91 protein-coding genes and 2 riboswitches (1 of these 93 running past the window's edge) are annotated in these 115,343 nt (G+C 47.8%); of the genes, 27 read left to right on the top strand and 64 right to left on the bottom strand.

Annotated features, from left to right (window positions below; translation table 11 throughout):
• The 5 genes from AC58PV_RS29120 to sugE form a co-directional block, all read left to right on the top strand.
• Positions 1-1,407: the 3' portion of a M1 family metallopeptidase gene (locus tag AC58PV_RS29120; RefSeq protein WP_497436289.1), read on the top strand. It extends 594 nt beyond the left edge of the window; only the last 1,407 of its 2,001 coding nucleotides appear in the window; the start codon falls outside the window, past its left edge; it ends in the stop codon at positions 1,405-1,407.
• Positions 1,408-1,452: 45 nt separating this feature from the next.
• Positions 1,453-2,271, top strand: a complete 819-nt coding sequence (locus AC58PV_RS29115) for a hypothetical protein (protein ID WP_497436288.1) — start codon at positions 1,453-1,455, stop codon at positions 2,269-2,271.
• A gap of 167 nt (positions 2,272-2,438) precedes the next feature.
• Positions 2,439-2,577: riboswitch (cyclic di-AMP (ydaO/yuaA leader) on the top strand.
• 3 nt (positions 2,578-2,580) lie between these two features.
• On the top strand, positions 2,581-3,051 hold the full coding sequence (locus tag AC58PV_RS29110) for a C40 family peptidase (protein ID WP_068668007.1): 471 nt from the start codon (positions 2,581-2,583) through the stop codon (positions 3,049-3,051).
• A 224-nt stretch (positions 3,052-3,275) separates the two neighbouring features.
• Positions 3,276-3,887 (top strand): MSMEG_1061 family FMN-dependent PPOX-type flavoprotein, encoded by a 612-nt coding sequence (locus AC58PV_RS29105; RefSeq protein WP_497436287.1) that lies wholly within the window; start codon positions 3,276-3,278, stop codon positions 3,885-3,887.
• Between the two features lie 70 nt (positions 3,888-3,957).
• Positions 3,958-4,060, top strand: a riboswitch (guanidine-I (ykkC/yxkD leader).
• Between the two features lie 87 nt (positions 4,061-4,147).
• Positions 4,148-4,468 (top strand): quaternary ammonium compound efflux SMR transporter SugE, encoded by a 321-nt coding sequence (gene sugE / locus AC58PV_RS29100; protein WP_068668009.1) that lies wholly within the window; start codon positions 4,148-4,150, stop codon positions 4,466-4,468.
• 24 nt (positions 4,469-4,492) lie between these two features.
• Here sugE and AC58PV_RS29095 read toward each other — a convergent pair whose 3' ends face one another.
• From AC58PV_RS29095 to AC58PV_RS29075, 5 genes are all read right to left on the bottom strand, one after another.
• On the bottom strand, positions 4,493-4,942 hold the full coding sequence (locus AC58PV_RS29095) for a YdeI/OmpD-associated family protein (protein ID WP_497436285.1): 450 nt from the start codon (positions 4,940-4,942) through the stop codon (positions 4,493-4,495).
• Positions 4,943-4,994: 52 nt separating this feature from the next.
• Positions 4,995-5,888 carry a methyltransferase domain-containing protein gene (locus tag AC58PV_RS29090; RefSeq protein WP_497436284.1) on the bottom strand — a complete coding sequence of 298 codons (894 nt, stop codon included), beginning with the start codon at positions 5,886-5,888 and terminating at the stop codon, positions 4,995-4,997.
• Between the two features lie 516 nt (positions 5,889-6,404).
• Positions 6,405-7,361 (bottom strand): ABC transporter permease subunit, encoded by a 957-nt coding sequence (locus AC58PV_RS29085; RefSeq protein ID WP_497436283.1) that lies wholly within the window; start codon positions 7,359-7,361, stop codon positions 6,405-6,407.
• The gene (locus AC58PV_RS29080) at positions 7,358-8,434 is read right to left on the bottom strand and encodes an ABC transporter permease subunit (RefSeq protein WP_497436282.1); all 1,077 of its coding nucleotides are present in this window, start codon (positions 8,432-8,434) and stop codon (positions 7,358-7,360) included. Before AC58PV_RS29080 ends, AC58PV_RS29085 begins: the two co-directional genes overlap by 4 nt.
• Before the next feature lie 603 nt (positions 8,435-9,037).
• Entirely contained in the window at positions 9,038-10,753 is a 1,716-nt protein-coding gene (locus AC58PV_RS29075) for an ABC transporter ATP-binding protein (protein ID WP_497436281.1), read from the bottom strand.
• A 172-nt stretch (positions 10,754-10,925) separates the two neighbouring features.
• Here AC58PV_RS29075 and AC58PV_RS29070 point away from each other — a divergent pair, with 172 nt between their 5' ends.
• Positions 10,926-11,708 carry a lipase family protein gene (locus AC58PV_RS29070; RefSeq protein WP_497436279.1) on the top strand — a complete coding sequence of 261 codons (783 nt, stop codon included), beginning with the start codon at positions 10,926-10,928 and terminating at the stop codon, positions 11,706-11,708.
• Between the two features lie 43 nt (positions 11,709-11,751).
• On the opposite strand, the gene AC58PV_RS29065 is transcribed toward AC58PV_RS29070, so the two are convergent.
• The 6 genes from AC58PV_RS29065 to cysK all read right to left on the bottom strand — a co-directional run bounded on the left by AC58PV_RS29065 (position 11,752) and on the right by cysK (position 16,713).
• Complete coding sequence (locus AC58PV_RS29065; protein WP_497436278.1) at positions 11,752-12,240, bottom strand: DinB family protein; 489 nt, start codon at positions 12,238-12,240, stop codon at positions 11,752-11,754.
• A 39-nt stretch (positions 12,241-12,279) separates the two neighbouring features.
• The gene (locus AC58PV_RS29060) at positions 12,280-12,789 is read right to left on the bottom strand and encodes a HugZ family pyridoxamine 5'-phosphate oxidase (RefSeq protein WP_497436277.1); all 510 of its coding nucleotides are present in this window, start codon (positions 12,787-12,789) and stop codon (positions 12,280-12,282) included.
• Positions 12,789-13,577: an ABC transporter ATP-binding protein gene (locus AC58PV_RS29055; RefSeq protein WP_497436276.1), complete on the bottom strand. Its 789-nt coding sequence runs from the start codon at positions 13,575-13,577 to the stop codon at positions 12,789-12,791. Before AC58PV_RS29055 ends, AC58PV_RS29060 begins: the two co-directional genes overlap by 1 nt.
• Positions 13,570-14,571, bottom strand: a complete 1,002-nt coding sequence (locus AC58PV_RS29050; RefSeq protein ID WP_497436274.1) for a FecCD family ABC transporter permease — start codon at positions 14,569-14,571, stop codon at positions 13,570-13,572. Before AC58PV_RS29050 ends, AC58PV_RS29055 begins: the two co-directional genes overlap by 8 nt.
• Positions 14,572-14,589: 18 nt before the next feature.
• On the bottom strand, positions 14,590-15,582 hold the full coding sequence (locus AC58PV_RS29045; RefSeq protein ID WP_497436273.1) for a helical backbone metal receptor: 993 nt from the start codon (positions 15,580-15,582) through the stop codon (positions 14,590-14,592).
• Positions 15,583-15,774: 192 nt separating this feature from the next.
• The gene (gene cysK / locus AC58PV_RS29040; RefSeq protein ID WP_497436272.1) at positions 15,775-16,713 is read right to left on the bottom strand and encodes a cysteine synthase A; all 939 of its coding nucleotides are present in this window, start codon (positions 16,711-16,713) and stop codon (positions 15,775-15,777) included.
• Positions 16,714-17,210: 497 nt separating this feature from the next.
• Between cysK and AC58PV_RS29035 the strand changes: the two genes are divergently transcribed.
• From AC58PV_RS29035 to AC58PV_RS29025, 3 genes are all read left to right on the top strand, one after another.
• Positions 17,211-17,969, top strand: coding sequence for an exodeoxyribonuclease III (locus tag AC58PV_RS29035; RefSeq protein WP_497436271.1), 759 nt, complete (start codon positions 17,211-17,213; stop codon positions 17,967-17,969).
• Between the two features lie 138 nt (positions 17,970-18,107).
• Positions 18,108-18,773 carry a DUF2306 domain-containing protein gene (locus tag AC58PV_RS29030; protein ID WP_497436269.1) on the top strand — a complete coding sequence of 222 codons (666 nt, stop codon included), beginning with the start codon at positions 18,108-18,110 and terminating at the stop codon, positions 18,771-18,773.
• Positions 18,774-18,780: 7 nt separating this feature from the next.
• Positions 18,781-19,293 carry a hypothetical protein gene (locus AC58PV_RS29025; protein WP_497436268.1) on the top strand — a complete coding sequence of 171 codons (513 nt, stop codon included), beginning with the start codon at positions 18,781-18,783 and terminating at the stop codon, positions 19,291-19,293.
• On the opposite strand, the gene AC58PV_RS29020 is transcribed toward AC58PV_RS29025, so the two are convergent.
• From AC58PV_RS29020 to AC58PV_RS28985, 8 genes are all read right to left on the bottom strand, one after another.
• Complete coding sequence (locus tag AC58PV_RS29020; protein ID WP_497436267.1) at positions 19,285-19,689, bottom strand: VOC family protein; 405 nt, start codon at positions 19,687-19,689, stop codon at positions 19,285-19,287. The genes AC58PV_RS29025 and AC58PV_RS29020 overlap by 9 nt on opposite strands.
• A gap of 86 nt (positions 19,690-19,775) precedes the next feature.
• Positions 19,776-21,002 carry a redoxin domain-containing protein gene (locus AC58PV_RS29015; RefSeq protein WP_497436265.1) on the bottom strand — a complete coding sequence of 409 codons (1,227 nt, stop codon included), beginning with the start codon at positions 21,000-21,002 and terminating at the stop codon, positions 19,776-19,778.
• Between the two features lie 74 nt (positions 21,003-21,076).
• Positions 21,077-23,515 (bottom strand): S-layer homology domain-containing protein, encoded by a 2,439-nt coding sequence (locus AC58PV_RS29010; protein WP_497436264.1) that lies wholly within the window; start codon positions 23,513-23,515, stop codon positions 21,077-21,079.
• Between the two features lie 58 nt (positions 23,516-23,573).
• Complete coding sequence (locus tag AC58PV_RS29005) at positions 23,574-24,161, bottom strand: hypothetical protein (protein ID WP_497436263.1); 588 nt, start codon at positions 24,159-24,161, stop codon at positions 23,574-23,576.
• Between the two features lie 533 nt (positions 24,162-24,694).
• A complete protein-coding gene (locus AC58PV_RS29000; RefSeq protein WP_497436262.1) occupies positions 24,695-26,266 on the bottom strand; it encodes an ABC-F family ATP-binding cassette domain-containing protein in 1,572 nt (523 codons plus the stop codon).
• A 241-nt stretch (positions 26,267-26,507) separates the two neighbouring features.
• Positions 26,508-26,834 (bottom strand): helix-turn-helix domain-containing protein, encoded by a 327-nt coding sequence (locus AC58PV_RS28995; RefSeq protein WP_497436259.1) that lies wholly within the window; start codon positions 26,832-26,834, stop codon positions 26,508-26,510.
• 16 nt (positions 26,835-26,850) lie between these two features.
• Positions 26,851-27,231 carry a type II toxin-antitoxin system RelE/ParE family toxin gene (locus tag AC58PV_RS28990; RefSeq protein WP_497436257.1) on the bottom strand — a complete coding sequence of 127 codons (381 nt, stop codon included), beginning with the start codon at positions 27,229-27,231 and terminating at the stop codon, positions 26,851-26,853.
• Positions 27,232-27,340: 109 nt separating this feature from the next.
• Positions 27,341-28,231, bottom strand: coding sequence for a LysR family transcriptional regulator (locus AC58PV_RS28985; RefSeq protein ID WP_497436256.1), 891 nt, complete (start codon positions 28,229-28,231; stop codon positions 27,341-27,343).
• A gap of 196 nt (positions 28,232-28,427) precedes the next feature.
• Between AC58PV_RS28985 and AC58PV_RS28980 the strand changes: the two genes are divergently transcribed.
• Positions 28,428-30,629, top strand: a complete 2,202-nt coding sequence (locus tag AC58PV_RS28980; RefSeq protein WP_497436255.1) for a YhgE/Pip family protein — start codon at positions 28,428-28,430, stop codon at positions 30,627-30,629.
• 203 nt (positions 30,630-30,832) lie between these two features.
• Positions 30,833-36,037: a carboxypeptidase regulatory-like domain-containing protein gene (locus AC58PV_RS28975; RefSeq protein ID WP_497436253.1), complete on the top strand. Its 5,205-nt coding sequence runs from the start codon at positions 30,833-30,835 to the stop codon at positions 36,035-36,037.
• A gap of 49 nt (positions 36,038-36,086) precedes the next feature.
• On the opposite strand, the gene AC58PV_RS28970 is transcribed toward AC58PV_RS28975, so the two are convergent.
• The 8 genes from AC58PV_RS28970 to AC58PV_RS28935 all read right to left on the bottom strand — a co-directional run bounded on the left by AC58PV_RS28970 (position 36,087) and on the right by AC58PV_RS28935 (position 47,516).
• Positions 36,087-36,314: a helix-turn-helix domain-containing protein gene (locus tag AC58PV_RS28970; protein ID WP_497436252.1), complete on the bottom strand. Its 228-nt coding sequence runs from the start codon at positions 36,312-36,314 to the stop codon at positions 36,087-36,089.
• A 320-nt stretch (positions 36,315-36,634) separates the two neighbouring features.
• Positions 36,635-38,791, bottom strand: a complete 2,157-nt coding sequence (locus AC58PV_RS28965; protein ID WP_497436251.1) for a hypothetical protein — start codon at positions 38,789-38,791, stop codon at positions 36,635-36,637.
• A 30-nt stretch (positions 38,792-38,821) separates the two neighbouring features.
• A complete protein-coding gene (locus AC58PV_RS28960; protein ID WP_497436250.1) occupies positions 38,822-40,297 on the bottom strand; it encodes an ABC transporter substrate-binding protein in 1,476 nt (491 codons plus the stop codon).
• Positions 40,294-41,220 carry an ABC transporter ATP-binding protein gene (locus AC58PV_RS28955; RefSeq protein WP_497436249.1) on the bottom strand — a complete coding sequence of 309 codons (927 nt, stop codon included), beginning with the start codon at positions 41,218-41,220 and terminating at the stop codon, positions 40,294-40,296. The genes AC58PV_RS28960 and AC58PV_RS28955 overlap by 4 nt, the downstream gene beginning before the upstream one ends.
• A 1-nt stretch (position 41,221) precedes the next feature.
• Positions 41,222-44,128 carry an ABC transporter permease gene (locus AC58PV_RS28950; protein WP_497436316.1) on the bottom strand — a complete coding sequence of 969 codons (2,907 nt, stop codon included), beginning with the start codon at positions 44,126-44,128 and terminating at the stop codon, positions 41,222-41,224.
• Positions 44,129-44,133: 5 nt separating this feature from the next.
• Positions 44,134-45,234, bottom strand: a complete 1,101-nt coding sequence (locus tag AC58PV_RS28945; RefSeq protein WP_497436248.1) for an efflux RND transporter periplasmic adaptor subunit — start codon at positions 45,232-45,234, stop codon at positions 44,134-44,136.
• Positions 45,197-45,967 carry an ABC transporter ATP-binding protein gene (locus AC58PV_RS28940; protein WP_497436246.1) on the bottom strand — a complete coding sequence of 257 codons (771 nt, stop codon included), beginning with the start codon at positions 45,965-45,967 and terminating at the stop codon, positions 45,197-45,199. The genes AC58PV_RS28945 and AC58PV_RS28940 overlap by 38 nt, the downstream gene beginning before the upstream one ends.
• Before the next feature lie 268 nt (positions 45,968-46,235).
• Entirely contained in the window at positions 46,236-47,516 is a 1,281-nt protein-coding gene (locus AC58PV_RS28935; RefSeq protein ID WP_497436314.1) for an MFS transporter, read from the bottom strand.
• Positions 47,517-47,688: 172 nt separating this feature from the next.
• On the opposite strand from AC58PV_RS28935, the gene AC58PV_RS28930 reads away from it, so the two are divergent.
• Complete coding sequence (locus AC58PV_RS28930; RefSeq protein ID WP_497436313.1) at positions 47,689-48,003, top strand: SIP domain-containing protein; 315 nt, start codon at positions 47,689-47,691, stop codon at positions 48,001-48,003.
• A 396-nt stretch (positions 48,004-48,399) separates the two neighbouring features.
• Here AC58PV_RS28930 and AC58PV_RS28925 read toward each other — a convergent pair whose 3' ends face one another.
• The 6 genes from AC58PV_RS28925 to AC58PV_RS28900 all read right to left on the bottom strand — a co-directional run bounded on the left by AC58PV_RS28925 (position 48,400) and on the right by AC58PV_RS28900 (position 54,564).
• Entirely contained in the window at positions 48,400-48,837 is a 438-nt protein-coding gene (locus tag AC58PV_RS28925; RefSeq protein WP_497436245.1) for a rhodanese-like domain-containing protein, read from the bottom strand.
• Between the two features lie 92 nt (positions 48,838-48,929).
• A complete protein-coding gene (locus AC58PV_RS28920; protein WP_497436244.1) occupies positions 48,930-49,817 on the bottom strand; it encodes a LysR family transcriptional regulator in 888 nt (295 codons plus the stop codon).
• A gap of 76 nt (positions 49,818-49,893) precedes the next feature.
• Positions 49,894-51,090: a glycosyltransferase family 4 protein gene (locus AC58PV_RS28915; RefSeq protein ID WP_497436243.1), complete on the bottom strand. Its 1,197-nt coding sequence runs from the start codon at positions 51,088-51,090 to the stop codon at positions 49,894-49,896.
• 450 nt (positions 51,091-51,540) lie between these two features.
• Positions 51,541-52,689, bottom strand: coding sequence for a hypothetical protein (locus AC58PV_RS28910; protein ID WP_497436241.1), 1,149 nt, complete (start codon positions 52,687-52,689; stop codon positions 51,541-51,543).
• A gap of 2 nt (positions 52,690-52,691) precedes the next feature.
• Positions 52,692-53,246, bottom strand: coding sequence for a hypothetical protein (locus AC58PV_RS28905; RefSeq protein WP_497436240.1), 555 nt, complete (start codon positions 53,244-53,246; stop codon positions 52,692-52,694).
• A gap of 100 nt (positions 53,247-53,346) precedes the next feature.
• A complete protein-coding gene (locus AC58PV_RS28900; RefSeq protein WP_497436239.1) occupies positions 53,347-54,564 on the bottom strand; it encodes an MFS transporter in 1,218 nt (405 codons plus the stop codon).
• A gap of 257 nt (positions 54,565-54,821) precedes the next feature.
• On the opposite strand from AC58PV_RS28900, the gene AC58PV_RS28895 reads away from it, so the two are divergent.
• Entirely contained in the window at positions 54,822-55,286 is a 465-nt protein-coding gene (locus tag AC58PV_RS28895) for an AraC family transcriptional regulator (protein WP_497436237.1), read from the top strand.
• 177 nt (positions 55,287-55,463) lie between these two features.
• Here AC58PV_RS28895 and AC58PV_RS28890 read toward each other — a convergent pair whose 3' ends face one another.
• From AC58PV_RS28890 to AC58PV_RS28855, 8 genes are all read right to left on the bottom strand, one after another.
• On the bottom strand, positions 55,464-60,131 hold the full coding sequence (locus tag AC58PV_RS28890; protein ID WP_497436236.1) for an S-layer homology domain-containing protein: 4,668 nt from the start codon (positions 60,129-60,131) through the stop codon (positions 55,464-55,466).
• A gap of 369 nt (positions 60,132-60,500) precedes the next feature.
• On the bottom strand, positions 60,501-61,415 hold the full coding sequence (locus AC58PV_RS28885) for an L-lactate dehydrogenase (protein WP_497436235.1): 915 nt from the start codon (positions 61,413-61,415) through the stop codon (positions 60,501-60,503).
• On the bottom strand, positions 61,408-62,232 hold the full coding sequence (locus AC58PV_RS28880) for a formate/nitrite transporter family protein (RefSeq protein ID WP_497436233.1): 825 nt from the start codon (positions 62,230-62,232) through the stop codon (positions 61,408-61,410). The genes AC58PV_RS28885 and AC58PV_RS28880 overlap by 8 nt, the downstream gene beginning before the upstream one ends.
• 236 nt (positions 62,233-62,468) lie before the next feature.
• Positions 62,469-62,930 (bottom strand): hypothetical protein, encoded by a 462-nt coding sequence (locus AC58PV_RS28875; RefSeq protein WP_497436232.1) that lies wholly within the window; start codon positions 62,928-62,930, stop codon positions 62,469-62,471.
• 23 nt (positions 62,931-62,953) lie between these two features.
• A complete protein-coding gene (locus tag AC58PV_RS28870; protein ID WP_497436231.1) occupies positions 62,954-63,712 on the bottom strand; it encodes an SDR family NAD(P)-dependent oxidoreductase in 759 nt (252 codons plus the stop codon).
• 136 nt (positions 63,713-63,848) lie between these two features.
• Positions 63,849-64,274 (bottom strand): MarR family winged helix-turn-helix transcriptional regulator, encoded by a 426-nt coding sequence (locus tag AC58PV_RS28865; protein ID WP_497436230.1) that lies wholly within the window; start codon positions 64,272-64,274, stop codon positions 63,849-63,851.
• Positions 64,275-64,521: 247 nt separating this feature from the next.
• The gene (locus AC58PV_RS28860; protein ID WP_497436229.1) at positions 64,522-65,358 is read right to left on the bottom strand and encodes a sulfurtransferase; all 837 of its coding nucleotides are present in this window, start codon (positions 65,356-65,358) and stop codon (positions 64,522-64,524) included.
• Between the two features lie 28 nt (positions 65,359-65,386).
• Positions 65,387-65,860: a GNAT family N-acetyltransferase gene (locus AC58PV_RS28855; RefSeq protein WP_068668072.1), complete on the bottom strand. Its 474-nt coding sequence runs from the start codon at positions 65,858-65,860 to the stop codon at positions 65,387-65,389.
• Positions 65,861-65,988: 128 nt separating this feature from the next.
• On the opposite strand from AC58PV_RS28855, the gene AC58PV_RS28850 reads away from it, so the two are divergent.
• The gene (locus tag AC58PV_RS28850; RefSeq protein ID WP_497436227.1) at positions 65,989-66,525 is read left to right on the top strand and encodes a GNAT family N-acetyltransferase; all 537 of its coding nucleotides are present in this window, start codon (positions 65,989-65,991) and stop codon (positions 66,523-66,525) included.
• Positions 66,526-66,541: 16 nt separating this feature from the next.
• On the opposite strand, the gene AC58PV_RS28845 is transcribed toward AC58PV_RS28850, so the two are convergent.
• The 3 genes from AC58PV_RS28845 to AC58PV_RS28835 all read right to left on the bottom strand — a co-directional run bounded on the left by AC58PV_RS28845 (position 66,542) and on the right by AC58PV_RS28835 (position 69,347).
• A complete protein-coding gene (locus AC58PV_RS28845) occupies positions 66,542-66,844 on the bottom strand; it encodes a 4a-hydroxytetrahydrobiopterin dehydratase (protein ID WP_497436226.1) in 303 nt (100 codons plus the stop codon).
• 358 nt (positions 66,845-67,202) lie between these two features.
• On the bottom strand, positions 67,203-69,014 hold the full coding sequence (gene recQ, locus AC58PV_RS28840) for a DNA helicase RecQ (protein ID WP_497436225.1): 1,812 nt from the start codon (positions 69,012-69,014) through the stop codon (positions 67,203-67,205).
• Between the two features lie 39 nt (positions 69,015-69,053).
• The gene (locus tag AC58PV_RS28835; RefSeq protein WP_497436224.1) at positions 69,054-69,347 is read right to left on the bottom strand and encodes a hypothetical protein; all 294 of its coding nucleotides are present in this window, start codon (positions 69,345-69,347) and stop codon (positions 69,054-69,056) included.
• Between the two features lie 194 nt (positions 69,348-69,541).
• On the opposite strand from AC58PV_RS28835, the gene AC58PV_RS28830 reads away from it, so the two are divergent.
• Positions 69,542-71,140, top strand: coding sequence for an SWIM zinc finger family protein (locus tag AC58PV_RS28830; RefSeq protein WP_497436222.1), 1,599 nt, complete (start codon positions 69,542-69,544; stop codon positions 71,138-71,140).
• A complete protein-coding gene (locus AC58PV_RS28825) occupies positions 71,128-74,001 on the top strand; it encodes a DEAD/DEAH box helicase (protein WP_497436221.1) in 2,874 nt (957 codons plus the stop codon). Before AC58PV_RS28830 ends, AC58PV_RS28825 begins: the two co-directional genes overlap by 13 nt.
• Before the next feature lie 428 nt (positions 74,002-74,429).
• Here the strand turns inward: AC58PV_RS28825 and AC58PV_RS28820 are convergent, their stop codons facing one another.
• The gene (locus tag AC58PV_RS28820; RefSeq protein WP_497436220.1) at positions 74,430-75,611 is read right to left on the bottom strand and encodes an EAL domain-containing protein; all 1,182 of its coding nucleotides are present in this window, start codon (positions 75,609-75,611) and stop codon (positions 74,430-74,432) included.
• Positions 75,612-75,823: 212 nt separating this feature from the next.
• Here AC58PV_RS28820 and AC58PV_RS28815 point away from each other — a divergent pair, with 212 nt between their 5' ends.
• The 3 genes from AC58PV_RS28815 (at position 75,824) to pyrH (ending at position 81,034) form a co-directional block, all read left to right on the top strand.
• Positions 75,824-78,709 carry an ATP-binding protein gene (locus tag AC58PV_RS28815; RefSeq protein ID WP_497436218.1) on the top strand — a complete coding sequence of 962 codons (2,886 nt, stop codon included), beginning with the start codon at positions 75,824-75,826 and terminating at the stop codon, positions 78,707-78,709.
• Between the two features lie 131 nt (positions 78,710-78,840).
• Positions 78,841-80,166, top strand: a complete 1,326-nt coding sequence (locus AC58PV_RS28810) for an MFS transporter (protein WP_497436217.1) — start codon at positions 78,841-78,843, stop codon at positions 80,164-80,166.
• 127 nt (positions 80,167-80,293) lie between these two features.
• A complete protein-coding gene (gene pyrH / locus AC58PV_RS28805; protein ID WP_497436216.1) occupies positions 80,294-81,034 on the top strand; it encodes a UMP kinase in 741 nt (246 codons plus the stop codon).
• Between the two features lie 438 nt (positions 81,035-81,472).
• On the opposite strand, the gene AC58PV_RS28800 is transcribed toward pyrH, so the two are convergent.
• The gene (locus AC58PV_RS28800; protein ID WP_497436215.1) at positions 81,473-82,348 is read right to left on the bottom strand and encodes a GNAT family N-acetyltransferase; all 876 of its coding nucleotides are present in this window, start codon (positions 82,346-82,348) and stop codon (positions 81,473-81,475) included.
• Positions 82,349-82,527: 179 nt separating this feature from the next.
• Between AC58PV_RS28800 and sigY the strand changes: the two genes are divergently transcribed.
• The 4 genes from sigY (at position 82,528) to AC58PV_RS28780 (ending at position 84,981) form a co-directional block, all read left to right on the top strand.
• A complete protein-coding gene (gene sigY, locus AC58PV_RS28795; protein WP_497436213.1) occupies positions 82,528-83,052 on the top strand; it encodes an RNA polymerase sigma factor SigY in 525 nt (174 codons plus the stop codon).
• Positions 83,053-83,412 carry a YxlC family protein gene (locus AC58PV_RS28790; RefSeq protein ID WP_497436212.1) on the top strand — a complete coding sequence of 120 codons (360 nt, stop codon included), beginning with the start codon at positions 83,053-83,055 and terminating at the stop codon, positions 83,410-83,412.
• A complete protein-coding gene (locus tag AC58PV_RS28785) occupies positions 83,399-83,611 on the top strand; it encodes a sigmaY antisigma factor component (protein ID WP_497436211.1) in 213 nt (70 codons plus the stop codon). The genes AC58PV_RS28790 and AC58PV_RS28785 overlap by 14 nt, the downstream gene beginning before the upstream one ends.
• 164 nt (positions 83,612-83,775) lie before the next feature.
• Positions 83,776-84,981, top strand: a complete 1,206-nt coding sequence (locus AC58PV_RS28780) for an MFS transporter (RefSeq protein ID WP_497436210.1) — start codon at positions 83,776-83,778, stop codon at positions 84,979-84,981.
• A gap of 364 nt (positions 84,982-85,345) precedes the next feature.
• On the opposite strand, the gene AC58PV_RS28775 is transcribed toward AC58PV_RS28780, so the two are convergent.
• Positions 85,346-86,188, bottom strand: coding sequence for a DUF6597 domain-containing transcriptional factor (locus tag AC58PV_RS28775; protein ID WP_497436209.1), 843 nt, complete (start codon positions 86,186-86,188; stop codon positions 85,346-85,348).
• 92 nt (positions 86,189-86,280) lie between these two features.
• Between AC58PV_RS28775 and AC58PV_RS28770 the strand changes: the two genes are divergently transcribed.
• Complete coding sequence (locus AC58PV_RS28770; RefSeq protein ID WP_497436207.1) at positions 86,281-86,730, top strand: SRPBCC domain-containing protein; 450 nt, start codon at positions 86,281-86,283, stop codon at positions 86,728-86,730.
• A 66-nt stretch (positions 86,731-86,796) separates the two neighbouring features.
• Here the strand turns inward: AC58PV_RS28770 and AC58PV_RS28765 are convergent, their stop codons facing one another.
• From AC58PV_RS28765 to AC58PV_RS28750, 4 genes are read right to left on the bottom strand one after another with little or no spacing between them, the layout of a single operon-like run.
• The gene (locus AC58PV_RS28765; protein WP_497436206.1) at positions 86,797-87,468 is read right to left on the bottom strand and encodes a GNAT family N-acetyltransferase; all 672 of its coding nucleotides are present in this window, start codon (positions 87,466-87,468) and stop codon (positions 86,797-86,799) included.
• 21 nt (positions 87,469-87,489) lie between these two features.
• Positions 87,490-88,158 (bottom strand): GNAT family N-acetyltransferase, encoded by a 669-nt coding sequence (locus AC58PV_RS28760; RefSeq protein WP_497436205.1) that lies wholly within the window; start codon positions 88,156-88,158, stop codon positions 87,490-87,492.
• A gap of 4 nt (positions 88,159-88,162) precedes the next feature.
• On the bottom strand, positions 88,163-89,020 hold the full coding sequence (locus tag AC58PV_RS28755) for a carbon-nitrogen hydrolase family protein (RefSeq protein WP_497436204.1): 858 nt from the start codon (positions 89,018-89,020) through the stop codon (positions 88,163-88,165).
• Between the two features lie 40 nt (positions 89,021-89,060).
• Entirely contained in the window at positions 89,061-90,050 is a 990-nt protein-coding gene (locus AC58PV_RS28750) for an acrylyl-CoA reductase family protein (RefSeq protein WP_497436202.1), read from the bottom strand.
• A 216-nt stretch (positions 90,051-90,266) separates the two neighbouring features.
• Between AC58PV_RS28750 and AC58PV_RS28745 the strand changes: the two genes are divergently transcribed.
• Positions 90,267-91,859: a histidine kinase N-terminal 7TM domain-containing diguanylate cyclase gene (locus AC58PV_RS28745; protein ID WP_497436201.1), complete on the top strand. Its 1,593-nt coding sequence runs from the start codon at positions 90,267-90,269 to the stop codon at positions 91,857-91,859.
• A 404-nt stretch (positions 91,860-92,263) separates the two neighbouring features.
• Here AC58PV_RS28745 and AC58PV_RS28740 read toward each other — a convergent pair whose 3' ends face one another.
• From AC58PV_RS28740 to AC58PV_RS28730, 3 genes are read right to left on the bottom strand one after another with little or no spacing between them, the layout of a single operon-like run.
• The gene (locus AC58PV_RS28740; RefSeq protein WP_497436199.1) at positions 92,264-94,039 is read right to left on the bottom strand and encodes an ABC transporter ATP-binding protein; all 1,776 of its coding nucleotides are present in this window, start codon (positions 94,037-94,039) and stop codon (positions 92,264-92,266) included.
• Positions 94,032-95,798, bottom strand: coding sequence for an ABC transporter ATP-binding protein (locus tag AC58PV_RS28735; RefSeq protein WP_497436198.1), 1,767 nt, complete (start codon positions 95,796-95,798; stop codon positions 94,032-94,034). Before AC58PV_RS28735 ends, AC58PV_RS28740 begins: the two co-directional genes overlap by 8 nt.
• Positions 95,799-95,836: 38 nt before the next feature.
• Positions 95,837-96,280: a MarR family winged helix-turn-helix transcriptional regulator gene (locus tag AC58PV_RS28730; RefSeq protein ID WP_497436197.1), complete on the bottom strand. Its 444-nt coding sequence runs from the start codon at positions 96,278-96,280 to the stop codon at positions 95,837-95,839.
• A gap of 179 nt (positions 96,281-96,459) precedes the next feature.
• On the opposite strand from AC58PV_RS28730, the gene AC58PV_RS28725 reads away from it, so the two are divergent.
• Positions 96,460-96,600, top strand: a complete 141-nt coding sequence (locus tag AC58PV_RS28725; protein ID WP_497436195.1) for a hypothetical protein — start codon at positions 96,460-96,462, stop codon at positions 96,598-96,600.
• Positions 96,601-97,099: 499 nt separating this feature from the next.
• Here AC58PV_RS28725 and AC58PV_RS28720 read toward each other — a convergent pair whose 3' ends face one another.
• The 3 genes from AC58PV_RS28720 to AC58PV_RS28710 all read right to left on the bottom strand — a co-directional run bounded on the left by AC58PV_RS28720 (position 97,100) and on the right by AC58PV_RS28710 (position 101,325).
• The gene (locus tag AC58PV_RS28720; protein ID WP_497436194.1) at positions 97,100-98,701 is read right to left on the bottom strand and encodes a UDP-glucose--hexose-1-phosphate uridylyltransferase; all 1,602 of its coding nucleotides are present in this window, start codon (positions 98,699-98,701) and stop codon (positions 97,100-97,102) included.
• Between the two features lie 439 nt (positions 98,702-99,140).
• The gene (gene galE, locus AC58PV_RS28715) at positions 99,141-100,142 is read right to left on the bottom strand and encodes a UDP-glucose 4-epimerase GalE (protein ID WP_497436193.1); all 1,002 of its coding nucleotides are present in this window, start codon (positions 100,140-100,142) and stop codon (positions 99,141-99,143) included.
• A 1-nt stretch (position 100,143) separates the two neighbouring features.
• On the bottom strand, positions 100,144-101,325 hold the full coding sequence (locus AC58PV_RS28710) for a galactokinase (protein ID WP_497436191.1): 1,182 nt from the start codon (positions 101,323-101,325) through the stop codon (positions 100,144-100,146).
• 221 nt (positions 101,326-101,546) lie between these two features.
• Here AC58PV_RS28710 and AC58PV_RS28705 point away from each other — a divergent pair, with 221 nt between their 5' ends.
• Complete coding sequence (locus AC58PV_RS28705) at positions 101,547-102,404, top strand: AraC family transcriptional regulator (RefSeq protein WP_497436190.1); 858 nt, start codon at positions 101,547-101,549, stop codon at positions 102,402-102,404.
• 321 nt (positions 102,405-102,725) lie between these two features.
• On the opposite strand, the gene AC58PV_RS28700 is transcribed toward AC58PV_RS28705, so the two are convergent.
• The 7 genes from AC58PV_RS28700 to ilvA form a co-directional block, all read right to left on the bottom strand.
• Positions 102,726-105,785: a response regulator gene (locus tag AC58PV_RS28700; RefSeq protein WP_497436188.1), complete on the bottom strand. Its 3,060-nt coding sequence runs from the start codon at positions 105,783-105,785 to the stop codon at positions 102,726-102,728.
• Between the two features lie 131 nt (positions 105,786-105,916).
• Positions 105,917-107,944 (bottom strand): methyl-accepting chemotaxis protein, encoded by a 2,028-nt coding sequence (locus AC58PV_RS28695; protein ID WP_497436186.1) that lies wholly within the window; start codon positions 107,942-107,944, stop codon positions 105,917-105,919.
• Between the two features lie 549 nt (positions 107,945-108,493).
• On the bottom strand, positions 108,494-109,477 hold the full coding sequence (locus AC58PV_RS28690; protein ID WP_497436184.1) for an ABC transporter permease: 984 nt from the start codon (positions 109,475-109,477) through the stop codon (positions 108,494-108,496).
• A gap of 1 nt (position 109,478) precedes the next feature.
• Positions 109,479-110,558, bottom strand: coding sequence for an ABC transporter permease (locus AC58PV_RS28685; RefSeq protein ID WP_497436182.1), 1,080 nt, complete (start codon positions 110,556-110,558; stop codon positions 109,479-109,481).
• Complete coding sequence (locus tag AC58PV_RS28680) at positions 110,551-112,092, bottom strand: ABC transporter ATP-binding protein (protein WP_497436181.1); 1,542 nt, start codon at positions 112,090-112,092, stop codon at positions 110,551-110,553. The genes AC58PV_RS28685 and AC58PV_RS28680 overlap by 8 nt, the downstream gene beginning before the upstream one ends.
• Before the next feature lie 129 nt (positions 112,093-112,221).
• Positions 112,222-113,277, bottom strand: coding sequence for a BMP family lipoprotein (locus tag AC58PV_RS28675; protein WP_497436180.1), 1,056 nt, complete (start codon positions 113,275-113,277; stop codon positions 112,222-112,224).
• Between the two features lie 305 nt (positions 113,278-113,582).
• Positions 113,583-114,839 carry a threonine ammonia-lyase IlvA gene (gene ilvA, locus AC58PV_RS28670; protein WP_497436178.1) on the bottom strand — a complete coding sequence of 419 codons (1,257 nt, stop codon included), beginning with the start codon at positions 114,837-114,839 and terminating at the stop codon, positions 113,583-113,585.
• Positions 114,840-115,343 lie beyond the last annotated feature (504 nt).

Raw genomic sequence — 115,343 nt, 5'->3', positions numbered from 1 at the left:
TTTCTTGTTAAGCTGCCTGCAGCTTTTGCCAGGATGGGATATGTCGGTGACTTCGTGATGGCTGGTCAATGGTTTCCGAAGGTTGCCGCTTATGAGCGCAAGGGGACTAGGGGACGAGCCGAGCCTGGTTGGAATCTCCATCAATACCATGGGAATTCTGAGTTCTATGCCGATTTCGGCATGTATGATGTGAAAATTCAAGTACCCGCGAATTATACGGTGGCAGCTACAGGGTTTCCTGTTAAACCTGCTGTGACGGACAAGGGCACGAAGACATATCAGTTCTATGCCGAGGACGTGCATGACTTTGCTTGGTCGGCTTCTCCTAATTTCGTCTACGTGGAAGAACCCTTCTCTACACCACAAATTCCAGGCGTCAAAATCAAATTGTATCTGGATCCAAACCATCAAAACTTGAAGGATCGGTATATGTATGCGGCCAAAAAAGCACTTTCCCGCTACAGTCAATGGTACGGAACGTATCCTTACTCGACCCTCTCCATCGTCGTCCCTCCTCCTGGTGGGAATGGTGCTGGCGGTATGGAATATCCAACCTTAGTCACCGCATGGGGGGCCAGCGACAAAGATCCAGACTTAGAACTGGAACGCGTCGTCGTCCATGAAATCGGCCACCAATTCTTCTATGGACTGGTTGCCAGCAACGAATTCGAAGAAGCATGGCTCGATGAAGGCTTTACTTCTTATGCAGAGGATAAAGTCATGGAAGCCGAATACGGGGAAGTACCTAATTTACCTGTCGAATCCAGTTATATCACTTCACCCAATGGACTTCAGAAAGAAGCATGGGCGTATACAGGGCATGACCAATATGCCGAAAATGTGTACACGCGTGGCAAGCTCGTACTCAAAGCTATTGAGGCGCAAGTCGGTACCAAGACGATGGATCGCATCATGAAATCTTACTTCCAGAAGTGGCAGTTCAAACATCCGTCTACGAAAGATTTCCAACAGGTCGTGGAGGAGATTAGTAAAACAGATTGGGACGACTTCTTTAATCAATATGTCTACGGCAATCTGATGATAGATTATTCCGTCGAGAGTGTTCACGTTCAGCCACAGGGCACCAAGGGTTCGGAGACCTACGAAAGTACGGTCCGTATCGTGAAGCTTGGCGGTAACTCACAGGAAGTGCCGATTCAGTTCCACTTCGCTGATGGCACTACGCTAGATAAAACATGGGATGGCAAGGAAGGTAGTATCGAATTCAAATTGATCCATGCCTCCCCTGTCGATTGGGTGCGCATTGATCCTAAGTACACGCTGATTCTCGAAAATAAGCACATCAACAACTTTTATCAAACACAATTAAATACGAAGTGGCAAATCCGCTGGAATCTCGGCATTATTCAATTCCTACAAGCCGTATTTGGCTCAGTTGCCTGGTGAGGACTTGGCTTACGTCTCATAACATACACTGAGGAGGGACCCTCGTTGGCCACCTATATCAAATCAGGCTTTAGGGCAGCAATGGCGCAGCCCTTTGCCACGATCATTTTGTTCCTATATCAGATGGGTTGGGGTGTTCTCCTGTATAAACTCGTACAGGGAATACTCATCCCCCTCATGCATCGGTTCCCTGGCGCTGAGCAGCCCAAGCAGGCATTGCAGATTTTTCTAGCTGAAAGCCAGTTCCAATTAATTAAAACAGATCTCAGCCATTCCTATTTATGGTGGTTAGCTGCCCTCTTGTGTGTTCGGATGTTGTTGACGCCTCTCTTCAATGGCGGTGTTTACTATTCGCTTACCCACTCTCACCAGAATGCTGGTTATCGCTTCTTTCGCGGGATGAAGCAGCTCATGCTCCCTTTCCTGCTCGTATATCTGATCCGCATGGCGCTAACGCTGATTCCACTCATTTGGCTTATTCCCAAAGCGTCTTATTTGCTAGGGCATAGTGGTTCCTACGAACAAATTGTAATGAAGCTTCTTCCTTGGATACTTGGCCTGATGCTTTACGGTTTTCTCTTGCAGCTTCTATTTATGTACGTGCAATTCGCTATTGCAGCCAAGCTAGGGATCTTATCAACCCTCTTCTCTTTCTTTCGTAATTCGCTGCCGATTATCGGACTTGCCATTATCCTATTGTTGTTCACATGGCTTTTGGCAGGGGTCACAGTCACAGCTACATATCTATGGGCAGGGCTAGTAGCCCTAATCATTTATCAACTCTACCCACTCTTTCATATATTCATCCAAATTTGGGGCATATCTTCCCAATATCAGCTACTTTCAGCCAAAATATCCAATTAATATCGGGCAAAAAAGTGAATAAACAAGCATTATCCCCTTCTCTTTGAGAATGGGGATTTTTTTGTCTATTTTCCGAACAATTAGACTATTTTTTTGCCTATTTATGTACCCGTAAAAGAGGAATTTCAAACATTATGACGAAATAAAAATATTAGCATCAAAAAACCAAATATTTCATGCCGAATTCCTCAGTTTTTGGGGAAACGGGGGAACCACTCCGGGTGAATTGATCTTGCAAGACAGGGATCATAGGGAACCTTCAACCGAACCCTCCAGCTAACCTCGTAGGCACCGGAAGGAGACAAGCAGTTGAAGAAAGTTGTTGGTCTTATTTTTAGTCTTGTTTTGTTTTTGAGCGTAAGTGTAGGAAGCGTTTTCGCAGCATCCGATATGGATAAAGCGGTAAACGACCTTGTTGGGACTCCTTACAAATGGGCAGGAACGACACTCAAAGGGTTCGATTGCTCTGGGTTCACGTCCTACTTGTTCGATGAGTTCGGCATCGATCTTCCACACAGCTCCAAATCACAAAACAGTGAAGGCTACTGGGTTGACAAAAGTGATCTTCGTAAGGGCGATCTTGTATTTTTCAACACAGATGGCAGCGGTATCTCTCACGTAGGGATGTACCTCGGTAATGGTGAATTCGTTCACTCCGCTACCAATCAAGGTGTTGTTAAGAATAAGTTGAGCGAATCCTATTATGCGAAGCGGTACGTATCAGCCAGACGAGTTCTATGGGATGATATTTACAATCAACTAACTGCTGAATCCAAGTAATATTCTCGGCACAGAATGAAGCCCTGCAAGCTTTGCTCGTAAGAGCGGCTTGCAGGGCTTCATTCATTGGAACGAGGCTATCGGCGTATACTAGGAAACACCAAATAACCGGCTCCGCCCTCCTGCGAAGGCGGGAGCCCACGGAGACATACAGCCGATTTTATTATGTTCCGCAATGATATTTTGAATAAGGGCCTCCTGGCCTCGAGAAAGGAAAAGAACGCATGGACAACATACAAGACAGTACCTCACCCCCATTTCCCGGCATCGTTCGTTCCATCAATGAAATTAGAGCTATAATCGGAGAGCCTCATCCTGCCGTACAAAATAAAGTAATCAATCAAATTGACGAGCACGCCCAAGCGTTCATCGCCAAATCACCTTTGTTCTTCTTATCCACTTCGGGTGCGAATGGATTATGTGATGTTTCCCCGCGCGGCGATAGCCCCGGCTTCGTTCGCATTCTCGATAATCACCGCCTCGTTTATCCGGAAAGACTGGGAAACCGCCGAGTCGATTCAATGTATAATCTACTGGCCAACCCGCAAGTAGGCCTCATCTTCATCATCCCTGGCGTTGAGAACGTACTTCGCGTCAATGGACGCGCTTGGCTGACGAATGATGAGGAACTCCTTGCGACTATGCAGCTTAATGGCAAATCGCCAATCGCCGCGGTCGGCGTTGAGGTGCAGGAATGCTTCGTCCACTGCAGTCGCGCCCTTAAATTGTCTAAAATCTGGGATTCCGCAACATGGGTGCCCGAACAAGAGCATCCTGATACGATGGCTATGTTCCGTGCGCATTTGGCATTGAACAACATAGCGCTAGAGGAATAGGGACAAGCTAAACAGGCAGCAGTCAAAATGTGTAACTTGACATCGCATGTTAGCGAGCCTATAATAACGGCATGTCGTTTTCTAGGGTTCCGCGGCGTCTTACCGTCGGCTGGTCCAAGGGAAAACACACAGCAAATATGCTGTGGTCACGGAGGGAGAAAAGCCCGGGAGTCTATCGCATTCGTGCGATATTCCCGGGCTTTTCTCTGTTTTTTTGTGGCACTGACATTACTATATCCTCTTATAAAGGAGTGTTCATGATGGCATGGTTATTTCTAGCTATTGCAGGTGTATTTGAAGTCGTATGGGCGATCTCATTAAAGTTCTCCAATGGCTTCACACGACTTGTCCCTTCGATTGTTACGATTCTTGGCATGATTGTTAGCTTCTATTTCTTAGCTGTAGCAACGAAAACCCTTCCCATTGGAACGGCCTACGCGGCATGGACCGGCATTGGAGCAGTCGGCGCGATTATCATTGGTACGCTATTTCTCGATGAACCGATCAGTTTGACTCGGATTTTATTTATGGTCCTAATTCTGGTCGGTGTGCTCGGACTGAAGTTCACATCAGGACACTAAGTGTTAAGCAGTAATAATGTACCGCTAAGTGCTGCTCATCTGCGAAACAACATTGGCAATCCGGCGTAGGCGCGTCTCTTGTGTCTTCGCGTCCTCGACTTGGCGGACGAATTCTTTGCGCTTGGAGAAAGCGAGGGCTTCGAAACGTTGTACGGCGCCCTCCGCTTCAGATAGCGCTGAAGATAAGTCGGCTGGAACTTCCACGGTCCGAGGGACTAGGTCCAACGCCAACGTTACCTCAACAGGGTCATCCGCTTTCAAGCCGGATGCTTGTCTATGGGCTTCACTCAGCGGGATTAGGTATTCACCGCCCATGACAGCGACGGTTGTCCGGTACGTGTAGCCGTTCAGCGTCACGGACACGCTTGGCTTTTTGCCCCCTGCTAACGTCGTCATGACCTCTTCGGGGATAGAGATCCCCGTGGCATTTTTATTATGGGCTTTCATCACCGTCGTATGGAATGTTACACTCATGGTTATGGCCTCCTTTATTATATGCATCATACCCATGTTGGATGGGTCAGAGCTATTTAATCGTATAGCTGACGTACCAGAAGCTGGCTCCCACGAAGATGCGCAAATGCTGCGACAAGGGTCGGAAAATATCATTTAACTCTTCGTAGCTATAATAATTCTTGAGTATTTCATGCTTGGATCCGTCGGCTAATTCACGTCTTTTGTAAGTGTCTTCGCTATCTTCTAGGGTGATAAGCTCACCGCCCCTGCCCGGCACATACACATTATCTGCGATAAACACCTGAGCCCCGCTGCCCAACCGTTCATGGAAACCTTGTAAAAAGCCCTCGATTCGATTCCGCGGAATATGCGAAAACCAGAAGTTCGCCAGCCCGAAGTCGAATTCTCCTCCTATCTCGGAGAGCTCATAGGCGTCTCCTTCCTTGAAGGACGCATTCCCCCTCGGCCATGTCTTCGACTCCGCGATACGCAGCACCTCTGGGCGGATGTCCACGCCAACAAGATTTGTCGCCGTTTCTGCGGCAATGTGTGTCCAGTAGCCCGTGCCGCAAGCAATTTCCAGCACGCGGTGCCCCTCTACCTGCCCCTTCAGAATATTAGACAGAAGCGCCAATTCTTGCTGATAATCCGCATCCTCCCGGTGATAAATCCGCTCATACTCCTCCGCTCGCGCGCCGTAGTAAGCTTGCATGTTCAGCTTTTCCTGATCAAGAAGCGCTTGCTTCTCCTTCACCTCGTGTAGAATACGATGCCGCGCTGACAACAGATCCGCAAAAATCGCGCCACCCTGTGCAGCATAGTTAGCAAGCAGCCCCTGCGTCGCCATGACAATCAACTGGGTCATCGATAACCCCGTATCATCCGCCATCTGTTCTAACTCGGATTTCACTTTCTCAGGCAAATAAACCGAGAGTCGTTTCGTTTTGTCTTGTTTGTCCTCCATGGTTCGTCCGCCTCCTTTTAAGGTATTATAACACATAATGTGTACCATTGTAACATTAATTGTGTTCCTAGTGTACTCGCGACTTGTTGATCCCGTTTTTTCAAGCGGTAGATTAGCGTCTAGGGGGCGGGAGGTGATGTGGTGGGGGTAATTGTGGCTTGGGAGGGAGGATTGGTGGGGGGCGAGGAATTGTGGCTTGGGAGGGAGGATTGGTGTGTAAAAGTAGCTAGATTTGAGGGGCTTCCACAATAATAAATGGAAAAACTCCAGTTAAATTGCCCTGATTTGGCTTCTTTTGAAGAATAGCTGGAAAATGTACAGTTAATTATGGCCATTTCCGGCATATCAGGCAAATCCGGGAGAAATAACGGGATAAAATCCATCTATTTGTAAATTCCGTCCATTTTGTTCGAAAATAGCTGTAGATTTTCCAGTTAATTGTTATGTAGCGCCTCTTTTTCTACACGACCAACAAAAAAAGCCGAGCCCCACCCTTCAGATGGACACTCGACTCTATTACATCAGCTGGCGTTCTTCGCCATAGAGGCGCTTGAGCTGATTCAGGAAAAATTGCAGGGAAAGGAATAACAACGCAAAGCTTGTGCCCGCACTCAGTATGATCCACGGGTGCAGACGTATATAACGTGCGCCGTAGGCGATCAGTGACAGCCACTCCCCTGAGGTGCTGATGGTGATCTGGAAGCCGGCTTCCTCGTCGCCGATCGTCTCTGTTCCACCGAGCACGATATTGAATACGGCTAGCTGCCCCAACAGGAACAACACCTGCATGAACTCGCTTAAGAAGGTGAACATCATTTCATTCCGCATCGAAGGGAAAATATGCCGAAGCGTCCGATGCCAGAACGAACCGCCCATGAGGCGGGAGGCTTCTATGAACATTTTGCCACTATAAAAGCGTGTCCGATCTGCAATCTGATATGCCAGCGGGAAAATGCCGATCAGGGTTATTAAGATAACGAAGGTGATGCTGAACAGCAGCTTATTGTGCGGATCTGCTTTGGCTCCCAGATCGAGCCTTAGCCCATAATACATCCCCGCTAGCGGCGGATAGAGGAAAATAAAAGCCGGCACCGCCGCAACCGCCCATTGTAAGGAACGGAGAAGGCCACGCCCTCTGCTCGTCATCCCGCTCCATAAGCCCCAGGGCAACGCCACGATAAAACGAAGCAAGGTCAGACCAAGCGCCGTGCCTAATGTGTATTTTAACCCATTTAATAATAGGCTGAGCATGTCGAATCCACGGTGATCGGTTCCAAGTAGGAAGGTACTATTGGGTGCGTATGGCGGGATGGCATATCTGGTTTTGCCGTCCTCTTGATACTGAATCATGTTGATTTTATCCTCTGGCGAGATGCCATGCGGCTTCAACCAGGACCCGAACAGCATCACCAGCAGGAACAGCGCCAAGATTGCGATGGATATATAAAAAGCGGTAGAACGACGTTTTCTCATGGTCTCACCACCTCCTCCGCACGTACCACGAACCGTTTTCGCAGCAGCGCATACAGGATATGAAAAGCCATGGCTACTACGCCCAGCACCACACAGATAGCGGACATGGAAGTAATCCCCTGATAGATCGGCAGAATGATGAAGCCACCTAAGCCCCCAATGCCACAAATCGCCTCCGCAACGGCCATACTAGCAAGGGCTAATGTCGTTGCTCTTGGCAGAATCGCCAACACATCCTCGAGCACATTCCGAAGCACATGCGAGAAGAGCACTTCGCGCCGCGTCAATCCTTTGGCTAGTGCAGTAACAACGTAATCTTGCCCCAATTCCCGTGTAATCGCAACGCGAAGCGTTCCATAAATCGTCACCGACGGAATCAGTGCAATCGTCAAAAAAGGAATGAGGAATGGCGTTCTGTCACCTACTTGAACGATTAGCAGTACATAGTGTCCGAGGATCTTCGTTGCGTAAATCGCCGCCAATTGAATGAGCACGATCAGGAAAAAGTCCGGTAATCCAACAAGCAGTGCATGAATGCCATCCAGCACAACTCCAATGCGTCTTGATATGGAAGCCCACAGTGCGACTAGCATACTGAGCAAGATCGCGAGCAGCAGGCCAGGGATGAAATAGGTGCAGGTTTTGAGGAGCATTTTGGGGATCACTGTCGTCATTGGCACTTCCTTGCGCGTATAGGGATCCCGGTATTTGCCAAAGTCGCCATGCAAGAAGCCTTTCAGCTGATCTTGAACGGTGTAGCCATAATAGCGCCATGAGATGATAGGCTTCTCAAGTGGAACGACAGCGGATCGCAGCACACCTTTGATCGTCATGGCTGTGCCTTGGTACTCCCAGAACTTGCCGTAAGGGACTTCTAGGAGTCCACTTTTTTCATTCAAGATCTTGCTGCCCGGCAGCATCTCACTTAGCTTCTGCATGCTAATACTGGCATTGACTGTTACTTTGATCTGATCAGGTTGGACGGATAAGAACATCTGCCGAATATTACTCAGCAAAAAAATACCGATCAACGTAATCGCACCCAGTAATAGCCATCGTCCTATTGACTTCAATCCGTGCCACCTCTTTTATAATTTACCTTAGGTAAATAATTGTTGTATGGTCCTAGTTTAGCACGAAGGATTTGGGCAGGACTAGTCTATTCTGTCGTAAAAAAATAATCACACCATCTCTTTCAGAGACGTGGAATCCAGCGGTGTGGAAACTTGCAGCCTTAGAGGCATGCAGGAAACAGGCTCTCTCAAAAGTCGAATCATAGACTGCCGAATATATATGGAGGCTTATTAGCATACAGCTTGGTAAATTTTCACGGAAATGATTGATTTCACCGGTAAGCATCACCCTTTACACAGATAGTCACATGCAATTCCAAAATAAAGGTTTGCCATAACGTTATTAGTCCCACGCTACCGTTCTACGGATTAATAACGTTATGAAATAGCGCTATTCGGGCCAAATGAAGCGAAATTCGGTTGTTCAGGATGAATAACGCTATGACGTAACGCTATTCTTCGAGATTCTTCATTTTACGAGGGAATAGGGTGTTTTCGTAACGTTATTTATGCGAAAGAGCCCCCCGCGCCATGTCATGGCACGATACCGCCGTAAAAGAAGAAGCCTCCGCCTCCCTGAACAAACAGGGAGGCGAAAGCTTCTTAAGAACTAAACTGCGCCTGATGCAGGCGGCTGTACACACCGCCGACGGCGATGAGTTCCTCATGCGCGCCTTGCTCGGTGATGCCGTCTTCGGTTACAACGACGATACGATCCGCGTTCTTGATCGTCGCGAGTCGATGCGCAATGACGAGCGTCGTGCGCCCCTTCGACAGCTCCGCCAAGGACTGCTGGATCGCCGCTTCGGTCTCGGTATCCAGCGCCGATGTCGCCTCATCTAAGATGAGAATCGGCGGATTCTTCAAGAACATGCGCGCGATCGCGAGGCGCTGCTTCTGCCCGCCGGAGAGCTTGACGCCGCGCTCTCCGATTACCGTATCCAGTCCCTTCGGCTGGGACTGGATATAGCCTTGCAGCTGCGCGCGCTGCGCAGCGTCCCAGATCTCCGCATCCGTCGCGCCTAGCTTGCCGTACGCAATGTTCTCCCGCATGGTGCCGGAGAACAGGAATACATCCTGCTGCACGATGCCGATTTGGCGGCGCAGCGACTCTAGCTCGATCTGACGAACATCGAGCCCATCAATCGTAATGCTGCCTTCGCTAACATCGTAGAAGCGCGGCAGCAAGGAGCAGATCGTCGTTTTGCCTGCGCCGGACGGCCCAACGAAAGCAACCGTCTCCCCTGCACGGATAGAGAGGGTGATGTTGTTCAATACGCGATCTTCTTCCCCGTACCCGAAGGAGACGTTATCAAACTTGATCTGACCATCCAAGTGATCTACCTTCCGAGCATTCGGATGATTATCCACTTCCGGCTCGGTGTCAATGACTTCTACATAGCGTTTGAAGCCAGCAATCCCTTTCGGATAGCTCTCAATGACGTTATTGATTTTCTGAATCGGGCCTAAGAATACATTCGTTAATAGAACAAAGGCAATGAACTCACCATAACTAATCTGCTTATCGATAACAAACCACGTACCACAGATAAGGACGAATACCGTCACGGAACGCATTAAGATGTAGCTTAATGAAATGTTCCACGCCATGATTTTATAGGAAGCCAACTTCGTCAATCGGAATCGGCCATTGTTCACCTCGAACAATTTCTTCTCATGTGCTTCATTCGCGAACGCTTGTACTACACGAATACCGCCGATGTTATCCTCAACTCGCGAATTAATATCCGCTAGATCGCCCATCATGCGACGGAAGGTTTTGGTCATTTTCTGATTAAAGTATACCGCAATCCACAACAGGAACGGCACAATAACAAACGTAAGCAGCGCAAGCTTCACATTAATTTGGAGCATGAGCACAAGTGCCCCAATAAGCGTCATGACTGCAATAAATAAATCCTCTGGACCATGATGCGCAACCTCGCCAATTTCCAGCAAATCATTCGACATCCGCGACATTAACTGCCCCGTCTTGTTATTGTCATAGAACCGGAAGCTCAGCTTCTGCAGATGGTGGAACATTTTCTTCCGCATATCTGTTTCAATGTTAATCCCCAGCATGTGACCCCAATACGTAACAACAAAGTTCAGCAGTGTATTCAGTGCATAGACAGCTAACAAACCTACGCATGCCCAAATAATCCAGCCCCAATTTCCTGCAGGAAGCAATTTATCGACAACCTGATTGACGGCTAGCGGGAACCCTAGTTCCAGTAACCCAGCCACCACCGCACAAGTAAAATCCAAAATAAATAAGTGCTTATAGGGCCGATAGTACGAAAAAAACCTTCTCAACATGTGTCTATTCCACCTTTCCTCTCATTGCAACCAACCTAACTTCACTCTTGTACTGGTTGCAACATGCCTATTATACCTGAAATCCTCCACAAATAGGCAGTTGTCAGAGGACATGTATCCAATATTTTCATATCAATGGAATATCTGATCCTGGCTGTGGAGGCATGTCATCATGTTCAACAACTCAATGGATACGCGAACTGCTCTTCGCCTCGCAGCGATGTGCGGTCAAAGCTATACCCAATTGGCACAAGGAACCGAAAGCGTTATTTTACCCGCTGCCTACCGGATCGTGACCCCATTCACGGCGAATTCCGCATTAGGCGGGCGTGAGCTATTTGGCTTTATTGCAGAATCCGACAGTCAAATTGTGATAGTATTTCGAGGCACGTCTACCACATCGGACTGGATCTCGGATGCCATCGCCAGGCAGACCGATTACCCTTATGCCAAAGAAGGCGGTCTTGTGCACCAGGGGTTTCTGGACATTTACCAATCCGCTCGCAAGCAAATTGTAACGGCCATGAGTAAACTATCCCCACAGAAACAACTCTACCTCACAGGTCACAGCCTTGGCGGCTCACTTGCCACCCTATGTGCAGCTGATTTGGCAACGAACACCAAGTTTAGAGACCCTTCTGTCTACACATTCGGTTCACCCCGAGTCGGTAACACCACATTCGCAGGTCAATTTAATCGTAAAACAGGTCCCCACTATCGCGTGTATAATCGCAATGATATGGTTCCTTCGCTGCCGCCTCTTGTCTATAAATCACCTCGTACAGGTGACCTATATCACTATATTCATGTTAAAAAAGCCGTTGAGCTCGACTTTCCAACAGGTTCATTCGCAGGTAATCATGCCGTTAGCAGCTATTTCACAGAGCTTGCCAAGCTCGATCCGAAGTATGCAAAGCTCCTCTGCGCCAAGACACCGGGCTTCTGCCCGAATTGAAAGAGACTACGGGAAGGTCCCCGTAGTCTCTTTTTTCATAATATCAGTGCTGAGCTGGGGCCTCTGCGGCATTGTCTTTCACAGCGAAATGCTTCTGAATTAACGATATCTGACCGGAATGAATACCTGTGTGATACATAAGTCTGCCTACTGCTTCCAGTGGTGTGGATGGGCCCATTGGGGATTCAACTGGCACCGTCCAAGCTTCTTGAGGCAAGTTATGCATCGCTTCAATTAGAAAATCGTTCGATGCCGTCAAATCGTCAACCAATTCTTGCAAGTTGGTGAAGGCAGGCTTGACCTTAGGTCCATTCGGACCGCCTGCTGTATACAGCTTAATGCCTTCAGGGATTTTCACACCGAAAAACCAGTTCGCAAACATATACTCAACCTCAGCATTATGACGAAGCATATAACCGATGGAAGCTGAACCCAATTCAAGGGTCAAATCAGCTTCGGGGAGCTTTTGGACTGTTTTATGGAAACGACCTTGGATCGCGTTCCAAATGGGCAATACCGTTTCAAAACTCATGTTTAGACACTCCTTTGAGATTCAGGTTTAGAGATCTGATTAGGACGTTTTTGCTGGTTGGTGACCGTCTCTAGCTACGTGTTCAAACTTCGTTGCTGCCAAATCAATATCATAAGCTTGACCAAAACCAGCTACATAGCGGCCTTCTGTCGTGGTGAGCTCGAATAAGGAGAAGTCCAACGTTTTCAACACATTAATCATTTGGTTACCAAAACGGTCGCCGAACAGTTCGAAAATATCTTCTTTATCTTCGTTCCCAATATTAGCAGCCGTACATACGAAACGAGCACGTTGTCTTGCAAATAGGTTCTCTGTAGAGGCTTCATCCTCAATCAACATAACGTCAACCGAAGGGTTACTCTCCATATAACGGAAATGATTCGCAATTCGGCTAATAAAGATATATAGTTTACCGTCTTTCTTAACAAATGGGGCATAGGAGGTGAACGGCCTACCTTTATCATCTACCGTGCTTAGCATTAACGTTTTCAAGCCTTCAGAGAACTTCAAGTATTGCCCTTTACTGGTTTCTAGATCGGGTTGCTTCATTAGGACACACTCCCACTTTTCTTTAGAATATGTATGCGGGGTCCCGCATCTTGCTCACCATATTGAATATCGGTTTCAACTTCGTAGACATGTCGGAGCAAATCGCTCGTCAGCACATCATTTGGCTTCCCATATTGATATCGTTGTCCACTCTTCAGCACACAAATGTTGTCACTATATGCACTCGCATGATTCAAATCATGCAGAACCATGACCACGGTCAAATTCAGTTCACGATTCAACTTACGGACTAGCTCCAGCACGTCTAATTGATGTGCGATGTCGAGATATGTAGTCGGCTCATCGAGCAGCAACACTTTGGGACGCTGCGCTAATGCCATGGCAATCCAAGCACGCTGTGCCTCGCCACCGGATAACGAGTTAACAAGGCGATCCTTGAAAGCTGTCATCCCCGTCTGCTCGAGTGCCCAGTTAATGATATCGTAATCTTCGCCATTAAAGCGTTCAAACCACTTCTTGTGCGGCATGCGGCCATAGCCAACAAGCTCTTCAATCGTCATATCCGCAGGGCTTGTGTTCGATTGACACAACATACACATGATGCGCGATACCTGCTTCGTACTGAGCGATTGCAGCTCTTGCTGTGCAATGCAGACGCGACCGCTCTCACAGGAGATGAGCCTCGATACACCCTTGAGAATCGTCGATTTCCCCGAACCGTTGGGCCCGATAATCGAGACGATTTCTCCTTCTTTCACATCCATTGAGAAATCATTGACGATGGTTCTCTCTCCGTATCGAATCGTTAATGACTGTACATCAAGCACGAGCTGCCTCCCCCTTTCGCATCAGATACAGGAAATAAGGTCCCCCAACCATCGCCATAACGATGCCGGAGGGTATTTCTAATGGCGCGAATACGGTGCGTCCGAGTGTGTCTGCCACAAGTAGAACAAGTGCTCCAAGCACAACGCTCAGTGGCAGCATGACACGATAATCGGAGCCAATCAGCATGCGTGCGATGTGTGGAACGACGAGACCCACGAATCCGACAAGACCAACTGTCGATACGGAAATGGCAGCTAAATACACGGCAACGAAAGAGAGTGCAAAACGAATGCGCGTCAGATTCTGACCTAAGTTATGTGCTGCCTGTTCGCCTAGACGCAAGATATTCGCTTGGCGAATGCACAGCAGTGCGGCTATCCATCCCACGATTGAATAGGGAAGAATTGTCGTGACGCCATCCATCCCTTTACCGGATAGGCTGCCGTTCAGCCACTGAAGCGCCGCCGGAAGCTTGTCGCTATATAGGATGGAGAGTAGTCCGATTACTCCACCGAAGACGGCATTCACAGCAACACCAGACAGAATAACCCGAATTGGTGCAAAACCCGTTCTTTTGCTCCACGCCCATACATAGACCATGAGGGCCGCTACCGAGCCTCCAATGATGGCAGCAAATGGAACTAAGGAGTACAAGTTAGGAAAGACCAATATAATGAGCAATACAGCAACTGCTGCACCACTCGAAACGCCCGTCAATCCAGGATCTGCAAGTGGATTGAGCAGGACAGCTTGGAGTAATGCACCAGAAGCTGCTAGATTAGCCCCGATAACTAAGGCTAGAAAAACTCTGGGGATACGAATATCCCACAGAATCGTTATATTGGCTTCACTTCCATGACCAAACACGGTGAGGAGGGTATCCATGGGTGAAATACGAACGCTGCCCAGGCCGATAGATAGCAAGGTGCCCAGGAGAAGCAGCACAGTTGCAATTCCTATATACGTGACTTTTCTTTTCTGCTTCTCGACCACGACTGCATTCCCCCGCGCTTATTTGTACAATACTTGCGCTAGATCTTTGAAAGCTGCAGGAGCATTCACGATGGATGCAATCCCAAATAGGTTGTAATCTAGCGGTTTCACCTTACCATTCTTGAACGCGTTCAACTTCTCCCAAGAACCGTTCTTCTTCAAGTCTTCTTCTAATTTCTTCGTTACAGCCGCAGGATCGCCATGGGCTACTAGCAAAATTGCATCCGGATTCGCAGCTACAATGCTTTCCATGTTCAAAGGCACATAAGCTTCTTTCAGCTTAAGGACGTCGGAAACGACATTGGACGCTCCCAGTTGTTTCACCAAGCTGCCTGTGAACGTGTTCTCGTTCATGAACATCAAGGACTCTGCCGATCCGAAAAGAATAAGAACTTTCGGAGCTGTTTTACCTTTACCAAGCTCCCGTGCTGCTGTTTCTTCGGTTGTTGTTTTCTCAAGCAATGCCGTTGCTTTCGCTTCTTGCTTGAACAATCGACCCAAGACGACGGTAGAAAGCTTCAACTCTTCTAAGGAATCTACCGGAATGTACGCAGTTGGGAGCTTCGCCGGTTGGAATTTCTTCTCAAGACTATCTTTAATAGATGCTGGCGAAACAATGACATCTGGCGTAAGTTTAGCGATTTGTTCCAAATCAGGGGCATGTGAGCTGCCGATTTTGGTTACGTTCGCATAAGCGGCAGGCATCTTGCTCGTTGTTGTTGGTACACCGACTGGCATTACACCCAGTTCATTGAGGATTTCAGAGATACCTACGGAGACGGTGACGACTTTAGCTGGGTTTGGTGTTTTGAACTGAGCAAGAAGCTCAGCTGCTTTCGCTTCATCAATCGCAACCTTTGGTGCCGCCGTTGCGGCTGTTGTTGGCGCTGCCGTTGCGGCTGCTTTCGCTGCTGGTGATGCAGTTGTTTCAGTTGAAGTCCCTTGACCGCAAGCGGCAGTCAACGAGAGTAAAAGTACGGCCATACCTATTTTTATGGATGCCTGCTTCATTGTATTATGAATCCCCCAATTTATAAATGATAATGATTTTCATTCTTATTATAGTGATAATGATAATTGTTTTCAATACATATTTTACTGTCATATTGTGCGGAATGAATTGTGCTAGATTTCAACATACAAAAAACCGTGAAAGGTGCGTTTTCGCTACCTCTCACGGTCTATTCGGCTCTATTCGTATCATTATTCGAGCTCGGCAAACAGCGCCGATGACAAATAACGCTCCCCTGTATCCGGTAGGATGACGACAATCGTCTTCCCTTTATTCTCAGGTCGCTTCGCTAATTGAGCTGCGGCAAAAGCTGCGGCTCCAGAGGAAATACCGACGAGAAGCCCTTCGCTTTTGGCCAATTGGCGCGCCGTCTCCATGGCCTCTTCATTGCTAACCGTGAGGATTTCATCCACGATGGCTCGGTTGAAATTCTCCGGCACGAAACCTGCGCCGATCCCTTGAATCTGGTGCACACCACGTGCGCCGCCGGACAGCACAGGAGAACCCGCAGGCTCAACAGCCACAATTTGAACATCCGAATGCCGCTGTTTCAGAATCTCTCCTACCCCCGTAATAGTGCCACCTGAACCTACGCCTGCTACAAAAATATCTACCTTCCCGCCCGTATCTCGCCAAATTTCTTCGGCGGTGGTCGTGCGATGAACTTCAGGGTTGGCTGGATTACTGAACTGCTGTGGGATATAGGCATTAGGCAGCCCAGCTGCTAGTTCCTTCGCCTTGCGAATAGCCCCCTGCATCCCTTCTGCAGCTGGCGTGAGGACAAGCTCTGCACCTAGGGCTCTTACAATTTTGCGACGCTCTTCACTGAATGAATCCGGTAAAATAATGATTAATCGATAACCCAAGGCTGCTGCTGCAAAAGCCAGGCCTATGCCCGTATTTCCACTTGTCGGCTCGATAATGACAGTATCCTTATTAATTTTCCCCTTCCGTTCTGCTTCCTTCAGCATGGCATAACCGATGCGATCTTTCACGCTGCCCGCCGGATTGAAATACTCTAACTTCGCGACAATTCGCGCTTCAAGCCCTTGCCGTTTATTGAAATTCCAGAGTTCCAGTAGCGGTGTATTGCCGACGAGTTCTGTTAAATTATTATATATTTTGGTCATGGGGGACCTCGCTTTCATGGGGTAGTATTAAACCGATACGTTTAGTAGGATATATAAAGTATAGCACCTGCTTTAAGAGAAATTAAATCAATAATCCTGATGAAGTGGTATGGTTTTGTCTTATAATGGGGTATTTAGTCGACAGGCCGCTGCCGGGGGAAACTTTACCTGTATAAACTACAGCTATTTCTCGTGAATTCTCGGAAAAAGTGAGTTTAGATGGAAAATATACAGCTAATATGAGCCGAACTCGCCATTACAGCCACCAGAGTCAAATTTAGCTGTACAAAATCCATTTATTAGGTTGAATTAGGTAAATATATTGAAATTAACTTCATAAAATCCAGCTAATTTAACGTGGGTTATGACCGCCGCCATGCGTCGGCGACTCCGCACGCCTAGGATTCGGGTCCGGTGATATGCAATACTATGGCGCGAACATATGGTACACTGATTTTTAGATGGTAATTATCATAAATAGAGCAAGGAGACCGACAATGAAACTAGTGTCTTGGAATGTGAATGGCTTGAGAGCCTGTGTGAATAAAGGGTTTACGGATTATTTCAAAGAGGTGGATGCGGATCTATTCTGTTTGCAGGAAACGAAGTTGCAAGAGGGGCAAATTGACCTCGATCTAGGTGAAGGTTATAAGCAGTATTGGAACTATGCGGAGAAAAAAGGGTACTCCGGCACAGCTGTTTTCTCGAAAGTGGAACCACTTTCTGTCCGATACGGTATAGAAGAAGATTCCGAGCCTGAAGGTCGCATTCTGACCTTGGAATTCGAGAACTTCTACCTCGTAACCGTGTATACGCCCAATGCTAAGCGCGATTTATCCAGACTGCCCTATCGATTAGAGTGGGAAGACCGGTTTCGCGATTACTTAGTCGGTTTGGATGCGATCAAGCCTGTGTTGGTTTGCGGTGACTTGAATGTGGCTCATCATGAAATCGACTTGAAAAACGCCAAAGGCAATCATAACAATTCCGGCTTCACCCTCGAAGAACGGGGCAAAATGACGGATTTATTAGCCGCAGGCTTTCTCGATACGTTCCGACACCTATATCCAGAGAGAACTGACGTGTATTCGTGGTGGTCCAATATGCCTGGCGTTCGTGCTCGGAATGTCGGCTGGCGCATTGACTATTTCCTCGCATCTGCGCGCTTAGCACCTAACATCACGGAGGCATCGATCGCCTGTGATATTCTAGGGAGTGATCATTGTCCGGTGGTTTTGGAGCTAGACTTGGCGTAAACGTGATAGCAGGGTGCCCGAAACCAATCCCCGACTTAAGGAGGAGCTCCCGCTCCGACCTCGGTCGCTTCTGGAAATAACCCCCTGAGTGGTAAGATCGAATTAACAAGAATTTCGATAAGCTGTGAGGGATGCGAAGTGAAGAGAAACCGAAGAAGAAGACGGAATTGGTTGTTTGGTATTCTAGCCTTCCTAGCCGTCGGGATCGCGGCATATGCCTTGGTACTATACAGCAACCCCGACGATATCCATGATCAAGGCTTCGTTACCGCGAAAGGGACCATGCCTGAGCTTTGGTATACCGTGCTATGGTTTCACGCTGTTTCCGGTGGGATTGCGCTCGGCATTGGTTGGCTGCAATTCATGAAGAGGATTCGGCTCCGAGCGCCGAATGTCCATCGCGCAATTGGCTATGTCTATGCAATGATGATTGGTATAGCAGGTGTGACAGGTCTCTACATGGCCTATTATACGAGCGGTGGCTTGAGTGCTCAGCTTGGCTTTGGGGCACTTTCGGTCATGTGGTTGTACACACTGTATCAAAGCCTCAAGAGCATCATCGCTGATCGCAACCCGCGCGCGCATGGTCAATGGATGTTGCGAAACTACGCCTTGTCCTGCGCAGCGATCTCTCTCCGCATCATGATACCGCTAGCTGCCGTGTTCTGGGGGCTTACAGATACCAACGATACGTTCGGCGTCATCGCTTGGATCTGTTGGCTGCCAAATTTACTCCTCGCAGAGATGATCATTCGCACTGGGATTCACAAATATAATAGAAGCAAAGGAGTGATATTGCATTAAAGTAAACATGAGCCACGATACTCTTCCGCTTATAGAAGACACGGCACTTATAACGGCCTGTTTCCAACCGATTATCCTCGCCTATAAAGAGATTCAAACCCGAGGCGAGGATTTCGTCTCCGGTTTATTTCAAGAGCTTACACCAGGCCAACAAGCCTTGTTCGCCTTCAACGTCTATCACACCCATGTTATTAAATCACAAGCTGACTTCTATTGGTGGAGCGCTTATTTCCTCGCTCAGCCAGCGAGATGGGCAGGTTTGTATCGTGCGCTGCGCTTTTTCGAGGACCGCGCCACGCTGCCGCTCATCGAGCAGATGGAGTCGATCCTTCGACAGCGAAACCATCCGAGAAATATCGCTGCTTTCGATATATCTACAACGGATCTTGAGCAAGACGCCGAAATGATGTCGGATGTCAGACCGCTCTATGCAGCTCTATTAGAAGCTTCTGCGATCACTCAACGTGGCATTGCTGCCTACATTCGAAACTACCCTGATGCGTTCTTGGACTTACACTGATTCAGGATTAACAGCAAACAAGGAATGGATATTCCCATCCGGATCAGCAAAAAAGGCCGTAACGTGCCCCCAAGACTTTACCATCGGCTCCATGATTGCTGTAGCCCCTTTGGCGACGTACTCCTGGTAAAGAGCATTCAGTTCTTCCGGTGAATCACATTGAAAATTGAACTCGAAAGATTGTCCTTTGCGCTCTTCTAGAAACGAAGGATGATCTTTCGTATTATCCGCCATAAGTGGCGTCGAGCAAATGGCTAGACGAACACCGCTATTAGTAAATTCGACATAATCCGCTTCTTCCACCACGATATGAAATCCAAGCACATCCTTATAAAAACGGGCCAACCGTGCAACATCCTTTGATAACATCGTGATACCTTCTAATTGAATTCTCATCGTGAAATCCCACCAGTTCTCTTCTATTTCCTAAAATTGTAACATGTACATCCGAATGGGATCAAGTGTTCTTATTAGGATAATTTCTACTCAGCCAACAGCCCCTTAATGACAGTCCTCATCTGATCCTCTGTTAATGTCCCTACTCGATTATAGGCGACTCGTCCCTGCTTATCGACAAAGATGGAAACTGGAATCGAGCGAAGTTTGTACGCTTGCGTGACCTTCTTATCAGGGTCAAGCACGACTCGGAAGGAATAGGGATGTTCTTTCAGATATGCCGTTACCTTATCATGGCTTTCTCCGACATCAACAGCCAGCATGACGATATTATCATCTTTATAGTCATGATAAACCTTTTCCATATCCGGCATTTCTTTAATACACCATTTACACCAAGTTGCCCAAAAGTTGATATACACGTTCTTGCCTTTCAGATCGCTTAACGTCACCCGCTCACCGTGTAAATCCGTTACCGTGAAGTCAATCGCACTCTCCCGCTCCTGCGCGTTAAGTAATAACGCATTCGGTGTTGCAGTCTCCTCTGTGCTTTCCGTATTTGGAGCCGCTGGCTGCAAGCTGGAGGATTGCACTGCTGCTTGTTCACTAATGCTATATGTGCTCGTTATAAAGGAAAGAGACTGATTAATCATCTCCATTCGGTTCGTGAATACGAGAAGACCCATAAAGATCATCATGACACCGCTGACGACGGAAAAGATGGGCAGGTATTTAGCAACCTTTTTCAACAATCGGGATAGATGTTCGACTAAAAAGGCCGAAAGTACGAAAGGCACCGCCATACCAAGCGAGTAAGCCGTGAGCAGAAGGACGCCCTTCTGGATGGTTTCCATACTGCCCGCATAGATGAGGATCGTAGATAGCATGGGGCCGATGCAAGGCGTCCATCCTATTGCGAAAGCCATGCCGACTAGGAACGGACCTGTTTTTCTCACAGATGGGCCGCTAGTTAGGAGCCTTTTTTCGGAATACAACAGTTTAATCTTAAATATCCCGGTCATATGAAGCCCAAATAGCATAATAACCACGCCGCCAATCTGCCTAAAGATCGATAAATTGGACGTAAATATTTTACTGATTGAGCTCACGGAAATGCCTAGCCCTATAAACACAAGGGAGAACCCCAGTATAAAAAACAAGGATTTGTAGACGACATGACTCCTGCCTTTGTTTGTAACCAAATCAGGCAGAGAAGAGCCTACGATATAGCTGAAATACACAGGAATGAGCGGAAGAACGCAAGGGGATATGAACGAAAGCAGCCCCGCTGAAAATGCCAAGATGAAATCCAATTCGCCTCTCCTCCCATGATCTTGTTCACCCTAATGGGCAAAATGGGCAGCCTTGCGGCTACCCATTTCACCTCTTATTTAAGTAAGTTGTATAACACTTGAGCAGCTTCAGCTCTCGTGGAAAGGCTTTGCGGGTTAAGTTTAGCGTTATCTCCCGTTAGGACTCCGCTCTCAACAAATGACTTGAAAGCTTCTTGCGCAAATCCTGCAATTTGCCCAGCATCTGAGAAATTAGACAATGTCGCTGCCCCATTCCCCTTCGGAAGCTTATTCAGTACACCTAACGAGCGATGCAATAGTGTGAACAGCTCCTCACGAGAGATGCTTTGATTCGGCGCGAATTGGTTGTCGCCAACACCACCTGCAATGTTAAGACGTTTGGCTGCTGCCAAATAAGGCGTGTAGTAGGTATTGCCTGCGTCTGCGAAATTATCTTTCGCGTTCTCTTCCGGCGCAATGCCATATGCTTTTAATAGTAGCGTAATAAACTGTCCTCTTGTCAGCTTGTCGTTCGGACTGAAATGATTCTCATCCGTGCCGCCGGCAATTTTATTTGCTGCTAAGAAATTAATCGCTTTAGCATACCAGGCTGAATCCGCTACATCTGCAAAGCCAGAGTTCGTGTACGTAATTACAACATCCGTCGTTGGACTTGGGTTATATCCATATTTGGCTGCATATCGAACTTGATAAGTACCTGTGGATAAGCCTGTCGTTTCGGTCGCTTTGGCTGCCGTGTATTTCGTAGCTCCGGAAAGTTTGTATTCCAACTGTGCGGTTGTGCCTGTGATTTTGCCATCCGCGCTCAATGACGTTACTGCTGCTGTCGTGCCTAGTCCCGTAGGTGCTGCAGGTTGTTCCAAATTCAAATCAATGATCGTAGACGGACTTGGTTTAAAGCCCGTTTTAGCTGCAACTCGCACATAATAAGTGCCTTGTGCAAGTCCTGTAAGGGATGTGCCAGTTACTGGTGCATAAGCCTTGTCTTCTGCACGTTTGTACTCAAGAGCTGTAGATGTACCACTAATTTGACCATCTTTGCTCGTATCTGATTTTGGAGCTTTACCTGTCAGTCCTGTAGGGGCTGCTTGGTTAGCCGCACCTTGCAGTTCGGAGAAAGCACGATCAAGTGCTTCAATGTAGTTGTTGTAATTCACACCTTTTTTCCCGTTCAGTTCATAATCAGGTTGAATATCCTTCCACGTGTACATTAATTCCACATGATCAAGAATTGGGGCTGGTTTGCCTTGGGCATCCTTATGATCCTTGTTGTAAATAAAGAAGTAAGGCACTTGCAGCTTGTTAGCTACATGCTCGGTACCATTTGGGTCTTTGTAGCTGACATTATTGCTTGCTTTCGCATAAAGCGTTTCGATGTTCGTTAAATAAGTATTGACTAGATCGACATAACGATCGGCAAATGCTGCTCCAGTGGCTCTAATTTGAAGGAAATTGCTGCTATCCGTTCCTGCTGGCACATCTGGCGTTCCGCCAATCCCTCCGTCTAGCTTCGTATCCCAGTTATATACTTTGGTTACATTGTATTTCTTCGCATACTCATTGACATACTTCGCAACTGCGCGCGTATTAGGGCACCAGGAGCAACCGAATAGAAACACGTAGTTCCCTTCGCTTTGCAACACACCATTAAGCTCATCATAGGTTACAGGATCAAGCACGATATCTTTATCCGCTTCGCCAAAAATCGTTTCTCCCGCGAATTCATTATAGGAAGAGGCAATATAGTTGTTATTTGTTTGGTCTGCTTGCAAGCTTGCTTTCAGGTTAGCGGGAACTGCATCGAATGCCGCGCTAACTTTCGCTTTATATGCATCGGCTTTGCTTGTATCCACAACACCATCCGTTAAAAGAGCATCAATTCCCTCTACAGAAGCAATGATTGGCGCGTTGTCAGAGCCATTTTTGTTATTTTTGTTATACACGAATAAGTAAGGGGTTTGAATCTTTTGAGCTGTGCCCGTCAGGGTTTTGGTAACTACGTTCGGCGCTTTGCCTGACGTCACGTCATTGCTGTATGTAACACTTTCTGAACCATCGATTTGCGTGCTAAGATTTGTCAAATACTTGTTAACCAAGTCAACGTAACGTCTCGAGATTGGATTGTTAGCAGAATCAGCGATATCCGTTGCTGGATCTGCACCATCTAACCGCGTATCGAAGTTATAGACGGCCTTGATTCCTTTCGCTTGCGCGACTTCATTAATATATCCGACTACGGATTGTGTATCTTGACTCCAAGCACCACCGAACAGGAAAGCATAGGTTCCATCGGAGTCTAGTAAGTAATCCAGTTCATGATAGGTTGTTGTTTTAAAAACGTTCTTATCGTCAACGAGATTATCATATTTTTGGTTAAAATAACTTGTATAAGTGCTGTTGAGTGGGGCTGCTGATGTCGCCGCGCTTGTTTGGTTCGTCTGTAAAAAAGGGAAAACGAGCGTAGCAGCCAAGAGCAGCGTTACGGCTTTTTTCGTCGTCGATGATGTAGTCATGGTATTCTCCTCTATGTTAGTTTCGATTGTTCTCTCTCTTGTCTGATTGCGATTCCGATTAGCAACCCTCTTCTTCGATATCGCAGTTCTCTTCATCTTGCGCAGCAGGTGCAGGCGTTGCAGCTGCTTTGGCAGGTGCTGGTGTAGCTGTTGGCTTCACTTGCGCAGGTTGTGGCGTCTCCGCAACTGCGGCTTTAGGCTCTTCTTTCTTCACCGGTTCGGCTGTTGGTTTAGGCTCTTCCGCTTTCGTCACGACTTCTTCCTTTTTCGGTTCAGCTGCTGTAGTTACCGCTGCTGTCTTTACTTCAGGCGCCTTCGTGTTCACAGCAGTAGTTGCTGTAGTGCTAGTTGTAGGCGTAGTTGTCGCTGCTGGTGTTGCAATAGCGGTTTGTGTCTGTGGCACTTCTACAGCTGGCGTTGCATCTGCTTGCGGCTTCGTTTCAGCAACCGCGGTTACAGCAGCAGCAGTCTGTGCGGCAGGTTCCACTTTCGGTGCTGAAGTGTCTTGTGTAGACGCAACAGAAGTCACGCCATTATCGTCTGTATTCTTTGAAGCAGATACCGTGACTGCATAGATGGCAATAAGTACAGCAATCGCTGCGAGTATGGCCAATACTTTAATTTTTGATCGTCCAATGTTAACCATGTTTGAACATCCCTCTCCATGTAAAATGTAAGTAACTCAATTGCTAGCCAGTTGACTTCCCTCTTCGCTGTAACCCTCCTTGCAAGCGTCAGAAGATAAAAAAAAGAGACACAACGAAGAGCAATGACTTCTGCTCCTGTTGAATCTCTGGCTGTCCAGTAGATCACAAATCCATATTGTGTTGAGATGCATACGACATGTGTGAATCTCAATGTAAACATATCTTAAATGGCATTGCCGCTTATGTCAATGATTTTTTAATTAATTCCTATCGGTTTTCTTGGAATTAATGCAAAATGACTCAGAGGCTCGTTCACAAGATAACGTTATGAAACCATCTTATTAGCCTATTTAGTAGAGAATTCGGAAGAATAGCGTTATCGCACAGCGTTATTTCAGGATAAATAGCTGAACTCACTCATTTTACCCGCAATAACGTTATTACGTAACGCTAATTTTCCGTAAAACATGCCTGTGGAGTAAATAACGTTATGGCACACCCCTATTTGAAATTGGAGCATCCATCTATTCACTTATAAATTCTGCTCAGTGACCCCTGACAACGGATCAAACGTCAGCATTTTCGTACCGATTTTATCAATAAAGAACCGATCGTGGCTAACCGTAATGACTGCGCCAGGGAAATGAATCAGCGCCTGCTCCATGACCTGAATACTCATAAGATCGAGATGGTTCGTCGGCTCATCCAAAATGATGACCGCGGCGCCTGAGAGAAGACACTTTGCTAACGCGACCCTAGCCTTCTGGCCACCGGAGAGGTTGCCAATAAACTTGCTGAGATCCATTTCCGAAAACTGCAGCATGGCGAGGAATTTGTTCACCTTTTTCCGCGGTGCATCCAGTCCGAGGCCGTACGTATTCACCGCATGGCTAACGGTATCCTTCGGATTAAGCTCTTCCCACATCCGGTTAAAATACGCGTAGCTGACGCCTCTCTCCCAGATCACCTCGCCGAACTCCGGCTTTTCTTGTCCCGTAAGCACCTTAATGAGCGTGGATTTCCCGCTTCCGTTCGGGCCTACGATGACTAGGCGGTCTTCCTTTTGAATATCGAAGCTAATGTTCTGAAAGATAGTTCGTTCCTCATACGTCTGACCGATCGCTTTCACTTCGCACAGCTTGTCCGGAAACCGCAGTCGCTCATAAATATCCGTGATCAGCACGTTGACGGGGTGAGGTTCGATCCGTTTCTTGTTATCAGCTAGCTGACGGGAGAGACGGTCCTTGGACATTTTCTTGCTGGCGCGACTATCAATCGCCTCCGATTCCATGAGGAGCAGCTCTTCTTCCCACTCAAATTGGCGGTCGAGCTCCTTTTTGCGCATCTTCTTTTTGCGGATATAGTCGGTGTAATTGCCCTCATATTCCTGAAAACGATAGTTCTCGATCTCGATGACTTGCGTGACCACTTTATCGATAAATTCCCGGTCATGGGAAATCAGAATCATCGCGCCTTTGAACCGATAGAGCCATTGCTCCAACCATGCAATCCCTTCGATATCCAAGTAATTGGTCGGCTCGTCCAGCAAGACAATCTCAGGTTGTTCAATGAGCATTTTGGCAAGCGCCGCACGATTTCTCCAGCCGCCCGACAACTCATCGACAGGTTGATGACGCGACCGTTCGGTAAACCCAAGCTTTGTGAGAACTGTGTTTATCTCAACAGACACGTTCCATCCGTCCAAATGCTCCATTTGCTCAAACAGCTCAGCTTGCCTCGTCAGCAACTTATCCATCTCGCCGTCATCCGTGACGGTTCCGAGCCTTTCGCCAACCTCTTGCAACTCGCGTTCAGTTCGAGCAACCTGCTCAAAACACCCCTCCAACTCTTGCTGAACGGACAAACTTCCGGTCATTTCTGAGAATTGTGAGAAGTATCCTATTTTGACCCCAGGATCTACTTCTACCTTGCCTGACGTCGGTTCTTCCTTACCCATAATTAGCTTAAAAACCGTCGATTTCCCCGCACCATTCCGCCCAATCAGACCGATTCGCTCACCTTGACTTACCTTCCAATAAATATCGCGAAAAATCATCGCGTCCTCATATTTCTTCGTAACGTTCTCCAAACGAATTACACTCATGGCATGGCTATCCCCTTTGTCCTGCTTCTACTTCAGCTATAGGCTGATTATATCATGTTTGGGATAAGAGGATTTTACCAAAAGTGGCCGGACTTATGATGTTATTTTCAATGGAACAGATGGCCGAGGCTCATAGGTATGCGGAAACAGGACGTAAGAAGGGGAATATGGTGGCTTGCCTCAAATAACATTGTCATTAACTAGCTCCCCTGATTCATCCCTCTTATTTTCAGTTATCAACTTACAGGTTCGCATAAGCATATGCCCCCAGATTAGCTGATGCTGCTTGTTCCATTCCCGCGTTAAGAGGCATAAATGTCATTTTAACACCTAAGGCTCTAGCTATCTTTAGGACTGTATCCATTCGCGGCATTGTGGAACCACTCTCAAACCGAGCAATCGCCGATTGCTTCATACCAACCTTACGAGCAAGCTCTTCTTGCGTCCAACCTTTATGTTCACGAATTGCAATTAGTTCTGTGACCATAGTAGCCCGTTCCCGAATGACCTCAATTTCGTTTTGATTTTCCGGATCCATCTCTTGAAACATTTCATCCCATGTTTTCACTTAGATCATTCCTCTCTTAGTTCTCGGTTTTCGTGACTTTATGTTCCAGCATCCATTTATCTCGAAGACGACGTGCCTTTGAGAGTTCAATGGGGTCGGTCTCATTATCATCTTTTTTGTAGTGTGAAAGTAAAATAAAGTTGTTACCATCCCATAAGCAGCAAAATATCCGTTCATCTAAGGGACGTAATTCATACAAATTATCGTTCTCTTTACCCTTAAGATTTTTAATAATCTTCTCTCCAGCACGAGTCCCCTGAATCTCAACGCGTGCCATGCAATAGTTGATCTTTTCAAACATGATTTTTGCATTCTTATCCCCACTGTTTTTACGAACTAATAATTCCTTATAGAAAGCTTCTACTTCAGGTGTGAAAATGAATTTGTATTTAATCACCAGTGTGAAATCCCCCTACAGTTATTTTAATCAATCTCACACTCATTATAACCTTTTAGTTATATTATAACGTAAACGTTATAAAAAACATAGAAGGAGTTCATCACTTTCACTCCAAATTCGCATACAATTGCTGCGTATACTCCTTAATAATCTCAGACACTTCAACATCCTTCTTCATAATGCGCCAAAGATAATTCGGGTATTTGCGATATTTGCCAATCGGTATAGCAACGACCCCGTTCTTGAATTTATCAGGCATCGTAGTTACGATGTAATCTGTCGCGATGGTGATGGCATTGCCGCGGCTAACCATTTGCATGATGGCTTGGGTGTTGTTAGTCGTCAAGGCAATCCGGTTGCCTGAATCCCCAGCAATTAATTCCGCTGCAATCCGCTCAATATAGGCATCTTTATAAATAACCAACACTTCATTATGTAAGTCGGAGCCCGTTATCGCAGGTAGAAACCGCAAAGGTGATTGCTTATTCACCACAATGACCGCTTCCCCGCGAATCACAGGCTCCCAGGTGAAAGAATCATCCTGACTTTCGCGCGACAAGGAAACGAACCCCATATCCGCCTCCCCTTTCATAACTTGATTCATAACCGCTGTATTATCCCCCTCCAAAAGTTGAACATTAATATGAGGATAGATTCCCATAAATGTAATCGTGGTGTCTGTTACCAACGAAACCATGCCGGGTATCGTAGCGATGACGATATTGCCTGTGTTGATTGGTTTGGATTTAGAGAGCTCATTTCGCATATTGCGGACATTGGTTAGTATCGTACGTGCATATTGCATAGCCTTAAACCCATCCTGTGTAAGAACAATCCCTTTTTTGGAACGGGTAAAAAGCGTAGCCTCTAATTCACTCTCTAATTGACTGATGGATTGACTGACGGCGGGAACGGTTATCCCGTGCTTTTTGGCCGTTTCTGTAAACGAGCCCGACTCTGCCGAATCCACGAAATACTGAAGCTGTATAATATTCAAAGGTATCCATCCTTAATTAATTGTTTAGATTAATAAAATAAACTTAAATATATTTTATCATCGGTCAGTGGTATTATACAGTAATCCTATTCAACTTGCCGAGTCACCCTAGATGGAAATCTTACATCTTCGAATAAATGATTAGATTAAGGGAACATCATTAACGACGATTGTCATAAGCAAAGGAGCATTGCAATTGAAAAAAAATATATTAAGCGTATTTGCATCTGAATTTCGCCGCTTTATTAGGAACCCTATGATGATTATTACATTCGTAGCTGTCGCCTTAGTTCCTATTTTATATAGTGGATTCTTGTTAAAAGGAACTTGGGACCCCTATGGCCAACTGGAGAAACTGCCGATCGCGGTCGTCAATTTGGACCAAGGCGCGGACTTCCAAGGCGAGTCACGAAATGTAGGCAAGGAATTTATCGATGAGCTGAAGGAAAACAACAACTTTTCGTGGGGATTTATGAGTGCCGAAGAAGCAGCTCAGGGGATGAGAAATAACCACTATTATGCGACGATTACCGTCCCCCCCACATTCTCAACAGATGCAGCATCCATTACGAGCTCAACACCGAAGCAGGCAGAAATTATTTTCGAATCCAATAGCTATTACAATTTTGTCGCCGGTCAAATCGGGGAGAGCGCAACGAAAGAGTTAAAAAATAAGTTGTCCAAAACGCTGACAGAAGCTTATTCAACGAGTATTCTCTCTGAATTCGAAACGATTTCGAATGGACTCGGTGAAGCAGGAAAGGGGGCCTCCGATCTTCAGGCTGGCGCACAAACGCTAAGTGATGGGATCCATGAGGTTAAATCCAACTTGGTCATTCTTGCGGATGGTACCAAGCAACTCGATGACAGTGCAGGCTTGTTACAAAAAGGTGCCGCTAGCCTAAGCTCAGGCGCATCGGAAGTTAGCAAAGGTGCAGCTACTTTGGCTGGCGGGGTAAGCCAATTGCAAAACGCAGGCGCACAGCTTGAACAAGGTGCTCAGAAATCAGCAGCAGGCGCTTCTTCCTTAGTTACGGGATTGCAGGCCTCCCAAACGGGAGCCGATCAGTTGGCTTCTGGATTAGCCTCATCCTCCAAAGGCAGTACACAATTAGTTGAGGGGCTTACGTCAGCCCTAAGCGCTAGTGATAAGTTAGAAGACGGCTCTGCACAGCTCGCCTCAGGTTTTGAGGCCTTCGTCGCCGCGCATCCTGATCTCGCTTCGAATGAGGCAGTAACTAAGCTCCTGGCGGCCAGCAAGAGCGTCGCAGAAGGAAACAAAAAGCTGCACGATGCCGAGAAGAAGCTCCTTACAGGAGGGCAGTCTGTCGCTTCGGGCACGGAAAAGCTAGTCACCGGAGCTGAGAAGCTCCGTGACGGCAACAAGCAGCTCGTTGCTGGAGCAACGCAGCTTCAAACCGGTGGGCAGCAGCTCGCTGATGGCTTGCACACCTTCAATGCGAACTTGCCACAGCTAGCTGCTGGTGGCACGAAGCTGGAAAGCGGTGCGGCGCAAGTCAGCACCGGCGCTTCAAATCTAGCCAGCGGCATGACGCAAATGACCACAGGAATTCACAAGGTCGCCAGCGGTGCGGCGCAGCTGAATGAAGGTGCGACTGCGCTTGACGCAGGTGCACCGAAGTTGGTTGATGGCAGCGGACAACTCGCCACGAAATTGAACGATGCCGCGAAGCAAACCGCTGCTGTCAAAGCCGATGACAACACGATTAAAATGTTAGCAGAGCCTGTGAAGATTACTGCCAATGACGATCGCAAAGTTGCGATTTACGCGAACGGCATTGCTCCTTACTTCATATCCATGGCGCTGTTTGCAGGCTCGCTAGTGTTCACGACGATCTATGCTGCCAGAAGTACATTCACGCCAGGGGCACGAGGGTTTCGATTACTGGTAAGCAAGCTTCTTACTTTTAGTCTAATGAGTATTTTCCAAGCTGGAATTGCAACGACCGTCCTCACCTATGTGTTAGATTTGAAAGTACAGAGCATTCCGTTGTTCTATATCTTTACCTTCGTCGTCGGCCTAACCTTCATGCTGATTATCCAAATGTTCGTCACATGGTTGGATCAACCAGGTCGATTCGTCGTACTCCTGCTGATGATCCTTCAATTAGCTTCAAGCGCTGGAACTTATCCACTCGAGCTCTTGCCGGATTGGGCCCAAGCCTTACACCCTTGGCTGCCTATGACGTATGCGATTCAAGGATTCCGTTATGTTATCTCTAGCGGTCAGTACACGGACATGTGGCATCAGGTGGGCTACTTGAGTATCTACCTAGTTGGTTCCTTGATTCTAACGAGTGTTTACTTCCTTACACGTAAAAAGACTGAGAATAACAGCAATGATGAGCATGAGCAGTTGATGCCTGTTACGGTATAAATATGAAATGGGAAAGGGCTAGGAGTCACCGGATGGTGAGTCTTAGCCCTTTTTGTTCGTACAGGTACTCCTCTTCGATTGAGGAGCAAATTTTAATTAGAACCTAATAAAAATCGCCAAAAACCAACAAATAAATCCCGATTTATGATACGATTTGTGTATCTAAAGAACTAGGAACAGATAGGTGTAGGAGAGATATACATATGAGAAAATTAAAGATTTTTATAAGCATTTGTTTGCTGTCTAGCACGTTGCCGACATCGGTACTTGCCAGCTACACACTCGATCAAGACAATAACGGCGTTGATGTTCAAGATGTGTTAAAAACCATTCAAAATGAAGAAGCCATGCGCACGATTACAGGGAAAAATATTTTTGATCAAGCTGATATTCGCAATTTGTTACGCCAAATTCAGCCTAGTAATCATCAGGCTATTCTAGGAACCGTTACAGGCTTCGTCACTGATGAAACTGGGGCCGCGGTTAGTGGGGCTACGATTAAGATTGATGGAACTAGTTTGGAAATGCTGACTGATGCGTCTGGTCAATTTCAATTTAACGATGTTCCCATTACTTATCAGACAAAGGTTCAAGTTACCAAGGTAGGTTATGACTCGATTGCCTCAGAAGTTTTTAATATGCAAAGTGGAGACACTCGTAATTTTCCCAATATGATTTTGAGAAAATCCCCTACCTACGGTTCCGTTTCTGGCTATGTGTATGGCCCTGATAATGTGGCACTGGCGTCGGCATTTGTTACAATCGATAACCCCACTACCCATTTGACTGGGTATACCAGTTCTACTGGATTTTTCATCTTTAGCCAAGTACCGACTGGCGAACAAAGCCTCACCGTAACGAAGGATACCTATACGCCATTTACTACACTTCCGTTTAACGTAACAAAAGACAACCTAACTCCCATACCTTCCATTCATCTTGCCAAAACAGATAGTCCACAATTGACGGGCAGCATTCAAGGTGTCGTTACATCAGACAATAATCAACCTCTTCGCGATGCTTTAGTTAGCGTCACTGGTAGTACTTATCACATCTCGACAGATAATAATGGGTCATTTACTCTCAGTAACATACCTTTGGGGATAACTGAACTACATATAACAAAGGAAGGTTTCCAACCTATACTTATCCCAGGTATTAACGTTTCAGAACATGTGTACGATGCCGGAACTATCAAACTCTCTCCTGCTAAAGGCATAGTGAACGGAACTGTTATTGACGAGGACGGACATTCCGTTAGCGGAGCCCTAGTCTCACTTGATGGCGTTTCGGCTACAACGAACGAAAGTGGAGAATTTACGTTCAGCGATGTGACACCGCGCATCGGCGCGACGCTCATCGTTACCAAAGATACCTATGAGACGGCAACGGTACCTAGCTTTGATTTAACTCCAGGTCAAACCAAGGAGCTTGGCAATGTGATCCTGAAGAAGGTTAAAGTTTCTATCTCAGGCAATATAACTTCCACTACGGGAAGCAGCCTAGCATCCGTACAAATCCATGTCAAAGGAACCGAAATAACGGTATACACAGATGATTCTGGCAATTTTACAATTCATAACCTTCCTGTTGGCAGTCATACGCTTCAGATATCAGCGGAAAATTATGTAGGGCAAGACATATCTGTGAATGTTCTGCAAACTGGGAATTCTCCAGTCTCTGTTGGCCTTGCGCGTCAAACTGCTAATGTGCAGGGCTACGCCAGATCTACAACCGGTGAGATCATAACGTATACACAAGCTACAATTCCAGGAACTAGTTACACAGCATATGTAAACGAAAACGGGCAATTCACATTCTATAATCTGCCTGTGGGCTATACCATTCAAGAGATTGCTATTGCAGACTATCAGCCAAAGCTTCCGCTAACTGCAATTACGGTTACACCGAATCTTAACAGCATTGGTACACTAGAGTTTCAACCTGTGGGAACAATAACAGGTAATCTTAAAGATAGTGATTATGATTTGAGTTACCCGGCGATACCTAATGTGACTGTTACACTAAGGGCAAATACCGGCAGTTATCTACAAACAGTCACATCAGATGCTAATGGAGATTACCGATTTATCAATATCCCTGCAAATGCAGTCTATACCCTTACCTTTGAAAAAGGAGATTATGTTTCACATCAGATACCATCCTATTTTGTTAATAAAGGGCAAACTTCGAATCCTACTTATTATCTGTTTCACGGTGTTGCCGTTCAGACTGAAGAAGATCTACTATTAGCTCTAGCCGATACTAACATTCCTTCTATCCTACTGCTCAATGATATACATCTAACCAGCCCATACGAATTCAATCGGAGTGTATGGCTCTCAGCGTCTAATTCCAACATTACATTGACTGCGCCAGGCTTTACAGTTGCATACCTACAACCATATCCGAGGGTACGATCTGGCGAATTTATGTTTGCACTTGGCAATAATGAGCCGAATCTCCAAACAGCACTTCGCAGCTTTCCAAATAAAGTCATGGTAGAGGGTCTTGCGGGGATTAACGGGTTTATTACTAGAGTATTTCAAGAAAACTACTTTATCACCGATGGCACAAGCAATCTCACTGCATTTGTAAACAACGCTGAAGGATTAGGAAATGCACTTGCTAATCCAGATGTATCAACCATCTATGTAGCCGAAAACATCAATTCCTATGGCAATTTAGATTTTCCAAACCGTCCGATTCACTTTATTAGCCAATCGGAGAAGACAATTCAAAAGGATAGCTATTCCAACACTAGCCAAGTCCAACTGACGAATGTCAGATTATTGCCGGAGCACGATACGGTACCACCTATCCTAACTGCTGTCTCTACGGGTGTCGTTGAACTAGATCTACATGATGTAACAGCCACATTAAATGAGTCCGCCACGCTTTACTTGGTGCCAGAAGGAACAACACGCGTACTAGGAGAAATTACCCAGAACACAGTTTCAAGTGTGTTCGCCTCGACAAGCGGGCAAGCTTCAGTGAAGTTAACATCAGTGCCTCCAGGGGACTATATCCTGTATGCCGTTGACTCTGCTGGCAATATCTCTACAGCATCAGCAACGATTAATGTGCATAAATCTTTATCAAAGGTCTTGTCGGATATCCGCAACGCCTTAACTCTTGCGAACATGGCGTGGATAACCAAATATGATTTCATACGCGCAGGCATTCAAAACATAGACGGGGCACAGCTCGAGTTGTATCAAATCGCACTCTCCATGGTTAAGGACGAGCTGCTTTCAGCCCCAAGTGGACAAGATTTTGTTGCAAACATACAGAGCTGGGTGGATACTGCGAATACCGCGCCAATCATTCATCGAGCGTTAATGTCGGGCATTAACAATAGCCCTTATGACTGGTCAGTGCTCAATAGTAACGCTGAGGCCATCCTCAGTGCTTATCAGCTAACTGGCATTTCCTCTTCTTCACAGCTTGCTGTAGCTGAGAATCTAATGGAGCTGGCCTTCCAGCGCGGCAGTCATAAACTTCTAACAAAGACTGAAATGCAAGAGGCCATCAATGACACATTGCCGTCGACAGAATTGTCCAACTGGGTAGGAACACCGCTTCAACAAGGGCTCGGAACGAGGCGTGTAACTCTCAGTTTTAGCATGAAGAACGCTAAAGGAGTCCCACTACAAGGTTATACAGCGGACGACCTTACAATTAAAATTAACGACGAAGAAATCAACCTAAGCAACACCGAAACTTTCCCTTCATTTGCCTACGATCCGAACAGCAGCTCCTACCAAATCGTATTTGAAGGCAGCGAGAGTTCGACAACGTATACACTTTCGGATCTTTCGCTTCGTGGAACAGTCATCCAAAGTGAAGCGTTATCCGTAACGACACCTAGTCCAGGAATTCCTGTTACATCGATTAGCATGAGTATTTATACGAACTCTACTCGTATCCCTACCCGTAGTTCTAGTACAGTCACCTTAATTATTGCGCCGTTCACGGCGACGAATAAGGATATTGTCTGGCACATCGAACCAAGTGAGATTGCAACAATTTCCCAACAGGGGAACCTAAGTGTTACGGGGATTGGACATTTTACACTCACAGCAACAAACCCGTTATCTGGGATCAGTCAGACACTGGAACTGGAGGCTGTAGATACGGATTCTGCACTGAGTGCTGTACAGGCTTATGCAGCAAGCGGAGGAACTTCATCTTTAAGCTTGGAAGTTTTCAAGAATACGTGCGTCGGCAACATCGTGGATAGTGCATTTGAGAATTACAAAAGAGCAATCATAGCAAAGCGCGGCGAATTCGTGGGCTTACAAAACTATCAAATTTCTAATTTACTACAAGATATTATTAGTGAGTACACCTCTACCGCTGCTCTTAACGAAGCACTCTACGCATATATCGATGACAATTCTACAATTTGGGATGCGCTGGATAAAGATGCATTATCCACTATGGGTGTTTACCAAACGGATACTACCAACTTCCAGTATGTCAAACAAGTAATCTTGGATACATTTATGGAAGATCGCAGTCCCTTCGGTCGTACAGAATTGAACAAACTGGTTATTAAGGTACCTAGCTTCTCTATTAGAAGTTACAATCCAACTGTCTATGCTACTCAATTGATAAGCCAACATTTGAATAGTGCAGGCTCTAATGTGGTCGTGACATTCAAAGTTGCCAATCTATACAACGAGGGGAACACAGGGCTTACTTCACAGGATGTCAAAGCAATCGTCGGTGGGGAATCTAGAGGTTTATACGACTCTTCCTTGTTCTCGAACTTCCTAAATCTAGGTGGCGGTGTATACAGTGTTGAAGTCTTGGAGTCAGCTTTGGCAAGCCCTCTCTTGATCGAGGCTTTAACGGTTCGAGTGAGCCACACAGATATACCAATTGCAACCGAAATTTCAGTAAATAGACAAGCGGCTTTGATTGAGCAATCCGTCGCGAATCGTACACTGAGCATTATAGATGGACTGTTATTTACTTTAGGCAATCTGCCAAGCATACTTGGGCTTAACTTTCTGGATCTTGTAACCAATTTGGAATCTGCCTACGTTGCACATGGTAATGTACTTACGGAAGGTTCGATCCGCCGAATTATTAATGGCATGGGTATTGTAACGTCCTATTATCAAACACAATCTGCGAGTACAGACAACTACCGCCTTGTATTTGGCCAAAACATTACTGGTAGCTTAATGTATTCGGTATCTGCCCGCAACCAGAATGGTTACCTCTCTAGGAACAGCACATCTAGTTCTAGCAATACGTATGACTTCATATTTGAACATACGTCAACTTTCCCTGTCGTTATTACTTATATTGCTGACGCAACGGAAAAGCTGAGATACAGCAGTGATAATTCCCTCGTGCCAGATTTTGAAATTATTTTTACAAACTCCTCCTCATAAAAATAAATGAATAAATCCCACTCTCCTATTTCGGAGGGTGGGATTTGTGCTAAGTTGGGCCAGCGCCCACCTCAATCAACTCATACAAGTCTCTCACTTGGCAACCTATGGTATCTGCAACGGAAATAGCCACTTGCAAAGGCATAATTCTCCTATTCTCCATATAGTCAACGATCCGCTCAGGCTTAAAAAACAGGGCTCGAGCCAGTTCTTCCTTACCCATTCCGTGCTCAGCCAAGCGTTCTTGTAATAAGCAACGACCCAGTTCAAATTTCATTGGCTCTCCCATCATCTTTAAGAAAACTACCAACATCCTTGCCAAGATTAGTCACCTTTATTCGCAGCAATAAAAACCGTCAGGTATATTTTTTCCTGACGGTTCTTATCACTCGAATTTGTTTGTTCCGTGCGCAGTTGCTAAGGACATTTGTACTAAATTAGCTGTACATTTTCCATCTATTCTACGTTTAATCGGCAAAACTAAAAATCTAACTGTAGAAAATCCAGTTATTCGCCTGAAGCACAGAAAATTTAAAGAATATCCTCATTCAAGAGCGCTTGACTGCGTTCAGTTGTTGTTTCGTTACTACTCAACCATTAATCGGTCGTAATAAACCAATCCGCTTTCTGCGCGGCTAGCAGCTTTCTTTGACCTTGGAATTCGTCATAGATGCTGAGTGTGTACTTTTGTAAAAATTTAGTATTGTAAATGAGACCAGGATCTGGAATGGTTATTTTGAAATTATCTCGCTTACCCAAACGAATCTTCGCATCTTCATCTGCCGTTGAATCTCCATTAATGACATCGAAATCTTTGAAATCAAATCTCTTCTCAAATCGCTTAATCCCGCCGCCATCTTCAAAAACGACTAGCAAGTTATGACCTTCGGTATTAATCTCCGTCATTTTCTCTTTGGTTAACTCATAGTTGAACTGCAACGTAAATACGCCGTCCGCAATAGATGTTCCTATTTTATCGATCGAGATCGTATATGGGAACAAGTCTACATTTTTAAGTGTTGTTGCTACATCGGTTTTCTCGTCTGGCAGCCAATAGGCAACTGGATTCACATAGGAATCTGGAACGGACTTCTCACCTTCTGACAGTTTGCCCTCCGTGACCGCTTCTCCTAGAAGCAAGTTCATATTCGTCGTGGCGAAACCCTTAGGAACCGATGCCCAAACATTGAGCAACGCTTTGCCAGTAGGGCTAACCTTGTTCTTCACTTCCACAACGGTTGCCGGGAATACAGTACCGTCCGATGAACGGAAATTCGCAACGAGCTTGGCTACATTCGTGAACCGTTTCTCCAAATTCGTGGCTTCTACCAGCGCGGAGTACATGATATTCGTTTTATCCTCATAGGTCGATACGTTTCGAATTCCGTACTTCGCCTTTCGCCCGATATCATTCGACGTATAGGTTTGCCCCATACCGATGAAAGGAATGGCTTGAAGTTCAGCTTGTGTGGAGAACTCCAGCACATCCGTTGCTGTCGAACTGCCCGTACTTGTACCTGTTCCCGTTGCTGGCGTTTCTCCCTCATTCTCTTGGAGAACTAATTTGATTTTGGAAAACTCGTACGTATAGGGTACTTTGCCTGCAATTTGCAAATTGACGTTTGCACCCGCTGCCAACCCAATCACTTTAGCTGTCTGGATAAGCTTAGCATCGATTTTCACTGCGTCATCCAATAAGAAGTACCCGGATAATTTCGGGATAGGCAGTGATTCATCTCCGTTATTGCTTAGCGTTAAATCGGCTGTAAGTATGTCTTGATCCTCCCACGGCAATCTGTGCAAACCGTTCAGCTGGGTCGTATATACACCTGATTTATTGGTGAAGGTATATGCTTTACCAACGGAGCCACCTTCAGACTGAGAAACGGTCGGCAGCTGGAAATTCGCAACCGCGACATTCATTTTCAAGTCCACAATCGTTTCTGCAATCGCTAATTGCCAAGCTCCTGCAGCAACAGCAACTGGAATCGAACCAGAAAGCTGAATTTCCTTGGTTTCCTTTGGATTAATTTGCAAATCCTTCAATCCTTTGGCTTCCATCGGATACATTAAGCCTTCTGAAGTACGGATTGAGAACAGGTACGCAGGAATGGTTACGGTATGACTTCCAACGTTCTCCAAGCTTACATACACCGTAGGAACATGATATTTCTCATTCTTGTTGCTGACAAACTTTGTAACCGCAGCCTTCACGTTTGTTCCACCAACCGCAATCACAGATGGTAAATCGGCAGGTGTTACATCCGTATAATCATCAGGAACGGCTACCTCACCTAAAATTCGTTCAAAATTCGTTTGATTGAAATCCCACTTGATAAATTGCACAACAAGATCCTGTAAGTTCGTACTCGTATCTACCGTTGCATAAAACGTCACATCTGTCGTTGAACCGGGAGCTACCCGGTTCTTATCCTTATCTGCCGGAAGTAATCGCACGGAGAATTGCTTGCCGGACTTGCTTTTCAGACGCGCCCAATAATCAATAAATTGCAGTTCACTGCTGCCTTCGTTATGGATGGTAATCGTAAATGTCGCTAACTTCCCACTAGCATTCTGTTGAAGATGAATCTGTTGCAACTCAAAATAACTGCTTCCTGTCATGCTCACCTTGCCCACATTTAGTACAGGCGTGGAGGGGCTGCTATCAGCCCAAACGGGGGTAGTCGCTCCTAGCACAAGCAGTGCAGACAAGGCTATAGTCACTAGGCGCTTGTGGTGAGTATGGATGATCATGGTGGATGCTCGCCTCCTTCTATATCCTTCTTAACCTGCTGGAACTGCAATTGCTGGACTCATGATTGGTTGCCCGGGGGCAGTTGGGTTTTCTTTCATTTGTTTGAGCATGGCATCGCCATCCGTTTGCCATTTCTTAAGGGCATCTCGAGCCGTCATTTTCCCTTGTAGTACATCGCTAAACAGCTTATGACCAATTTCCTGCACTTGATAAATATTAGGATTATTGCGATAAATTTTGGAATTATCTTCTTGTGGTGCCGGCGTTACATTGTAGAAAGCTTCCATGTGGAAATCAAGTCCATCTGTCGGTTTTAAGTATTTGGAGCGTGCCACCAACATATTCTGACTACGTGATTTTAGTTTAGCCCACTCATCGCCATTAATGAACTTGATGAACTTCCAAGCATCGTCTGGATTTTGCGATTTGGCATTGATGCCCATAATGCCATTCATATAAATAGAGCCGCCAACGCCTTTGGCTTCGGGGTGAGAAGGAATCGTTACAACATCCCAGTCAATCGGTGTGTAGCCTTTATAGTTAGCTGCATTTTTATTGGCGTTCGTGAGTTGTTGAATTTGACCATAATTGAGAATCGACATGGCTAAGCGACCCGACATAAAATCATCGTAAGCAAAAGGATTATTTTGATCAAACCTTTGATTCATTTGTTTCTGAGGATCGGCGACTGGCGGGAATACATTATCTTTTTGGAGCTGTGCCATTTTGGCCCATACTTTCTCCCATTGGTCCGTATCTACCGTCATTTTCTCGCCAGCATCATCGAACATGCTTAGTTGCAGAGGAGCTGTGTACATTTGCATGCCGTAGAACAAATCCCCACCTTGGGCTTGGGTTGTAAAAGAGAACCCATTGATTCGCTGATCTCCCTCCCCTTTCGCCAATCGTTTGGAAAGATCAAATGTCTCATCCCATGTCATGCCGTCTTTCGGATAATCGACTCCCGCATCTTGGAACATTTTCTTATTATAAATAAGTGCAGAAGAACTGAATGTCGGAGCAAGGGCATACAGTTTGCCGCCACCCGCATTTTTCATTCCGTCTATCACGGCGGGAACAATGCCTGCTGTATCGAATTTATCTTTCGTTATACGAGAATCCAATTGCAGCAGCAGATTACTTTCGATAATCTCTGGCAACTGTTCATAACCAAGCATGACCACATCAGGCGGATTATCGCTCTGCATCACTTCTTTAAGCTTCTCCATCGGATCCGGCATCTTCTCACCAGGCTGAAGGCCACCGTTCATAAACTTTTCATCCATCGTTGAGACGATTTCCAGCTTAATATTCGGATTAGCAAATTCAAATATTTCAGTGAATTGCTGTGTGAAATATTCATAATTGCCGCCATACCCCATATTCGTCGCGATCCTCAGCACACGCTCTTGGTTATCGTCTGCTTTCTCCCCTTTGGTACAAGCAACAGCAAGTGGAGCCATTAAAGCTAAAGTTAAGGTTGTAACTATCATTTTACGTTTCATTTGGATTTTCCTCCGACCGTTTGTGAATTAAATGGCGCTTTCTCCTCTTCTGCCGGTAGTGCTCTTGGTGCTTTAATCGTAATGGTCTCGCCATCAAACTCCATCGTAGCTTTCCCGTCAATGTTCAGAGCGGTTAGATATGCTTTGGGAACCTGTAGACGACCTGCACGATCCAACACGACATATTCCTCATGTGCCTCACCTGTGAGCCCCGTCGAAGTCCCCTCTGCAACTGAACTCGAAGGATTGCGAGCGATAAACTCTGAACTTGTCATCCCATCTCGAATAGCAACGACGCGCCCTACTTTGCCGGCCATGGACATATCGTGAGTAACAATGACAATCGTGACACCTAGTTCCTTATTCAATCGTTGAAAAATGGAAAGAATCATATCCGCTGTCTTCGTATCAACAGACCCCGTGGGTTCATCCGCAAGCAGCAAACGCGGACGATTGGCTAATGAAATCGCAATGGCCACGCGCTGTTGCTCTCCACCCGAAAGCTCTTGTAGTTTATTATTCAAGCGGTGACCGAGACCAACCCACTCCAGCAATTGCTTGGCGTAAGCAGGATCGTAGTTCCCGCTCAGCATCATGGGCATTTCCACATTTTCAAGTGCAGTCAAGTAAGAGACGAGATTTCGTGCATTATTTTGCCAGATGAATCCGACTGTATGTCGTTTATAATCAACGAGCTGCTTGTCTGTAATCTTCAGCAAATCCCAATCCCCGACTTTCACTGCACCTGCGGAAGGGCGATCAAGACCTCCTAAAATGTTCAGCAAAGTAGATTTACCACTTCCGCTGTTGCCGATAATCGCCATTAATTCACCGTCGTCAATCTGAATATTAAGTCCTTGCAGCGCGACAACTTCGATCTCGTCGGTTTTGTAAATTTTCACTAAGCCTTCGCAAGTTATCATGCTATTTCTCCTCTCCCAGCTTCACTGCCTGGTGAACACGCAATCTTCTAATATGTAAAAATAGCAGCATGGCCCCAGTTAGCATCATGAAAGCAACCACGATATATAACTGATAGGTGTCCTTGGAATCGAACACGACTCGGAATGGCGGCACCTGTGTCTTCACATTCTGGGACGTTTGCAGGAAGGGTAAGAAGAAATAACTCGTTAGCTTGCCTATTGCAATACCTAACACAATGGATAATCCAGCCGTGAATCCTTGCTCGAGCAACAACATACCCGTTAGTTGCTTACGGGAGAGTCCCATGGCACGCAGGACACCGAATTGTACAACCCTGCTGGATAAGTTAAAGAACCAATACAACATGTAGCCGATTAAAGATACTACGACAGAAACAAGAAATCCTAAGCTAAGAATACCGAACACGCCGCCTCTTGCTGGAAGCTTCTTCTGGACGATGAGCTCATTGCGAACATCCTTGATGGCAGCAATCTCAATTCCTTTGTCTTGCAATGCCGTAACAATCGGCGTCACCTTAGCGTCTGGTTTCATTTTGAGCCATACGTCATAGGGTATCATTGGTGCCTGATCGTAGATATAGTCTAGATTTGCTATGAAAAATGGCGTCTGTTCCGGATATTGAGCTGGCCAATACGGTAATATCCCGACAATTACAAATTCCAAAGGCTGTTGGCCGATCGAAATGGATAGCAAATCACCCGCTTTAAGTGCATATTTGCTGGCGTAGCTGGAAGGAATGATAACCGCCTGCTCATAACTGCCTAATAAATTCAAATATTCATTCGGATGAGCTGGAAACAAGTCAGGACGGAACCATGCGACTTTAGCGAAATCCGTGTTATCGATCCCCATGACCATTCCCTGCCCGGTAGATTTACCGGATACAACCACATTTCCTTTGGTTTGCATGACTCTAGCAGCAGCCTGAACGCCTTCTAAATCGCGGAACACTTGAAAAGGCGGCTCTACATATCGGATTTTGGATGGCGTTTCTTCGCCAGGCCTCTGACCACCTTGACCTTGACCCTGGCCTTGGTTCTGACCACCACCCGTACCTGCCCCTCCATTCCCGCCTTGGGCTTCGCCACCGTTCCCTCCTGCGTTCGGATTCTGTGGCACATCATCTGAGAAACCTTCCCACACGGTTTGAATCACGACGTCAGTACCATATTGGTATAAGATTCGTTCCGAAGAATTCAAATCAATCGTACGTGCTGCGGAAGAATTGTACACGCCAAGACCCAGCGTAAGAATGAGCAGCAGCATCAGTGGGTAATAGGCTTTAGCCGAACGCGATAGCTGTACAAGTGTTAAAAATAACGGCACAGGCAGGAACTTCCGGCCAAGCCAACCGAACAATCGCAGCAGCCATGGGAAGATGCGTAGAAAGAAAAGTCCCAGTGCGAAGATCGAAAGTGCTGGAACGAAAAATAACAGCGGGTGTACCTGAAGCTGATCAGTTGTCATGCCTGTTTGCACAGATAGCACTTGACGTTGGTCAAATAGGTAGAAGCCATAACCAACCACCCCCAACAGCACGATATCAAGGAACCACCGCTGCCACAGTGGCGAACGGTCTGACCTTGCGAGTTGCTGCTTGTAGTTGACGATTGAAGATCTTGCAAAAAGCACAGCTGGAATGACGCTGGCGAGAATTGCAATAAGCACAGCGAGCCCACCGTAGAGCATCGCTTCGGCTGTAAAGCTAATCGGGATCGATTTGCGATCCACGAATGTAAGAAACCCACTGGTGGAACCTATGCTTTTTGCCATGAACCAGCCTATGCATGGTCCGATCAATAGCGCAATCACGCCTAGTAACAATCCTTCTAGGAAGTAGATTCCCACAATTTGCTTCGTGCTGCCTCCACGGCTTCGCAAGATCGCAATTACGCCGCGCTGTCGATCCAGCGATTGTCTGGCATTCATCATAATGTAATAGAATACCATCGCAATCATCGGCGCCGCCAATGTGAATAAGAGAATCTGCATCTGTAAGCTTTGTGTTTTGAACTCCGTTAGAATCGGCTTGAAGGATACATCTACCTTCGTATTCTTGAGCTTCTGGAACAAGTTGATATCTAGTCGTTCCAACCGGCTATCAAGCGGCGACAATTGACTTGTTTGAATGTCTCGCAGATCGAAAGCATAATACCAATTCGCAAGTTGCAGTGGAATTTTCTTCTCCGTCAGCAACGTCTTGATGAATGCATCATCGCTAATAATAAGTGCATTGACTAAACCCTCTAACCCTTGAAACCAATATGCGCTCGTTTCGTCCTTCGGTTTGAAGGAACCCACGATCTTTACCTTGAGCAATTGACTGCCGCTTGCACTTGCAACGGAATAATTGAATACATCCCCTACGTGCAAATCGTTGCGGAACAAGGCTTCTTCCATGACAACTGCTTCGATTTGGCCATTTTTCATTTCTCCAGAAGCCATTTGGCCATTGGACCATTCGACTTCGTCCTTTAACCCGCTTAGTGACGTTAAAGTCATTTGACGACGTTTACTCGGATCGGCTTTGGTCCCTTCAGCAGGGGATAATTGTGCTCCTTTAATTGCATAACTACTTGCATATGTATGTATAGGAAAACCTATATCTGTGGGAACATCATGTTGAATATACGTCTTGACGCTCTCTAGATCATTCAAATCTGCACGTTCTGTTCCTACTGCTTGATACCGCATGAGCAACGAACCTGCCGGAAGTCCCTCGCTCTTAGCCTCTAAGGATTTGGCTACGACACGCTTCAAAGACCCATTGGCATACATGGGAATGCTGGTGGTGAAAGCCACAGCCAAGACAAGACCAAGCAGGGTGCTGAGCGTTAGCCAGCGGGTATTCCACATTTTCCGAAATAAAAACCGCAGCATCGGCATGGACATTAGCGACCTACTACTTTCTGTCCAGCTGTAAGACCTTTGATGATTTCCACATCCGTTGACGTCTGCTGCCCGATCTCCACGTCCACTTCTTTCTTGTTGCCTTGGGCATCAACCACTTGCACATAGTTTCGGCCTGAATAGGAACGAAGTGCAGCAAGAGGAATTGTCGTGGCATTTTCTTTTCTTTGCGTAACAATCGTGACGCTTAGCGGTGTACCGCGGTTCAACCCTTTGGGAAACTCATTCAACTGTACAACCAAATAGTTATCAATCGTATCTTGTTCCCCTTGCTGTCCCTGACCAGGGAACCCACCATTATTCGTGTTGTTTCCAGCTTGAGGATTCGGAAGCTGCTTTACTTTCCCTTTGTGCGCACCAGCTGAATTAATATCCACCTGAGCTTCCATGCCAATCGCTACTTTCTTCGCATCATCTGCACTTATGCTTGCGGCGACAGTCAGTTCATTCAAATTGGCAATAATGGCTACGGATTCACCTGACTTTACGGTATCCCCTTTCTTAGCCGATACGGTGACAATCGTTCCACTGAACGGTGCGAGCAGCTTTGACTTGCCCACTTGTGATTCAAGTTTCGTGAGTTCCTCACGTTTCAATTCAAAATCAATCTTCGCCTGCTCGATCTGTTCTGGCGACATTTCGTCAGCCTTACGAAGCGTTTCGATCATCGTCAGCTCATCCTTGCGTGTTTGGAGCTTCTTACGCTTCAAATCGCTCTCGATATCCGATACGTCGAGCTCGGCAATCGGCTGTCCCTGTTCAACGGAATCGCCATTTTTCACAAGTATGGCACTTATCCGTTTGGCAGACATATCCTCGGAGAAGAACAATTTCTCCTCTTGCAAAGCCATTAATCGCCCACTCCCTCTTACTTTCGTCTCAAGGGTTTCTGTTTTCACCGTATACTCAGGCTTCTTGGACAGTTTAGGTGGATTAATTGACGGAAGCGCCTCTTCATCCTGTTCCTTGGGCAATAGCGCGCATCCCGAAGCAAGAAGGAGGGTAGAACTTAATACTAACGCTGCTAGTGGTTTCATCGTCCATTTACGTGACGAATCTTCCGTCCACCATTTCATAAACATGATCGGCATCCTCCAAAATTGTAGGGTCGTGTGTAGTCATACAAATCGTAATTTGCTCTGTCGCGATGATGTTGCGGAAAACCGACATAATTTGCGCGCCCATCTGTGAGTCCAGCTCGGCAGTCGGTTCATCCGCTAAGATGAGCGATGGCCTATGTGCAATCGCTTTGGCGATGGCCACACGCTGCTGTTCACCACCGGAAAGCTCATAGGGACGATGGTGCATCCGTTTGCCAAGACCGACTAGATCAAGACAATGATGCACCCGCTCTTTCCACTGAGAGCGAGGCGTACCTGCCATTCGCAGCGCCAACTCAACATTTTCCCAAGAAGATAGCAATGGCATTAACGCATAGGATTGAAAAATAAAACCAATCTCCTTCCGACGAATTAACGTCCTCTCATCATCGCTGCTTTGGTGAAAGGCATGCTCCTGAAACACAATCTCCCCCTTCGTTGGCAGATCCAGCCCTCCGATTAAATTGAGCAACGTTGTTTTCCCTGAACCTGATCGCCCTTTGAGCATGACAAGTTGCAGCGGCCTCAGTTCCATCTCAATCCCTTTGAGAACATCGATCTGCCCACCTCCCACTTGAAAGGAGCGATGTACATCGCGTACTGTCAACACAGGTAAATGGGGATTAATACTGCGGGAGGGAACGCTGTTGGACAACGATTCTTCTTCAACAGAAAGAGCCTCTAATGCGCTTCTTTTACGAAACCAGCTGGCCATATAGTCAGTTTCCCTTTCATTTCCAAATTTTACGTATGATAAAGTAGACGGATCAAAACGTTAAAAAGTTCCACTAAAATTAATTTGTATTTCATTAAATTATTTTGCATAAAAATCCCATTTAATAGAATCTATTGGAATATACTATTAAATGGAAAATACATCCATGCAACTAATTACCTATTTTGTTACATAGCCAAAAAAAGATGGCGCACCGCCAACTTTCATAGCGCTGCACCATCTTTAAATAGTGAATTATTTGCGTTTTTCAATACCTATTTAACCCTCTTCGCGACCATATCACAATAGGGACCAACAACAGAGACAGGAAGCCTCCTGCCAAGGAGAGCCACGCAAAACTTGAATGCGCAACAACCATACCTGACAAAGCTCCGCCAGATGCGCCCGCCAAAGAAACTAAGACATCGACCGTTCCTTGCTTCCTCGCACGTGTCGCAGGTGTTGTCGCATCAATAATTTGCGCCGTGCCGCTGATCAGACCGAAATTCCAGCCAAGTCCGAGCAGGGCGAGCGCGACAATGAGCCCGAACATTGAATCTGCTGGAGCCCAGGCGGCAAGCAGTCCAGCCAACAACAGCGTAACCCCCGAGGCACAGGACATAAAGATGCGCCCTAATTTGTCCACAAGTATACCTGTTACCAAGGAAGGCAAAAACATCGCCGCGACATGGATACCAATGACCATACCGACGGCATCTAGGCCATGTCCATGATGCTGCATATGGATCGGTGTCATCGTCATGATGGCAACCATAACAATCTGCGTCAACACCATCACCGTGGTTCCGATGAGAATCCCCCGGTTACGCCCGGCTGGCGCTGAAGAATTCGCGGAACCCGCTCCTTGCGCTGGATTGCTTGCCTGCATCTCAGCTATCGCCTTAGCCACAATGTAAGGATCAGGACGGAGCCTGATCCACAAGACCAAACCCGCCAATACAAAAGCCGTAGCGGCTAGCATGAATGGCCCAGCGAGCGCCGGTGCACCGACCGTCGTCGCGAATCGCCCCATCACGCCGACTAAATTCGGCCCTGCGACTGCACCGAACGTCGTGAAGACCATGGCTAAGCTGATCGCTCTTGCCCGCTGCTTAGGCCCGGCTAAGTCCGTTCCTGCATAGCGCGCCTGAAGATTCGTCGATGTTCCTGCGCCGTAAATCAGCATCGAGAGGAACAGCAGTGGCAGACTATTCGTAATCGCTGCGAATACGACACCTATCGCCCCTACTCCACCGGCGAGGAAACCGGCTGTTAAGCCCACCCTCCGACCGTAACGCCCCGACAGTCGTCCAACTATCCAGGCAGATGAAGCAGCACCTAGCGTCAATAAAGCGGAAGGGAGACCAGCTAAGCTGTCCGTCCCCAACATATCTTGAGCAAGCAACGCTCCGACCGTCACACCTGCGGCAAGCCCCGCTCCGCCGAATAGTTGCGCCACGATGACCGTGCGCAAGGTTTTACGATAGAGTTGCTGCTGTTTTTCTGGCGAATATGTATAAGCTTGGATCCCTTCGCTGTTCTCAGTCATTCCCTCATGTTCCTCCCCGCTGCCAACACCTTTCATCACTATCATACCTGTGTTCGGCGTTATTGACCAATTCAAAATACTTATACTCGTTTCCTTATCCTGCCAATCATGATACATTGTTTCCTAGGAAACCAGATGTCAAAGGAGCTGTTCTGATGGGGATTTTGGAAAAATTAATCGTCACATTCCTCCTCACACAAAAGTATATAGTCTTATTTACGCCGAGCATGAACAAGACTTCTTCGCTGATTTGGATGGGACATCACCACTTTCCTTTCAGACCCTACCTCCCAATTCCGTAGATCAGTTAACCGAACAAATAGAGCTAATCCTAAAGCAAGCAGAAGGTACAGGCATGGTTTACGTAGGCGGCGACGGACGGGTATGTGCCCAGTTACGCAATTATTTGAAACAACAGCACCACTGGGATAGTCGTCAAATAAAAGTCAAGCCATTTTGGGTGCCGGGTAAAAGAGGATTAGAGTAAAGGTACGCATAGTCGCAACTTCAATGTTTCCTTCTTGGACAGTAGCGTTTCTTTCTTAGCATTCTCAACCGGGGAGCTTATGGGGATTAACTGGATTTTCTACATCTATTTCTAACGAAAGCAGACGTTTGCGGAGTTTAACTGGATTTCCTACATCTATTTTTACTCAAAATGTTCTGTTTGACGAAATAACGCCGAAATAACGGGAGGAAATCCAGTTATTTGGTAAAATGCAATGATTTCACTTGAATTAGCTGCAGAAAATCCAGTTATTCACTTAGCCGGGATGCCCTGCGGTTGGCGCCGATACGTATGCTACACAAGCATTGATCGCAACACCACACTCCGCAACAAAAAGCATCCAAGAACTTGGATGCTTTTTGCCTACAGCTTACTTCAACCAATCAAAGGAGCCGCTTGACCAAGCGTTCCTTCTACCGCATTGCCTTCCTTCCGCCAATACTCCATGCCGCCCAACATTTCCTTCACCTTAAACCCAAGACCCGAGAGACGTGCCGCTCCTTTGGTTCCGCCATTGCAAGCAGGCCCCCAGCAATACACCACGATCGTTTGATCTTTGGAAAAAGTAGCCGTCGTTTCGACGCTGATCAGGTTGGAAGGCAAGTTGATCGCACCAGGAACATGGCATTCGCCATAGGCCTTTGCGCTGCGAACATCAATGAGCAGGAAGTCATTGTAACCATGCTGCATATCGTAACGCACATCGGCAACGTCCGTTTCCACCGCAAGCTTATTCATATAATGCTGGTGTGTATGCGCCGGTGATGCGGCTGGCGTTTCTAGAACGAGAGATTTCGATTGTTGAATGGTCATTGGGATTACCTCCAGTGGGGTTGTTGATTTCTTATATTGACTGTAACACAGCCTCAAACCCTGGAGTTATCGATAGTTATTGAACCTATACTTCAATCATTTCGATAGTTGGCACCGTCGAGCAGCTCTAGAAAGCCTAGATAAGCTTTGGATTTCCATTTTTTCTTAGCGATAATCAATTGCGTGTAGAACTTGCACGCCGGATCAACAAAGGGGATCGCGACGATCTGACCTTTGCGGATTTCCTCAGCAACCGTTATGCGGGGCAGCAATGCAATGCCAAGTCCATAGGTTACGCACTGTTTAATCGCTTCCAGATTACCGAATTCGTAAGATAACTTGTAATTTACTTGATTTCCTTTCAACACCTTAAGCAGCATCGCTCGGTACGTACAGCCATCCTCCGTCAGAATTAGGGATTCATTCTGCAGATCTTCCACGTGAATCTCGCTGTGCCCAGCCAGTTTATGATCTGGACTAGCAATGATGACAAGTGACTCTTCCCTCAGAATCGTGCTGTCCAGCTCTGGATCCATAAAGGGTGGATCCAGAATGATTCCGATGTCCAGAACGCCTGCTTTCACCGATTCAATAATGAAGGGTTCATTCCCCGGTTGAATGACAATGTTCACGTCTGGGAAGTCACGGCGATATGCCTGTAAATACGGTGGCAAGTAAAATGCCGCTAACGTCTCAATTGTTCCTATTGTAAGCGTCCCTTTGGATTGCTGGGATACGACTTCCTTGGACTCTTCGTGTAACTTATAGATCTCATTGGCGTATTGCAGGAGCACTTCTCCAGCCATTGTTAATTTCATGGTCCGTCCATAACGTTCCAAGAGAATAGCACCGTAGGATTCCTCAAGCTTCTGAATCTGTGCTGTTATGCTGGACTGAGCATATCCTAGCGTTTCCGCAGCCCGCGTGAAGCTTCCCCACTTCGCTACTTCGCGAAAGGTTTTCAAATAGGTCATTTCCATCGATCACACCTCCACCAGTCTACTTGGAGTATTTCTCTATTTGAAATATAACAAGCACGTACGATCTTATCAACTATCATGATTTTACATCGAATCGACTTCTAATCAACTTTTTACGCGAAGGATGGGTCGCACAAAGGATTTCCACGTATTGATCGAACTGTTCTGTTAGCACTTCATACTGAAAACTGGACTTCGCACGTCTGTAACCTCCTTGTACAAGTCGATCTCTGAACGCCTCATCTCTAGCCAACTGGAGAACGCCTTCTACAATTTCGGCATGTGAATTCGGATCCACAAGAACTCCTGTCACGCCATCAAGTACGGCTTCTAGAGCACCACCCGATCTTCCAGCAATAACCGGGATACCCGTTGATGCTGCTTCTAGATATACAATACCAAACCCTTCCGCATCCCCCTTCTCCAGTTCTCTGCATACCATAATGAATTGATCAGCCAAGTTATAATAGTCATTCAATTCTTCACCCCCGCTTACGCTTCCAATGAAAATGACAGCATTCGTAACGCCTGTATCGCTGGTAAGCCGCTCAAGGCGGGCTCGATCTGGACCATCGCCAATAATGACATACACCGCATTGGGAATGTGTTGGATAATTTGGGGCATCGACTCAATGACCCGATCTTGCCCTTTTCGCGTGACGAGCCTCCCTACGGATAAAATAATATATTTATCTTCAATTCCATGCCGCCTGAGCAGCTCTACGTTGACAGGTTTCCGCTCAAAAACAGCCTCTACGCCAGGATGCACAAGACTTATACGATTAGGGCTTACCCCATAATCTTCGACAAACCTTTTAGTAAATAAACTATTCGTCAACACGCCATCAGCATGGATCAATATTTGTTTAACTAAAAAATTCAAGCCGAAAAAGCGGCGAAACATAAGCATATCCATGCCATGTGTGGAAATCACATAACACCGCCCGCCAAACATTTTAAACAGCAACCCAATAAACCCGATTAACACATAGCCGTATACCGTGACATCTGGTTCTTCAACCGTCATCATTTTTTTCACATGGCTGAACAACCGTCCCCAGCTTAAAAAGTTCGCACGTTCTCCACGCATAAATGATCCTCGCACTGTCCGAAAGGACTGTTCATCGTCAAATGCATCGCTCCCCGGATACTTTGGGGCAAGTACAGTAATATCATGTTTGGTATGTTTGGAAAGGTTGTAATAATAACTTTGCATCCCACCGATTCCCGGTGGAAATACCCCTGTAACTAGCACGACCTTTTTACGATTCATAGCTCTTCACCTTCCTCGCTAATCTACTTACCGTTTGAATGCTCATCCTGCATGTGATTATCATTGACGAATCCAAGCCATAATTCGGGAATAGTACACATACATACTTCCGCCACCAAGTTAACAGCGAGTAAGAGAGTGTATGACCTGCATAATTCCAGATGCCGCCTGGGATATACTTCGCAAATTGCGAGTCGATAAGATTCTTAACCAGCTAGTACACTAAGTTTGTGACTGCTGCTCTCTCCCACGGTTCCCATCTTTACGGCATTTATGATGAGTAACCAAATACTCGCCTGTAGCATCAAGAAGACGGCAAATAGAACCATCGATAGATAGAATCGATAATCCACACATTGTATTACATAATTGTAAGGGGTATAACAGGCTATTATTTTTGTTTTGTTAAGTTAATGAAAGATTGGCTAAGTACAATAAAAAAGCGCTCTCTCACCATCCGGCAGGAGAACGCTCTCTATGTAAGTTCATCTTCCCTCGACGACGAAGGAGGCCTTTCATGCTCTTGTATGCGTACAAGGCCAGCAAAGCCATCTCCAGTCCCCAGATGATAAAGATCGACGTATTACTGACTTCAATTTGCAAATAGTCAAAATCCGCAAACTGCTTTCGCACGAATTGATCTGCCACCATCTGAGCTACATGATCCACGATCGGCACGAAGTCCTTGCCATATCCTTGCTCCATCATATAATCCTGAACCTCAAGTTTGAGCATATCCACTTCACTCCATGAGAAAGCGTACACCCATTTCATAGAGCCATCCGGCGCTGGGCTAAAGCTCACGATGAAATCATTCTTGTTGCCATTCTCCCATTTATCCTGAAGGGCATAGCCATACGCTTGCGGCAAATCCGTTCCCATATTCACAAAAATAAGATTGACCTGCTTCCACGACTTCGTCTCTCCCGGTCGCTCGGGGTCTGGCATCTCCTTATTCAACTCGGTATTCCAGGCGGCCAACGCTGCCAGCGCTTTGGGCTTGTTCGGTACATCCCCCACAATCCGATCGACATGCAGCACCTCCGAGACGAATCTTGGATAGGACGGCAGACCAGGATAATCGTTCAGATCAATGTCGTTATGTTTAAAAAGACTATACGAACTTCTCACCTTATTGACATAGTGGTGGACAGAGGCGGAAGGCATCCCTAGTGGATAATACTGGGCCAACTCTCTCGTTGAATTAGGGGAGCGACTCGTGAATGTCGTTCTTCCATCCATGGATGCATTGACCTCAAACCAGCCGTTGTCCGAGGTTTTGATCTTGTTGATCTCCTTATGATGCTCAATGTGACCTGGCTTCTTGGTACACCGCTTGCGCCCATCGTCATCCGTGGAGCATTCTTCCTTGCCTGGGATCCACTCATCCCACTCTTCGATATGTTCCACGTCGACTACACGCCCAGACCAGACCTCTGAATCCACCGTCCGGAAATAAAAATCACCAGCCACTACACCCGCGAATAAGATAGCCGCTACTAGCGATGTCAGCACATACCGCCACCATTTGCGGCCCGTTACAAGTTCAATGGCAAAACCAACAATCAGAACGAGAAATAGTGCTGCCCAATATGCCATAGCTACCTCAGCTTCACTTCGTTATCTTTGCCAGTTTGATACGCATCACTCGTACGGTCTGACGTAATAATAAATTTCTCCGCATCCATGATTTCAAAATGGAAAATCGCATTCATCAGCGCATGCTTCCGAATATGTGTGTTATACTCCCGCACTTGATCGGCAATTTTCTTCTGATTCCGGTCGAATTCGGTTCGTGCTGAAGATATTTCATTCTGCAGCTTGGTATACAACGTGCTGCTCATTTGTGGGTTCTGCTCTTGAATGGTTTGGAAAAGAGCCTGCGTATTCGTGTAACGGCCTGCAATGAGATCGGTATATATCTTCTTGATATCATCTGCTTGCATGTCGGTCACTTGCGCCATTTCTTTGAATCGTTTCCACATGTTATCGTAGTTAGACTTATTCGCAACGTGTTGCGACTTGATCTTCTCATCCAATGCAATCGCCGTTCCCCGTTGCCCCCATACAACCGCTGCTGTAATAATCCCAATTAACACGAGTATGCCGATAAAACCAAGACAACCCACCACGAGAATCCCACTCTTGTTCTTCATCCTGAAACCCCTCTGCCTATTTATTCCATCTAATTCTCTTATTCTAGCATATAGGGGCGACAAAATAGATCAAGATTTTACAAAAATTGCAGGGTAGCAATTACCCCTCCGACAAGGATTTCATCCGCCGAAGTGACGGGAACATATACATCCATAATCCTGCAACCACCAATGTACCGATGCCCCCAATGAATGCGGCAGGCGCTGCTCCGACAAAACCGGCTACAATGCCCGATTCAAATTCGCCAAGCTGATTCGACGTCCCGATAAACAGCGAATTCACGGCGTTCACGCGGCCACGCATCTCGTCTGGTGTTTGCAGCTGCACCAAAGAAGACCTAATGACAACACTGATCACATCCGAAGCACCGATGAGGAAAAGTGCAAATAACGACAAATACATACTTGTCGAGATAGCAAAAAGCATCGTCGCAAGCCCAAACACGCCCAGCGCACCAAACAACTTAAGTCCGACGGATTTTCGCAACGGATAGTAAGCCAGTACGATCGACATTAGCAAGGCGCCAACCGCCGGTGCGGTACGCAGCAGACCTAATCCCACAGGACCGGCATGTAAAATATCCTGAGCAAAAATTGGCAACAGCGCCGTCGCTCCACCAAGCAGTACCGCGAATAAGTCCAACGAAATCGTACCCAGAATGATAGGCTTGCGGTAGATAAAGGACAATCCCAAAAACACCGAACTCATCGTAATCGGTTCAAATTTTCGTTCGACAGGCGCTGTGCGTATCAAAAATGTCAAAATCGTCGCAGCAATTAAGACAATTGCCGCAGTGCCGTAAAGGGAAGTTGCACCTAGTGAAAAAAGTAACCCGCCAAGCGCCGGGCCTAGAATTTGCGTCGTTTGCCCGACGGACGTACTCCACGCGATCGCCTGCTGCATGATCGTTTTGGGTACCAGCGTCGGAAGCAAGGCAGACGAAGTCGGCCCTTCAAAGGCTCGACATGCGCCGAGCACCGCCGCTGCCACCAAAATTTCCTCTCGGCCCAGCCAACCGTGAAGGTTGCCAAATAGCAGCAACGCTGCGACAAGCGCTTCAATAATTTGGCAAATATACACGATTTTTCTCCGGTCAAAACGATCGGCAACCTGCCCAACCACGAACGTCAGCAACACCATCGGTAAGAACTGCGCAAGTCCCACAAACCCGAGGCTGAACGCATCATGGGTCAAATCGTACATCTGCCACCCAACCGCGACGGAAAGCATTTGGAATGATGTCGATGAGAACATCCGGGAAACCCAGAACTTATTAAATGATGGATGACGAAGAACAGAATCTTTTGCATTAAACAACACGGTCACACCCTTTTCTGAAAATGAAGTTAGATCACGCGGTTGGGCTGTCCCTTCCCAAGTAGATAACATTCATTATAAGACGATCTTTGGGAAAATTGAAACGTTTTACAGAGGCAACTGCCTTTAAAATACCGGAATTAGTCCACTAAGAAATATACAATTTTAGTAAATTAAAAGAAATGATTGGAAATTATTTTATGTCATGATAGCATTCGAACTGCATCACAATCCTGCTCACGGAAGGAAGATTCTATATGCATATGAAAGTAGAAGCAATCCCGAGTTATCGTATTGCATTTGTGCGGCAAGTTGGTCCGTATGGCCCCGCCAATACCCGAGCAATGGAAAAGTTAAAAGAATGGGCGAAAGCGAGGAATTTACTTACCGATTCAACAATCTTATTTGGAATTCCACAAGATAACCCTGAAACAACGCTTCCTGAAAACTGTAGATATGATACATGTATCGTCATTTCTACAGATTATCCGATGGATGATTCCATCTACGAAAGTGAATTTTCCGGTGGGGACTATGCGATCATAAACGTTAAACATACAGCAGAGGACATTCAACAAGCATGGGCTGATTTATTTCCAGTATTACAACATCATAACTATCAAATCGATCACAAACCTATTATAGAAAGATATACCGGCGAAATGCTTAACAATGAATTATGTGAAATTTGTGTACCTATCAAACCGTTCAAACCGTTATAGCTAAATAAACATAGCGTATTCGTCGGCCAGTTCATTGCAAGTTTGTTTGCAAGAGACGCAAATCGCACAATGCGCTGCCAAGCGCACAAAAGGCTGTCCCGTAGGTCTTCTTGACCTTGGGACAACCTTTTTGTGAGTCAGGCCAGATAAGGGATCCGCCCATTGACGAATACACAGTTATTGGCTTTGCGACTGGATATATGCAGCCAAGCGCAGTAGTAGAACGGCGGCTTCCGCTCTGGTCGTCGTGGCCATCGGATGGAACAGATTTCCGTTCTGCCCTTGCACGAGACCAGCCTCTTGTGATGCGCTAACATAAGGCATGGACCAGTCAGCTATTGCGGCATTGTCCGCAAAGGTGGTCTTCTGCCTATCTGCAATCTGCAGCTCAGCAGCCTTGGCGATTAGAACCGCCACTTCCGCGCGGTTGATATTGGCATTCGGGCGGAACGTGTTGTCCGGGTATCCACTAACGATACCTGTTTGCACGGCTGCCGCGACAGCGCCACTTGCCCAGCTTGGCATGTCACGCTGATCTTCGAAAGATAACCCATTGCCGTCCGGCCAAGCCATGATCCGTTGCAACATCAGTGCAAATTCAGCTCGGGAGACAGGCGTGTCTGGGCGGAAAGTTCCGTCGGGATAACCATGAACTACTCCTTTGATAACACCCTCACGAATCGCTTGTTCTGCCCAATGACCGGAGATATCCGTGAGTCCCGGCTCCGATTCCACAGCCACAGCTATCACCGCAAACTTGGTGAAGTGGTCTGTTTTGCCTGCTAGGGTGTTTCCATTAGCACTACCTCCGATACTCACCCATTGTAGGGTTGTTTCATCGTAGTAGGCTAATACCGGCTGCTTCTGTGCACGATCCAATTCCGTATTGGACCATTCAATACTCAGTTGAACAGGAACTTTAAATTTACCTGGCACATCTTTCTTTATTTCAAATACATCGCTGAGAATCAGTTGATCCGACTGGAGCAACCCTTGTACGTCACCTGTAATCTTCTGTATCGTGATGGTCATCGACTGCTCGATTGCGCCAATAGGAATAAACAGTGTCGCTCCAGCGATTCTCAAGGTGTATTCCTTACCTGGGACGACAGCGAACAAACCAGGAGTCGGAGCTGGAGTACCCACCTGCTCATCTGTTGAAGAAGGACTGCCAATATTCGTAATGTTAATCGTCTTGACCTGCTTATTGCCTACAGAATCAGCCGCGAATATCGTATATGTGCCGTTTTGGGTAATGCGAATGATTCCCGATAACGGCACATCCGTACCGAACGTCGGGGCAGCGAAGTCCCCATCCGTATGCTCACCTTGCGCCCAGCGTAAATCAGTCAGCGTATTACCTGCTGCCGCGTTATAAGCCACTGCCGTTACCGTTAAGTCTATACCGGTACTCCCAAGCGTCATTGGTGTATAGGTCAGTGTAATTTCGGGAGCATCCGTAATAATATTGGTAATGTCAATCGTCTTGACCTGCTTGTTTCCTGCGGAATCAGCCGCGAATATCGTATAGGTACCGCTTTGGGTAATACGAACGATGCCCGATAACGGCACACCCGTACCGAATGACGGGGAAGTGAAGTCCACAGCTGTATATTCACCTTGCGCCCAGCGTAAATCAGTCAATGCATTACCCGCCGCCGTGTGATAAACCACTGCCGTTACAGTTAAGTCTATACCGGTATTAACAATTGTCATCGGAGTATAAGTCAATGTAATCTGCGGAGCATCCGTCAAGATATTGGTAATTTCAATGGTCTTCACTTGTCTATTACCTGCAGAATCAGCCGCATATACTGTATATTTGCCGTTCTGAGCAATAGGGACGACACCGGACAACGGCACATCCGCTCCGAATAATGGGGAGGTGAAGTCCACAGCAGTATGCTCACCTTCCGCCCAGCGCAAGTCAGTCAATGCATTGCCAGCCCCCGCACCATAGACGGTTGTTGTTACAGTTAAGTCTACACTTGTACTCACAAGCGTCATCGGTGTGTAGGACAGTGTAATTTCGGGAGCATCCGTAACGATATTCGTAATCTCAATTGTTTCGACAACGGTATTGCCACCGCCATCTTTAGCGAAAACGGTATAGCTTCCATTCGCGCTTACCTGGAAGGCACCTCCTGTGAGGACTGTTCCCGAAGTCGTGAAGTAGACTGCATCTTGAACACTTGCGGACCATTTGAGAGGAGCTAGCGTGCTGCCAGTTCCATCCGCATTAACTGTAACTGTGACAGCATTGTTAGTCGGAACAGTGACAGATGGCGTGAGGCTGATTGTCGGCGCTATTCCGTCAACGAGAATATGACTCAGACTCGGGAGTGAAACGGGTAGATCCAACCCAACGGCTCCCCCCAACGCCGTGATAGCTGCAGGAGCAACAGCGGCAATTGCCGTTCCCAGCTCGATGCCATCCGTGTCCTGATCCCCCGATTGGATTGTGTAGCTGAATTGCAGTTTTTCCGGGTGGCCTGCGGCTTTTCCTGTGTAAAGGGCTGCACGATCTACGCCGTTCAATTGCAACGGCAGCTCTGGAATACCTGCAACATCGACGGGTTTAGTGAATGTGACCGTAAAGTCAAGTTGCTGTCCGACGCCATAAGTGCCGCTAGCGGGAACTTCTACAGCAGATGGCTGCGGAGTCGGTACGATAATCTTCAGACGGTACACGCCTTGCCACAGTCCGGCTACATCCGTGACTCGAATTTCAACGGGATTATCCCCTAATTTCAAATTGATATCTCCCGTGCTGCCAGCCGTGCCATTCATCGCTACATGCGCGCCCGCTGTATCTACAGCTGTAACAGCTATATGTGCAGAGGTAACTGGTGTGTTAAGTGTTGCAACGTACACGCCACTCAGACTAGCAAAAGCAGCGTTCAAAGACACCGTTGCCCCCGGCGCTGTAACTGTCATTCCACTTAGCAGGACTTTGGCAAAGCTGGCGTATGGCATGGGGTAGGTCGTCCCTTCAATCATCCCCCACTGTTTACCGCTGCCAAATTCCCAGCCAGCAGCAGCAAATGTTTCCTGCTGCATCATTTGCGCCGTCGTCAGACCAGTTCCCCCTGCTGAGTCTGCTTGACCGCTGTGGGTGATGTCCCAGAATGAGTCCGACACAGTGCCTCCATTTCGGATTCCGATCAGACCTCCCGTATCAACGCTCCCCCTAACAGTCGCAGCTGAATATGACTTACTGATGGTGAATACTCCGTCAACAACGCCAGCTAAGCCGCCAACCTTGTTAACACCGTAAACAGCTCCTTGTACAGACACCCCACTCACTGTTGTGTTGACGGCCTCCCCGATCAACGCTCCAACCTTGTCCTTGCCGTGGATATTCGTGCCCAACAAGGCTATGTTCTTTATCGATGCACTGGAAGTAGAGCCGAATAACCCGACGCCATCCGTTCCCGCTCGTTGAATGCCGATGTTTGCTATCGTATGATTCTGCCCATCGAAGCTTCCGCTAAATGGAGTTGAAGCATTGCCCACTGGCACCCAACCCTCACCTGAACCGAAGGCGGATAAATCAAGGTCATTTTCCAACAAATAGACCTCAGCCATCCCATAACCTTCAGCCGCATTGCCGATCTTGGAAAGCTGTGCGGCTGTTGTGATGCGATGCGGATAGTCCGCTGTGCCCGCATCACGGATAACGGTCAGTTTGTAGATCGCATTAAGCCTTGTAGGGTCAGTTGCATCGCTTACTTTTATTTGAAAATCATTGGGTCCTGGGTTCAGGGGAAGTACATTCGTGCTAGAACCGCCATCTACGGAAACATTCGATGTACCGCTTAATGCTGTTCCCGCTACGGTCACCTGATCAGTCTTGCTCACCACTTTCACCACGTAAGCCCCGTATTCGCTACTAAACGCGCGGTCCAGTGCTTGCGGAGCATGATCAGCCGTATCCTCCACAGTCAACGATGCTAATGCGACTTTGGTGTAGTCGCTGCGCAGAAGCGGATACGTGGCCTCTTCAATGAGTCCCCATGTGTTGGTGAAGTCCCAACCCACATATGTCGCTTTGCGCTTCATCTCAGCAGTGGTCTTCCCCTCTCCACCATCGGAAGTACTCATCCCGCTTGTCGCCGTATTCCAGTACGAGGACGTGACTGTTCCGCCAGGTCTTTGTCCAATCAGCCCTCCAGAATAGGAGCCAGATCCCACCGAAGTTATGGAGTACACTCGGGTAACGTAACCAATCGTACTGCCTGTCGAATAGCCGATTGCACCACCGAAGCTGTCATCAGGAGAGGGACCGATATTAACCTGTCCTTGGGCGTAGCTATCCGAGATGGTGGATAAAGAGTTGTAACCGACTAGTGCACCAACGGTTCCATTCCCTGTTACGTTTCCTTCAGTGAAGGAATTTGAAATGGAAGTTCGTTCCGCTTCACCGACGATCCCACCTACATAAAGGGCCCCTTGCACTGTCATATTTACCAGACGCACATCGGTAATCGTTGCACCCGAGGTCTGACCAAATAATCCAACATTGTTGTTATTAGTGCGATTGATTGACATATTGCGGATCGCATAACCATTACCATTCAGAGTTCCAGTAAATGGGGAACCTTGCTTCCCCAATGGCAGCCATCCCTTATGATCTCCGTTATCGTATCCGGCCAGATCGATATCGTTCATTAATCTGTACTCCCCCGCCAAACTCAGCGTAGAGGCATTAATTGCTGCCAGTTCTGCTGGCGTACTGATGTCAATCACAGCCGCCGAAGCTATCCGTACAGGGAAGAACGGATTCGGCAGGAGCGATACAACAAGCAGGAGCACCATCATAACGGCACCTATTTTTATTTTCATCTTTTCTCTCCCTTTACATAAAAATTCAAAATGGCTAGAACAATTTAATGAAATTATTGCGCTGCTACAGTGATCAAATCTCATTTTCTACTTCATTACGAATCTCTCAAATCATGATAGAAACAGGCACAGTTAATAGAAGCACGAGTTGCCTCAATGCTTATACAAAAGCTAGTAATCTCCCTTCATTTCAACAATATCTGCTAATATTTTACACGATAATTCTGGTAAATTAAAGTAATTTAAGGCGTTCTAGTCTCTCTCGTAACCTATTTGCAAAAAGCCTAAAGAGGGCTGCGACAGGTCACTTGCTCATAACCTGTCACAGCCCTCTAACCCGCGTTCGCAGCGGCTTCAATCCTTGCATCTTCATACTTCAATGGACTGAATAAGTTCCTTCATCTTCTGTGCTGACCGGTGAAGTTGCTCGCGCTCCAACTCCGAGATCTCTAGTTCGAGCACTTCACGAACGCCGCTGCGATCCACGACGCAAGGGACGCCCAGATAGACATTCGATACCCCGTGATAATCTTGAAGCAGCGTCGAGACATTAAGCACAGCACCTTCATCGCGAAGAATTGCGGTACAAATACGGTCGAGTGCGAGGGCAATCGCGTAGTAGGTAGCCCCCTTGGCCGAGATGATCTCGTATGCCGCATCCCTCGTGTTCGTGAAGATTCTCTCCTTCGTCTCCTCGTCGAATGGAATGCGGGTTCCGGCAATATTGGCCAGACTCCACACCGGGAGCTCGGAATCGCCATGCTCGCCGATGATATGGGCATGCACGCTGCGAGGGTCGATCCCTAGCTCTTCACCGATCAGGTAACGGAAGCGCGAGCTGTCTAGCAGCGTGCCCGAACCGATGATCCGCTGAACAGGCCACTGCGACTTCCGCCACGAGAAGTAGCTCATGATGTCCACAGGGTTGGAGGCAATCAGCATAATGCCGTCCTGATTATACTTGAGCACTTCTGTCATGATGCTCTCGAATATGCCGACATTCCTTTTCAACAGATCGATCCTAGTCTCGCCTGGCCTTTGGGCAGCGCCTGCTGTAATCACGATAATGCTGGCATCGCGACAATCCTCATATTCGCCCGCCCATACCTTCGTTTTTCCTAAGAAAGGAAGGCCGTGGTTCATATCGATGGCATCGCCTTTCGCCTTGCCTTTGTTGGCGTCAATGAGCACCAGCTCATCCGCCCGCTCCCTTAGCAACAGTGTGTACGCAGTCGTTGCACCAACGGCTCCTACTCCAATGATTACAATCTTCGTTTTATTCATCCAAATCGCCCTCCGTAAATGTAGTAGTTGAATTGAGTTCTTCTTCCAAATAGGGTTTGTTCACATAGTGATACATCACGCCCATCAGCACCGCGCCGCCAATGATATTGCCCAGGGTGACCGGAATGAGATTATGAAACACTCCGCCGATGGATATCGTCCCTGGATGGTGCAGCACCAACGCAATTGCGAATGTACACATATTGGCAATGCTATGTTCGTATCCGGAGATAAAGAAGCAGAACACGAAGAGAACCATGGCAAACATCTTCGCTCCATCTCCCTTAAGGGACAGAGGAATGAAGAAGGCAAGACAGACGAGCCAGTTACAGAGGATGGCGCGGAAGAACAGCTCCCCCATCGGCAGATTCATTTTTTTATCCACGACACTGAGCAAGAACTCGTTGACAGACGACTCTGCAAATAAGCTGGTTGTGTAGATCATGAACGCGAAAAAGACTGCACCGATGATGTTGCCGATGTAGGTATATAGCCATAGCTTCAGCACGGTACTCCAACGAATTTTCCGTCTCAAAGCAGCGTAAGTGAAGTAAAAGGTGTTGCCTGTGAATAAATCCCCTCCCCCGTAAGTGATTAAAATGATGGCTGCACCGAAAGTAATTGCCGCCATTGGATACGTAAGAGGAGAATGTTCTCCATAAAAAAAGCTACCCGTCTTGAACGCAACGATGACGCCGAAGCCGATGAACATGCTCGCGAGTGCGGAGCGCGCGAGATACCGTAGACGGCTCATCTTGAATACTTTGAGCTTCTTCAAGGCAAGCTGCTCAACCTTTTCGAGCGCGGCAATTTCCATTTACGCTCACCTCCGAATTTATGTCATGCAGAGCAACATCTGATGAATACGATTGAGATCCGCTAACTCTTCCTTAGAACAGATACTAAAGGAGTATGTCAGATCTGGCTGTGATGTTTATCACATCGTAGTCGTTAACATCTGCGATATGCCCAAGATGCCAAAAAGAGCTGCGACAGGTCACTTGCTCATAACCTGTCACAGCCCTCTAACCCGCGTTCGCAGCGGCTTCTATCCTATTCTTCCTCACCCGTCGCAATCGGGTTATCTTCCCACGAGATCCAGTCGCTCCAGCTCGATTCCATGCTATCCACCTCATCAATATGCTCATCCTCACGAGCAAGATGCTGGAATGCGGAAGTCAGACTGTCTACGAATTTTAATTGAATCGCCCCCTGCCGCTCGACTTGTCTGGCTGCCGCAGTCTCTTTGATGGCTTCGGGCAGCACGATAACAATCCATCTCAAGTGCGTATGTTCGAGGATCGGCAGAGCTTTCAACATCGAATCCAGCGTGGCGACCGTCCTTTCGGCGATAATCCGATTATCGATTAGAAGGTGAAAGGGCTGTGTCGCCTCTTGCAAAGCCATGTGCGCATCCGTTGCGATATCCCGGAAATCCTCCATCGTTACCACCGGTTCATAGTGCGTTAACGCCAAAATATGATTCTTCACCAGCCAGCCTGCTTTATAGCGCATGCTTAACCTCCTTGGTTATGTGGTCAGATATATTGTCGACTATATGCCCATAGCGCCTCGGCTTCTTGGCCTTCGGGCAAAGGAACGTGGAAACGCATGGGGCGATCCTGCTTCCAATGTACCCCCGAATGATTCTCCAAGATCAGCCGACCTAGATAAGCGCTGCCTTTAGCTATCGGCTGGCCGAATAAACGAGACATCAATCGGAACAGCAATGGAGCCTCTTGAAACAGTTTCGTTCGAACCATGCCCGGATAACAGGTATGCACGAGCAGCTCTGGATATCGCTTAGCGAGCTCAGAAGCGTAGATATCGACCGCAAGCGCCGCCTTCATCGCGGCCCTAAGACCAGCTTGAGGCTCAGACCAAGCGGCAGAAGTATTTTTGTGGACGCCATTCCCTCCTACCATAACGATGCATCCGTCGGGTGCGATCTTGTTCTGTTGAAGAAGCATTTCCGATAACACGAATTTACTCAAATAGTTCGTTGCGAAAGTCGTCTCCAACCCTTCATTGGTCAGCCGTACCTCTTTGTCGGTAGATATTCCTCCCGCGCATAGCGCTAACGCATGAATCGGTCCTTCGAGCTGTTCTGCTAACCGACGTACATCCGACATCCTGGACAGATCCGCATGGAGGTAATCCGCCCCCAGCTCCGCCGCAATCTTAGCGCCTTGGGTTCGATTTCGACCGACGATCGTCACCTTCCAACCGCGTTCCGCGGCCAAGCGCGCCGTCCCGTACCCGATTCCACTTGTTCCTCCCGTAACTACGATTCGCATAATAACCCCCTATATTAGTTAGGATCCTAGCTATTGAACAAACGTTTTTCATCTTCGTTCTTAAACACGCATCATTGCACTCACCTCCTCTTAGATTGTTAGGATGCTAGCTATTAGTGAAGGCTAAAAGCCCCTATTAATAATATTCCTTATCCCCTAGGTTCTTGGCTACTCGTTGCAGCCACTGCCCCAACAAATCTCTCTCGGCTTGCGTGAACCCTTTAAGCATCTCGTTCTCGAATTCCAGAATAAGATCCACCAGCTTACCGAACACCTCGTTGCCCTGCTGCGTGAGCGTCACAACATTAGCCCTTCCGTCTGTATGGCTAGGCTTACGAGAGATGTATGACCGAGCCTCCAGTTTATCTAATATTCCGGTCAACGTCGCGGATGTAATCCCGCTATGATGCTGGAGCTTCTGCTGCTCCAACCCTCCTGATTGAGCCAAATAACCCAGGATCTCGAATTGCGAAGTCGTCAGATTGAATGTGCTTAACCGCACGTCAAGCTCTTTGCGCATAATAATATAGGTTCTTTTTAAGTAAAGGACGGATTGAGACATAAGGTATTGCTCCATTCTGAGATCGCGTCAATATTGCTAGCATCCTAATTATATGTTACGAATTTCCAGGATGTCAACTGAATTCTGAGATCGCGTCAATATTGCTAGCATCCTAATTATATGTTACGAATTTCCAGGATGTCAACTGAATTCGGTTGTTGACTTCAGGGTAAACAAATACATCGCCAGGGCTTATAGACCGCCTGGCGATGTATTCATGTAAGTACTGCTACACGCTCTTCAGTTCTCACTCTTCACCCGTCGCAATCGGGTTATCTTCCCACGAGATCCAATCGCTCCAGCTTCCGCTGTAGAGCTTCACGTTATCGAAGCCCGCTTCGCTTAGCCCCAGCACGTTCGGGCACGCTGTCACGCCCGAGCCGCAGTAGACGATGATTTCATCAGCGTCACGCAGTGCGGCAAAGTGCTGCTCTTGCTCCGCAGCTGATAACCAAGCGCCGTTCTCGCCGAGAACGCCCTTCCAGAAGAAGTTGCGCGCGCCTGGGATGTGGCCCGCCGCCGCATCAATCGGCTCTTCGAGGCCGAGGTAGCGGCGCTCCTCGCGCGAATCTACCAGCACGACGCCTGGGCGACCGAGCTTGTCCTTCACTTCATCCATGCTAGCAAGCATGGAGCGGTGCACCTTCGGCGAGAAGGTGCGCGGGAATACCGCAGGCACCTCAGCTGTAACTGGATATCCCGCGGCTTTCCATGCGGAGTATCCTTGATCCAGTACATATACCTCGGAATGGCCGAGGAATTTCAGCATCCACCATAGGCGCGATGCCATAGCTCCACCTTGATCGTCGTAAGCAACGACGGTCTTCGTACCGTCAATGCCGAGACTGCCGATAAGGATTGAGAAGGCACCAAGATCCGGAAGCGGATGTCGTCCGCCATGCGCCATAAGGGCACCGGAAAGATCCTTTTCCAAATCGACATACACCGCGCCTTCAATATGATCCTGCACATACTGTTCACGGCCTAATTCAGGCTTGCCCAGTGCAAACCGACAATCCGCGATAACGATATTCGCATCCCCTAATTGTCCCAGCAACCACGACTGACTTACGATATTTTCCACGGTTTCTGCCACCTTCCCCTACCTTTAATTAATCGCCCATCCCACTTGTGGGAATCACAGAATAGGTCAGCCAATGACCACGATCTCCACCCATTTTATCGTAAAAAGCTTGCGCGCGTAAGTTCTCTGGGGCTGTTTCCCAGGTTATTTTGGCATAATCATGTCTAGCCGCATAGCCTTTGCAAGCTGCAAAAAGCTTCGCCGCCGCACCATGTCCACGCTCTGCTTCCACAACAAACAAATCATTCATGACGGCAATCTTGGCGGCACGCAGCGTGCTGAAGGAAAAATATAGCGTCGCAAAGCCGACAAGCGCACCTTCCTCGGTCTCAGCCACAAATTGAATACCCACTTTTTGTTCGAGCAATTCATGAATTAAAGCATTTAGCTTCTCATCCTCCGGTTGTCGGTACTGATAGAAATCGACAATGTAAGTGAGCATTAAAGTTTTGAGCTGGGGGATATCGGATATGACGGCTTCACGAACGGTCACTTGTGTCATCACGGGTGCCCTCCTTATTGGTATTTTATGATAAAATAGCGAACGAACATGTGTTACTTGCCTTGGGGATTATTAAACCCCTAATAGAACAATGGCCAAAAACTGCCTATAGAAAGGTTGCCCAAGAAATGCCACAACCTATTACCTTAAATTCTTCTTGGCGCGTGGTTCCACTTACGGAATCGGCATGTCAAGAGTTGTGCACATGGCGGTATCCGGCTCCCTACGCCATTTACAACTGGCCGGCCTGGACCACGATGCTCGACAACCAGTCGGAATTCGCTGATTCACAAGTCCGGGACGAGCAATATCGTGGCGTAGTGGATCACAACGGCATACTAATCGGTTTCGTTCAGTTCTTCCCGATCGTCGGCGTTACCCGCCTGGGCCTAGGACTTCGTCCTGATCTTTGCGGTAAAGGCGGATCAGGCTCCAGCGGACTCGGCACCCAATTCGTTCAACTGCTTGTAGCAGAAGCCCAGCATCGCAACCCCGAGCAAGAAATCGACCTCGAGGTGCTCGTTTGGAACGAGCGGGCTATTCGCACCTACCAGCGTGCTGGCTTCACCATCACGGATACGTACGAGAAGTGGACGCCAACGGGAACGGCTGACTTCCACTGCATGGTCTATACAGGTCCGCAGATTGTCGTAGCGCAGTGCTAAGCAAGCGCAGTGCTACTTACTCTGCGTTCCCCTCCACGTAAGCCTGATCAAACTTCGCAGCAGTCGAGAAATCGAGCTCGGTCAAGCCACCGGCACTCCACGAGGTCAGGCGCAGCGTTACCATTTTATAATCAATGGCAATCATGGGATGGTGGTTCACAGCTTCTGAAATCCTGGCAACTTCGCCCACGAAAGAAATGCCTTGCATGAAGGTAGTAAATCGATACTTTCGCACGATCCACTTGCTCTCCTCAGCTTCAAGTCTCCACGTCCCCAGCATAGTAAGGCGCTCCGTAACTTCTTCTCTCCCCAACTTCACCTTCACCAACTCCTCATACATGTGGCAAATCCGTTTACAACGAAGTAAATTTTTATGAGACCGGTCAGTTTCAGAGGGGGTTGTCTCTCTTTACAAAGGTGCGGTCATATGCGATTTCATATAGAGGTCTGCCATAACGCTATGTGCTTTATATGCATGTTCTACGAAAGATTAGCACTACGAAACAACGCTATTTTGATCAAAATGGGTGAAACTAGGCCATTTAGATGGAAATAACGCTGCGCCATAACGCTAATCTTCCATATACTCTTCCAAACTAGCCAATAAGGTGATTTCATCATGCTATCTTTGCGAGCGAGCCTAAGGACAGGTGAAATCGAACTAATTAGCTGCTCCCTTACTCGAAATCATACGCAACAACGTCCATATCACTCTCACCCGCATACGTGCGAAGCAGCTCCAAGAATGGCTTCCCGTAGTTGCGGTACTTCACCTCACCGACCCCTTTGATGCGCAGCATCGCGGCTTCCGTCGTCGGACAGCTCTCACTCATTTCACGCAGCGTACTATCGGCGAAAATAATATAAGGCGGCACCTTCTCGCGCGCAGCCATTTCGCGACGCAGCAGTCGCAGCTGCTCGAACAACGTATTGTCCATCGCGGCGACAGCACGGACAGGCTGCCTCCGTACCTTCTGATTGACGGTCAGCTTCCCCTGAAGCACCTCCGCAGCAGGCTGCATCAACCGAACAACTGGGTACTGACCATCGGATAATTGCAAAAATCCTTCCGAAATGAGCACATTGATCAATTCTGCGATCTCTTTTTCAGGCAAATTGCTCATAATCCCGTGTGTCGGCAGACGATCGAACCGATAGTCCATGATTTTCTTCGCCTTGGAGCCCTTCAAAACAGAGGCAACCATCGAAATCCCGAAGCGCTCGTTCATGCGCCGAATGCAGGAGAAAATCTTCTGCGCCTCGACCGTAATGTCGACGGTGTCCCGATCGTCCTTGCAGGAACTGCAGTTCCCGCAAGTATCTTTAATATTTTGCTCATCAAAATAATGTAAAATAGCGTTCCGCAAACAGCGCGGCGAATAGCAGTAGTCGATCATGGTTTGGAGCTTCTTGTACTCGTTCGCTTTGCGCTCAGGCGACAGCTGGTTCTGCTCAATGAGGAACTTCTGCGTCATAATATCCTGCGCACTGAACAGTAGAATACATTCGCTCGGCTCACCATCGCGCCCCGCACGGCCAGCCTCTTGGTAATAAGCTTCCATATTTTTCGGCATATTGTAGTGAATTACGTACCTGACGTTGGATTTATCGATCCCCATCCCGAAAGCGTTCGTTGCGATCATCACGCGAATATCGTCATAGAGAAACGCCTCCTGCATGTAGGAGCGCTCATCATCGGACATGCCGGCATGATACTTCCCTGCGGCGAAGCCTTTTTTGCGCAACGTCTCGTACAAATCCTCAACATCCTTACGCGTCGCAGCGTAAATAATGCCGGGCTGATGGGTATGTTCCTTCACGTAGTTCTGTATGTAATCCCGCTTCTTCTCTCCGCGAAGAATGGTTAGCTCCAAATTGTCACGCGAGAAGCCATTGATGAAAATACCCGCCTCATCCAAATCCAGCAGCCTCGCAATATCCGCTGTGACCTCTGCTGTAGCCGTTGCCGTAAAAGCAGCGACTATAGGCCGATTCGGCAGCTGCCGAATGAACGGTGCAATCGAAACATAGCTCGGGCGGAAATCATGCCCCCACTGCGAAACGCAGTGCGCTTCGTCAATGGCTACCAGAGGCAGATTCAACGCTGCCATCCGTGCGCGAAACCGTTCCGACTCGAGACGCTCAGGAGCAATGTAGAGCAGCTTGTATTTGCCCTGCATAGCTCCTTGCATACGTTGTTCCACTTCCCTAGCTTCCAACGTACTATTAATGAAGGTCGCAGGAACACCCAGTGCGCCGAGCGCATCTACCTGGTCCTTCATCAAAGAAATTAGAGGGGAAATGACTAGCGTCACTCCCTCCATCAGCAGAGCTGGCACTTGATAACAGATCGATTTCCCGCCACCTGTCGGCATAATACCGAGCGTATCTTTTCCTTCGAGAAGGTTCGAAATAATATTCTTCTGGCCTTCACGGAACTCCGGATACCCATAAACCTGTTGTAGAACCTTTCTTGCGCCATCCAACATAGCTTCTTTACACCTTTCTATCGATCCGTTCTACCTGTTTTACACCAAATAAATGACGGAAACCAACTTCTCGCCATCGTGCACCTTGAGCACGTGATTACCTGCATCATGCCGAACTGAACCTGCTCCAACCTGCATCACCGGCGTACTGCCTAATCCATAGAATATATCGTCAGCCAGCGTACGCAGGCATTCTTCCTGATCACTCACGTCTAGCTCCTGCCAGTCTTCTGCACTCATCTCCAGCAGCTCATAGAAACCATTCACCATTTCGATCCCACGTACAAAATCGGTAACAATGTCCTTATATTCACGACCAAATTTAATACCCACTCGCGCAGTCTCCCTTCAAGAAGCATTTCATCTAGCTTCACTTTATCATATTCTGGATAAGAATGCAGGGTTAACCCCTTGCGAAACGGATTAAAAATATCGCCTTTGGCATAAACTGTGGAAATGGGCAATTTCGGAAAAAATCTGTTACTATGGAAGAAGGAATGCGCCGCTCGGAGGGTAGGAACGATCACATGTTGAAACTTCAAATTCCCAAAAATCGAATGAACTACCTCATCAAGCAAATCCCGCTGCACTTTGACGCCATCCGTCTGGAGCAAGGCTGGGAGTATTATCATAAAGGCCGTGTGACCGAGGTTGATCTCAAAGGACTTAGTGTTCTGGCCACCGTCACAAGCAAACAAGTTCATAAGGTAGACGTCCAATTAGAAAATTTCGCTGCGAGCACCTGTACGTGTTCTTTTGATGGCTTCTGTCAGCATATTGGCGCTACGTTTTTCAGCCTATACGCCACGTATGGTCGTCCAGAGCTTGTCCTGCAGCAGCTCAAACAGCAAATTCATACACGGAAGAAACCAGCCCGAAGTGCTGCGGCTTCCGTTATACAAGAACGTAAGGCGGCCGCACAGGCGAACGTGCCTTTGGAAGATAGTATGCCTAGTGATTGGCATCGTTTTTTTGAAGGAAAGTTCCACGGCTTCTCGATATCGCATCAGCATTCCATTGAAACCTTCTATGAGTCCGCCTTGGAGTCCCTGCCGCCTTATGCAGTCAATTGGCGCGATACGACGCGAGAACTCTACATGTTCCACATTGTGCTGTTCATGATGCGGAAGATCGAACAATTTTATCAAGAAACGAAGAGCTCCTACTTAAGCTATTATCATGAAAATGGGTGCAAAATTTCCGCCAAAAACTGTGAAGATAAGCTTGTCGAATTCGTCGATCGGATCGATGTGAACCGCTCTTTCTTAGCGGAACCTAAGATATGGTTATCCACGATGAAAATGGTCGGAGAATCCGCCCTGCAAGGCAAGGACAGTCCTGTTGATTGGTTGTTCGTGTATCGTTTCATCTGGTGGAAATTGACGGGTCAACCTAGCGCTCAGAAAGAAGAAACCGCACGTCTTGACGCTCTTCTGACCAAGAAGGAACTGCTTCCGAAGAAGAAGGATGCGTTGCTTGCGGCTAGGGCGCATTTTGATATTATGCAGGGGCATACCGAGCAGGCTTTCGAACGGCTGGGGCAGCTCGTACACCCCCATGCGAAGGATTTCTTCCTCTATCTAAATAGATTTGCGAGCGATGGACAGTGGGATCATATGCTGGTCTGGCTTCGTTGGCTATTCCCGGCGATAACGAATGCCAATCATGATGATTTCCGCGCCTTCTGCCAATATTGGCTGGATACGACGAAGCATCTAGCTAACGATAGCGAGTGGGTGCAGGTGATGGAGTCCTTACTCCCACGTTCCTACTACTATTACACTGCGTATTTGCTGCAAACGAAGCGGTACCGTCAGTGGGTCGATTTGCAACTGGCGAATCGGATTTCCCCCTTGAATTTATATGGGGCGGAGCTTAAGGCGATCGAAGAACATGACTCCGCGCTGCTCCTTCCGCTCTATCATCAAGCAGCCGAACGAGCTGTTTTGGAGAAAAATAGGGCTTCTTACAAGACGGCGGTCCGCCTCCTTAAGAAGCTGCATAGCATCTATAAACACATCGGCCAGGATGACCGCTGGGAGCACTATATTTACCGCTTAGCGGATAAGTTCTCGCGTTTGCGTGCTTTCCAAGAAGAGCTCAAGAAAGGAAAATGGATTCGATGATCGAAACCAGCGCGCTAACCGTTCACGTTAGTTCCTTACCTAACGGCTCCTTATTTCTATGGGGTTCCCGTGAAAACGGTGGTATTTGGGACGCTCTTGATTTAAAACATATGTTATTCGCCTGGCATCGCGCCTCCTTCTTCGGCACCTTCATGGAACCAAGTGAATGGCAAAATCGGGAGGGCATCGAGCTGCAACCTTTGGAAGCGCTCGATTATTTCAGCGAACCGCAGCCTGTTCAGCACTTACAATTGAAATGGCATGCATCTTGCACTGACGTGATTGCTTTGGCCCCCGCTATTCGCGAGTCGCTGGCGACAGGCCGTTTCATGCCTGACTACGAGAAATGGAAGTCCGGCGAAATCGGCTGGAAGCTGCAGCTGCCCGAAGAGCTGCAACTGCTGGAGACGCCAGCGGTGCAGCGCTGGATTCATGCCCTGATCCCGGAATGGGTCGATGCCGACGGGGTCATGAAGGACAATTTACGCAAGCTGGAAGCTGCGTATCCGTTAATGCGCCGCGGCGATGTCAGCGGCGAGGTGTGGCTGGACGAGGAGGACTGGCTCGTCAGCATTGGTTGGCGTCAGGATCGGACGCCGATGCGGACGTGCCTGCAGCTCGTCGAGCCGGACCTCGCGCATGGCGCGGGCTGGCAGCTACGCGTGCTGCTGCAGGACCGGCTGGCGCCGGAGGTGCTGCGCACCGTGACGACCGGCGGCGAGCCGGTCGCCGGGGAGCAGCCACTGCCTGAGGCATGGCTGCCCGAGATCGCCCGCGCCCCTCGCGACGCGGCGAAGTGGGTGCGCATCCTGCCGTGGCTGGATGCGGGCGAAGGCGTCCTCCGTCAGACGTTGACGGAGGAGGAGGCTTGGCGCTTCCTCGCAGAGGGAAGCGTCCGCCTGGTTGAGGCAGGAACGAGCGTGTTCCTGCCGGCGTGGTGGGAGCGCATCCGCAAGATGCGGCCTAAGCTACGCGCCAAGATCAAGTCTTCCGTCGGTTCTGGACGGGAGACGATGTTCGGGCTGACCCAGCTGATGCAGTTCGACTGGAAGCTGGCTGTTGGGGATTTGGAGCTGACGGAAGAGGAATTCCATCAGCTGCTGGAAGAGAAGCGCAAGCTGATCCAGATTCGCGGCAACTGGATTCAGCTCGACCCGCGGTTCATGGCACAGGTCGAGCAGATTATGAAGCAAGTGCACAAGAAGCAAGGGTTGTCGTTCCGCGATGTGTTGGAGCTGCATTTTGCCGGTGATGCAGGTGGCTTATTACCCGCTGAGGATGATCCGGATGCTGCGCGTTACCTCGACATGGAGGTGGAGCTGAACGAACAGCTGCGTCACATGATCGAACAGCTAACGCAGACCTCGGCAATTCCGACGATGGAGCCGCCGCCTAGCTTTCATGGCTCTCTTCGCCATTACCAAGTCGACGGCATCTCATGGTTGTTGTTCTTGCGAAGATTTGGACTCGGTGGCTGCTTAGCCGATGACATGGGTCTCGGAAAAACGATTCAATGGATCACCTACTTGCTCACGGTCAAGGAGACCGAGCAGCCCGATACACCTTCGTTGCTTGTATGTCCAACCTCCGTGCTAGGTAACTGGCAGATGGAGCTGAAACGATTTGCACCTTCCTTGCGTGTCCATCTTCACTATGGGCCGCAGCGGTTAAAAGGGCCTGCTTTTAGCGAGAAAATCGTTGGCAACTACGACTTGGTTCTGACATCTTACACGCTTTCCCATCTAGATGAGAGTGAGCTGGGCGCAATTGCTTGGAACTCGATCTGTTTGGACGAAGCTCAAAATATCAAGAACGCTTATACGAAACAGGCTACGGCGATTCGCCGTTTGAATGGGTTTCATCGCATTGCTTTAACAGGAACGCCGATTGAGAATCGACTCACTGAGCTATGGTCGATCTTCGACTTCGCGAATCCGGGCTATCTCGGCACCGTGCGCGAGTTCACGACTCGCTACGTGAATGCCATCGAGAAGACGCGCGACGAGGCGACGATTGGCAAAGTTCAGAAACTGATCCGCCCATTCCTGTTGCGGCGTGAGAAGAAAGATCCTGCTATCCAGCTGGATCTGCCGGAGAAGAACGAGTCCAAAACGTTCATCTCGCTCACAGCAGAGCAAGGCTCGTTGTACGAGAACTACATCCAGGATATGTTCGATCGCCTGGATAAGCTTTCGGCGATGGAGCGGCGTGGCCTCATCCTCGCTGCATTGACGAAGCTCAAGCAGGTGTGTAACCACCCTGCTTTGCTGCTCAAGGAAGGGCTCGGCGCCCCGTGGAGCGGACGCTCCAACAAGCTAGAACGCTTGCTCGAGATGGTGCAGGAGCTGCGCCAAGAGGGCGACAAATGCTTGATTTTCACGCAATTTGTCGAGACCGGCAACCTGCTGCAGCATGTGCTGCAGGGGGAGCTCGGCGAAAAAGTGCTGTTCCTGCACGGAGGAACAGCCAAGAACGGGCGCGATGAGATGATCGCGCACTTTCAAGACCCGACCTTGCCGGTCGACGAGCAGCGCAATGTGTTCATCCTTTCGCTGAAGGCAGGCGGCATCGGGCTTAACCTGACGGCGGCGAATCATGTGTTCCACTACGATCGCTGGTGGAATCCCGCCGTAGAGAATCAGGCGACGGACCGCGCCTTCCGGATCGGCCAGACACGCCACGTGCAGGTACACAAGTTCGTGACGCTCGGCACGTTGGAGGAGCGCATCGACGAGATGATCGAGCGCAAGCTCGGCCTCAGCCAGCAGATCGTCGGCTCTGGCGAGAACTGGATTACCGAGCTGTCGACTGACGAGCTGCGCGATCTATTCTCGCTCCGCCGTGAGTGGGTCGAGGCGTAAAAAGAGGTTATCCCAAGCTTCACCTGGGATAACCTCTTTTGTGCTCCATGCATATCCATCCATCTCTCTAGCAACCTAATACACAACCCCTTATCTACTCATCTGCCCCGTCCTTCCACTGAGGCGCACCTTACCCCAACATTACCTCTTCCCCTTCCACACTACCTCATCCACCAACAAGCTAATCCATAAACTTAACTGTATAAACTCCAGTTAAATTCATTCAAATCTCCTAAATAAATCAATTAACTGTAAAACCTACATCTAATCTGCTTCATTTTAATGAATTGGGGCCAGTTGCCCGAAATTAACTGGAGATTTTCCATTTAAACGTTTTATTTTGTCAAAAGCGCTCGAATTAGATGTACTTTTTCCATCTATTCGCGAATGCGAAGCAGTGTCGATGTTCGTCCGTCCTTTCCCCCCACTCAGATCGACAAATCCAAAAACAAATAATATCCCTCACCCATCGCACATGAGTAAGTCTGAATCTGACGGGAGGTATCCAAGTCGGTATAGGCTTGGGAGAGTGTGCCTTGCTTTTGAAGATTCATCATCAGAATGTTAGAGATGAAATAGGGCCGCCACGTCCAGTTTGCCTGACGGTAGCTCTCGTCTTTGCCCCACCCCTCTTCAGAACGTGTGTAGTTAGAGGAAATCTGATAGCCGTCTCCCTGACAGATGTACATACGGATACAATTGTCCGTGACGTTACTGATGGTTCGCTCGATCACCGCATCAGCCTCCTCCGCATTGGAGATGTGTACAGAGGCATTGATTAACGCATCCAGCCTTTGGTGCACACTCAGCAAGCGATGATAGCGCTGAAACTCATCCTCACCGAACGATTTAATTTCCACTTCCAGCATGGCTTTGTACGCATCTGGTCGTTGCAGGTTTGGTTCTGCTTTGGAGAATAAGAAGCCTTGCACATATCTCGCTCCCACTTGCAAAGCGCTGCGCAGTTCCTGCTTGGTTTCGACACCTTCGACAAGCAAGGAAGCCCCAATTTGCGCTGATACAATAGAGAAAGACTGCATGATTGCCTTGTAGCCATCGTGAACGATACTTTTTTTCAAAATATTCAGGTCTACCTTCAAGATCTTCGGCTGTAAGCTCGCAATTCGATCGAAATTACTAAAACCGCTCCCGACATCATCGATAGCGATTGTGCATCCGAATTCTCGATATAATTCAACGATCCACGTCAGCTCCTGGAGATTGCCCGTAAATTCCTCTTCGGTAATCTCAATGACGATCCGCGAAGGATTAATCTGGTATTTTTTTAACAATTCAATCGTTGGTAATTCACCCGTTCGCTTGTAGGTTCTATAGATCCAAGACGGCTTAAGGTTGATAAATAGTTCACTCTCATCCGATGCAGCTGCGATTCGTTCAATGGCCTGCTCTCTTAAATGACGATCAATCATGAGATGTATGTCTTCAGAAATTTCAGGATTTTGGAAAAATGGTCCTAAGCTCTCTACACCACGCTCACGAACCCATCTACCTAGTGTTTCATACCCTACGATTCGTTGATTCTGCAAAGAGATAATGGGTTGGAAATAGGGACGTACTTCATGACGCGGCGGAATCCTGCTGTTTTTCACCTGCACAGTGCGCCTCCCTCTTAGAAATTTATTCATGTCATAGGAATTAACATACCACTTCGTTATTGACTCATATTTTAAACGACATCGCCATTTTCTGCAAACTATTATGTAAGAAAACATAACATCGTCATTTTTTAGAGGATTTTGTTGATGTTTGTCGAATTTCTACCTGATATTTTAATCTATGAGAAGTTAGGTGACCGATTGGAATGAAAACTTTCACGAGATCGCGGATCTCCATGTTATATGTCATTTTAATAGTGCTTTTACTAGCCTTCGTCAGTGTATCCAACTACATGGCCTCTCGAAATATGGAGAGAGAGAACAATGCGATCGTGAATCAAGCTCTTCCAATTCTAACGACGGCCAATAGTCTATTAACCAGCATAATTAATCAGGAGACAGGTCTCCGTGGTTATCTATTAGGTGGAAGTGAGCAGTTCCTTGAACCTTACACAACAGGAAGAGAGCAAGTCGCCAATAGTTTAAATGTGCTTTCAACCTACGACAAGAAATATCCGACTCTACAAATTATTATCGATACCCAAGCTATCCCTGCCATTACCAATTTGCAAAAGTATTATGATACAACCCTGGAATTATACCGTTCAGGCAAAATTGAAGAAGCGAAAACCCGTGTCACTGGTGGCAAAACGTTAATGGATCGCTATCGTGTCATTCATACGAGTATTGAAAATAATATTGAACAGATCACCTCTACCTCCTATGAGGCTTCTCAGCAAGCAGGCAAAACTTCTCGTTTGATCACCATTATCGGTTTCCTAATCGCGCTTGTTGCAGGAGGTATGTCCCTCTTCATCTCGATACGTTCCTACGAAGCGGAGAAAGAACTGCGCAAGAGCGAAGAAACTTACCGTTATATGGCCGAAAGTTTGGAATCCCAGAACGAGGAGATTATTGCCCAACAAGAGGAACAGCAAGTTACACTGGCTAAGCTCTCTGAGCGTGAACGGGATTTGGAACTCATCTCCTCGTACCAAGAGAAGCTCACTGGCTATGTGAAATTAACTGATTTCTTGAAACATACGCTGCCCGCCTTATTAAATTCGCTTGCGCAGGATGCCGCTTTGGTTGTCCTGGAAGAGCGCTCAGAGCATGGCGTTAGTTCCTACAACGTTATTCATTCCATCGGGTATCCGAAAGGACATATTCAAGCCTCTCGCAGTGAACTCTTCGGACCAGCTAGACGTGTATTCGAAGAAGGCGTTTCGATTACCCATACCCGTGATGTGACAGGAAATGAGCAAGGTGTTCATAATGGCATGACACGTGCCATCGATCATTACATGCCACTGACGGATGACAAGCAGGAAGTCATTGGTTTTCTTTTACTGACGAGCTACCAATGTTCGCTCTTTCAAGATGATAATCAGCGTCTGACCAAAGGTTTAGTTCGTCAATTCGGACTTGCCTTCTATGCTCAGGTTGTGAGTGATGAGAAATTGCAGCAGGCAGAAAGCCTAGCCTTGCTGAACGATCAACTCACGGCAGAGAAGTTGTTATTAGAAGGTCAACATGACCTTATTCAAAATATTCTAGAATCCGCCCACGAGGGCATGATGATGTGTGATTCCGAGGGCAAGATCCTCTTTTCCAATCATCGTATGAATCAGTATTTCGGGTTGAATGATCGGATTGGCGAGAACCTTGTGAGTTGCAGCTCCGAGATTGTAGCTGAATCACCTAGTTTTCATGGGGTAGCCGCTTCCATCGAAGCTTTGATTGATCGATCGTTGTCTCACTTGACGCAGCGCTTCAGCTTCCAACAGGACGAACAGCTTCAACACGCGGAGCTCTACGCTACCGTTGTTAGCGAAGGCACGGAGCAGCAAGGCTATCTCTTCGTTTTCCGTGATCGTACGGAAGAAGAGCGCGTCGATGAAATGAAAAATGAATTTATCTCCATTGTTTCTCATGAGCTGCGGACTCCACTTGCCAGTGTGCTCGGTTTCGTAGAGATTCTACTGCATCGCGACCTGCCGCAAGAGAAGCAGAAACGTTACATGGAAACCATTTATAACGAAGCACAGCGATTGTCGAATTTAATTAATGATTTCTTGGATCTGCAGCGGATGGAGTCCGGTCGTCAATCGTACAATTTCGCACCGATTCATTTGCAAGCCCTTGTCACCGAAATCGCCGACCAATGGCAGGACAAGCAGTTGCATCAGATCGTCGTTCACCAGACTGAGCCTGAACTTTGGGTACGCGCAGACATGGACCGTATTCGTCAAGTCTTTGATAACCTCATTAGCAATGCTATTAAATACTCGCCGGGTGCAGATCATATCGACATTCACCTATTAGCGCATGAGGGTAAAGTATCCATTGCCATTCAAGATTACGGACTAGGTATACCACCTGAGGCGAATGAGCATATGTTCTCGAAATTCTTCCGTGTCGATAACTCCGACCGCCGCCAGATTGGCGGTACTGGCCTCGGACTAGCCATTGTAAAGGAAATCGTCGAAGGCCATGGCGGCCACATCTCTTATACATCCGAAATGGGACAAGGCACCACGTTCCGTATTGAACTCGATCTCTATGAGATTTCCGGATTAGACGGGAAAATCGTTATTTTTGAAGACGATGATAACCTGGCCAAATTAATCGGGGTCGCCTTGCATAAGCTAGGTCTGCCCTCTATCCAACTGCGTTCCGCCGAAGAAGGTATGATTGCACTACGTCGCTGTGAGGGTGAAGGCCCCATTCTGTTCATCGTAGACATTCATCTGGAAGGCGAGAAAACGGGCTGGGATTTCATCGCAGACCTATATAAACATCCCCAGCATGCCCAAACGCCGGTTATTGTTTCAACAGCGCTCGACCCGCCTCATGATTATCATGAGAAAGAGATTGAGAAATATCTGAAGAAGCCGTTCACGATGGAACGTCTCGTCCAGGTAGCGAAGCGATTGCTCGACAATAAGAGCAGCTTAGCCTATGTTTTTCCCGTTCAAGATAAAGAGGCACTCTCCACTACCTTAGAACGCAACGGCATTAATGTGCTCAAAATGGAAGAGAATCAGGACATGATTGAAGTTGATATCATCAAGCCCCCATCAGACAAATAAACGTTAACGATCTCTCCTACCTATTTGAGGTGGGGGAGATTTTATTTTTATTGTGAAGTAGAGGGATTTCCCTGCATAATCGCCAATATAATAGAGAAATAGAGGTAAGTGAAGAGAAAGGGTGTGCCCTTATGGCAAAACTTGAATCCGCTACCAACCCCGCACGTGGGCGAAGTGTTTGGGCGTTATTTTTCTCCCTGCCAATTTTTGCATGGGCGATGTATGACTTTGCTAATACCATTTTTTCTTCCAATATCGTAACTGTGTTCTATCCGTTTTACTTAAAAGAAACTTTAGGCAGCAGTGAGGAAATGAATCAGATCGCAAGCACGTTCATCACTTATTCTAATGCGCTATCCAGCTTCTTCTTAGTGCTCCTATCTCCCTTATTCGGTGTATGGATTGATCGTACAGGCAAAAAGAAGGCCTATCTCGTCCCCTTCACACTGGTTGCGATCCTCGCCACATTTCTAATGGGAGCATCCGCACTATGGGAGACTGACCAAGAATGGCTAGGGCTTAACACGTCGATTATCGGTGTCATTATATGTTTCATGATCGCCAAATTTTTCTATAACTCCAGCTTAGTATTCTATGATTCCATGATCTCTGACCTGGGCAATGAACGCGAGATTCCTCTGATCTCTGGATTCGGTGTAGCCGTCGGTTATGTAGGAACGCTTGTCGGTCTTATTGCTTTCCTGTTCGTTCATGATAATCACTTCGAAAGTACCTTTATTCCAAGTGCGGTCATGTTCCTCCTTTTCTCACTGCCGATCATGTTCTTGTACAAAGAGAAACGACAGAAACCAGTGGCAAGCAACAAGTCCCTGCTAAGCGGTTATCGTGAGATCTGGACGACGTTCAAAGAAGCGAGGAAGTACCAAGCAGCTTTCACGTTCATGATCGCCTACTTCTTCTTTAACGATGCCATCGCTACCGCGATTGCCGTTATGGCTATTTATGCGAATACCGTCATGGGCTTCTCGACCGGGCAGTTCATTCTCCTATATTTGGTATCAACCGTGTCTAGCGTGGTCGGCTCCTTCCTCTTCGGTTATGTGACACGCAGCATTGGACCTAAGAAGGCAGTAACCATTGTTGCGTTGATCCTCATTGTAGCTATCTCCCTCGCCTCTTTAGCCACAAGTCAAAGCATCTTCTGGGTGGCAGGCAGCTTATATGGCGTCTCTATGGGGGCAATGTGGGTGACCTCCCGTACATTAATCGTGCAGCTAACGCCGGAAGAAAAACGCGGCCAATTTTTCGGACTATTCGCCTTCTCGGGGAAGGTGTCCTCCATTGTCGGACCTTTACTGTATGGCTCCATCACATGGGCGTTGGCCTCCACTGGCAACTTAGCGAGCCGCGTCGCTCTGGGCTCCTTGTTAGTCCTTGTGATCATTGGACTTATCGTCCATATGCGTGTTCCGCAGAAATTGCATAATCCCGCATAATTCATGTACAATTACTTCTAACATGATGAAATAGACAACAGCAAACACTAAAGCATTTGAGGCTTTAGTGTTTTTTTGCAGACATAATGAATCGTACAGGCGTTCTCATCAGAGAGGGGATATGGTAATGACTTTACGGTACAAGCGCGTCCTCATTAAACTTAGTGGCGGCGCTGTCGCAGGCGACAGTTCTTTCGGATTCGACCCTACACAATTGGATCATATCGCCAATGAAATTATGACTGTCGTGAATTTAGGCGTTGAAGTGTGTCTTGTGATTGGTGGAGGTAATATTTTTCGTGGCAATATGGGTGAAAGCTGGGGCATCGAGAAAGCAGAGGCTGACAATATCGGCACACTCGCGACGGTCATCAATAGCCTAATGCTGCGCGGGGTGTTGAAAGCGAAGACCGAAGCCGAAGTGCGTGTGATGACAGCGATTCCAATTGCATCTGTGGCGGAGCCCTTTATCCGTTTACGTGCCATTCATCACCTGGAAAAAGGGTACATCGTCATTTTCGCCGGCGGGAACGGTCAGCCTTTCGTTACGACGGACTATCCGTCTGTGCAGCGGGCGATCGAAGTCAACTGCGACGCCATTCTCGTAGCGAAGCAAGGCGTGGACGGCGTCTTCGACAAAGACCCGAAGCACCATCAGGAGGCGCTCCAGTACAAATCCCTCCATTACAACGATGTGATTCAGCACAATTTGAAGGTGATGGATCAATCGGCTTTCATTCTAGCACGAGACTACCATGTGCCAATTCATGTGTTCAACTTTGATAAGCCAGGTTCGATGAAGGACATCTGCATAGGCCTGAATACAGGAACGATTATTAGCTCGGCATCTGAACTTATTTATCATTAGATTTAACGGCATCACGGTGGCATACCATCGCCGAATATTGCGCCACGGTAACATTACATCGTCCAACACAGGTACCACTGACATACTATTGACGATTAACGCACCACGCTAGCTCCCGTATCGCTGAACATTGAGCCACCGCTACTTTAACTGGATAAACTACAGCTATTTCTGCTATTTTTCGCACATTTGATACAATAACTGGATTTTATCCAGTTAATTTGACCCGATTTCGCAGATACAGTAGATTTAGGGGAATTTAACTGTATATTTTCCAGCTAATCGTCCAAATCGACCCGAAGCGGCGAAAATAGATGGAGGTTTTCCAGTTAATCTCGTCTGGGTGGCTGGGTGGCGTGGCGGGAGGGCTACCGACCATAAAGCCTCACATAGCACAAAAGGATAGGCAGCAGATGAATCTGCTGCGCTATCCTTTTTTTAACCGCGTAGGAGCACGTAATAGTCGTTCGCGTTCTTCGTGGCAAATCCACAAGATTCATAGAGGCCGAGCGCCTTCTCGTTCTCTACCGACACTTCCAGCTTGATGTGCTCTGCTTGGTCTTGTTGTTTCAACGCTGTAATCGTTTGACTCAGTATCTGGCGGCCATACCCCTTGCCCCTGATCTCAGGCAACATGCAAAAGCCATAAACAAATCCACTCTCGCCCGGCTCCACCATCGCACCAATTTTTCCAATCGGCTCCCTATCTAGCTCCGCAATCCACGTCCGTTCCTTGTCACCCGTAATGGTTTGCTTCACATACTCACGCGTGTCAGTTTCCGACATGTCGAAGCCCGACATATTCAGTTTAACTAACAGCTCCGTATCGGAGGTGTCTGCTAATCGAATCGATAAATCTGTGTGGGTAGCCCCAGGCGGGATGATCTGATCTTTCAGTTCCATCACATATTCGGAAAAAGAGTAATCGGCCCCAAGCTTGGTCAAAAATGCCTTCCCGCTTTCCGATCCACGCTCATTGATGAAGATCAGCTTTGGTACGCCTCTTTCACCACACACCTCCATCGCTCTAGCAACAAGCTGTCCAAAAACCCCCCGCCGCCGCGCCTCTGGATGTACCATACCACTGATCTCCACCTCGGTAGATAAGAAGCTGTAAATAGCGAGGAAGCCGACAATCCTATCATTTTCATAATAAACGAAATCGTTCGTCACGCCAGCAGGACGACTGGATAAGGTGCCCCAGTTTAATTTAATATCTATACCTTCATGTTTATTACATAGCTCCCATAGCGCTCGAACTTCCTCTAACTCTTCAGAAGATAAACCCGCTCTTGCATATATGCCTTGTTTCATATGTTGTCCTCCATTAATCATCTCATTCATTATGGACTTACCTGCTGTCATTATACATGTCTGAGCACGGCGGTGGTAAGCTAATAAATCATTCTACATATTTTTTCGCGCAGCCGTGAACGATCTTCATGAGCTGTTCGTACTATCTATGAAACCAGGCAGAGAGGATGTTCAATCACTTGGAAGAGAACGAATTCATTCGTCGAGCCATGCTAGATGACACCGCGGCTCTGTCTCAGCTGCTGCAGCAGCACTATGGGTTTGTGTATAAATATTTGCTTAAAATTACGCTGAATCCCTCCCAAGCTGAGGATCTCACGCAAGAAACGATGGCCCGATGCATTGAAAAAATAAAGCTCTATAACGGGACTTCGAAGTTCTCGTCCTGGTTAATTACCATCGCTACTCGGTTGATGATCGATCAGGGCAGACGCCGACTTTGGGAGCGCAAGTGGCAGGAGAAAGAACAGCAGCAATCCTTGCGCCAACTCCAATGGCAGACAGCACATCACACGGATGACAATTGGCCGGAAGTGTTACATGCCTTGGCCGATATGCCACGTGAGCGTCGCATCCCACTCATTCTCAAGCATTACTACGGGTACACCTACGAAGAAATTGGCGGTATGCTCGGCATCGCGGAGGGCACCGTGAAATCACGGGTGCACAACGCACTAAAACAACTACGAAAGGAGCTGAGCTAGATGGATGATGAGTTAGTCAAGCGGCGGCGGGGAGCCGAAGAAAGCGAAGAGGCAGCCGATGAAGCAGCCGCTCGCCAGCTGCGTGAGGGGCTGGCGCTCCTCGAAGCCGCTGTTCAAGTGCCAACGCCGAGCGCTGCTTGGTTCCATCAGCAAATTGCTGAGGCCAAGCGCAAACGGCAATCCAAGCTGTTGCGCGATCTAGTGATCCTCTGGATCAGCGCAATGCTTTTGTTCTATGTGTTGTATCTCACGGTAACTGCTCAGCCCGTTGCCTTCCTCACCATCCAAGCCGCGGCCATCGTGGGTCCGTTAGCTTGGCTACTCTTAAGAAAGCAGGTGGATGTTCATGACACCAACTGAATCTAAATTCGATCAACTGCCCCTCTGGGCATGGATCGGTATTGCATTGATTTTACTCGGACAAAGCACATGGCTTTACATTGACTCACGTAGACGCGGGGCCCGCCACCCTTGGTTTTGGGGCATTTGGGGCATTGTGCAGGCACCCGTGCCCACAATTGTTTATCTCTTCGCAGTGCGTAAGATTCATCGAAAATAACGGACTACTACGATTACGGTTGCCCCTAGGGCAGCCTTTTTTTATTGCCAAATACAAAAACACCATTGACTTCTTTCGGTCGAGTGAGCTATGATTTGGTTGTTATTTTACTAACTTAGTAAATTACTAATTTAGTAAATATTAAACCGAAAGGACTGAAACCCTTGTTAACCAATCGTTATGTTCGTACCATTCTCCTATCCCGCGTGCTCCTGCAGCTTGGTATTTGGATTCGTAATTTCGCTATCCTCCTCTATATCTCGGACATTACCCACAATAATCCGCAGTATGTGTCCTTGATTTCCATTGTGGAGACAGCACCTATTTTCATCTTCGCCTTCATTGGCGGGACATTCGCAGATCGTTGGCGTCCGAAGTTGACCATGGTCTGGTGTGACTTCATTTCTGCCCTTACTGTTTTCATCGTACTGTTTGCCGTACTCTCTGGCTCTTGGTACGCCTTGCTCGTGGGGACGTTTATTTCCGCCAGTTTATCGCAATTCTCACAACCCTCTGCCATGAAGCTCTATAAAAAGAACGTACCCGCGGAACACCTCCAGGGGGTTATGGCTATGTCTCAATCGCTAGTAGCGATTTTCATGGTATTGGGGCCTGTCTTTGGTACATTCATCTACCTGAACTACGGTATTGAAGCTTCTCTTATTCTTACAGGTGGAATGTTCCTAGGATCATCACTAGTGCTTACTTTCCTCCCGAAAGACGACAAAGAAGAAGTCACTGCGGGTAACAGTAACTTCACCAAAGAGCTGTTCGCTGGCCTGCGATATGTGCAAGCCAGCCATGCACTCCGAACACTAAGTCTGACCTTCGGTGTCACAGGATTAGCCGCAGGTCTTGTTCAGCCGCTCGCGATATTCATAGCCATTGAGAAACTAGGATTAAACAAAGAATCCCTGCAATGGTTTCTGATGGCGAATGGGGCTGCCATGCTGATCGGTGGTATGGTCATTATGGGGATTGCAAAGAAGGTTAAGCCGCAATATTTGCTTGCCGTAGGTTTGCTAGTTAGTGCCGTGTGCACGATCGGTGTCGGCATCTCCACCCTCGTATCCGTGACGCTAATCCTACAGATCGTAAGTGGCTTGTTCTATCCATGTATCCATGTCGGTATTCAAACTCTAATTATGCGGAACACCGAGGGGCCGTTCATGGGGCGAGTTGGCGGAGCGATTACGCCGATTTTCATGGGGATGATGCTGATAGGGATGGCTTTATCTGGTTATTTGAAGGATACAACTTCGTTGTTGGCGGTGTATGTGTTAAGCGGCTGTTTGCTAGTTGCAGGAGTTGTGCTCCTAGGCCCACTTCTTAAGAAAAAGAGGGAAAATGCCAAGCAGCAGGCTATGTAGGAAGTGGTAGGCGCCTGCACGTGATTAGAAGCGTGAGTTGTCGCCTTAAGTAGATTAGTTTGGTGAAGGATTGCATGGGGGGCTGTAGCTTTAGATGGATTTCCTACAGTTATTTTCCTCGAAAAGGGCTCTTTGCTTGAAATAGCTGGATTTTCTACAGTTAATTCTGCTCAAATCGATACCGCTGGCAGAAATCCCCCCAAATAGATGGAGGTTTTCCAGTTAATCATTCTTTTCAGTAAAAATTCCGGGAAATAACTGTAGGTTTTCCAGTTAACTTTCAGTGGAGACGCAGAGTAGCAAGGAGGGTGGAGCTCTGGATGCGTGAGTTGCAGAGATTGCATGGGGTTCATGGGTGCACCCTTCACTTCGCCCGCTTCATCAGCACATATTCCTCCGGCGTCTGACCCAGGATCGACTTGAAATCCTTAATGAAATGCGATTGATCATGATAGCCGAGATCCATCGATAGCTTCGTCCAATTATGCGTGTCGGTACCGTCGGTGGTTTCTGCCGCGCTTTGGATGCGGGCGATTTTGATCACCCATTTCGGGCTGACGCCGACATACTGGTCGAAAAGGCGCTGCAGAGTGCGAATATTTATCTGAAAATGTTCACAAACCGCATCCACTTTTGTAATCTCGGGTTGTCCGTACACATAATCCACGATCTGATTAACCAGTGCGACCTGTTCATCCTGGGCAGGCAGTTTGGAACGAATCATACTTTCAACTAGACTAACGTTCCTCCCATCGTCGCTGTGACCGAATACTTGCGCTTCCATCAGTCGCGGGTCCGTATCAAAAACATCCCTAATACTCAGCGGATTATTCAACATGTTAGACACGTTTTCCTGGACAAAGGGATAGAACCCGCCCGGTTTGAATTTCACACCGAACACACTTCCCTGCCCTTCCAGGTGATGTCCGTATTTCTCTTTACCAGGTCCATATATGGCCGTGCGCTCTGGCTCCACAACAAGATTCACGCAGGGGTTCGGGATCACATGCTGGGTATAGGGATCTTTTCCTGCAAGGTCCCATCGGACCACCCAATAATGCCGAACGAAAAAGGCCACATCCTCAGCAGGCGCATATCGACTTAATTGAAATTTGTGCCCACCCTGCTGAAAATTAATGATACCCAGACTAGGCATAGGCGGACTTACAGGTTGATGACTCTGACTTAGATTTAGATTCGTAGACATAACGAACACTCCTTGTCGCGTTTTTACAATACATGGGATACTAGATACATTATGATAGGTAGGATTACAGAAGCGAAGGAGTGCGAGCGATTATGGAGCTAAAGTATGAATTTTATATCGGTGCAAGCACGAAGCAAGTTTGGGATATTCTCATCACGCCAGAAGGTACTCGGCAAATTTTATTTGGCAGCGTGCTGCATTCAACTTTTGAAATTGGCTCGGATTATTCCTATATCGGTCCTGGTCAAGATGGCGATGACACGGTGCATGTGTATGGCACAATTCTGGCCTATGAGCCTGAGAAATTACTTAGCTGCACGGAGCATGCTGGGCCTTCTTATCGAGAGAACCATGCAGATTTTGAATCACGTATGACCATCACTTTAGAAACCGTAGGCAGTTGTACCAAATTGACGCTCGTGAACGATCAATGGACGCCAGATCACCCGAGCTTCGAGTCGACGAAAGCCAGCTGGTGGATGATTCTCAGCAACATCAAGACGTTAGCCGAGACGGGTAAAACACTAGATTTCGGTTGGTAGACGAGTAACCTAGATAGAAATAGAGGAGTCCATTCGGACTCCTTTTTGCATGCATAAAACCATAACTTACAACGGCAGCAGCGCCAGCGTCTGTTTCCCTTCTAGACCATCAACCATCGCTTCCCACGCATGGGGCTTATTCGCAAGCACCGCATAATACCGCCGCAAGAATTTCGCGACTAGCGCCGCACTAATCTCCGCTTGATCTTCATCCGTTGGCAGGAAACATAGATCTAGCTCCTCGACAGCTTCTCCATTGTTTTCCCAGGAAGGATGCACGTAAGGGAAATCAATCCGTTTATAGCCAAGATGCGACAATACCTCACGCCTAACGTAAGGATCCATCGGCTTCACACCGCCAAAAGCATGTCCCTCGATCCGATACGGATCATAAATCTCAGCGAACATCCCTACCATTGGATTCCCTGATTCTGCGGCAAGTCGTTCTAGGTCCTGCCAGCGTTTTCTTGCTAGAAACCGACCGATCCCAAGCCCCGCTCCACCAATAATGGTGAAATCCGTCATCGCCACTTGCCAATCCTCGTAATAGCGGTACTCAGTCGTACCGACGACTTTACCTTCATGCACCGCCACAAAAACACGAATGCCCGGGTCTTCTAACGGCTCTTTCCACAAAGCATAATCCAACACTTCCTCTGGGGGGAATACCTCTTTCATCAGATCATGCATCGATCGAAACAACGGATCCTCAATACTCGTTATGCGTACGAATTCCATAAGGTCAACTCACTCCTAATTTTATGTTATAAAAGGATTCCGCCACTCCATCAACAGCGCATGATTCAGCGATTCCTCATCTTCCAAATACCCCGCAACCACACCCACTGGCGTGCGGCCGCATCTTAGCAGGAACGTAATTACCGGGTCCTTCATCGTCCCCGCCATGACGGCTGCCATATAGCTATCCGCACTCATGGCCTCCGCAACTCGGTGGTAGCCTGGCATCCGCCCGCCTCCCAGCAAACGTGCTAGCCTTAACTGAACGACGACTTCATACATCGATTGCATCAGCCATTTGCCTAACCCAAGCTTACGGTAAGCTGGCATGATGCAGACATCCACGATGTAGAGTGTATCACCATCTGGACGATGCGTGCGGATATACCCATCATCCGTTATAGTTGACCAGCTGTGATCAGCACTTGCCGCCATAACCTCGCTATCCACACGCAGTCCTGTAATCGAGCCTACAACTTGACCCGCCACTTCTACGCACAGCGCCCCCTCCGGAAACCGTGTCACATGCTCCGTCAGTTGCTCCTTCGTCCACCAGAGTTCCGAGGGAAAGGGCGGCGGGAAACTCGCCTGCTGTACTGCAATCAACGCATCAAAATCCGCAACACCATAAGTACGAATGACCGCCTCAACGGGGGTATCACCATCGAATACATAGAGATGTTTTCTCATCTCATCATGACCAATCCGTGTACAAATCGGTACGACGGTCACGCCATGTAGTGACGGAGCCCCGCTCGCGAACGACGGCTAACAGCGAGAGGTCAAGATCGGCGGTCACGACCATATCGCCATTAATCTCGCCTTCGACGAGAATGCCTTTGGGCGGGAATGGCACATCATTTGGCGTAATGACAGCGGCTTGCCCGAAGTTCCCTCGCATGAAATCAACCGTTGGTAAGGCGCCTACCGTCCCTGTGGTCACCACGTAAATTTGATTCTCAATCGTCCGAGCATGGCACGTGTACCGAACCCGGTGGAAGCCGTGGCGATCATCCGTACACGATGGAGCGAATAACACATCAGCCCCACGAGCACGCGCCATCCGCACGATTTCTGGGAATTCCACGTCGTAACAGACGAGAATGGCTATCCGACCTTTGTCCGTATCAAAAACCTGCAGCGAATCCCCCGCACCCATTCCCCATTCCTTCACTTCCGTTGGGGTAATATGCAGCTTTTTCTGCTCGCCAATTCGACCATCTGGATAGAACAGGAACGCTGTATTGAACAGTTTGTCCCCCTCAGACGTAATGTGCGTACCGCCGATCAAATGCATGCCCGTTTGCTGGGCGAGTCCTTGAAACAAGTCGCGATAAGCCTCTGTAAAAGAAGGCAGTGCCTCGATCGGCAACGCTTTGCCGCTCTCATCGCCAATAGACATTAACTGGGTGGTGAACAACTCCGGGAACAGGACAAAATCCGCCTCGAACTCCTGCGCCACCTTCACATAATGCTCCACCTGTGCGGCAAACTCTTCAAAGCTGCTAATTGTATGTAAATGATATTGAACAGCGGATACCCGCATTTTCATAATTCCAACACTCCCTCACTCATAATTCCAAACGAAACCGTTACAGCCGAACCAGCACCCTGCCTCTGACCTTGCCTTCTAGAACGAGCTGTGCGGCCTCAGCAACCTCATCCAACCCGACTTCCTTATACACCGTCTGTTCGAGCATCCGTGGTTTCAACTCCGTCGCCATCCGCTCCCAGAGCACAGTTCGCACTGCTGACGGGCAATAGACAGAATCAATCCCTAGCACATTCACACCTCGCAGGATAAAAGGATACACCGTCGCCGCAAAATCCGCGCCGCCCGTCAATCCACTCAGCGCCACAGAGGCGCCGTATTTCATCCGACTGAGCATGTGCGCGAGCGCCAATCCTCCGACCGGATCAACCGCACCTGCCCAGTACTCCTTCGTAATCGGCTTACTCTCGGCAGGCGAAAGCTCCTCGCGCGTTAGCACGCGCGTCGCACCAAGCTCAAGCAAATACGCATGGTCAGCGGACTTCCCTGTGCTTGCCTCCACTTCATAACCGAGGGCGGCGAGCATCGAGACGCTGCTGCTTCCTACACCACCCGTTGCCCCACGCACGAGCACGGGTCCCTGTCCTGGGCGCAGCCCATTCTGTTCCATTCGGTGAATGGACAGGGCTGCTGTCAATCCCGCCGTGCCGAGAATCATCGCTTCGCGATGCGTCAGTCCCTGCGGGAGTGGCACCACCCAATCGGCGGGGACGCGCGCATACGCGCTGAACCCGCCGAAATGCCCTGTGCCCAGCTCATAGCTGGTCACGAGCACCTCATCGCCCTCGCGATAGCGGGGATCCGACGAGGCCACGACCGTCCCCGCCAGATCGATGCCAGGTACCATCGGGTACTGGCGCACGACTCGCCCCGAAGGGCTGCAAGCCATCGCATCTTTATAATTAATACCGGAGTAAGCGACGCGGATCGTCACTTCCCCAGCGGGTAAATCCTCCATGCGCAGTTCTTTTATTTGGCAAGCAAACTGATCCTGTATTCGCTCCACGACAATTGCGTTAAAGCTATCCATATTCGCGCCTCCAGGCTAATTTTACTTGATTACACTCGGTGTTATTAGTTTACTAAATTTTGTATCTCCTTTCCATTCTTGCATCTCTTTGCATACCGTTGCATCCCTTTGCGTTCCCTCACATTTTCTATGCGTTTCCTATGAGCATACGCAAGGATATGATACGATTAAATCGACAATTTAGCTAAAAATCCTACAATAACTGGAGTATAACTCATGGATCCTACACTAACTATGTTCATATCACTCATCGCGACCTCGGGTGTTTTTACAGTCTTTCTCTGTATCTATGCCTATATCAAGCGCAAAGAAATACCAGGCGCCTATACATTTGTTATCTATACAACTACACAAGCTATCTATATTTTTGCTCATGCTTTTGAAATGGCCAGTGATACAATTGCCGAGGTAAAAATATGGACAATGTTTGAATATATCGGCATCGGGGCTGCTCCTGCCATCGGTTTACTGATTGTCATGCAGTATGTTGGCGTGAACCTGACCCGCACCAAGATCGCCGCACTCTTCGTCATTCCAGCCATTACCCTGGTCATGGTAATCACCAACGACTATCATCATTTATTTTATAAAGATATGTATTTTCGCGAAAATGCTCCCTTCCTCACGACAGATATCGTTATCGGACAATATTACATCGTGCACGGGGCTTATATATTCGGTTGCATGCTTGCGGCCGTCGTCTTGCTGCTGCGCAGATGGCGTCAGACCAAAAAAGCGTACCGCTTACAGCTCGTTACCTTAATCATGGGCCAATTCATGCCGATGACCGGTGCATTCGTCTATCTAATGGGCGTAACACCGTATGGCATTGACCCCGTACCTATGATACTTTGTATAACCTCTGCCATGTACATTTGGGCAATTGTATCGACTAAAATGCTAACCATTATTCCGATAGCGAAAGATCGTATTTTTGAAAGCATGCGGGAAGGCGCCATTGTGTTGGACTTCGCAGATCGGCTGGTAGATACCAACGGTGTGATTAACGTGATGTTTCCCGGATTCACAACAACTGACATGCTTGGATTAACGCTTGATGAAATTTGGATCCGATTGTCAGATGCACCGTTTCCCGTACCGCGATTAGAGGACGGTGTGCAGGAAGAATTTAGTTGGCGCGCTGCTGATGGCAAAGAATGCTTTTACCAAATCCGCTCCTCTGTTGTTCGAGGACGCAACGGGGAGCCTATTGGGAGCTTATTAATGGTAATCGACGTCACAGAACAAAAACGGCTCCAAGATCAATTGGAACAACTGGCCTATTATGATGGCTTAACGAAGTTGCTGAATCGATCGGAGTTTCTCCGTCGGAGTAAAATGATTCTCGAGGAGGATTCGAGTAATCAGCTCACGACGTGCATCCTTCTCTTCGATATCGATCATTTCAAACATATCAATGATACCTACGGTCACGACGTTGGCGACCTCGCGATTCAGCATGTCGTGAAAGTCGCGAGAAAGATTGAAGCAGATGCGCCTGGCGCGCTGATTGCCCGATATGGCGGCGAGGAGTTCGTCATCGCATTGCCAGATTGCTCGCTGGACAAAGCTGCTTTACTCGCCGAACATATTCGCGCACAGCTGGCTGCCAAAGAGATGAACGGCAGCTATGGCTCGATATCCATAACGGCGAGCTTCGGATTAACGCAGGCAAGCCATCGTGGAGAATCTTTGCAAATGCTTTTGAAACATGCAGACATCGCCTTGTATCAGGCCAAGCGCGCAGGCCGGAATCAGGTCCGTGTCTATGACGAGGCTCTAGAATCACCACTTGACACCTCCCGGTGAGTATTAACTGTAAAAACTACAGCTAATATTGGCTAGTTGGGCTGCTTTCTGCGTTTAGCTGGAAAAAGTACAGTTATTTCTTAGGTGTGGAGACATTTCGGCAGAAATGACCGGAATTAGATGGAGAAAATCCAGTTATTCTGCCTAGATGGGGAAAAGGTGCCGGAATAGATGGAGAAAATCCAGTTAATTGGTTGGCGGGGGGCTGATCTGGCTGGATTGGCGGAGGACGGATGGGGTTCGCGGGTAGATAGGTTGGTGATGGACTAGTGTTAGGCAATGTGGCAGGTTGGCGATCGGACGGATGGGGGGTGCAGGTAGCTAGATTGGGTGCGCGGAGCACTAGCAAAAGGGAGTTGCCTCAATGGCAACTCCCTTTTTTTCTTTGCCGGACGCCATGTCCGTCAAAGTGAACTCGCTTCGCTAAATTGGCTCGCGTACAAGTCATAGTAATGCCCACGAAGCGCCAGCAGCTCTTCGTGCGTGCCGCGCTCCACGATCTCGCCGCCGTGGATGACCAGGATCGCACTCGCTTCGCGAATCGTGCTGAGCCGGTGGGCGATGACGAAGCTTGTTCGCCCCTTCATAAGCACGCCCATCGCCTGCTGGATGTGCAGTTCCGTGCGCGTGTCGACGGAGCTCGTCGCCTCGTCGAGCACGAGAATCGCGGGGTCGGCGAGAATCGCCCGCGCGATCGTGAGCAGCTGCCGCTGGCCCTGACTCAAGTTGCCGCCTCCGGCGGTCAACTTGGCGTCATAGCCGCTTGGCAGCTTGCGAATGAACCCGTCCGCGTTCGCTAGCTGCGCGGCGGCCTCCACTTCTTCGTCCGTCGCGTCCAAGCGGCCGAAGCGGATATTTTCTCGGATCGTCCCCGAGAACAGATACACATCCTGCAGCACGAGACCGAGCTGGCTGCGTAGGCTGTCTTTTTGCATATCACGAATGTCGAGCCCGTCTATTGTAATACTGCCCTCATTGACATCGTAGAAACGAGTCAGCAGATTGATAATCGTTGTCTTGCCTGCACCGGTGGGCCCCACTAACGCAATCAAATCGCCAGGCTCCGCCGTGAACGAAACTCCTTGCAGCGTAGGCACTTCGTCGGTGTAGCTGAAGGACACATTTTGAAACACGACTTCCCCTTTGACATCCGTTAGTTGAACACCCGCTTGGGCCGATCCGTACTCCGTCTCAGTATCCATCACTTCAAAAACCCGCTCCGCACCCGCAATCCCCGACTGAATCATATTATATTGGTTAGCAAGGTCGTTAATCGGTCTGCTGAATTGTTTCGAATAGTTCAAAAAGGAGATAATCACACCAACCATCGTCCATCCCCTCAGCACCATCCAACCCCCGATAGCAGCCAGTAAAATGAAACTAAAATGATTGATCATATTCATGCTTGGGCCCATCATGCCCGAAAGCTGCTGTGCACCTGTTCCAGCAACACGAAGTTGCCCATTGATTGCAGCGAGTTGATCGACGGCAGCAGCTTCGCGTTGGAACGTTTTTACAACCTTTTGCCCAGAGATCGTCTCTTCGATTAAACCATTCAGTTCACCGAGCCGTTGCTGCTGCTCTTTGAACAAGCGTTGTGTATGTTTCGTAATTTGCTTCGTTATGAAGAGCACGAGCGGAACCGTCACTAATGCGATGAGGGTCAGCCAAATATTCAACGTAATCATCATAACCAAAGACCCGCCAATCATAATGATACTGGTCATAATCTGGGTTAAATTTTGACTGAGCGTAGTGGCAACATTATCTACATCATTGGTCGTACGGCTCATAAGTTCCCCATGCGAGGTCTTGTCAAAATAACTAATAGGCAGCTTATGCAGGTGACGGAAAAGATCCTGCCTCATTTGCCACACCGTCCGCTGGGATACCCCAGCAATCAGATAGGATTGAATCCAAGATGCGGCTCCGCTAAAAACGTAGCAGCCCAGCAGAAGGAGACAGAGTCCCAGTAATCCATTTCGGTCCCGAGGAATAATGTAATCGTCAATGGCTCTGCCAATTAAATAAGGTCCGAGCAGGGCGAGGCCACTCCCGACAACTGTCAGAATCGCAACAGTGACCAGTCCTGTACGCTGAAGCTTCAGATAGCCCCACATGCGAAGGAGGGTTGCTCCGATGTTTTTGGCGCGAGGTTTGCGCGGTTGCTTGTTAGCCATGCAGAGCAGCCTCCTTCCCTTGCTGGGAGTTGTATATATCTTGGTATAGCGCGCTTGTCGCAAGCAGCTCTTCGTGAGTTCCGCGCGCCGCAATTCGTCCCTCATCTAGGACAAGGATTTGATCAGCCTGCAAAACGGATGAAACACGCTGCGCGATAATGATGCGTGTGCTGCCCCCCATCAACGCTTGTAGAGAACGCTGGATGCGTTTCTCCGTACTTAGATCAATGGCACTCGTGCTGTCATCCAGCACAAGTAAGGGAGATCGCAGAAGCAAGGCACGAGCAATGGCTATTCGTTGCTTTTGGCCGCCGGATAGGTTCACACCTCGTTGTCCTAACTTGGCTTCATACCCCTCAGGCAGCTTAGAAATGAAGCTATCGGCTTCTGCAGCTTGGGCCACTGCCTTCATCTCTGCATCCGAGGCCCCTGGCCTGCCGAAAACAATGTTATCGCGGATCGTTCCGCTAAACAAAATCGACTGCTGCAACACAATGCCCACTTGACTGCGCAACTGCTCGACAGGCAGTTCTTTCACATCAACACCATTCAGGCGAATATGTCCACTGGTCGCATCGTAGAGACGAGGAATCAAGCTGACAAGGGTGGATTTCCCTGAGCCCGTTGCCCCTAGAATGCCAATCGTTTGACCTGGCAAGGCCCTGAACGAAATATCATGAAGAACTGGTTGATCAGGTGCTGTTTCATATGTGAATGATACCCGATCGAATTCTAGCTCACAGCCCGCCACCCTAGATTCCGGGGATGATGTAGCCAAGGATGGGTGTGGTTCAAGCAACTTTGGCTCATTCGGGTCTACTTTCGTATCGAGAACCTCTCGAATCCGTTCAGCGGAGACCTGTGCGCGGGAAATGTTCATCAGTGTATTCGTAATGGAAACGAGTGAAAACAGCACTTGGCTTATATAAATGATGAATGCGGCCAAATCACCGATGGCCATCGAACCGCTCCACGTTTGAGCTCCTCCGAACCACAGCACAGCCACAATGCTTATGTTCAAAATCAACGTCATCAGCGGCCCGCTGGTAGCCAATGCGCGAGCGGAGCTAAGACTGGCATTCAGCAAGTCCGTATTCGCCGTGCCAAAGCGGGTCCGCTCGAACGCAGCACGTACGAAAGCTTTGATTACACGAATGCCCGTCGTACTCTCTTGCATAACCGTGTTTACGCGATCAATCTTCGTCTGCATTTGGCGAAAAAGCGGCGTAGAACGTTTCATCAGCAGATACAGAATGACGAATTGAATCGGTACGACCGCTAGTAGGATTAAGGAAAGGCGGGGTGAAATGACCACAGCCATGATCAAGCTGCCGATAAGCAGCGATGCCTCACGTGTAAATTGGCGCAGCAGAATCTGCAGGATGTTCAGCATCTGCATCACATCGCTGGTCAAGCGAGTGATCAGCGAGCCCGTCGAGAAGGTATCCAATTGTCGGAACGACAAGGATTGCACTTTCTCGAATATGTTTAGCCGCAGATCAGCGCCGAAGTTCTGGGCAGCTTTCACTGTGAAGAATGTACAACCTGCACCACCAATCAGGCCAACGACGGCCACGCCAAGCATATGTAGGCCCGTTGACCATATTAAGGCGAGATTACCTTCGGCAACACCGTGATTCACAATCGTCGCCATGAGGCGGGGCTGGGATAAATCCATGCATACCTCCATCACCATCAGCAAGGGGGCAAGCAGCGTTATGAACCAGTACGGTTTAACAAACGATCGAAGTTTCCACATGGTATGATGTCCTTTCTTTTGTTTGTCAGCTAACTAATTTACTCGTCTTTAGGACGGAGATTATCTTTCATTTGAAGCAGCAGGCGGCGAAACAGCAATTTTTCCTCAGGTAGAAAATGCGCAAAAGTCATCTCATCCGCCGTCTGGATCGCCTCTTTGACATGAACAGTGACTTCCTTGCCCTTCTCCGTCAGATAGACGCGGGTAACCCGTTGATCATTCTCATCAGGACGACGTTCGACGAGGCCTGTTTTCTCCATGCGGTCCACCATCACGGACAAGGTAGCGCGTTTATTGTGGATACGATCTGCAAGATCGCTATGGCTTAAGCCATCCTCTACGGATAAAGCAAGCAATAGAGGCGGCTGTCCTGGATACACATCATAAGAATGAATAATTCGATCAATCGTATGCCGGTGCATTTTGAGCAAATGCGACATCAAATGAGTAAGCGATTCTGAATTATGGTGGTGACGTGACAAGAAAGTACCCCCTTTTTTAGTTAGTCGGCTAATTAATATTTTAGGAAGCGTTGCTCGTTCTGTCAATACGATTTTTTCTATGTGCACGTTTGTGAGCATGGGGGTTGGATGTGCAAGATTATGAGGTGTGGGGGAGGATTGGTGTGGCTGGTGGTGATGGATGAGGAGGAATTAGCTTGTTGTTGAGGCGGAAGGAGTGGTGGGGTTGGTTCGTCTGGCGGTGGTGGGTGGGAGTAATTAGTTTGTTGCTGATCGGAAGGCTTGATGGGATTGGTGCTTCTGTTGGTGGAGGTGGATTGAGGGAATTAGCTTGTTTCTGATGCGGAAGGCTTGATGGGATTGGTGCTTCTGTTGGTGGAGGTGGATTGAGGGAATTAGCTTGTTTCTGATGCGGAAGGCTTGGTGGGATTGGTGCGTCTATTGGTAGAGGTGGATTGAGGGAATTAGCTTGTTGCTGATGAGGAAGGCTTGATGGGATTGGTGCTTCTGTTGGTGGATCGGGAGAATTTAAGTAGCTCAGCCACCACTTAGATGGAAAAACTCCATCTAATTTTTCATTTTTCCCTACAAATTCCGAATTAGATGGATTTTCTACATCTAATCTCTCGCATATAAAGCAATATGGGATAAAACGAGGATTTTAGATGTAGGTTTTCCAGTTAATCTCCAAATTTAGGCGTTTTCCTTAGAATTAGCTGTAGGTTTTGCAGTTATTCAGCCCTGGGATGCCGGGCGCCCCCAGATCCCCCCAGGCGCCCACTCCGCGGCGCACCGGCAACACAAAATCCCTGGTCCACCGACCAGGGATCTCGCACTAACCTATAGCTGCGCGAAGCCCACCGCAGCCAAAAACCGTCCGAACGCCGCTTGCCCGGCGTCGTCTCTCTTGAAGACGCCTGCGTCGAGCAGGACGTCCATGAACTTGCTGCCGACCTCCGTCTGCAGCACCGCATTCGCTGCGTCGGCCGTCAGCGACGCGCCATGCTTCGCGAGCAGCGCCGCGATCCAATCCGCATGCTTATGCAGCGGATGACCCTCGTCGCTCAGCTCGCGGCCGAGCTCGGCTTCGCCGGTGAGCAGCTTGGCGATAGCCGCCAGCTCCTCTTGCAGGCGGCCTGGCAGCACCGCCAGCCCCATAACCTCAATCAAGCCGATGTTCTCCTTCTTGATGTGGTGCAAGTGCTGATGCGGATGGAAAATCCCATCCGGATGTTCTGCGCTCGTGCGGTTGTTCCGCAGCACGAGATCAAGCTCGTACTCGCCGCGCGCATTGTTGCGGGCGATCGGCGTGATCGTGTTATGCGGGATCCGCTGTCCGTCCTTCTCGCTGAACGCGAGGACGTCCGCTTCCGCATCACTGTAAGCACGCCAGTCGTCGAGCAGCTTGCTCGCCAGCTTGTACAGCTGTTGCTTGTTGTGCCCGCTCAGGCGCAGCACGGACATCGGCCACTTCACGATGGCGGCCTTCACGCCAACAAAATCCGCATGTGAGAATGCTTTCTCACTTGGCGCCTTCTCCATCGGGAACTTGTGACGTCCCCCTTGGAAATGATCGTGGTTCAGGATGGAACCCCCAACGATCGGTAGGTCCGCATTGGATCCGATGAAATAATGCGGGAATTGCTCGATGAAATCCAGCAAACGGTAGAACGTGTTGGCCGTTGTTTTCATCGGAATATGCTTCTCATGGAAGATGATGCTGTGCTCGTTATAGTACACGTAAGGTGAATACTGCAGGTACCACTTCTCGTTATCCAGCTCAAGTGGAATGACGCGCAGATTCTGTCTAGCCGGGTGATTCACACGGCCTGCATAGCCCAGATTGTCTACGCAAAGTAGACATAGGGGGTAGCTGCTTTGTGGCAGCGTTTTGAGCAGCGCAATTTCCTTCGGATCCTTCTCCGGCTTAGAGAGATTGATCGTAATTTCCAAATCCCCATAGGCTGTTTCCGCCAACCAGTAAGCATTCTTCGCAATGCGATCCATCCGAATATAGTTGGAATCAATGGATTGTTTGTAGAAATAAGCTGTCGCCGCTTCCACATTCTGCGTTTTGGCGATCTTCCAGAATTCACTTACCACCTCGGAAGGACGGGGCATCATGAGCCCCATGATACGTGCGTCTAGCAAATCGCGGTACGTCATCGTATTCTCTTCCAGTAGTCCCGCTTCCCAAGCGGCATCTAGGAGCTCTTCCAGCAAGCCAACCGGGCTGCTCAATTTCTCCTCAGGCACTTCCCCTTGGAATGGCTCCGCCAGTCCGAACAAATCCAGCAAAGCATTGCGCGAGGTATAGACATCCAGCTGTTCGATCAACCCATTCTGGGTGGCGAATTGCAGGAGTCTTTCTATCGTTAACGCTGCAGATTGCGGCGTGTGTAATGTGCGTTCCATATTGCCACTTCCCTTTCTTCCGAGCATCGAAACCTACTTCATCCTGCTCAACTATCCTACTCTCTGTTACCCTTACAGCCACCTGACCTGAAAAACTAACTCCACTCAGGGGGCAAATAGCACCTATTCCCTATTCCACATTAGTCCGAAATATCCCACTTAATCGCACCCTGTCTGCCCTAAATCGTGAAATAGTCCGATTTCGCCGAACTATTCCACCAATTTCCGTAGTGACAGCTGATTTAGGGCCTTTTAAGTGGGTAAAGTCGGTCTAATGACGTTCAATCCCACCAACACTCTCAATTAAGCAGGCAAAATCGAACTAATTCCCTTCCAAGCCCCACTCCCCACCACGAATCAGCCTTAATGCCTGATGGGAAGCGTGGGGTTGATCGTCTCCATGCGTCAGCGCCACAACGCGCGCTCAGGATTCGCGCGGATTGTGAGGTAGGTCCGGAGGTTCGTCTTACAGACTCGTTACTTCCGCTGCGTACCCTTTCGGGTGCTTTTGGTGCCAATTCCATGCGCTCTGAATGATCGCTTCCAAAGAATCATGTGCAGGCTTCCAACCAAGCTCGGCTCTTGCACGTTCTGAAGATGCAATCAACGTTGCTGGGTCACCAGCTCTACGAGGCTCAACAACTGCAGGGATCGCATGGCCAGTCACTTTGCGTGCGATATCGATCACTTGCTTCACCGAGAAGCCTGTGCCATTACCAAGGTTATAAATGTTGCTGTCTGCACCACCGCGCAGTTTCTCAACCGCAAGCACATGCGCGCTCGCTAGATCGCTAACGTGAATGTAATCACGTACGCAAGTGCCGTCTTCTGTCGCATAATCCTCGCCGAAAATCGAGATGTGCGCTCTTTGGCCAAGCGCTACCTGCAAAATAATCGGAATCAGATGTGTTTCCGGGCTGTGGTCTTCACCGATTTTGCCGCCAGCATGTGCGCCAGCTGCATTAAAGTAGCGCAGCGATACATATTTGATACCATGCGCAGTATCGAACCATTTCATCATTTTTTCCATCGCTAGCTTCGTTTCGCCATAGGTGTTCGTTGGCAGCGTACGATCGCTTTCCAGGATTGGAATGTTCTCAGGCTCACCATACGTAGCAGCCGTCGATGAGAATACGATGCGTTTCACGTCGTATTGAGTCATTTTTTCAAGTAAGCAAAGGGTGCCGTATACGTTGTTGTGGTAGTATTTTGCCGGATTCGTCATGCTCTCTCCAACAAGGGAATTCGCAGCAAAATGAATGATGGCATCGATCTTATTTTCAGCAAAAACCGTATCCATGAATTCCCCGTCGCGCAGATCCCCAACGTAAAGTTTACCGCCCAGTACTGCGTCCTTGTGACCTTGCTGCAAATTATCAACGATAACAACTTCCTCGCCTTTGGCTAGAAGCTCTGCTACCGTATGCGATCCGATATAACCCGCTCCACCTGTAACTAGAATTGCCATTTTACAACGCCTCCTCAAGTTGCTCTACACCATTGCCAATATCACACACGTAGAAGCTAGGTGTAAGGCCTGTAATTTCCGTATATTCCGCACCGACTTGGTCGATGAACGTTTGAACGCTGTCTTCATGCACCAAGGAAACTGTACAACCGCCGAAGCCTGCACCTGTCATCCGCGCACCAAGCACTCCTGGTACTTTCAGTGCCGCAGCAACCATCGTATCCAGCTCTAAGCCAGTTACTTCATACAGGTCACGCAGGGAATCATGGGACCCGATCATTAGCTTGCCGAAAGATTCAAGGTCATTCTTCTCAAGTACTTCGATGGATTTCAAAACGCGATCAATCTCTTCCACAACGTGCTGCGCTCTGCGACGAACCGTTTCGTCAGGGATCAGGTGTTTGTATTCGTTAAACTGCTCCAGGTTCAATTGACCAAGCAGCGTGATGTCTGGGAATTGCTTTTGCAAGTAGGTCACAGCCTGCTCGCATTGGCTTCTTCTCTCATTGTAGGCGGAGTCGACAAGACCTCTGCGTTTATTCGTGTTGCCGATCACAAGCTTATAGCTGCCGCTTTGAAAAGGAACATGACGATACTCGAGCGTATCGCACATCAAGAGAATCGCGTTGTCTTTCTTGCCATTCGCCACAGCGAATTGGTCCATGATGCCGCAATTGACACCAACGAATTGGTTCTCTGTCTCTTGTGCGAGCAGCGCAATTTTGACCTTATCCACAGGGTATTTCTCTAGTGTCAGCAAGCTAAAAGCTGTAACTACCTCGATGGAAGCCGAGGAAGAAAGTCCAGCACCGTTCGGAATTTCACCGTGGAACAAAAGGTCATATCCTTGCGTCACTGGGAATCCTGCTTTCGCTAGGTGAACGAAGATCCCTTTCGGATAATTGATCCAATCGTCCTCTTCTTGATAGGACAAGTCGTCTATGGAAATTTGTTTGCGCAATGCCAAATTCGTAGATGCGAAGCCGATTACACGATCTTGTCTTGGACGAATGATCAGGGTCGTTCCGAACGTCAGAGCTGCTGGGAATACGTAACCGCCGTTGTAATCCGTATGCTCGCCGATCAAATTCACTCGACCAGGAGCGTGAAATGCTGAGATATTCGCAGCCGATTCTCCGTAAATTTCAATAAACGTGTCTTTTAGAGCTTGTAAATCTGCCATGTGTGGCACCGCCTTTAGTGGTATTGGTAGGTTTGCTTGGGTGTTGTTCGAAATGTACTTTGTGTAAGTTTGTAGCTTAAGTATAAGAGATACGCCAAGGATTGGCTATGGAGGCATGTTATTTCTACATGGAAAAATGTGATTTACAGATTCCGTTTCATGTTCGATTTATGATACAGTGGAAGGAACGAAAGGACATCGAACGGAGATGAGCAAGCATCATGAGTAAGCCAGAGAGTTATTATGTCGTATCCAACCCCCTTCCGGCTGGTGAGAGCGATTTCACCGTGTTATTCGCAGGGGAAAGCCAGACCAAGCCTGAGCATCGACTGGGACCGAAAGTGTATGACTACTACTTAATTCATTATGTCATATCGGGCCGCGGCGTATTCTCCTCACATGGAGAAGAGTATGCAATTGGCGCTGGCGACAGTTTCGTGATTGAGCCGGAACAGTTGATAAGCTACGTCTCGGATGAGATCGATCCTTGGCACTATTGTTGGATCGCTTTTACAGGCGCTCAAGCCGCGAAGCGTGTTGGTGAGGCCGGCCTTACTCCTGCGAGCCCTATCATTCATATTGCGCGCAATCGGCATATGCCTGTGCTTTTCCGCAAGATTCAACTTGCGCTCAAATCTAGGAAATCCAACGCGCAGCTCAAGGCCACAGGCTACCTCAGCCTATTGCTTGGTGAATACTGCGAAGCGTTGTCTGCCCCTGTGGCCACAGGATTGGTCGCAGAAGACGAAAGCGACCGCATCGTGCAGCAGGCCATCCACTACTTGTCCACGCAGTATGCGGAGCCCATCACCATCGAAATGATGGCTGAGAGCTTGGGCTACAATCGCGCTTATCTCTCGCGCATGTTCAAGCAGCACACCAAGGTGACGCCAGTCACCTTCCTGCTCAAACTGCGCGTTGATAAGGCGCGCTTACTGCTGCGGGAACGGCTGGAGCTCACCATTGAGCAGATCGCGGCGTCTGTAGGCTTCTATGACCCGCTGTATTTCTCCAAGCAGTTCAGACGCTGGTATGGCGTCTCGCCGAGCGAGTATCGGAGTCAGATTAAGTTACTCTGATGCCATAAGTTCAAATTGAGTGCACTGACACGGCACTTGTGACGGCACGTTAGTCGATTTTTTCGACTATCTCCAATGCCACAGGGGCTTTTACTAGCCCGTTAGTCGATTTTTTCGACTATCTCCGGTGCCACAGAGGCTTTTGCTGGCTCGTTAGTCGAATTTTTCGACTATCTCCAGTGCCACAGAGGCTTTTGCTAGCTCGTTAGTCGAAGAATTCGACTTACGCATGCCTTTCAGCGCTCGCAGCGGCGCGTAAGTCCACTATTCCTAAAGAAAAGACCAGATCAGCACAAGCTACATACTGATCTGGCCTTTTCTTTATTTTACCTTCAAATACACCTTAATAGCCTCATTAACCTGCGCCAGCCTGATCTCTGCAGTTTCCAAAAGTCCTTCCAACAACTCCATAGAACCTTGATGGATCGCTGTTTGAAGTTCATCCGAGGTATGGCTGAGTGGTGTTGCTCCGATGTTGGATGCCACGCCTTTGAGCGTATGAGCAAGCAACAGTGCTTCGGAGTAGTCTTTTTCCTTAATCGCCTCTCGGACTCCCTCTATCGCGTTTGCATGGTTCGAAACGAACTTATGCAAGATCCGCTCGTAGAGGTTCACATTCTGTGCCAGACGTCCTAACGCTTCTTCCGGATTGAGTACAGGCAAAGCCTCGATTTGTTTCGCTGCTGCGACTTCGGCATAACCTCTCACTCGCGAGCTTTGAATCGTCCGTTGCAAGACGCTGAATAACTGAATAGGTTCAAATGGCTTCGAAATATACGCATCCATGCCCGCTTCCAACACTTGTTCTTTAACCCCTTGCATGGCATCGGCTGTCATCGCAATAATCGGTGTTTCTTGATCAAAATCACGAATATTTCTAGTGGCTTCAAAGCCATCCATCAAAGGCATCTGCAAATCCATTAGGATCGCATCATATTGCTTAGTTGATGCTCTCTTCAATGCTTCGATGCCATTCTCCGCTACGTCCACGCGAATATCCATCTCCTGAAGGATCGCCTGTGCCACCTGTTGGTTGATTTCATTGTCTTCCACTAGCAGGACCTCCGTGTTACGGAGCATGTGCATTTTCTTCGCTTCATTCTCGCCATGTGGCGATGCGATCTTCGTCTGCAGTTGCTCTTGGAACAAGTTCGTTATTTGGTTATATAACTGGGACTGACTCATTGGATAATAGAGCACCTTTTTCACAGACGCCGTTTGCGAGTTCAATCCAAGTTCTGATTCATGATATGAACTGATCAGTACGATAACTTGCACAGGTGTCGCGTACTCTAGCTTTATTTTCTCCGCCAAAGTGTGGGCCTTCTCATCTTGAAGATTCCAATCAATCATAACCAGATCATAGCGGCCGCTTAATTTAATTTGTTCGAGAGCGTTATGAGCAGAATCTACAGCATTCACAATAAACTGGAACTGTTCCAGTTGACTCTTCAGGACAAGCCGCATTTCCTCATCATCGCAAATGAGAAGCACGCGTAGAAACTTCAAATAGGACGCTACTGGTGCGCTGAATAAATGCTCCGATCCTACTTCGAACTTCACTGTGAAGATGAAGGTACTACCTTTCCCCAGCTCACTCTCGACATAGATCTCCCCTTGCATCAACTCTACGATACTTTTGCTGATGACTAGCCCCAGCCCTGTTCCCCCGTATTTACGGGTCGTTGACATATCCGCTTGTGTAAATCCGTGGAACAATAAATCTTGCTGCGCAGGTGTCATCCCAATGCCTGTATCCCGCACTTCAAATCGAAGCGAAACCCCGCTGTCATCTTGCGAAGCAACACTTACGGTAATCCCAATTTCACCTTCATCCGTAAATTTCAAAGCGTTATTCACCAAATTGAGTAAAACTTGATTCAAACGGAATGGGTCACCATTCAAAACTTGAGGTACTTCATGATGAATGGAAAAGTGCAGCTTGAGGCCTTTCTCATACAGTGAAAAACCGATGATATTCGATATATTACTCATAATTTCATATAAATCAAAATCGATGCGTTCCAAAACAATTTTCTTTGCTTCAATTTTTGAGAAATCGAGAATATCGCTGATGATCGTTAGCAAGCTTTTGGCCGAAAGAACCGTCTTCCCAACATAATCCTTCTGCCGCTCCGTTAGCTCTGTTTGTTGCAGCAAATAGTTGAGCCCAATGATAGCGTTCATCGGTGTGCGGATTTCATGGCTCATGTTGGCCAGAAACTCACTCTTCGCGCGATTAGCCGATTCGGCGAGTTCCTTCGCGTCAGCAAGAAGCAGATTCTTGCTTTCTAGCTCCGATGTGCGTTCCTCGACCAACACTTCAAGATGATCCTTGTATTGTTTCAGTGTCTCTTCGGCTTGCTTACGCTCGGTAATATCGACGCCAGCAAAGATAACACCGCCCACTTCGCCGCTTTCCGTCCGTATCAAGTTATTACTCCACCCGTAAAGACGCTCTTCACCTAATTTATCTACGATAAGCGATTCAAAATAATCTGACAAAGCATCGCCATTCATAAACTCCTTGTAGCGCTCTTTGCGCATTTCCACAAGATACTCAGGCCCACAAACGTCAAACCAATTCTTACCTAAGGTATCCGTTCCCTTATAACCTAGCACGGAATTTCCCTTGCGGTTCAAAAGCTCGATTCTGCCATCTCGGTCTAACACCACAATCATCACATCAACGAGATTGAGATAGCTTTGGGCCTTCTCTTTCTCCTTCAATAACTTCTCTTCGCCTTTCCTTCTTACGGAACGGGTCTGCAAAGCAAGCGCAGCTCCAATAGCAATCGCTATAATCGTGAAGATACTAGCCATCCAAAGGACTAGCTCACGCTGATTAGAAGTACGATCTACATCACTTTGGGTCCCCATCAAATTGTAATCAATCCACTTCTTCAAGCTTTCATCGGCTAGCTCTCGTTTTGGCGCAAGCTTGTCCAACAAGCTCTTCGCCATGATATAATCACCAGATTGAACAGCGTCAATAATGAGCTGACCCTTCTGTAAGTAATCTATCGCTTTATCTGATACTTCCAAATAAATCTGTTTCTCACTCTCCGAGTTGATGAAAGACTCATAGCTTCGGTACTTCTCATCAAACTGCCTGCGGGCATCCTGATAGGCGGTAATAACGGTAAGAAGGTTATTCTTGTCCGTTTCAAGCAACATTTTATGCAAAAGAACTCTTTCCTGTGTAATCAGTTCTTGCATTTCTACAATTCTCGCTATACTCGGCATCCAATTCGTCTTAACATGGTCAAGGGTCCCCTTCAGCGCAAACATCTGATAGAAGTTCGTTCCAATAACGACTATTAGTACAGCAATGATGATGACAAAAGTCCACATCGACTTCATCATAGTAACCGCTTTCATTATTACCCACCCCTCTTAGCCGATTATAACATAATGTACTTGTTTCTAGTGTAAAAGACCAATCAGATTTTTCTGATTGGTCTTCTGAATACCTAGTAATCATCCCCGAATTTGGCTAGCAGGCCCTGAAATTAGCGCGTTTTAAAACGAGAAAGCGACTCTTGCAATCCTTGCGCCATTTGACTTAGATCCTCAGCAGAAGCAGATATTTCTTCCATAGCCGCTAGCTGTTTCTCCGAACCTTTTGAGATACCCTGACCATGTTCGTGCGACGCTTTGGTCATATAAACAATCTCACTCATAGAAGCTGATACTTCTTCTGTTCCTGCCGACATTTCCTGCGATGCTGCGGAGACCTCTTGAATTTGATCCGAAATTTCCTGGAACGCAACCGTCACACGGTTAAAGACTTGACCCGCTGCATCAATAAGCTCGGATCCTTTCTCCACGTCCTTCACACCACTGTTCATTGCTTGTACCGCTCTCGCAGTCGAGGATTGCACTTCCCGGATCAGCTCAGAAATATCCTTCGCCGACGAAGACGACTGTTCAGCAAGCTTCTTCACTTCATTCGCAACCACGGCAAAGCCGCGACCTTGCTCGCCAGCACGTGCGGCCTCAATCGATGCATTCAGCGAAAGGAGTTGGGTTTGGTTCGTAATTTCGGTAATGACCGAAACGATTTCCCCAATCTTTTGCGAGTAGGCTTCGAGTGCTCTCAAATCTTCCGCCGATTTGCCAACTGACTCATTAATGCGTTGCATCTGTTCAACAGCCTGCGTGATAGCAACACGGCCGTGCTGTACTTCCATCATCGATGTATGGGAGGCTTCTGTTACTACAGAGGAAGATTCGGCAATCCGCTGAACACCCACTGCCATTTCACTCATCGCAATCGACGTTTGCTCGGCCCCCATCAACTGACCCTCACTAGCATTGAATACCTCTTGCATAGACTCGACAATACGATTGGAAATGCCAACCGATTCCGTCGCAGCAGCCGTTAGCTCTTCCGATGATGCACCTAGCTGCTCTGCGGTAAGACTAGCTTTACCAACGATATTCGAGAAGGAATCTAGCATCAGATTCATATTAAGGGCTAGTTGTCCCAGTTCATCACTGCGATTGATCGAGAGTCGTGGGGTCAAATCCCCCTCCGCCATCTTCTTCACAGCCTCTGTAATCGCCAGCACAGGTTTCGTTGTCGACATAGATACAAACATCGCAATAGCAGCTACAACAATCGTCGTGATGACAGCTAGCCATACAGATACATGAGTTGCCGCTGTTACGGCGCCATACACTTCACTATCCACCACATTTATGATTAAGCGCCAGCCTGTTGAGGGAATCGTATCAAAGCTGATTTCTCTCTCCGTGCCATCGTCACTTGTAAACTGGAACCTTCCACTCTTTTCTTTCAGCACGGTTTCTTGCAATTTCGCAACTTCCGACTTCGGAAGCGCGTCCGCTACATTTTTCCCAGCTAGTTCTGTGTTCGGATACGTCAATAGTCCACCACTAGGGGACATTAAGTAGCCATATCCAGATTCACCTATGTGAATCGTACCGGTGTATACATTGAGGTTATCAGTCGATAGGGGAGTGAACATGCCGCCAATAAAATTCTGCTTATCATCAAGCATCGGGACAAATAAAACAATGATGTTTTTCCCGCTTGTCTTACTAACGAGGAGATCCGTACTCACTGGCTGCTTTGTTTGTTTGGCTTGTTTGACATAATCACGATCAGAAACAGAAATTTTCTGTCCTGCTGAGGTTAGCGCCATTTCATCTTTATTAACATAAACGTACTCTTCGACGTCTTTGTTAGCTTGTTGGAATTTAAGGAGTGTTTTGATAATTTCCTTCTCATTTCCCGTCCTGATCTCCTCATATTTCAGCATCTCTTTCAGTATGGAGATTTGGCGCTGGATCGAGTAATCGATGGCCGTTACGTTCGCTTTCAGAATACTTTCTTCCTTGGAGTGAACTTCATTACTCACTACATTCTTCAAATAATAAGATGAAAAAACGGTACTAAACAACATCGGTACCAACGCGATAACCAGAAACATAATCGTCATTCTTGCTCTGAACGAAGTAAAGGAGACTGACTTTACCCATCCTTTTACATTCAATCCTTGTTTTGCACTCATTTTCTCTCTCCTCCTATATACGAATAGCTTCTCATCATTTGGTGCATTCTCTTTGTTTAGTGCACCAAATAATGGATATTTAAGGAATTCAGATTTATTTCGACATTTTCCTTCAAAATGCGACATTAGCAGATTGGCTGCCCATCCTCCTAATCTTTTCTCAGGCAAGCTACTACACCAATTCTGGTTGCCTCAACCACCACATAACTGGAAAAACTACATCTATTTCCCGGATTTTTCACTCCAAATTTCATGTAGATGGAAAATATGTAGTTAATTCCCGCTAGAAACGCCATAATGGATGATTCTGCTTCGAAACAGCTGCATTTTTTACAGTTAATCACAAAAATTCGATCATTACAGCTGAATTAGCTGTAGGAAATCCAGTTATTCTACTTGGGGGCTGGAGTTTGGAGAGGGCGCGCGGCAAGGATGACGTGTTTGGCGGCGCAGGCGTGTGTGGGTCAGGAAGGCGTATTCAGCAACCTACCATATATGCAAAAAAGCACCATCACAGGATCACGCCCATGATGGTGCTTAATCTTCAACCTATCTCTTACCCGGATCGTACGGCTCACCTAGAGCTGATGGTGCTTTCGCACGGCCCACGGCGCCTGCCAATACGAGGATCGTCAGTACATAAGGCAGCATGTAGAGGAATTCCTGCGGAATGTTCTTCGAGAAATCGAACAGCCGCATGAAGTTGTTGAGCGCTTGCGCCATGCCGAAGAATACCGCGGCGCCCAGCGCGCCAAATGGATGCCATTTGCCGAAAATCATCGCAGCCATGGCAATAAACCCTTGACCCGAGATCGTGTTATGCGAGAACGCACTAGTCGTCGTTAGTGTAATTGTCGCCCCACCAAGGCCACCTAGTAGGCCGCTGATAAGCACGCCGAGATAACGGATGCGTTTCACTTTAATCCCTACGGTATCCGCAGCGCTTGGATGTTCACCTACAGCACGCAGGCGCAAGCCGAACGGCGTTTTGAACAGCACATACCACGTCACGAAGACGAGTATTAGAGCGATGTATGTCGTTGGATACGCGGTGAACAACGCATAGCCGATATATGGAATTTTGGACAGCAGCGGAATTTCCCATTTGGAGAACACATCATTCAAGGTTTCGGTTTGACCCGCCCCATCGAACAATACTTTCACCAAGTACAACGTCACGCCAGCTGCCAAGAAGTTGATCACTACACCGCTGATGACTTGATTCGCTTTGAACGAAATCGTCGCAACGGCATGAATCAAGGCGAAGATCAGAGCGAATAATAGCGCGCACAAGAGGCCAATCCACGGGGACCAGGCACCCATATTCGCTTCTTCCGCATAGTAAGCACCCACCGCGGAAGCGAATGCGCCGGAAACCATCAGACCCTCGATCCCGATATTGACGATACCGGAGCGCTCCGAGTAAATACCACCTAAAGCTCCGAAGATAAGCGCTGTGGAATACACCAGCGTCGTATTAATAAGTTCACTGAATTTCGTGAAGAACGCATTGAGCATACTGAGCAGGTCCATATTAGGAAGCCCTCTCTTTCTTGCGTTTGCCGTAGAACGGGATCAGTACCCATTTGACAATACCCTGGGTAGCAACGAAGAAAATCACCGATCCGATGACAATACGGATAATTTCTGGCGGTACATCCGCACCAAAGCTCATCCCCGCAGAACCATAAGACAAGCCGCCGAAAAGGACAGCACCCAGCACAACACCTATCGGATTATTGGCCCCGAGCAAAGATACCGCGATACCATCGAACCCATACCCCGTCGTGCCTGCCGCAACGACCTGATAATGGAAGACACCGAGAACTTCGAACACACCAGCAAGTCCAGCGAATACCCCGGAGATAAACATCGCCTTAATGATGTTCTTATTCACGTTCATGCCCGCATACTTGGCAGCATCGATATTATGCCCAACGGCACGGAGTTCGTAGCCTTGCTTCGTTTTCCAAAGAATCAAGTAGAAGACGACCGCGGCTAGAATGGCAATCAAGGTACCCCAGTGGAGCCTTGCGTGGTTCATCGCTTCCGATAACCATCCAATACTGAGTGAAGCTGAGTCTTGAATCATATAAGAACGTTGCTGCTTAGGCTCTAGAAGGAATGCATTCACGATATAGTTGGACAAGAACAACGAGATCCAGTTCAACATAATCGTGGTAATGACTTCGTTAACGCCGCGTTTCGCTTTCAAATAACCGGCAATGGCGCCCCACAGGCCGCCGACTAACGCGCCGACAATGACCGCAAGTGGAGCGTGGATGATCCATGGCAGGCCATGGATTTTGACACCAATAAAGGTAGCCCCCGTCATCCCCATCACGAACTGACCTTCCGCACCAATATTGAACAACCCCGTACGGAATGCGAACGCAACAGATAATCCCGTTAAAATAAGCGGCGTAATCGCCCGAATCGACTCCCCGATATCGTACGGACTGCCCAAAATCCGAGAGAACAATGCCCCATACGCAGCGATCGGATTGTAACCACCAGCGAGCATGACAAGCGCTCCGAATAGCAGCCCCAGCACGATTGCCACAAGGGGATTGACCGCCGATTCACTTGTAAACACGCGAACAATTTTATTCATGAAGGGCTCCTTTCTGCGTTGCTTTACTGCCCGCCATCAGCAGACCGATCTCCTGATCATTCGTATCCTGCGGCATCACTTCGCCCACAATCTGTCCTTCGTAGATAACGGCAATCCGATCGGAAACATTCATAATTTCATCCAGCTCAAAAGAAATCAACAGAACCGCCTTGCCTTTGTTCCGCTGCTCAATCAGCATCCGATGAACGAATTCAATCGCACCCACATCCAAACCTCGCGTCGGCTGCGCCGCAATCAACAGGTTCGGATTCTTATGTATTTCCCTCGCAATAATCGCCTTTTGTTGATTACCACCAGACAGAGAGCGTGCCTTGTTGTAAATACTTGGTGTACGCACGTCGAACTGCTTAATCAACGCCTCTGCATGCTTATCGATGGCCTCATAGTTCAAGAAGCCGCCTTTGTTATACGCCGAATGGAAATACGTTTCAAGCACCATATTTTCGCTCATAGTAAAATCAAGCACCAGCCCGTGTTTATGCCGATCCTCAGGGATATGAGATAATCCTGCCTCCGAAATTTCACGCGGTGTCTGATTCGTAATATCGCTGCCCATGAGCAGCACTTTGCCGCCGTCTATCGCACGCAATCCTGTCAATGCTTCAATCAGTTCACTCTGACCGTTGCCATCAACACCGGCGATACCCAGAATTTCTCCTGCCCTTACTTCAAAATTAAGCCCTTTGAGCGAGGCTAATCCTTGCTGATTGCGCACCATCAAATCTTGGACCTGTAGGACAGGTTCTCCAAGCTTGCTAGCTTCTTTGTTCACTTTAAAGGAGACATCGCGTCCGACCATTTTCTCGGCCAGAATTTGCGGATTCGCACTCGCACATGACAAGGAATCAATCACTTTACCGCGACGAATAATCGTCACCGTATCTGCAATCTCCATAATTTCTTTCAGCTTATGTGTAATGAGAATAATGGACTTGCCCTCTTTCACAAGGTTACGCATAATGACCATCAATTCACTAATCTCTTGCGGCGTTAGTACAGCTGTTGGCTCATCAAAAATTAAAATATCGGCGCCGCGATACAGCGTTTTCAATATTTCGACACGCTGCTGCATACCGACTGAAATGTCTTCAACTTTGGCTTTTGGATCGACACGCAACCCATATTGTTCGGATAGCTTGCGCACTTTCTCTTGTGCTGTTCGAATGTCCACATTCATACCACGTTTGGGTTCCATCCCCAAGATGATATTTTCTGTCACTGTAAAAGGCTGTACCAATTTGAAATGCTGATGCACCATCCCGATGCCGAGCTCAATCGCTCGATTCGGACTATCGATAGAAACTTCATTGCCTTGCACATAAATACTGCCTTCATCCGGCTGGTATAAACCGAACACAATATTCATCAGTGTTGATTTACCTGCACCATTCTCACCAAGCAAGGCGTGGATTTCACCTTTTTGGAGCTTCAAGCTAATCGCATCATTCGCCACAATGCCTGGAAATCGTTTCGTAATACTACGAAGTTCAACAACTGGGACTGCTTCACTCATCAGATCACCCTAAGGATCAATTTTTTATTCTTATGCCCAATAACCAAAGAACAAGGCTAGTTAAGATAACTAGCCTTGTTTGTACAGAAGCAAACCTACTGTTCTACCCATGTAACGTCAATGTGACGCTTATGGTTTTTCAGGAACTTTGATTTCGCCGCTAATAATTTTGGCTTTGTACTCGTCAACTTTTTTCAAGATATCTGCGGAGACGTTCTTCTTGGATGTTTCAGGAAGGCCCACGCCATCATCTTTTAGACCCAAAGTAACGACTTTACCACCTTGGAATTTATTAGCGATAACATCTTTGGATACGCGAAGTACCGCAGAGTCAACACGCTTCAACATGGACGTTAGGGTTACTTCATCACCGAACTCTAAAGATTGGTCTTTATCTACACCGATAACCCAAACTTTTTTACCGTTTTTCGCGCGATCTTTCGCTTCGTTGAATACACCGTTGCCTGTGGATCCAGCTGCGTGGAAAATGATATCAGCGCCATCGTTATAAATCGTTGCTGCTGCTGCTTTACCTAGATCAGGCTTGTCAAAAGCGCCTGTGTAGTTGATTTGGATTTTCGCATCTGGTTTTACAGCTTTAACGCCAGCTACGAAGCCTGCTTCGAAACGTTTGATAACCGGAATGTCGATACCGCCAACGAAACCGATTTTATTAGTTTTTGTCGTAAGACCTGCAACCACACCAACAAGGTAGGAACCTTCTTGCTCGGAGAAAGTAACGGACTCTACGTTTGGAGCTTCTACAACATTATCAATGATCGCAAGTTTAGCGTTCGGGTTTTGAGTTGCTACTGTTTTAACCGCGTCACCCATCAAGAAACCAATACCCCAAGTCAGGTTATAACCGTCTTTAACGAATTGATTCAAGTTAGGCGTGTAGTCTGCATCGCTTTTACTTTCAAGGTTTTTCACGCTAGCGCTTGTTTGTTTTTTCAGTTGCGTCAAACCTTCCCAAGCGCTTTGGTTAAAGGATTTGTCGTTAACGCCACCGATATCTGTAACCATGCCGATTTTGAAGTCTTTACCTGTGTTATCACTAGCTGCTGCACTTGCTGCTGGTGATGCGGATGAACCTGTGTTTGTCTCTTCTTTTTTGGCACAACCGGAAATCACTAATGCAGAAACCGTCACAGTCATCAGAACTGTTGAAAAAATCTTCTTCATCGATTTTACCCCCATCGTATCATCATTTAATTGAAACCATGAAGCCCACACTGTAGGTTGACCAAATTCAGTTAAATTATGTAAGCCAGCTTGGAATTGAGTGTATCACTTCGACTTCTAACATCAAAGCAAATCGCGTTCGTTTTCACAAAATTCGTTATGTCACACAAGTTAACACAGTTTTTTTGTTTTTCCCGACAATATAGGTGCAAAGCCCCAATTAAAGATTATACAACCATTGGTTAATTAATTCTAGATATCTCTATGTTAATTTTATGAACATCTTGCGCAAAAAAAAGCCTCCTCTAAATGAGAAGGTTAAATAGTTTCGGATCCTTATTGATTTCGATATAACCATAGTCTTTCCGAGATAAGCGTTCGATGAGTCCTTCGTAATCGTCTTTGTTTTTGAGCTCAATCCCTACTAATGCGGGTGCATCATCACGGTTATTCTTCTTCGTATATTCAAAACGTGTAATATCATCAGAAGGACCAAGTACTTCCTCTAGGAACTCACGCAACGCACCAGCCCGTTGGGGAAAATTCAAAACAAAGTAGTGCTTCAATCCTTCGTACACAAGTGATCTCTCTTTGATTTGTTGCATCCGGTCGATGTCATTGTTCCCGCCGCTGATGATACAGACAACATTCTTGCCTCGGATTTGCTCGCGATACGCATCCAGTGCAGCAACAGGAAGTGCTCCTGCGGGCTCAATGACAATCGCGTTGCTGTTGTACAGCTCCAATATTGTCGTGCACTCTTTGCCAGCCGGGATAATCACGATATCCTCTAGCTTCTCTCTGCAAATATCGAACGTCATCTCGCCTACCTGGGCTACGGCTGCTCCATCAACAAATTTCTCAATGGACGCTAGCTTAACGACGCTCCCCTGCTTCAATGCTTCTGTCATACTTGCCGCGCCTTCTGGCTCTGCACCAACGATGCGCGTTCGTGGGGACACGCTCTTCACATAAGTAGAGACACCAGCAGCTAGTCCACCTCCGCCAATCGTAGCAAAGATGAAATCCGGCGTTTCCGGCATCTGATTCATGATCTCAAGACCAACCGTACCTTGCCCAGCGATCGTGCGCACATCATCGAACGGATGGATGAAAACCTTATTCTCCTTTAGGCAATACGCTTTGGCCTGAGCGGAGGAATCATCGAAGGAGTCCCCTGTAAGGATGACTTCCACGAAGGAGCCGCCGAACAGCTTCACTTGCGAAATTTTCTGACGTGGAGTTGTCGTCGGCATGAAGATTTTGCCCTCAATGCCTAGCTGCTTACAAGAATAAGCTACCCCCTGTGCATGGTTGCCTGCGCTCGCGCATACGACCCCTGCTGCGCGTTCTGCATCCGTTAAACTTTGGATCACATTGTAAGCCCCACGAATCTTGAACGAACGCACGATTTGCATATCTTCACGTTTGAGATAAACGTTACATTCATACTGGGTAGAGAGCAGCTCATTGCGTTGCAGCGGCGATGGCTCGATCACCTTGCTGAGCACATGATTGGCTCTAATAATATCTTCCAAACCTACTTTACCAGATACAACCATCTTCTCGAACACCCTTTCTTTGCTTGGAGCTTCTTTTAAGTTTTAACATTCATTGTAACATATGGCGGTGCGTTCTGTACGTAAATATAGTAGAGAAGATTCTTGGTAGATTTGCCGCGGCGTACCGCCGGAGATGCGTTGATAGTGATGTTTTTCATCACTAACGAGGGGATTCGCAACGACGTGTGGCGGGAGTTGCGTTGTTAGTGATGATTTTCATCACTAACTAAGGGATTCGCAACGACGTGTGACGGGAGTTGCGTTGTTAGTGATGATTTTCATCACTAACTAAGGGATTCGCAACGACATGTGGCGGGGGCTTCTTCGTTAGTGATGTTTTTCATCACTAGCACAGAGCTTCGCCACTACATACGGCGGGATCCTCGCCGTCACAAAATCGAGTAGGCCCATGCGCATTTGCATGGGCCTCTCACAGATCCGGACATGCGGGTCATCGCATCCGGCTCTTCCAGTATTATCCCCGCTGGGGATGAAGTTCTTTGT

It is taken from the genome of Paenibacillus sp. J22FR83 (genome assembly GCF_059691955.1).
The sequence above is the reverse complement of the archived record's forward strand: the minus strand, read 5'-3'. Positions and strand labels throughout refer to the sequence as shown.

Coding starts and splice junctions, on each gene's coding strand:
- AC58PV_RS29105 (WP_497436287.1), top strand. CDS start 3,276: ATGGACAACATACAAGACAGTACCTCACCCCCATTTCCCGGCATCGTT.
- sugE (WP_068668009.1), top strand. CDS start 4,148: ATGGCATGGTTATTTCTAGCTATTGCAGGTGTATTTGAAGTCGTATGG.
- AC58PV_RS29095 (WP_497436285.1), bottom strand. CDS start 4,942: ATGAGTGTAACATTCCATACGACGGTGATGAAAGCCCATAATAAAAAT.
- AC58PV_RS29090 (WP_497436284.1), bottom strand. CDS start 5,888: ATGGAGGACAAACAAGACAAAACGAAACGACTCTCGGTTTATTTGCCT.
- AC58PV_RS29085 (WP_497436283.1), bottom strand. CDS start 7,361: ATGAGAAAACGTCGTTCTACCGCTTTTTATATATCCATCGCAATCTTG.
- AC58PV_RS29075 (WP_497436281.1), bottom strand. CDS start 10,753: ATGTTGAGAAGGTTTTTTTCGTACTATCGGCCCTATAAGCACTTATTT.
- AC58PV_RS29070 (WP_497436279.1), top strand. CDS start 10,926: ATGTTCAACAACTCAATGGATACGCGAACTGCTCTTCGCCTCGCAGCG.
- AC58PV_RS29065 (WP_497436278.1), bottom strand. CDS start 12,240: ATGAGTTTTGAAACGGTATTGCCCATTTGGAACGCGATCCAAGGTCGT.
- AC58PV_RS29060 (WP_497436277.1), bottom strand. CDS start 12,789: ATGAAGCAACCCGATCTAGAAACCAGTAAAGGGCAATACTTGAAGTTC.
- AC58PV_RS29045 (WP_497436273.1), bottom strand. CDS start 15,582: ATGAAGCAGGCATCCATAAAAATAGGTATGGCCGTACTTTTACTCTCG.
- cysK (WP_497436272.1), bottom strand. CDS start 16,713: ATGACCAAAATATATAATAATTTAACAGAACTCGTCGGCAATACACCG.
- AC58PV_RS29035 (WP_497436271.1), top strand. CDS start 17,211: ATGAAACTAGTGTCTTGGAATGTGAATGGCTTGAGAGCCTGTGTGAAT.
- AC58PV_RS29025 (WP_497436268.1), top strand. CDS start 18,781: ATGAGCCACGATACTCTTCCGCTTATAGAAGACACGGCACTTATAACG.
- AC58PV_RS29020 (WP_497436267.1), bottom strand. CDS start 19,689: ATGAGAATTCAATTAGAAGGTATCACGATGTTATCAAAGGATGTTGCA.
- AC58PV_RS29010 (WP_497436264.1), bottom strand. CDS start 23,515: ATGACTACATCATCGACGACGAAAAAAGCCGTAACGCTGCTCTTGGCT.
- AC58PV_RS29005 (WP_497436263.1), bottom strand. CDS start 24,161: ATGGTTAACATTGGACGATCAAAAATTAAAGTATTGGCCATACTCGCA.
- AC58PV_RS29000 (WP_497436262.1), bottom strand. CDS start 26,266: ATGAGTGTAATTCGTTTGGAGAACGTTACGAAGAAATATGAGGACGCG.
- AC58PV_RS28975 (WP_497436253.1), top strand. CDS start 30,833: ATGAGAAAATTAAAGATTTTTATAAGCATTTGTTTGCTGTCTAGCACG.
- AC58PV_RS28970 (WP_497436252.1), bottom strand. CDS start 36,314: ATGAAATTTGAACTGGGTCGTTGCTTATTACAAGAACGCTTGGCTGAG.
- AC58PV_RS28965 (WP_497436251.1), bottom strand. CDS start 38,791: ATGATCATCCATACTCACCACAAGCGCCTAGTGACTATAGCCTTGTCT.
- AC58PV_RS28960 (WP_497436250.1), bottom strand. CDS start 40,297: ATGAAACGTAAAATGATAGTTACAACCTTAACTTTAGCTTTAATGGCT.
- AC58PV_RS28955 (WP_497436249.1), bottom strand. CDS start 41,220: ATGATAACTTGCGAAGGCTTAGTGAAAATTTACAAAACCGACGAGATC.
- AC58PV_RS28950 (WP_497436316.1), bottom strand. CDS start 44,128: ATGCCGATGCTGCGGTTTTTATTTCGGAAAATGTGGAATACCCGCTGG.
- AC58PV_RS28945 (WP_497436248.1), bottom strand. CDS start 45,234: ATGTTTATGAAATGGTGGACGGAAGATTCGTCACGTAAATGGACGATG.
- AC58PV_RS28940 (WP_497436246.1), bottom strand. CDS start 45,967: ATGGCCAGCTGGTTTCGTAAAAGAAGCGCATTAGAGGCTCTTTCTGTT.
- AC58PV_RS28935 (WP_497436314.1), bottom strand. CDS start 47,516: ATGACTGAGAACAGCGAAGGGATCCAAGCTTATACATATTCGCCAGAA.
- AC58PV_RS28925 (WP_497436245.1), bottom strand. CDS start 48,837: ATGACCATTCAACAATCGAAATCTCTCGTTCTAGAAACGCCAGCCGCA.
- AC58PV_RS28920 (WP_497436244.1), bottom strand. CDS start 49,817: ATGGAAATGACCTATTTGAAAACCTTTCGCGAAGTAGCGAAGTGGGGA.
- AC58PV_RS28915 (WP_497436243.1), bottom strand. CDS start 51,090: ATGAATCGTAAAAAGGTCGTGCTAGTTACAGGGGTATTTCCACCGGGA.
- AC58PV_RS28910 (WP_497436241.1), bottom strand. CDS start 52,689: ATGGCATATTGGGCAGCACTATTTCTCGTTCTGATTGTTGGTTTTGCC.
- AC58PV_RS28905 (WP_497436240.1), bottom strand. CDS start 53,246: ATGAAGAACAAGAGTGGGATTCTCGTGGTGGGTTGTCTTGGTTTTATC.
- AC58PV_RS28895 (WP_497436237.1), top strand. CDS start 54,822: ATGCATATGAAAGTAGAAGCAATCCCGAGTTATCGTATTGCATTTGTG.
- AC58PV_RS28890 (WP_497436236.1), bottom strand. CDS start 60,131: ATGAAAATAAAAATAGGTGCCGTTATGATGGTGCTCCTGCTTGTTGTA.
- AC58PV_RS28885 (WP_497436235.1), bottom strand. CDS start 61,415: ATGAATAAAACGAAGATTGTAATCATTGGAGTAGGAGCCGTTGGTGCA.
- AC58PV_RS28880 (WP_497436233.1), bottom strand. CDS start 62,232: ATGGAAATTGCCGCGCTCGAAAAGGTTGAGCAGCTTGCCTTGAAGAAG.
- AC58PV_RS28875 (WP_497436232.1), bottom strand. CDS start 62,930: ATGCGCTATAAAGCAGGCTGGCTGGTGAAGAATCATATTTTGGCGTTA.
- AC58PV_RS28870 (WP_497436231.1), bottom strand. CDS start 63,712: ATGCGAATCGTAGTTACGGGAGGAACAAGTGGAATCGGGTACGGGACG.
- AC58PV_RS28865 (WP_497436230.1), bottom strand. CDS start 64,274: ATGTCTCAATCCGTCCTTTACTTAAAAAGAACCTATATTATTATGCGC.
- AC58PV_RS28855 (WP_068668072.1), bottom strand. CDS start 65,860: ATGACACAAGTGACCGTTCGTGAAGCCGTCATATCCGATATCCCCCAG.
- AC58PV_RS28850 (WP_497436227.1), top strand. CDS start 65,989: ATGCCACAACCTATTACCTTAAATTCTTCTTGGCGCGTGGTTCCACTT.
- recQ (WP_497436225.1), bottom strand. CDS start 69,014: ATGTTGGATGGCGCAAGAAAGGTTCTACAACAGGTTTATGGGTATCCG.
- AC58PV_RS28830 (WP_497436222.1), top strand. CDS start 69,542: ATGTTGAAACTTCAAATTCCCAAAAATCGAATGAACTACCTCATCAAG.
- AC58PV_RS28825 (WP_497436221.1), top strand. CDS start 71,128: ATGGATTCGATGATCGAAACCAGCGCGCTAACCGTTCACGTTAGTTCC.
- AC58PV_RS28815 (WP_497436218.1), top strand. CDS start 75,824: ATGAAAACTTTCACGAGATCGCGGATCTCCATGTTATATGTCATTTTA.
- AC58PV_RS28810 (WP_497436217.1), top strand. CDS start 78,841: ATGGCAAAACTTGAATCCGCTACCAACCCCGCACGTGGGCGAAGTGTT.
- pyrH (WP_497436216.1), top strand. CDS start 80,294: ATGACTTTACGGTACAAGCGCGTCCTCATTAAACTTAGTGGCGGCGCT.
- AC58PV_RS28800 (WP_497436215.1), bottom strand. CDS start 82,348: ATGAAACAAGGCATATATGCAAGAGCGGGTTTATCTTCTGAAGAGTTA.
- AC58PV_RS28790 (WP_497436212.1), top strand. CDS start 83,053: ATGGATGATGAGTTAGTCAAGCGGCGGCGGGGAGCCGAAGAAAGCGAA.
- AC58PV_RS28785 (WP_497436211.1), top strand. CDS start 83,399: ATGACACCAACTGAATCTAAATTCGATCAACTGCCCCTCTGGGCATGG.
- AC58PV_RS28775 (WP_497436209.1), bottom strand. CDS start 86,188: ATGTCTACGAATCTAAATCTAAGTCAGAGTCATCAACCTGTAAGTCCG.
- AC58PV_RS28770 (WP_497436207.1), top strand. CDS start 86,281: ATGGAGCTAAAGTATGAATTTTATATCGGTGCAAGCACGAAGCAAGTT.
- AC58PV_RS28765 (WP_497436206.1), bottom strand. CDS start 87,468: ATGGAATTCGTACGCATAACGAGTATTGAGGATCCGTTGTTTCGATCG.
- AC58PV_RS28760 (WP_497436205.1), bottom strand. CDS start 88,158: ATGAGAAAACATCTCTATGTATTCGATGGTGATACCCCCGTTGAGGCG.
- AC58PV_RS28755 (WP_497436204.1), bottom strand. CDS start 89,020: ATGAAAATGCGGGTATCCGCTGTTCAATATCATTTACATACAATTAGC.
- AC58PV_RS28750 (WP_497436202.1), bottom strand. CDS start 90,050: ATGGATAGCTTTAACGCAATTGTCGTGGAGCGAATACAGGATCAGTTT.
- AC58PV_RS28745 (WP_497436201.1), top strand. CDS start 90,267: ATGGATCCTACACTAACTATGTTCATATCACTCATCGCGACCTCGGGT.
- AC58PV_RS28740 (WP_497436199.1), bottom strand. CDS start 94,039: ATGGCTAACAAGCAACCGCGCAAACCTCGCGCCAAAAACATCGGAGCA.
- AC58PV_RS28735 (WP_497436198.1), bottom strand. CDS start 95,798: ATGTGGAAACTTCGATCGTTTGTTAAACCGTACTGGTTCATAACGCTG.
- AC58PV_RS28720 (WP_497436194.1), bottom strand. CDS start 98,701: ATGCTCGGAAGAAAGGGAAGTGGCAATATGGAACGCACATTACACACG.
- galE (WP_497436193.1), bottom strand. CDS start 100,142: ATGGCAATTCTAGTTACAGGTGGAGCGGGTTATATCGGATCGCATACG.
- AC58PV_RS28710 (WP_497436191.1), bottom strand. CDS start 101,325: ATGGCAGATTTACAAGCTCTAAAAGACACGTTTATTGAAATTTACGGA.
- AC58PV_RS28705 (WP_497436190.1), top strand. CDS start 101,547: ATGAGTAAGCCAGAGAGTTATTATGTCGTATCCAACCCCCTTCCGGCT.
- AC58PV_RS28700 (WP_497436188.1), bottom strand. CDS start 105,785: ATGAAAGCGGTTACTATGATGAAGTCGATGTGGACTTTTGTCATCATC.
- AC58PV_RS28695 (WP_497436186.1), bottom strand. CDS start 107,944: ATGAGTGCAAAACAAGGATTGAATGTAAAAGGATGGGTAAAGTCAGTC.
- AC58PV_RS28690 (WP_497436184.1), bottom strand. CDS start 109,477: ATGGACCTGCTCAGTATGCTCAATGCGTTCTTCACGAAATTCAGTGAA.
- AC58PV_RS28685 (WP_497436182.1), bottom strand. CDS start 110,558: ATGAATAAAATTGTTCGCGTGTTTACAAGTGAATCGGCGGTCAATCCC.
- AC58PV_RS28680 (WP_497436181.1), bottom strand. CDS start 112,092: ATGAGTGAAGCAGTCCCAGTTGTTGAACTTCGTAGTATTACGAAACGA.
- AC58PV_RS28675 (WP_497436180.1), bottom strand. CDS start 113,277: ATGAAGAAGATTTTTTCAACAGTTCTGATGACTGTGACGGTTTCTGCA.
- ilvA (WP_497436178.1), bottom strand. CDS start 114,839: ATGGTTGTATCTGGTAAAGTAGGTTTGGAAGATATTATTAGAGCCAAT.